Consider the following 114479-nt stretch of genomic DNA (forward strand, 5'->3'; position numbering starts at 1 on the left):
CCCGGCGGGCTCAAGCGCGCAAGAAAGTGGCCTGCTTTTGCGCCGCCCCGTGGCCGGTTTTTGCTCCGCCGTTGACACCCGCAACCAACACCACCAAAAAAACACCCCGCACAGCGCCCCAAGGGGCGCTTTTTGCGGTCAAGCGCGAAGGGCCCGGGCGATTTCTGTTGCCGAGCCTTGGCTCTGCACCAGGTGCTTTTTGGAACTCGTCCGTAAGGCCTCGAAGGCCTCGGGTTGCAAGAGTTCGCATCCACTCAGGTTTCCGCGGCGCTCAGCTCCAAAGCGGGCATCGGTCAAAGGGCACAGACTCCGAACAATGACCTGCCTTCGGTAGGGGTGTGCTTTTCAACCTTCCGGATAAGAGGGGCCTTTCGGTTTCGAGATGTCCGCACCGCGAGGGAACAGGGCCTTCGCAGGCTCGTTAAATGGTAGTGTGCCACCCAAGGTTTGGCGCGGAGCCATTATTGACCACTGGTTTCTTGATTGATCGACTGCGGTGCAGGAGGCGATGGATGAAAGGCGAATGGTTTGGAAGGCCGGAACGTGCGATTGTGAAGACAGTCACACAAGCAGGCGAGGGTGTCTTGACCGAACAAGACCGACGCGGCGTTGTGCGGCGTCTGGAGCCGGAACTTTGGCAGCTGTTGTGTGCGGCCTGTTCCGAGATACGTTTGCTCGACTCACGCGAAGTGCTCTCGAAAGCGGGCGACAGGATCGACGTCAGCGCGCTGTTGCTGGATGGTCTGATGGCGCGATATGTCCGCAGCTCACAACGGGGCGAGTTGCAGAGCGCGATCGTCTCCATCAGCGTGCCGGGGGATTTCGTCGACCTGCACGCCTTGCCGCTGAAACGTCTGGACCACGATATCGGTGCCTTGACGCCCGCGCGTATCGCGGTCTTTCCACACGCGGCGTTGGACCAAATCATTGATCGCTCCTCCCGCCATGCACGGCAATTGTGGGGATTGACCATGATCGATGCCTCGATCCACCGCCATTGGATTTTCCGTTCAAGCCGGTTGCGCGCATTGGCGTCCGTGGCCGATTTCGTGAGCGAGATGGATCTGCGGCTTCAGGAGGCGGGGAAGATCAGGATCGACCGGCTTCCCTTGCCGCTTCTGCAGACCGATCTGGCCGAGATCGCCGGGCTCTCCCCGGTCCATGTCAGTCGCATCTGCAAAGAGCTTCGCGAGAGCGGCGCCTGCACGATCCGGGACGGACACGCCGAGATCCATGACAGGGAACTCTTGCATCATCTGGCGCATTTCGATCCGTCGTACCTCTACCCGCCCGAAGAGTGAGCGCCGTTGCAGGCGAAGGCCGCCGCGATCCAGGCACTCGCGGCATCGCGGCGGATAACATGATCCGGGCGGTCGGCCGAAAGCGCGGCCAGCAGTTTGGCCTCGACCTCTGGCGCGCTCAGCGTTGTTTCGGTCGGGCCGAGGTAGCCCGCTATAAGACAGGCGCCACCGGGGGCGAGGGTGTCGACAACCCTGCGGATGACCTCGTCCAGCGCGGCGGCGGAAAGGTAATAGAGAACTTCCGACAGCACGATCAGGTCCCAATGACCCTCCGGCCAGCCTTCGGGGACTGCGGCCACCTCGAAGCGGGCGCCCGGGATACGCCTCGCGCGGGCCCTTTCGACAGCCGTGGGGGCGAAATCGAGCCCGAGAAGACTGTCGCAGCGACGCGCGATCGCTTCGCTCATCACCCCGATCGAGCATCCGACCTCCAGCGCATGGCCGAAGCGGCGTGGCGGCAATAGGGCGAGGCACCGGGCGTATTTCTCAGCCTCGTAGGGGCTTGTCTCATAGTTCCAGGGGTCGGCGGTCTCGCGGTAGAGACGGTCGAAGGAGGCGGCATCGCGGCTCATGCTGGGATGAAGATCTCATCTGCCGCGACGAAATGCGCGGCGAGGTTCTGCGGCATCCGGAAGCCGGACGGGTCATCGTCGATAAGCCCGGTCATCTGGGACACGTGGGCAGCGACGGCGCGCGCCTTGAGATCGCGGAACGCCGCCGTTTGAAAGCGCCTGAGGCCGACGCTGGACGCTCCTGCCACAGGCGTTTGGACCCGTCCCCAGACCGGGCAGGCGAACATCGCGCACGTCCGCCGGTCCGCCATCCAGCGGGCAAGCCTCCATACGCGCTGGTGGTCACTGTGCGGATCGCCGTTCCAGGTGGTCCAGATCGCCGTGACCTCCCCAAGATGGGGATGCAGCCGGGTCTCGACTTCGGAAAAGGAGCCGGGATCATCCGGCGTGCCCTGATCGGGATAGCCCAGCCAGATCGGCGCCTCACGTCCTTCGGTGAGGATCCGGACCGCCGCCTCGACCTCCGCCCTGCGCAAGGCTGACAGTGCGGCGGCGGGATATGCCCTGGACCTGGGGTGCGACAGTGCTCCGTCCGAAACGACCGCTATATGTACGCGGTGGCCGGCTGCAGAGGCTGCCGCAATGGCCCCTCCCATCGCGAGCGATTCATCATCGGGGTGAGGGGCCAGAACCAGCACGGCACCGGGTCCGGTCAGGTCCGCAAGTTGGGCGTAGGGCGCGTTTTCCGCCTGTGCGACAATTCTGGTGAAGGTCATCACCCTGCCCAGACCTCTCCGATTGGGGCCTTGGCCGCGCAAAGTGCCGCGCCCACCTGCCGAAGCTTGCCGTCGAGGTCTGCCTGCCGCAGGAAGAACCCGAGGTCGCGGCGGACCAGCTCGGCCCGCTGACCTTTGACGAAGGACCGGGTGCCGAGAGCACGGTCGGCCAATGCGAGACCTTCGAGGCAGGCCACCTCGACCTCTTCTCGCGCGGCCAGGCTGAGCGCGACGGCCTCTGGCCCCGCGCCGGGCGCCTCGACCCGGGCGGCAGCATCTTCGACCATCAGGCGGGCACTATGGGCCAGGCTGGCGATCCGGGCCAGGCGGTGCAGTTGCGCCTCGCCCGGCGCATCTGTCGCGCTGACGGCGCGACGAACCTCTTCAGCCAGCGCCTCCAGCCCGCCGGTCTGAACGGCGGCATAGCGCCAGACACCGCCTTGGAAATGCGGCTCGCGCAGGTAGTCATCCGCAGCGCCAAGCGCCTCTGCCATGACACCGATGAAATCGTAGCTGCCCGAGGCCGTCGCCCGCATGCCGCAGGTGTCCCACGCGGCGGCATTCGCGCGCCCGGCGTGCCCCACCTCCGCGATGGCAAGGCGCAGGCCGTCGGCATGTTTCGCCGTCACCACGGCATGGCTGACGGTCCCGAGGCCCGAGGCAAAGCGCTTGCCCCCGGCGAGGCGGAGCCGACCGTCGAGGTCTGTCACGACGCTCACCGGTGGGTCGGCGTCAGCGCCCCAGACACCGTAGATCGCCCCATTCCGTGCAGAGGTGGTGTGGCGCCGCACCTGATCGGGCGTGCCGTAGAGGGTGACGAGTTTGAGGGCGTTCATATGCCCCTCGGCCAAGCGTCCAACCGACAGGCTGGCGCGGCCGAGCCGGCGCAGCAAGGTGGCCTGCGCCTGTGTCTCCCGTGGGTGTCCCTCGAATGTGCAGAGCCGAGCGAGGATGCCGGAGGACGCCAGGCGACGCATGTCGTCCGACAGGTCGCAGCCGCCTGCGTCGGCCTTCAGCGCACCGTCCGCGACGGCCTTGAGGGCGTCGGCTTCGGTCAGCGTTGGCATTGCCGTTGCGGGGGCTTCTCTCATGCTGTCAGCCTTTCCGTGTCCGCCCGCGCTGCGCGAACTGCTGCGGCCAGAAGAGGCAATTCGCGCGCCACGTCCGACAGCCGCATTCGGGTGCGTTCCAGTCCGGCCAGTTGCTTGTCGATCCGCGCCACCTGCAGCGACCCGGGGCCGAACTGAGCCACGCCATCCCGCCGCGCCCTCTGCAGATGCGAACGCTGCACTGTCCGGTGGGCAGGCTCGAGCGCGCTGTCCACCATGGGATCAGGGTCGGAAATGCGCCGCGCCAGGGCTTCGGCCATGCCGCCCGGCGCTCGCCCGTCCAGTCGACAGGACGTCGAGACACGCACGAACGGGCTATGCCGGACGCGCCAGCCACGATCCTCTGCCAGTGCGGCAAAGGCGCGGTCCTCGTTTCCCGGCAGCGCCGGGATGCCGCCGGTATCGGTGTAGAGCGGCATCCGGAACGCAAGGCTGGCGCCCGCGGCACCGAGCCCGCACGGGGCGGGGTCATGCGCCATAGGGTCGATCAACGCACGGAGCGCGAGGGTCAGGCCGACGTACTCGCCCTCGGCGGCGCCGCGCTGCGCGATGATCGGAGGCAATTGCGCGAACTCATCACGATCCGGAAGGACAGAACCGCAAATGAGGTCGGCCCGCGTCAGCTCTGACAGGTTGGTGTCAAGCCAGTCGGGAAACACCCGGCTGTCGGCATCGGTGGTGAGCACGACGCCTCGGCTGGCGAGCCGGGGGGCCGCGGTGGCGACGGCCTGCCGCCGCACTGCGCCAACACCCCCCTCGGGGGTGTCAGCCAGATCGATCAGCAGCCCCGCCGTGCCCGTGGCTGCGAACCAGTCCCGGGCGCGTGGGAAGGTGGCGTCGCTAGAGCCGTTGACGACCACGACGATTCCTCCGCGCCTCCGCAAGGCCATGCGCGCCGCCTCAAGGCAGGGCACGATCCGCTCCGCCTCGTTTCGGGCCGGGACTGTGATCGCCGCAGGCCAAGGCGCCTCCGGACCGAACGCAAGGCTGCGCGCGGCAAGGGGGCGGCACTTCACGATGCCCGTTCCCAGAACCGAAGAGCTTTGCAGGCGGCGATGAAGTCGTCCGGTTCGCCGTCGAGACTGAAGACCCCGTCATCGGCCTTCTCCGGAACTGCGGCAGACCAGAAGCCGGATCTGGCCTCTTCCGTCAGCGCGATGAACTTCATGTGCGCGAAGGCGTCGGCGAGAAATGTGCGCGCGCCGTGCATGTTCGCCAGCTTGGCTGCGCCATCCTCGGAGGCGAGGACGGCCACTGCATCGAACAGGACCGACGGCGCGCCATCGAGCTTTTCATCCGCGGCGATGGTCTTGCCACGTGCGGTGGTCACGCCGCCGACCTTCTCGGCGATCACCGTGACCTGCGCGCCGGCGCTTTCGGCTGCCGACTTCAGCGCCTCGAAGGTGCCACCGTCGATCCCGTCGGTCACCAGCACGCCCAGCTTGCGGCCGGCAAAGCTGTCGGGCGGGTTGGCCAGCATGCTGAGCGCGGGCGAGGCGTCGGTCTGGATCACGTCGCGCGCGGGGGTGGCCGCGCTCGGCATCTCGGTCAGGCCCAGGCCATCGGCGACCGTCTTGGCAAGGTCCTCGTCGACGACCATCAGGTGGCCGACCATGCGCTGGCGGATCGACAGGCGCTCGACCTTGGAGAGCTCGAAGACGAAGGCGTCGGCGATATGTCCTTTTTCGACATCGGTCTGGCTGAGGTAGAATTGCCGGGCCTGGCTGTAGTGGTCCGCAAAGGTGTCTGACCGGATGCGCCGTTTCTCTCCCGCCTCCTCGGTCGGGTAGGAGATGAAGCCGCGCTCCGGGTCCTCGCGCGGGCCCTCACCAAGGCTGTTGGGCTCGTAGTTCACCCGACCCTTGGGATTGTGCATCGCCATGTGGCCGTCCTGTTGCAGGTGGGCAAAGGGACATTTCGGCGCATTGATCGGTATGTGGTTGAAGTTCGGCCCGCCCAGCCGCTTGAGCTGCGTGTCGAGGTAGGAGAAGTTCCGCCCCTGAAGCAGCGGGTCGTTGGAATGGTCGATGCCGGGGACGATATTGCCGGTCTGAAAGGCGACCTGCTCGGTCTCGGCAAAAAAGTTGTCGACCATGCGGTTCAGCGTCAGCGTGCCGACGCGGCGCACCGGGACGACTTCCTCGGGGATCAGCTTGGTGGCGTCCAGCACGTCGAAATCGAAGCTGTCGGCGAAGTCCTCGTCGAAGACCTGCAGACCGAGATCCCACTGCGGATAGTCGCCCTTCTGGATCGCGTCCCAAAGATCGCGGCGGTGGAAATCGGGATCGGCGCCGTTGATCTTGACCGCCTCGTCCCAGAGAACGGACTGCATCCCCAGACGGGGCTTCCAGTGGAACTTGACGAAGCTCGACTTGCCCTCGGCGTTCACCAGCCGGAAGGTATGCACGCCAAACCCTTCCATGAAGCGGAAGGACCGCGGGATGGTCCGGTCCGACATGATCCAGAGCGCCATGTGCATGGCTTCCGGCATCAGCGAGATGAAGTCCCAGAAGTTGTCATGCGCCGTCTGCGCCTGCGGGAACCCGCGGTCGGGCTCTTGCTTGGCGGCATGGATCAGGTCCGGAAACTTCATCGCGTCCTGGATGAAGAAGACGGGGATGTTGTTGCCGACGAGGTCCCAGTTGCCTTCCTTGGTATAGAACTTCACCGCGAAGCCGCGAACGTCCCGGGCAAGGTCGGGGGACCCCTTGTTGCCGGCGACGGTGGAGAAGCGCACGAAAACCTCCGTCTTCTCGCCCACTTCGGTGAGCACCTTGGCACGGGTGAGGTCCGAGAGGTCCTCGGTCAGTTCGAAGGTGCCGTGAGCGCCATAACCCCGGGCGTGCACGACCCGCTCGGGAATGCGCTCGTGGTCGAAGTGAAAGATCTTTTCGCGGAAGACCTGATCTTCGATGAGGTGCGGTCCGCGCTGTCCCACCTTCAGCGTGTTCTGGTCGTCCGAGATCGGCATGCCGACCTGCGTCGTCATGGTCTCGTGACTGTCACCGGCGACCTGGTGGGTCTCGCCGCCGTTGCCTTTGCGGATATCATTTTCGTCTTTCATGGTCATTCCTTTGGGGCTCAGTCTTGCATTGCGTGAAGGCGGGGTCGGTCCGCCAGATCGGTGTTCAGCAGCGCCGCCCACTGGGCGGTCACCTGGGACAGCCGGAACTCTGGCCGTCCGGTGGCAAGGGGGCGGCGCCCGATGGCGCTGCGCCAGTCGGCGATCCTTGCGGCGATGGCTTCCGGGTTGGCGGTGTCGATGCATTGCCTGGGGTCCGATGCGACCTCGTCATTTGCGCCAAGGCCGCGCTGCAGGAGCGCCGGGCAGCCGACGGCATTGGCCTCTGCAATGACCAGTCCGAAGGTCTCGGCAAACTGGTCCTGCGGATAGAACAGGCACAGCGCCCGGCGCATCCAACTGACCAGCCGGGGCTTTTCGAGCCGCCCGAGCGGGATGACCCCGGTCGGGACAGGACCGGCCGGCCAGGCCAGGTAGCCGGGATCCGCCACGGCAAGGCGCAGCGAAGGGATGCGATGTTTCAGCGCCTCGAACCGGCGGAACACCTGACCCAGCCCCTTGTGGGGGGAGGAAGCGAAGAGCATCAGGCCCGGATCGCGGGGCGTGTCGTCCGGGAAAAGATCATCGTCGATCGGGTTGTGGATATGGCCGATGGACGGCGCATCGGGCCCGAGAAAGGCGCGCAGCCAGTCGGCATGGGCGGCGGAGACGCATATCACCTCAACTCCGGCCTCGCGGAGGGCAGGGGCCAGCGCCCGGTTGTGACGGCCGGGAAAGACGTGCTGCCAGACAATGACCCGTGCTGCGGGATGCAGCCGTGCCAGCCGGGGTGCGATCTTCCAGGAATTCACCACGACGATGGTCGCCGGCGCTTCGGGCAAGGGCCGCCTGACGTCGAAACCGGCGTAGCGGACGCGGCCGGACAGCTCGTCGTGCTCATGCCGCGCGGATTGGCGCACGGTGACGCGGAGGCGGGGGGCCAGGCTTTCGGCGATGCGCACCAGGGTCGCTTCGGTTCCGCCAAGCCCGGCCAGATCACCCGGCATCCCGCTATAGGCACGCGGCGCGAGCACATCGACAAAGGTGATCCCGCCGCTCATGCCACCTGCTCCCGAAGGGGGGTCATCCCGCTCAGCGCAGCGCGGTCGCAGAGGGCGGGGTTGGTGCAGGACCGGATGGCGATGCCGGACAGATCAATGGGCACCGGATCGACCTCGCGCGTGGCGAACCAGCGGCCAACGGCGTCCCAGACCCGCTTGCGATCCGCGATGCGGCGCGGGCTGTCGTAATCCGTCGCACCCAGCTGGGTCAGGCTGTCGGGCGTCTCGATCTTGGTTAGCAGGATCTCGGGGATGACCCAGAGCACCTCTCCGGCCATGATCAGCCGGTTGCGGAATTCGCGGTCCTCCTCGATGCAGTCCAGAAAGCCGCCCAGCCGGTCGAAGACCGACCGATGGAACAGGCCGGAATTCACATGCGTCCAGTCCCCCGGCACCCCCGCGGCCATCTGCAAGTTCGGAAAGAAGTCGTCAACGAGGCTGAGGGTGCGGCGGATCTCGACCCGCTCGCCATCAGGCAGGATGAGTTCGTGATGGGACAGCACGCCCCCCACCTGGATGCGCGTTTCGGGCTCGCGGCCGGCGAGGCGCCAGTTGAGGCAGGGATGCGCGCCGATGGTTTCGTTCCCGAGCACGCGGGCCTGCCGCATGACCTTGTCGCGGTGGGGCAGGTCATCGGAATCGTGAAAGGTGATGGCGTCCGTTGTGCTGAGCGCGATGCCCACGTTCTTTGCCTGCGCGGTGCCGACGTTGCCCGCAAGGCTGACGCCGACGAAACAGGGGTGATCCGCGTAGCGTGCGATGATCGCCCCGGTCTCGTCCTGCGATCCATCATCAATGGCCATCACCGTGGTCTTGGGGTGCGACTGCCCCAGCGCCGCCTCGATGGCCTGCGGCAGCACGAGGGCGCGATTGTAGGTCGGGATGACGATTGTGACGCTGGGTGTCATTGGGCGTTCCTCAGGCGGGGTGAAGGGCGGAGCGGTAGGCGATCAGGCGGCGGCGCGTGGCGAGGGCCAGCGGATAGGGCAGCGCCATCAGGACGGCGCCGAGCGCGGCGGCGGCAGGCAAATGCGCGATGGCCAGCAGCGCGCCGCCGCAGAGGGCCAGCGCGGGCAGCATCGGCCCGACGGCATCGGAAGCCTGAGTGATGTCCTTCTCGGTCCGCTGGAAGCTGCCGGACCGGCCCATGAGGGCGTCCACCGTCCCGAGCGCCGAAGGCAGGATCATCGCGGCGCGCGCCGCCAGCGCCACCCCGAAGGCCTTGAACGGGGGGCGGCCGCGCACGGCCATAGCGATGACCATGGGCAGGCAGACCGACAGGTAAACCAGCACGAGGCCGATCCCCGACAGCGTGACCAGAAAGCGGCTTGCCTCGGCGTGGTGTCCCAACGACAACGCGGCGGCGCCGCCAATCAACGTGGCGGTACAGGGCAGCGCGAGGTTTGCCCACGCGGTGAGCTGCGCGAAGACCTGGAGCGTCGTGCGCGCCGGGAGCCCGCCGAATACACCCCGCGCCGTGTCCATGTTGCCGGCGGCCCAGCGATACCGTTGCAGGCTCAGGCCGCCAAGATCGAGGGGCAGCAAGCCGCGTCCGACAATCCTGTCTACGAACCGCCCGCGATACCCCGCACGGTGCAGGCGCAGGCCAAGCTCCGCATCTTCGGTGATGCTCCGCAAGCTCCATCCGCCGACAGCCTCGAGGGCGGGCCGACTTATGACGCTGAGTGTTCCGGTCAGCAACATCGCCCGTGCCAGGTTCGCCTGCCGTGCGTGGCGCAGGAAATAGTCCGCCAGTTCAAGCGACAGCCCCTGCGCTGGACCCGCGTCGCCATGATAGGCCTGCGGGAACTGGACGAAGTCGTCACCGCTGCGCTGCAGCTCCTGCGCCGCGATGGCGAGGAAATCCGGCGTGACCTCGTAGTCCGCATCGACGATGACCACGTGGGTGGCCGCGGGATTTGTGCGCGCGAGCGCGATGTTGAGCGCGCCTGCCTTGGCACCGGTGACGCCCTCTTCATGGTAGAAGCGAAACGCGGGGCCAAGTGCATCGCACAGCGCGGCGATCGGGCGCCAGAGTGCCGGATCGGCGGTGTTGTTGTCGAGCACGATGACCTCGAACTCAGGCGCATCAACCTGCAATGTGAAGGCGCGCAACGTGCGCGCGACGATGGCGGGAGGTTCGTCATGGATCGCCAGATGCACGGAGAAGTGCAGCCGCTGGGGTGTCACAAATCGCGACGCCGCATCGGTCCGTCGGCGCTTCAGGCCAAACCCGGCATGAAGGTTGAGCGCCCCGAGAACGGCCTGAACCAGCATGGCCAGTGCGACCACCGGAATTGCCAGTGTCGGCAGCAGCATGGCAAGCGCCATCAGACCGAAAAAGGCGCTACGCCCGTCGGGTGGTGACATGGTTTGGTTCCTTGTGAGGCAGGCCACCGTCGAGTGCGGCGCTGTGATGAAAACAGCGGACGCGACCCGGGGTTCCGGCAACATTTGTTATCCCGCGCTGCTCTGCGTGCAATCCTTCGGCGTCGGCAGGGGTCTTTTAGCGTTGCGCGTCCCATCCGGTTTTCGGTGCCGTGACACGTTCGCAACGACTTTCCACTTGCGACGATCACAGCGGCGACCATGCCCTGAAATCGGGCCCCGGGAGGGTCTCTGCAACTTGGGCTGTCCGGCGCCCTCCGCGGTGCTCAGCGCGCGCGGCGGACTTGGGGTGACCCGACTTGGTTGGCTATTTATTCAGCGCTCTGGCCGGTCAGCCAACGCGAGAACGTGCTCATCGCTGGTGTGGCTGGCCGGTCAGACGGCCAGGCGAGGTAGTAACGTCCGACCGAAACGGTGACCCCGAACGGCTGTGCCAGACGACCCTGCGTGATGTAACTCTCGAACATCGAGATCGGCAGCAGCGCCACGCCGACGCCCGAGGTTGCAAGTTCGGCGAGCGCCACCGAGCTGTCGAAGACCGGCCCGGTGACGGGCGGGCAGGGCACGCCCGCGGCCTCGAACCAGCCCGGCCATTCCGCGCTTCGGTAGCTGCGCAGAAGTGTGACCTGCCCGAGGTCCGAAGGATGCAGGAGCCGTGACGCGAGGCTCGGCGCGCAGAGGGGCGCCATCGGTGCTTCTGCCAATGGAATCGCATCGTGTCCCGTCCAGCCTCCGGTGCCGAAGCGGATCGCCATGTCGAGCCCTTCGCGCAGGATCTCCACGCGGTTGTTGTTGGTCGAGATCCTGAGGTCGATCTCGGGATGGGCCTGCCGGAAGGCCTCGAGCCGAGGCATCAGCCAGCCCATCGCGAAGGTCGTGTTGACGCCAACCTTCAGCACCTCGATGTCGCGCCGCCCGCCGAGCCGGTCGAGCACCCGCGCCATCGCGTCGAAGCCATGTTCGAGCACGGGGAAGAGCAGGCGGCCCTCGTCAGTCGGAACCAGTCCTTGTGATGTCCTCAGGAACAGCGCCGCGCCCAGAAGGTCCTCGAGGCGTGCGACCTGGTGGCTGACCGCGGCTTGGGTGACGCGCAGCTCGATCGCGGCCTTGGTGAAGCTGCCTTGGCGCATGGCAACCTCGAACACCCGGAGGGCATTGAGCGGCAGGTCAGGGCGATCCATGGCAGTGCCTCAGCTAATGGAAGGCCATAAGATTTGTCGTTTGATGGCTGGGATCAAGCCGAAATATACAGGGCGCATGACATCATGTGATGTCACACCTCAAGCGCCACTGGCGCAGATCCTGAAAGGAATGGTCCCATGCGGTTCACCGCTCCCATCCTGTCGCGTGTCGCGACAGGGCTCGCTCTCGGCCTGTCCATGGCCACTGCCGCCTTCGCCGAGACGCCTGTCGAGGCGCTCCGGGGCACCGTCGCCCGGATCGAGGAGCAGCTCGGCGCCCGCGTCGGTCTCTCGCTTCTGGACACCGGCTCGGGGAGGTCCTGGGCTCACCGCGAGGATGAGCTTTTCCTCATGAACAGCACTGTGAAGGTGCCCGTCTGCGGCGCCATCCTCGCGCGCAGCGATGCGGGCACGCTGTCGCTCTCCGATTCGCTTCCGGTGCGCGAGGCCGACCTGGTGCCCTATGCTCCGGTCATGGAGACGCGGGTTGGCGGCACCATGACCCTCGACGAGCTGTGCCTCGCGGCGGTCGACCAAAGCGACAACGTGGCGGCGAACATTTTGATCAAGCATCTCGGCGGGCCGGAGGCGGTGACGCAGTTCTTCCGCAGCGTCGGCGACCCGACGAGCCGTCTCGACCGCCGCGAGCCCGAGCTGAACACGTTCGCGCCCGGCGACGAGCGGGACACCACGAGCCCGGCCGCCATGTCCGAGACGCTGCGGGCGCTGCTGCTGGGCGACATGCTGTCTCCGCAAGCGCGCGGGCAGTTGGCGGAATGGATGCGCCACGGCGGCGTGACCGGCGCATTGCTCCGCGCCGAGGCCGAGGACGATTGGCTGATCCTCGACAAGTCGGGCAGCGGACGCCACACGCGCAACCTCGTCGCGGTGATCCAGCCTGAAGGCGAGGCACCCTGGATCGCGACGATGTTCGTCTCGGATACGGATGCGGCGTTCGAGGTCCGCAACGCGGCGCTGAAGGACCTGGGCAGGGCGGTGGTCGCTGTTGTTCGCGAGTGAAGCCTCTCGGGCGCGGCTTCCGTCCGGCGCCAGGTAGCGCTGGCGATGGCGCAGGAAACTTGCCAGCACTTTTCAGCGCCTCGACCACCGGGGCGCATCGAACAAGGCGCAAATGTCAGAATGGGACACGCTGCTCAGAGCTGGGCCGCGACCCCCAGGATCCGTCGTTTCAGGGGGCGTCGCGCCCCTTGAATTCGTCGGCTTTCACCGCCCCGCGCTTCCCGCGCGGCATGTCCTTGCCGGTGGTGGTGTCGTGCCAGGTCTGTGCTTCCATCTCGGCGTTGATCTCGGCCCCCAAGAGGATCACGTAAGCCGAAATCCACAACCAGAACAACAAGATGATAACGCCGGCCAGGGATCCGAAAGTTTCTTGGTAGGACCCGAAATGCTCGGCATATAGAGAGAAGGCGAGTGACCCGGCGAGCCAGAGCAGGCAGGCGACCAGGGCACCGGGGGTGATCCAAGCCCACTCCGCCGCCTTTCGGGAGGGGCCAAACCGGTAGATCAGCGCTATGCCGGCAACAACCAACAGGAGCAGCACGCCCCAACGCATCCACGATGCAAAGGCTTCGAGCGCTGGACCAAACTGGAAGATCGCGAGCATGCCGGGCAGAACGACAAGCGCCCCGATGGCCAAGAGAAGTCCGGCAATCAGCAGCAGCGTGAGGGCCAGCGTGGTGAACTTGAGGCGGATGAAGCCGCGCTCTTCTGTTTCGTCATAGGCGACGTTCAGCCCCTCGATCAGGTGGGCAACCCCTTGGGAGGAAGAATAGAGCGCAAGTAGCAGACCCAGGACCGCCGCAAGACCAAGACCGCCACGCTGCGACCCCGCGACAGATTTGGCCTGCTCTATCAGGATCTCGGCGGCACGCTGCGGCAGCACCTCGGTAATCTGCTGGATCTGTGCAGTGACATCGGCGGGGGTGATGAACAGCCCGGCGATCGCCATGAGGGCGGTGATTGCGGGGAAGATTGCCATCAGCGCATAGAATGCGACACCCGCCGAAACCAGGCTGATCCGGTCTGCAGCCAACTCGGATTTCACGCGCATCGCGATGGCTTTCCAGCCGGTCAAGCTGATCTGGCGTGGCCGTGTGGCAAAGGATCCGTCGTTTGGCATCCACTCATCCTTGATCATGTCAAAGTCGCGCCGGTGCCACCCGGCACCGGCGCGAGGTCTCGGTTAGCTGATTTCAGCCCTGCTTCGGCGTATCCGATTTCGGCGTGTCCGAGGTCACGTCCGGACGGCCCAGCTTCTGCGCCTCCGCTTCGTCCCGTACCCGATCCTCGACGCGCTTGCCGGCAGATTTCGCGGCATCGGCAAGTGCGTGCTCGGCGGGCTTGTCGCCGGGAGTGCGCTCATCAGCCTCTGCGCGCGCCTCGCGGGCGATGCTTTGACCCTCGTCGAGGGCGGCATCGGCCACCGCTGCAAGCTTATCTCGCTCCTCGTGGAAGATCGCTTCGGCCTCGGCGAACAACCCGTCGCTGTACTCGCCCATGAAGTCGTCCTCGGCCTTGGTGCGCGGTGCGGCTCCGCCGAGGGCGGCGCCGGCCGCGATGGCAAGGGCGCCGGCCACGAGGGGATGCTCGCCAAAGAAATCGGCGGCGCTGGCACCGGCACGTTGCACCTTCCGGCCCGCACGCTCGCGGGCGATTAGCGCACGTTCGCGGGCTTCGATGACCCTGCGCCGGGCGCTTTCCGACATGCGCTCGGTCCCCGACGCGATACGGTCGTAGCCGTCTTCGAGCACCGACTGGGCCTGGGCCGACTTTGCCGAGATGGAGTCGCGGGCAGTGTGTCCGGCCTCGCCGGCCTTGGCGCGGGCTACACCTGCGGTGGCGGCCGCGTTGTGACGCCCCTCCTCGAAGCCCGCCTTCAGGCGGGCTTGCGTCCGGGCGACGCGGTCACCGAAGGTGTCGCTCTCCTCCCCGTCATCAAGGTGCAGATCGTCGTAGTAGCTGGGACGGTAGCTGGTGCCGTAGCCCGGCTTACGCGCGGCCCAGTCGGATCCGGACGGCGCGCGTTCGGTGGGCGCCGCGGGACGGCGCTTGCGGAGTTGGCGGCTCAGAGGGTCCCCCGCGAGACGCTTGTCCTCGTCATCATAGGAGCGACCGAACACCATCCATGCGAGGCCGGCGGCGGTCAGCGTGAGCCCGATGGGGTTTTGCTTGGCCGACTTCGAGAACGCCTGTCCCATCTCGCTGCCATGGGTCTGCAGGTGGCGGCCCACCTGTGCCACGATCTCGTCCGCCGAAAAACGGCTCTGGAGTTCGGAGACGGAAGCGCTGAGGCCCTCGCGCTCACGCTCGATCTCACGCTCGATTTCTGCCGCCGTCTTGCGATTAGCCATTGGTCGTCTCCCTGATTGCGGACACGTCACGACGGACGTTCTCGGTGGTGCGGGTCGGCGCAAGGCTGCTTGCCTTGAGCTTGCTCATCCCTCCCTTGATCATGATCAGCGCCGCAATGAGGGCGACGCCCCCGACGATCACGGCAGACCAGAAAGGATGCATGCCTGCTGCGGTCAGAGCGGCCACCAGCGCGGCGGCAATGACGTTGAGGCCAACAAGGGTGAAGACCACGCCGGCGACGATCACGCCCACCGCCGTCATGGCACCGTTGAGGTTCTCGCCCAGCTCGGCGCGCGCCAGTTCCATTTCCTTGCGCACCAAGGTGGTGACATGTCCGATGATGTTGCTCACCAGATTGGTGGTTCCGGTTGTCTGTTCGGTCGGCATCAGATGTCCTCCGGTTCCGGGCGGTGATAGGCTGGGGTGGCAGGGGTCGCCGCGGTCGGTGTCGGTGTGGGTTGCGCCGGGAAATCACGGGCGCGGGCCGCATCCACGGGGCTGGTTGGCGGCGCGGAGCGCGGGGCGGGCTCCGGCGCCGGACCCGAACTGCCTCCGCTCTTGCCAGCCTTGGCGAAGCGCGCGGCGGCAAGACCAAGAACTGCGGCACCGCCGAGATAGGCGATCGGGTTGCGGCGCGCGAAGTCCGAAAGGCTGCTTGCCATTTCGCCCAGATCCTTGTCTCGGATCGACTCCGATGCATCCGCCAGCGTCGAGGCGATCTGCGACATGGTCCGTTCCTGCGGAGAGCCGCTGCGCATCTCCTCGGCGGCCTTGCGAAGCGCGTTCGACACGTCCGAGACCTCGTCTGCCATTCGCCCGCGCTGCTGTTCCTCGAAGCCGCTGGCGCGCTCTTTCACTTCCTCTGCCGTGTCACGGGCCTTGGTGCGCAGATCATCACGCATCTCGCGTGCGGCACTTTCTGCGGCAGGTGTGGACGGAGTGTGTTGGGAAGGATCGGTCATCCTTGCCTCCTTCGGTTAGGTTGATCGGTGGCGCGCCGTCATTGCCTCACAACCCGCGACCGTTCGTCGCAGTTCCGTCATTTCCAATTATCTTCGCAGCACAGGTCCGAGCGGCTCTGGCGCAGCTTCTGCCGCGAGATTGAGTGCCATCATGCCTGGGACATCACGCCCAAGGCGTTCGATGCGTCAGGTGAGCGCAGGGGTCTCAGGATCCCGATCCATCGAGTTTGATCGCCGAGTTTGATCGCACGGCGTGGCCCACCTTCGTCACACCCGAGCGATGGTTCGAGCGGCGGGCTCACGCGCGCGCCTCGGCTCTCTACGGGGTGCAACCGGCGTTCCGCGCGCGGTTTTGCGTGAGCCTTTAGCCCTCGCCATTCCTCTCGAGGATGTTGGCGCGGTGGGTCAGGCGGTCAAGCAGTGCTGTCAGAACCGGCGTCAGATCCAGACGTCAGGTTCCGGCGCCGAAGTGGGCGATCACCCAGAGCAAGATTGCGGTGCCTGCCAGCAGTTCAAAGATCTGGGCCCTGCGCTGGCGCCGGGTGCTCTGGTGGCGCTCGCGTTCGATTTCGATCTTGGTCATGAAGCAATTCCTAAAAATGGGATTTAAAAGAATATTTGGTCCGCGGGCGCGGAGGAAATCGGTGCGTCGGTAGATATTATATGATCTAATATATTGATTTATTTAGAAAAACTATGAATACCTCTCTATTCGGATCGCTGCAATGGGTGATGGGCGTAGGGGCTCTGTTGCGACGTCCCATGCGTGGTCCACCGAAAGGGCCGCCCGCTCTCTGCGGTTGATCGGTCACGCAGGCCGGAGCGCTGCGTCGGCGAAGAGAGCGGCCCGCCCGGCGGTCAGTGGAGCGCGCGGGAGAGGGCGCGGCGCGATTCCGGCGTGGCCAGCTTGTCGTGGATGGCCTGAAACTCGACCCGGGCGCGGGCGCGCTGGCCGGAGTTGAGATAGGCATAGCCCCGCAGCAGCGCGATATCGCGCCGGACCACGCCGCTCAGCCGTTCGAGCTCGTCGAAATAGGCGATGGCTCGGCGGTAGTCGTGGCGTTCGTAGGCAGAGACGCCGCGCTTGTCGAGGATCTGCGTCTCGACTTCCAAGCGTTGCTGGTCCGAGAAATGGGTGGTGGCAGCGACGTTCGCGGCCTGGTCGACCATGTTCAGCTGCAGCATCACCAGCGCCATCCCGTAGCGGGCATCGCGTCGGCCTTCTGCCGTGGGCGACCGGCTTGCCGCAAGTTTGAAATCGTTCAAAGCCTGCATCGGACGCTTCGCGTTGAGCGCGCACCAAGCGCGCTGGGAGACGATCTCGGGGCTGGTGCCCTTGGCCGAGGCGGCAAGGCAGGTTGACCAATCGGCACGTTGCGCGGCGGTGCGCGCCTGCGACAGCGCTGTTGAGGCGCCGCCGGACAGGGTGCGGCGCGGCGAGGGGGCAAGCGGAGGCTGCGCCGACGGTCGTTGGGTTTTGTTCGAGGAGAGGGCGCCAGCAGACGCATCGAAGGCGGCGGGGGCGCCGCTCGGCGTGGCGGAGGCAAGAGGGCGTGGCTGAGTCTGCAGCCCGGCGCGCAGACGGTTCTCGACCGAGGTCAGGCGCTGGGCGGAGCCCGGCGCGCCGGCGCGGGCCGCATCTGCCATGGCGGCGAGCTCCTCGAGGCTGGCGACGGCCACGGATTTCTCAAGCGTGGCAACGAGGATGTTGGGATCGGAGCAGCTGCGGACGACGCCGTTGAGCGTCGTAAGGGCCAGCGCGGGCTCGCGCGCGGCCTGATACTGTTCGGCCAGGAGCCAAGCATTGTTCACCCGCTCGCAGCGCAGCAGCTCGGGGGTGGCGCGTGCGATCCTGATGGCGGCCTCGGGCTCTCCTCGCGAGACCGCCTGATCGAAGCTCGACTGGGCTTCGGCAATCGACAGGGCCGCAAGCAACTCGGGCGAGGGGGCCCAGCCCGGGGTTGCGCGGCCGGTTTCCTCGATGAGGGTGCGGGCGCGGACGAAATTGCCCGAGCGGATCTCGCGGTAGATGCTGGCGACCGCCTCGTCGGGTGCGATCTGCTGCAGCGTGGCGAGATCCTCGGGAACCACCCAGTCGGGATAGCGAAGTTGCAGCCGGCGAACCTCGGAGCGGACGGCCAAGTCATTGGCCTCGTTCATGTAGAAGCGCAGCGCCTGGAGATCGCTGTCGGAGGGCGACTGGGCCTGAGCGGACAGCGCGCCGAGGGCTTGGGTCATGGCGAGAAGGGCGAGGGTAAAATGGAACTTTTTCATAACGGTACACACGTGGGTAGGGCTTCGGCCTGCGCGATCAGGGCGAAGAGTTGCAGGGTTGCCGGATAATAGGGGGCGCTTGGCGAGAAGGGCGGGATCCGCGAGCCGATCTCTTGGCTCGCGGCACAGGTCGCGAGCGCGGCGATGGCCCGGTATCCCGGCTCCGCGCTGGTCGTGAGAGCCTCTCCGGAGCCGCGGCTGAGCCGGGTGGCGGCGAGGCCCGGGGGGACGCGAGACTGGGCCTCGGCGAAGCGCAGGACCGCGGGGTGATCCCCCAGGCCCGACCAGATCAAATAGAGTGGCACGCGCATCGCCTCGTAGCCGGCATCGAAGGAGAACCCCTGGGCCGGCCCAAGGGCCTGCGGTGTCACCTCCACCCAGTCGGGGACAACGCCGTCGAGCGCGAGCTGGCGGGCCAGTTCGACCGCACCGCGGGCCGCCGCGGCGAGCACCGGTTGGTTGAACTCGGCCGCCAACTCCTGCATCGCCAGCGGCATCGCGTAGCAGGGGTTGTAAAGGACCCCTGCCTCTGTCTCGAACCCACGGGCCGCGGGCAGCAGAAGCGGGTCGGCACCGGGACGGTGGACGATGCAGCTCCGGACGAGATCGAGCACGATGGCTTCCGCCGCGGTGCGGTATTCGGGGGCATCAAACCGCCGCGCCGCGCGCAGCAGGGCCCAAGCCCGGAAGAGGTCGCCGTCGCTGGCATTGTTTAGGTCGGGCACCCGTACCGGCGCGTCGGGAAGCCAGCGCCAGGCCATCAGGGCATCCTGCCGGATGGCGAGGTTGAGCCGGGTCCAGGCGTCCAGCCGCTCGAAGGTCGCCCGATCCCCTATCATCGCGGCCAGCAGCATGCCGTAGGCCTGCCCCTCGGAATGGCTCGACGTCTTCTGTAGCCGGTCGATCACGCGGCCAGTCGCGTCCATGTTGGCATCGCGCCAGGCCTCCCAGACATCGAAAAGGCCGGCCTCGAGGCTGGTTGAGGAGGTTGCCGCCAAGCCCGCCGCCGGCAGGGAAAGCGCGCCGAAAAGGCCAGTTGCGGAAAGGGAGGCGAGAAGATCGCGTCGGTTCATTTCTTCCTCCGTCGCGTGATGATCATGACGCCCATTGCGAGGATCGCGGAGACCAGGGACAGCGCCAGCATGGGGACGATGAACACGGGCGGTGCGAGGGAGGCGTAATTGCCGACCACCCTGCGCGCGTTGTCGAGGGTCAGCGGCTCGTGCAGCTTGAGCCTCCGTTTCGAGGAGTGCCAGCTCTGCCAGCCCGCGTCGGGCGTGAACAGCGACACCTGCCCGCGCGGGACGTCGAGACGCCCGCCACCGTCGATCAGAGACGCAACAAGCTTCTCGGGCGCGAGGTTGGGGCGGAGGATGAGCCAGATGTCCCCGGGGCGATCGAGGTCGGGCTGCAGCAGCATGGCGTCGGCGGCGCGCCCTTCGAGCCAGGCGTCCAGCTCGGACTGCGGGCCGCGCCAGATCGCGGCGAGCCGGTCTCGGAAGGCCCGGATCGCGGTGCCAACCTTGTCAGTGTCGTAGAAAGCGCGCCACCAGCGCCCATTGTCGACCTTGGCCCAGGCGTCGAGTTCCTTCTCCTCGGGATGTGGCGCGATCAGCATCGCCTCCTGCAGCGTCGAGGTGGCGTCCCCGAGGATGGCCCCGCCGAGGGTCGACAGGTCGGAGGGAACGCCGATGGTCAGAGATGCGGCTCCCGGTGCCCTGGCACCATGGCCAACGAAGACCGAGGCCAGGCGCGGCAGAAGACCAAGCGGCAGGGCGTCCGCGGCGGCCTCGCTCAGCCGGACGCTTTCGGGGCTCAGCGCATCCAGCACCAGGTCGAGCCGTGCGACGGACATGCTGGGCGCCGTGGGGATTTCCACCGTCGTCGTGTCGAAGATCTCGAAGATCGGCGTGCTGCGCGGCGCGCAGGCCTCGTCCGGTGCATCGCCGGGAACCAGCGCCTCGAAGGTCAGCTGATTGACACCGGGGTCGAGCATGTTCGCCGCGAAGGGAATGCGCAGGGTCTCAACCCGTTGTCCCGCCTTGTCGTCCTCGTCGAGCGGAAGAAGGTGGACGGTCGCGTCGTTGATCTTCACCAGAAGCAGGGCGCCCTTTGGCAGATCGCGGTCAAACCCATAGTCGAGCCGGAGCTCCGCACGCTGCGCCGATAGCACCAGCCAATCCCAGGGAAGCTGAAAGCGCACCGTCTCGCGGATGTAATTTCCCTGTCCGACCAGGCGCCCGGCGCCGAGGTCCGCTAGCGACCGTGGCACGCCGGGCTGAAGCAGCGGCACCGGGTTGGCGGGATGCCCCTCGTCAAAGGCGCTCAGCATCACCCGTGCGACCTGCTCGGGATGGGCGGCATTTGCCACAAGCACCAGCGCGCCATCTCCGCCACGGCGAAATTGCGGCAGGTCGGGAGGAGAGAATTCCTCGGGCAGCAGCGTCACCCGCGCCAGCGCCGGCGGGACCGTGGCGACCGCGTAGGGATCGGTGATCCGCATTTCCGGCGGCAGGCCTTCGAACAGGCTTTCGACCCGGGCCATGGCGGCGGTCATCGAAGCCACGTCGCCCGAGCCATGGCTCTCTACCACGACAAGCGGCTGTCCGCGCCCGAGTTGTGCCGCGACCGCCGCTAGGAAACCGGGGGCGTCCGCGCCGAAATCGCTCGGTGCGACTTTGATGCCGCTCTGCGACAGCAGGACATCGGTCCAGAGATCGAAGGCCGCGTCGGGGCCGCAAAACACGCGGTGAACCTGCTGGAAGCGCAGGGTCACCACGTTCCGCCCGGGCTTTAGTGCGCTGCCGGGAATGGCGAGGGCATCCGTCCCGAGTGCGTCGAAGTTATCGGGGATGACGGTGCCGATGGTGGTGCCGTTGACTTCGACCCGGATCTTTGACTGCTCTGGAAGAAGGTTGATCGAGCTGAGCGTGGTCAGCTCAAGCTCGGCACCCTCCGCCTTGCGCGGCAGAAACAGGACGAAGCGCGCTTCGCCGACTTGCCCCTGCACGCGGTAGCCCTCGGTTTCGGCGCCTTGCGGCACCACCGGGCGCAGCGGCAGCAGGACCGGCAGCCCGTCGGTGCGCTCTTCTGCCATGGGCGTGGCGGCTGTCCAGTCCATCCTGGGGACCGCGCTCTGCGCAAGGCGCTCGGCCGGCGCAACTGAAGCGTCCTGCGCCGGAAGCTCCGGCATGTCGTCCAGGAGAATTTGCTGTGCGCGGACGCCATGCGCGAAGGCAGGCAGGAGCGCGGCGGCAAGAAGGGGAAGGATCCACTGTTTCATGGCGTCACTCCTCGATCACAAGGTAATCTGCGGCACCGGCCACCGCGGCGGCCTCGAGCGGTGCCCGTGCCGGGCGGGGCTCCGGGCGGTCCATTGGCGCAACCACGAAGGCGGGTTCGCCACGCATGGCATCCTCGGTCGCTTCGCGGCGCCGGCGAGCTGGCTCGGTGAGAAAACCGATCACTGACTTCGGCACCGACATCAGGCTCTTGCCAGCGACGTAGGCGAGCCCGGCAATCAGTGTGCTGCCTTGGGGATAGACCTTCCGGAAGAAGTGCCACCGCAGGCTGTCGCCGTAGACCAGATGCGCGGTCAGCCGGCTTGCCGCGATCATCTGCGCGGGCGCGACGTCGAGCTCGATCAGTGTTCCTTCCACGTCGGAGCGCACGGCCTTCACCTTGAGAGGCAGGGGCGCTTCGAGCTCTGGGGCCTGCGGAAGGGTCGGTACGAGTTCGACCTTCAGGCCCGTCGAGGCCCCTTCGCGGAACACCCTCCCGTGGCGCGACCGCGTATCGTTGCCGAGATGCAGGGTAACGCTGCGGGGGGTGAAGGCGACGATCTCGGCTTGGACCTCCGCGGCCTGCTCGTCGTCGCCCGGCGCGGACTGGGACCAGCGCAGCATTGCCGGACTGGAGATCCCGCAGCGCGGCCGGTCGAGCTGGTCCGGGCGTTCGAAGACCGCGCGCAGCGCGTAGGCGACCAGCAGGAAGTTGTAGAGGTTCCACGCGCCAACGATCTCGACCACCGCACGGTCGCCGGGGAAGGCGGCCCAGCGGTACGCCCCCGCAACCAGACCCGCCAGCAGCAGCGCGGCGAGCACCGCCAGCGGCGCATAGACCGGCGACAGGAAGGCGTGGTCCAGCGTCTCGTCCTTGGCGGTGACCTTGAAGGAGGCATCGCGCGGCCGCAGCACCGTATGCACCACCGCCTTGAGCAGATAGGGCGTCTGGGCGATCTCGTAGACTTCCGAGATCTGCGGCCAGCGGACGCTGCCGAACAGCGCGTTCTGCACCATGAAGCCGATCAGCAGATAGGGAAGGATATAGGCCAGCACCTCCTGCGTCGTGACAACGTAGATTTCGAGACCGAAGAAGAGGTAAAGCAGCGGCATGAGGAGGAAGATCATGCGGATGGCCGGAAACAGCCAAAAGCTCATGGAGTTCAGGTAGCACAGGCGCTGCTTCAGTGAGAGGCCGCTGCGGAAGATCGGGTTCTTCAGCATCAGCATCTGGATCATGCCGGTCGCCCAGCGACCGCGCTGCTGGATGAACGAGGCGAAGGTCTCGGGTTGCAGCCCGGCCACCATCGCGTGATCGAGATAGAGGCTCTCCCATCCGCGCGCGTGAATATCCAGCGCCGTCTCGGCATCCTCGGTGATGGTCTCGCCGGCGATGCCGCCGACCTCGTCCAGCGCCTGGCGCCGCAGCAGGGCCGCCGAGCCGCAGAAGAAGGCCCCGCCGAAGCGGTCGAGGCCCCGGTGGATCTGTGCGTAGAACATCTCGTTTTCGGAGGGCGAGGTCTCGGGCAACGCGAGATTGCGCTCGATCGGGTCGCGGTTGGTGAAGAAGTGCGGGGATTGCACGAGAAAGAGCCGAGGGTTCTCGACCATGTAGCCGACGGTGCGCGCCAGGAAGTCGCGGGTCGGTACGTGGTCCGCGTCGAGCACCAGCACCAGCTCGCCATCGAGGTGCTGCAGCGCGGCATTGAGGTTGCCGGCCTTGGCGCGCTCGTTGCGGGCGCGGGCGGTGTATTCGACGCCGAGTTCCCTGCAGAGCGCCTGAAGGCTCGCCCGCCGCTCGCGCGCCCGGCGGCGCGTCTCGAGGTCGGTGTGGTTGCAGCGCGCGTCGGTGCCACCGTCGTCGCAGAGCACGACCCGCTTCTTGTCCGCGGGGTAATTGATCCGCGTCGCCGCCGCGAGGGTCACTGCAAGCAGCTCCTCGCTCTCGTTGTAGCTGGGGATGAGGATGTCGACCGTCGGCACATCTTCGAGGCGTACGGGGGCGGGCTTGGGCGGATCGACCGGATCGGAGTTGATCAGGGCGGTCAAAAAGAAGATGGCGACGGTGAAGCTCTCGGCCGCGAAGAGGACCAGCGCCGCGGCGAGCGAGACCGGGTCCTCGAAGGAGGGCAGCGTCTCGAAGAGGCGCCAAAGCCAGTAGCGGAGCACGAAGGTGCCGGCGATCGACAGGACGACGAAGCGCAGGGTCATGTTCGAGGTCACCCCGGGCTTCATCACGTAGATCAGACTGCAGGCCAGAAGCGACAGCAGCGCCTGCGTGGCGACGGAGGTCGGCACCGAGGCGAGGAACACCACCACGGCAAAAAGCGCGGCCCATGCGAGGGCGAGGGCCAAGGCCCCGGTTGCGGAAACGAGATCAAGGAATTTCATGGCAGCGGTCCTGCGAGCGGGGACAACATCTTGGGGGCGGCCTCTTCGGCGAGTCCCGTGGCGGCAAAGCTCGCCCCCTGCGGCGCGATCGGGGCGAGCGCCTCTTCCACGGTGCCGTGGACGCAATTGCGCATGGCGAGGTCCATGGCGCCTGCGCCGGCGGGAATGGTGCGGTTCGCCCCGTCGAAGCGGCGGAAGGCGAGCACACAGGTTAATCCTGAGTAATTGGTCCAGTGCGCCCAATCGATCTGGCCGAGCGCGTCGGTCTCCGTCGTCATGCCGCGGATTTCGGCGGCGGTGAACGGATAGGGGATGCCTCCGGCGGACTTCAGCAGTTCGAGCGGCTGGAACCGTCCGATGCTGGCGCGGCCGGTGCCATGCGAGCGGAGAAGAATGTAGTTCTCGCCCGAGATGGCGGTCGGGTTGGGAAGCAGGATGTGCTGTTCGCTGCGGCCGCGGAAACGTCGCTCCAAAACCACTTGGGCGCTTCGGGTCGACAGCCAGGCATCGGCCTGCGGTTGCAGCACGAAGGTCGCCTGCTGAAATTCCCTGTCGAACTCCGTCGGGGTGAGCGGGAAGGTATCGCAGGCTGCGATGAAGACCAGAGCGACGAACTCGAGTCGACATTTACGTCTCAATTGCGCAATGCGGCGCAACGATAGAAAATTGCCGGGCAAAACAAGGCACCCCTCAAACAAACACACCAATGTACTTCACAAATAGTCAGATCAATATATGTCCGGAGGGTCAAAATACCCCGAAGAGACGTTCACACTAAGAACACAATTCCCTGACGAATCCATGGAAAAAATTGGCGAGCAGCCAGATTTTTCCGAATGGTGCTCAAAGAACGAACACCCACGAGGGGCCGATCGGACAAATTATCGTCAAAATTTGGTACAGCCTCGGGGCGGTGAGCGGACTGCCCGGTGCCGGTCGCTTCAAGCCGGCCTCACACGATTCGGCGGGTTGCGCCGACAAGGGGCTTGGGGGGGTGAAGATGCGGCGGCAGGAAATTGACCGGAGAGGGCGCCCCTGGGGCAATGCGCGGACTGGCCTCCCAGGCGGCTCAGTCCCGCCGCGCTGCGACCAGCTGTTCTAGTGGAAATAAATCGACGTGAGGATGACGAGCAACGCGGCCAGCGGAAGACCGAGCAGCAAGGGCAAGGGCAGGCGGTTGATCCGCGGAGTGGGCTGGTAGCAACTCCCGCACTCGACGGCGCCGAGGCGCATCTTGTGGCCGCAGGATCGGCAATTGAACAGGCGGCGGTTGCGTAGGCTCATGATGGCCCTCCAAGATACTCGTAAAAATAAGGAACAATTAAGGCGATTCTCGTCATGAGGTAGCGTCATCTCCATTGCAATGGCAAGCGAAATGCGCGGAAACAATCGGTTGCCGAAGAATGAAGGGATATCCCCTGTATTTCGGTCTCCGCAGCAAGGGCTTTCTAACCCGTGCGCGTCCTGCGTGAATCGCGCACCCGAGCGCATTTCCGGCCTCGCGCCCTGGCGTGGCGTGATCCGTGTCAAGGAATGTCGCGGCAATGCAGCTAGAGTCGCGGTGATCGAGGAGACATCGCCATGCCCCCAACGCCGCCCAAGCGGCGCGGCCTGCCGCCGCTTGCCCTTGCGCTCTGCTACGCCGCAGTGATCGCGCTGCCGCTGCTGCCGGCGTTGCTGACCGGACAGGGGCATGGCCAGGGCGCAATGCGGCTGGCGACTGGGGCAGGGGTGGCCGCTGCGGGGATGATCCTGTTGCAGATGATTACGAGCGGGCGCTTCGAGGCGATCTCGGGGCGGATCGGGATCGACATCACCATGGCCTTTCACAAGTGGGCGGCGCCGGTGGCGCTGTTGCTGGCGCTGGTGCACGTTCTGGCGGTGATCGGGCTGCCGGACGCCGACCGCCCGGGCCGACTCGCCCGGCGTGTCGATCTCGTCCTGTCAGCCCCCGGCCTTTGGGAGGCGCGGCTCGCGCTCATTCTGCTCGCCGTCCTGGTCTGTCTCGCGCTGCTGCGCGATCGGATGGGGATGCGCTACCAGATGTGGCGGGCCGGGCACGCGCTCGGGGCCGTCACCCTCGTGGGGCTGGTGGTCTGGCACGCGGTGAACGCCGGCAGGGCAGGGGCGCTCGGCGCGGTGCTCTGGATCCTCTTCGCGCTCGCCGTGACCCTTCCGGCGCTTTGGGTTTACGCCGTCCGCCTCATTCGGCCGAACCGGCAGGGCTGGACGCTCCGCGCGACACAGCCCGCCGGAGAGCGCCTCTGGCTGCTGAGGGTCGCACCGCCCGAGGGCGGCGGGCTGCGCTTCGAGCCAGGGCAGTTCGCCTGGGTCGCCTTCGGGCGCAAGCGCCTGCCGTTGCACGATCATCCGTTTTCTATCGCCTCCGCCCCCGGCGAGCCGGAGCTGCGCTTTCTCGTGCAGGAGGCCGGGGATTTCACAGACGGGATCGGAGCGCTCGCGCCGGGGACACGGGTCTCGGTCGACGGCCCGCATGGCAGCTTCGTGCCGCGCGGCGAGGGGCCGCTGGTTCTCGTCGCCGGCGGGGTGGGCATCGCGCCGATCCTGTCCATCCTGGCGCATCTCGCGCGCAGCCAGAGCCGCCGGCCGGTGCGGCTCATCTATGCCGCGCGGAGCGCAGAGGCGATGGTGCCGCCAGATCTCTACCGTCCAGCCTGCGCGGCGCTCGGGGTGGTGCCGATGCTGATCTCCGACCGGGCCAATGACGGCGGCGCGTTGCTGCGCGGCCCCCTGATGCGGGGGCATCTCGCGCAGGCCTTCGAAGGGCTCGATCCCGCTGCCTGCGAAGTGATGACCTGCGGCCCCGGACCGATGATGACCTTCGTCGCGGACACGGCGTTGGAGATGGGGGTGCCGATGCAGGCGATCAGCTACGAGCGCTTCAGCTACGCAGCGGGTCGCGCCTCGGCCAAGGATCGCCGGATCTTGGCGGGCTTCGCGGCGCTCTGGGGAGGGGTCGTGGCCATGGTGCTGGCCTACTGGCTGGCCTGATCCTCTAGCCAGGCGAGGATCGCTGCGCGGGTCGCGGGGTCCTTAGCGTGATGATCGGCGAGGAAGCGGTCGAGCCGCGCCGCCCCCGTGGCGTCGCCCGCAGCAGGGACGGCCGAGGCGATACGTGCCGGGTCGCGATGGCACTTCGCGCAGTTGGCTGCCCAAGCCTGGGCCCCGGCGGAGAGATCGGCAGCAACAGCAGGGCGGGCGATCAGGACAAGTAGAACGAGAGCCGCGCGACGGCGGCAAGAGAGGAATGCGCGCATGAATTGCCTTTCTGGGGCGAAGGCTTGGAGTCAAATCCCCGAGATGATGCCGTTTGCGCCGATCCGCGGCAAGCATGGTGAGCGTAGACGCGCTCTGACCGCCAATTGATCTGGATCGTCCCGCGGCTCCCACACTCTTGGTAGGCTGGACGAAATCTGATGAGGGACCCCTGCGGCCACCATGACGGATATGGAACTCCTGCAAAGGCTCGGGCTCGCGCTGGCGATCGGGCTTCTGGTCGGTCTCGAGCGTGGTTGGCACGGAAGGGCCGAACGCGAGGGCGCACGGGTCGCCGGGGTCCGGACCTTTGCGCTCGTCGGTCTGACTGGCGGCGTGGCGGGCGCTCTGGTGCCGGTTTCGGGAGTCGTGCTGCCGGCCGCGGTGCTGCTGGCGCTGAGCGGCCTGCTCGCGGTGAGCTACTGGTTCACCCTGCGGGCAGAGGGCGATGCGGGGCTGACCACCGAGATCGCGATGCTTCTCGTCTTTTTGCTCGGCGCCACCTCGGTGCTGGGCGAAATGGCCCCCACCGCCGCGGCGGGCGTGATCTGCGCGCTGCTGCTGTCGCTGAAATCCCGGCTGCATGGCTGGGTGGCGCGCATGGACGGCGGAGAGCTTTCGGCGGTGCTCAAGCTCGCGCTCATCTCTGTGGTGGGGCTGCAGTTGATGCCGGACCGGGGCTACGGGCCCGGGGGAGTGCTCAATCCCTACGACCTTTGGTGGGCCGTCGTGGTGGTCGCCGGTCTCTCCTTCCTGGGCTACGTGGCGATCCGCCTCGGTGGGGCGAAGCTTGGCATGCTGCTGACGGGCCTCTGCGGAGGGCTCGCCTCGTCGACCTCGACGACGCTGGCCTTGTCACGTGTCGTGCAGGCGCAGCCCAGCCTTGCGCCGATGGCGGCGGTGGGCATCGTCGCGGCGGGTTCGGTGGCGTTCCTGCGCGTATTGGCGCTGGTCGCGGTCTTTGGCCCTGCGCTGCTCGGTGCGCTGGTGCTGCCCGTGGCGGTCATGGCCGGTGTCGGGCTGCTGGCAACCATAGGGCTTTCGGTGCGCGCGCCGACGGGCCCAGCGACGGACGAGCCGGTCGAGGGGCTCGCGAACCCGCTCGAGCTCGGGGCGGCGCTCGGCTTCGGCGGGGTACTCGCGGCGGTGCTGCTCGGGGTGCATTACCTTCGGCTCTGGCTCGGAGAAGCGGGAGTCTACGCGGCAGCGGCGTTGTCGGGGCTGACGGATGTGGATGCGCTGACCATCTCGGTGTCGCGGCTCGTCGGGGCGGACCTCTCGGTGTTTCACGGGGCGGTGGCGATTTTCATCGCGGTTTCGGTCAACTCGGTGGTGAAGGCGGCGATCAGCCTGGTTGTCGGGAGCCGCGCGCTGGGGCTGCGGGTGCTGCCGGTCTACCTGTTGACGATTGTCGCAGGCGGCGCGGTGCTGATGCTCGGAGCGCCTGCGCCGCCCTAGACGGCGCGCCGCGCGCCGAGACGCCGGAGCCGCAGCTGCTTCTCGCCCTCCAGCAGCATTAGAAAGACGATGCCGATCCCGAAGGCAAGAAGCCCGTCGGCCAAGGGGACCGGCGCGGTGTGGAAGATGGGCTGCATCACTGGCAGGTAGGTGATCGCGCCTTGCGCGCCGGCCACGATCAGCACGCAGGCCCAGATGACCGGCGTGCCCCGGGCGGCCTTCAGGGTGAGCGAGCTGCCGTGGATGTTGCGGATGAAGAAAAGGTGGAAGGTCTCGAGGATCACCATCGTGTTCATCGCGGTTGTCTGCGCAAGCGCCACGGGATGGCCGCGAGCGATGGCGTGGAAATACATCCCGAAGACGGCCAAGAGAAACAGCGCCGAAACGAGCACGATGTGCCAGACCAGCGTGCCCGAGAGCAGCGGCTCCGCGCGGGGACGGGGCGCGCGGTGCATGGCGGCTTCCTCAGGTGGCTCGAAGGCGAGCGCGAGCCCCAGCGTACCGGCGGTGATCAGGTTGACCCAGAGGATCTGCACCGGGGTGATCGGCAAGGCCATCCCGGCAAAGAGCGCGACCACGACCGTCATCGCCTCGCCGGTGCTTGTGGGCAGGGTCCAGCTGATGACCTTTTGAATGTTGTCGTAGACCGTGCGGCCCTCGCGGATCGCCGCCACGATCGAGGCGAAATTGTCGTCGGCCAGCACGACGGCGGCGGCCTGCTTGGCGGCCTCGCTGCCGGTCAGCCCCATGGCGATCCCCGCGTCGGCCCTTTTGAGAGCCGGGGCATCGTTGACCCCGTCGCCGGTCATGGCGACGGTCAGCCCCTGCGATTGCAGCGCGGTGACTAGGCGCAGCTTGTGGGCAGGCGAGGTGCGCGCGAAGATGTCCGTCCCGACGACTGCCGCGGCCAGCGCGCCATCGTCCATCGTCTCGATCTCAGCGCCGGTGAGCACCCGCGTGATGTTCTGCAACTCGATCGCGCGGCCGATGGCGCGGGCGGTCGCGGCGTGGTCGCCTGTGATCATCTTCACCCGGATGCCGGCGCTCCTGCATTCGGCGACGGCGGCGATGGCTTCGGGGCGGGGAGGGTCGATCAGGCCGATGAGACCGATGAAGGTGAGCTGCCCGTCGAGATCGGCCTTGTCGAGTACGGTTTGCGCGGGCGGCACCGCGCGCTGGGCAATGGCAAGCACCCGCTGCCCTTCGGCGGCGAGCCGTTCAACCATCGCCTGCCAGTGGTCTCGGTCGAGTGGCGCCACGCCGCCGAAGTCGCTGCGCTGGTCGCGGCAGAGCGCGAGCACCGCCTCGGGCGCGCCCTTCAGGTGGATCTGCGCATGTCCCTCGTGATCGTGGTGCAGCGTGGCCATGTAGCGGTGCGCCGCATCAAAGGGGATGGCGTCGGTGCGGCTCCACTGGTGGAAGCGGGCGAGGCCGGCGCCAGTGATCTTGCCCGCCAGCGCCAGCAGCGCGCCTTCCATCGGATCGCCCTCGACCTGCCAGCCGGTCCCGGCGTCCTGCAGCAGCGCGTCGTTGCAAAGCGCAGCGGCGAGGGCGACCTCGGTCAGAACGGTGTGCTCGTCCGCTGAGACCCGGTTGTCCTGCCAAAGGATCGCGCCCTCGGGAGCATAGCCGTCACCGGCCACCGTATAGAGCCGCCCGGCGGCGGCGAGGCTGGCGACCGTCATGGCGTTGCGGGTGAGCGTGCCGGTCTTGTCCGAGCAGATCACCGACACCGAGCCCAGCGTCTCGATGGCGGGCAGTTGACGCACGATGGCATTGCGCCGCGCCATGGTCCGCACCCCGACGGCGAGCGTGATGGTCAGCACGGCGGGAAGCCCCTCGGGGATGGCGGCCACCGAGAGGCCGACGATCGCCATAAAGAGATCGCCGAAGGGGAGGTGCCGCACGAGGCTGCCATAGCCCAGCAGCACCACCCCGGCGATGAGGATGATGCCGGTGAGCCACCGGGCGAAGCGGTCCATCTGCGCCAGCAGGGGCGTCCGCACGGTCTCGACGCGCGCAAGCATCCCGCTGATCTGCCCGATCTGCGTCGCGGGGCCGGTCGCGGTGACGACGCCTGTTCCGGTCCCGGCGGCGACCGTCGTTCCGGAATGCAGCATCGGGCTGCGATCGCCGAGCGCACTGTCCTCGGCCACCGGGGCGGTGCTCTTCTCGACGGGGACCGACTCGCCGGTCAGCACGGCTTCTTGCACCTTCAGCGCATGCGCTTCGAGCAGCCTTAGATCGGCCGGCACCAGGGCCCCCGCATCGACGAAGACGATGTCGCCGGGCACCAGCCCTGCCACTTCGATGCTTTTCCGCTTGCCGTCCCGCAACACCAAAGCCCGCGGCGCCAGCATGCGGCGGATCGCGTCCATGGCATCCTCGGCGCGTCCCTCCTGCACGAAGCCGATGACTGCGTTGATCAGCACCACCGCGAGAATGACGCCGGTGTCCACCCAGTGGTGCAGGGCTGCGGTGACCATGGCCGCGCCGATCAGCACGTAGATCAGCACGTTGTTGAACTGCCTCAGGAAGCGCAGGACCGCGGGGCGCTGCGCCGGTTCGGGGAGCACATTCGCGCCATACCTGGCCTGGCGCCGCGCAGCCTCGGCGGCGCTGAGGCCCGAGGCCGCGGTCTCGAGCCGGTCGAGCGCGGCCCCGGGCGGAAGCGCGTGAAGCGGGGGACTGGTGTCTTGCGGCTGCATCGGAGCGATCCTTCCGGCAGAAAGAGAGGCGTTCGCCCGCCCGCAGAACGGCAGTCCGCGGCGAACGAGGGATTGGCTAGGCCAATGGTACCCCGCGGCGGCGCTTTCGCACCTTTTGTCTCGGACTCGCGAAGAAGACTCGCAGCGCGCGATCGACGATGATGTCGCTTGGCCCGGTGATCCGCCGCGCGAAACTCGTCTAATCTTTCGGCTAATACGTCGCCCGAGGGCGTTTCTCCTTTCGATAGGGGCGCGCAGACTTCTTGCGCGCTCCGCGGGCCCGGTGCGCAAGGAGGCTCGAAAAGTCCTTTGAGTTGAGTGAGCTCCGAGCGCATAGGGGGCATCCGCTCCGCGGCCCAGGCAGCCCATATCGTAAGAGTCCGGGGGGTTTCGTTATTGCAGAAAAATTTGCGCCCATTCGCATTACCATTGTGTGCGACGGAATTGAGAGTATTCGAAGGAGGGGCGAATTGTATTGGGCAGCTTTAGCACGCGCCGGCAGGATGCTCCAAAAAGGAGATTGGTCCGAAAAGACGATCGCCATGGTCGTGGACTACCTGGAGCATCTGGCTGAAACAGTCGCAGGCGCACTGGGGGCGGCTTCGGAGCAAAGCCCCTCTGCCATGGACGTGGAGATCGGGGGCACCGCGGAGGCGGGGGGCGAACACACCCGGGCGAGCGCAGATTTGACCGCGGAACTCAGCGACACGGATTATGGGTCTTTCGCAGTTGGCAGCGGGACGTTTTTCGCTGCCGCCGAGGGTGGGGCTGAAACCGCAGCGACGAACGCATATTGCGATGTCGAGGGCGCGGACTTCGTCTTCACCCGGACGACGACCACGACGGGCGAAAACTGGTCAGAAACCAGGACCCAACTGATCGCGGTGGACTTTGCCTGCATCGACACTGGCAGCACCCTGATGATCACGCCCGAGAGCAGCTATCTCCTCGATAGCTACCAGCAGGTCGAAAGCGGGAATGTCGCGACGGTGAATTTCGATGTGGCCGTCAGCGCGACGCATACCGATGCCGACGTCAGCACCGGCGCGATCGCGATCGAGGATACCTATTCGGGTTCGTCGATCGATGCATCGCTGGCCATCGGTTGAGCGCGGCCGGCGAGTCGATTGAGTCGGGTGGATTGAGGGCCGCAGGCCCTGCGACGGAGGGCGCTGGCACAACGCGATGAAGCAAAGTGCGGGCAGAAGGTGCCTGTCGCACGCGGCGGACTACCCTGCGGCCGAGATTCTGGATTTCGATGCTTAGGCCACGAAGCGCCACCTTGAACGTCGGTCAATGATCCGAGGTAACGCACGAAACACAAACGATAAGCGATGTACCTATCCAATCCCAATTCCACGCTGGGCCGTCATGTCTAAAATTTTCGAGGGCCCGGCGCTCAGCGACAATCCGCCAAGGCCGCGCTGAGAGATATATTCCGAGGCGTTCAAATTCATCGCGGTGCTATACTTGAAGTTGTAGTGAGCTCTTCAAGAATTTGCATATTTTCGAGAAAGAAGATTCTGAAATTCATCTTTAATGAGATCCCGCTCAACAAGGGACACAGCACGGAAGATTGATGCAGTGAGCATTTCAAATTCAAAGGAGCCCATCCTCTATATCGTGGATGAGATGCCCCTGACGCGCGCACAGCTTTCCCAATTTCTTTCGGGGTTTGCGCGGCTCCACGGGTTGCGGATCGAAGAGATCGCCGCAAGTGAAGCCGGCGACATCTTTCCGCAGGCGACGGGCGGTATGTGCGTGATCAATACCGGCGCCAGCACCAGCGATGAGATATGGTTCGGCATCGTTCGCACGCTCAGCCAGACGGCACGGTTTGGACCCGTCGTGCTGTTCTGCGAAGCTGCAAGCGCAGAGTTCGTGCGCGGCGCGCTCCAGGCCGGGGCGCGGGGGGTGGTTCCGGCATCGACCAACCCGGCGGTCGCTCTGAAATCCCTGGACCTGACCCTGCACGGGGGCATCTTCGTGCCACCGTCGGTGCTTGATCTGCTGCAATCCTCGGAGCCTTCGAGAGAGCCGGGCGCCGCGCCGTCCGGCGATCCCGAGCAGTTGCCCGACCTGTCCGGGCGGACGTCCGGCGACCATGGCGCCGCGCCCCGCACCGTCGCGGCTGCCCCGCGTATGAGCCCGCGGCAGACACGGACCGAGCAGGCCGGAGACCCCGGCGACGCAGCAGAAAGCGACGAGCCTGACCTCGCCGATCTGACACCACGCCAGTTGGCCGTGCTGGACCACCTCGGCAAGGCCCGTTCCAACAAGGAGATCGCCCGCGTCCTCGACACCACCGAAGCGACGGTGAAGCTGCACGTCCGGCAGGTGATGCGCAAGCTCGGGGCAAAGAACCGCACGGAGGCCGCGCTGATCGCCGCGCGCCGCGAACTCGCCAAGCGTCCGACGCCGCGGCTGCGGAGCGTGCCGGTCCCGGACCCGGCGACGCCTGCCCGCACGCCGATCTACCAACCGCTGCCGAACCAGCGCAACCTGCATGCTGCGGCGCTGCTCGCCGACGGCAAGAACCCGGCGCCCGGATTTTTCACCGCCGCTCGGGAAAAGGACGGCGATACCCGCGCGGCCGAACATCTGCGTCGCATCGAAAAGAGCGCGACCATGCACTTCCCCGGTGTCTTTCCCGGCCCGGGCCGCTTGAGCTGAGGAGGTCTCCGCGCTGGCGCGTCTTGCGCTCTGGTTGCCCGGGGCGCGCTGAACGTGGCTGTGGGAGGCGTCAGACCGGCGTGCGTGCGGGCTCGCCGCGCGCCGTGATGGCGTGCAGGACCATCAGCCCGACCCCGAGGGCCAGCCCGAGCGTCATGAGCGGCACCGTCTTCCACAGGATGAGAACCGCAGCGACCAGCCGGAGCACCTGCTCCCAGCGGGCCAGGTCCCGGCGGTCGAAGCGGGTCAGCGCCGAGGCAAGCAGGTAGAGTGCCAAAATCAGCCGGGCGCCCAGCAAGAGCAGGGCGGTGATCTCGACCTCACCGCTGTAGCCTTCGATCAAGGCCCGCCGGCCCATGTCGTCGGTGATCGTCACCGCTTCTTCGATCAGCAGCAGCTCGGGGTACCAGGCAAAGACGAAGGGGATCGCGAACATGACGATGCCCACGCGCACGGCAGCAAGCCCGGTGCGCATGGGCTCGGTGCGGGTGATCGAAGCCGCGGCGAAGGCGGCAATGGCGACCGGCGGGGTGATCGCCGAAGCCACGGCGAAGTAAAAGACGAACATATGCGCGGTGAAGAAGCTGACGCCAAGGCTCGACAGCAGCGGGCCGAGCAGCAGGGCGACGTTGACGTAGGCGGGCACGGTCGGCATGCCCATGCCGAGCAGGATGGCGCAAAGCATGGCGCACACCAGCGCCAGCATCAGGTAAACGCCGCCGACGATGGGAATCTCGAGGCCGAAGAGATGCAGCACTTGCGCGCGCTCGAGCCAGGTGGTGACGGCGCGGGTCAGCTCTCCGGTCAGGCCGCTCTCGTTGAGGAAGGCCGAGATGATCGACACGGCAAAGAGCAGCAGAAACAGCCGCGATATGAGGATGCCGCCATCCGCGAGCGATAGCAGCACCTTCGAGGGTTTTGCGCGGGTCTCGGGATCGAGGAAGAGCAGCGGCAGCAGCACCGCGACCGCCCACCAGCCTGCCGAGACTGCGTCGCCGGTGGCATTGGTGATGATCTGGGTCACGAAGTCCGGCAGCAGCGCCGCCACCATGCTGTCCCCGATGGTGTCCTTGGAGCCGAGGAGCAGGAAAAGGATGGTCAGGATCGGCAGCACGATGATCACCAGGTTCAGCCAGTCCTGCCGGTGCATCACCAGGTCCTCGGGGAGCTCGCGCATGGCCTCGATCCGGTCTTTGCGGGCCTGGAACATCACCGCGAGGAAAATCGAGAAAAAGAACGCCAGCGCCGGCAGGAAGGCGGCGGTGATCACCTTGGTGTAGGGCACCGCCGTCAGCGCCACGAGGACAAAGGCCGCAACCCCCATCACAGGTGGCATGATCTGCCCGCCCGAGGAGGCGGCCGCCTCGACGCCGCCCGCGAACTGCGGCGAGAATCCGTTGCGCCGCATCATCGGGATGGTCAGCCGCCCGGTGGAAAGCACATTGGTCACCGGCCCGCCGGTGATCGTGCCAAAGAGGGCTGAGGAGACGATGGCCGCATGCGCCGGCCCGCCGCGCAGCCGGCGCGTCATCCGCACGGCAAGCTTGATCAGCGAGGTGCCTCCGGCCGAGGTGCCGAAGAGCGCGCCCAGCACCACATAGGGGAAGACCTGGTTGACCACGATGTCCATGAACCGCCCCATGAAGCCATCGGGGGTGACAAAGACATTGGTGGCTTTCTGGATGGCAGCGGCGCGCACGTCACCGCCGTCGGCGCCGAGCTTGGTGAGCAGGAAGCTGTTGTCCGACAGATCGAAAATCCAGATCAGCGCGGTCGCAACCGTATAGAGCACGACGACGCTTGCCACCGCCACCAGCGGCAGACCCCAGACCCGCATGTTGTAGAGAAAGAACAGCGTGATGATGGTGAAGAGCAGGGGGATGATCCAGATACCGAAGCGAGCCTGGCAGGCGGGAACCTCGGCCTCGAAGGAGATGCCCGGGATCACCCCGGCCGAGCGCTCGGCGGCCTCCTGGATGAGCCGCGCGCGCTCGCCGGTGATCTGGTCGATGAGGCAGATCGAGTCCACCTCCACCAGAAAGCCCACCGCCGCGAGCAGGGCGGCGAGGATCAGCCCCGCGTCGAGCAGCGCGCCGAGCCAGGCGCGCTCCGGGTGGTCCCATTTCCACTCTCTATAGACGCTGGAGTCGAGCGCCACGATCAGCATCATCACCAGGAAGACCGGCGGGTAGAAATACTCCGGCGGAAAGCCCGACACCCGGAAAAACGGCCGTCCGGTCGCCTCGCGCGCCCAGTCCTGCAGGCCGGGGATCTCGGGCATCGTGTTGATCATGCCGACGATCACCAGGATCACGGCGAGGACCAGGGCGATCCGCTTGCCCAGAGGGCGGGTGATGTCTTGCTGCGTCATGTCACCGAGGCCTTGCTGGGGCGGGGTCGGCGGGGCCATCGGGGCGGCCTCGCCGGATTTCTGGGATCAGGGCCTGTTCAGGGGCGCAGGCAGTCGGCGATGCTGTGGCCCGCCTCCTCGAACGCGCGGATGGCGCCGGGGTGCATCTTGATCTGCACCGCACCACAGGCACCCTGGCTTGTGCCGTCGATGTCGCCGAAGCTCATTCGGGCAAAGGGGCCACGTGGCGAGCCGGTGATGAAACGCTCCTCGCCGCCGAGGTAGGCCTTGGTGATCTGATAGACGAGCTCCTCGTCCAGCCCGGCGGGCACGATCTGGCCGAAGGCGGTGGCGAAGCTGTCGAAGGTGTCGTCGTCGGTGACCACGGTGATGTCGTTGCCCGCGTAGGCGGCGCGGAAGTCCTCGATCGGCACCGAATAGGGCGCATGGCCCGGCGCGGCGACGATTTGCTGCCCAAGCTCGCTGGCGAGAAGATCCGAGGGCACGTCGTGGATGGTGATCCCGCCCGCCGAGGCAATGGCGATCTGGCGACCCGAGGGCAGACCCTCGGGAATGGTCCAGACGTCCGCGCCGCCGCCGGTGATCGTCGGTACGGTGTCGGGCCAGTCGGTCTGGATGCCTTCGTAGCCCTCGCCGTCCTTGAGGCCCGAGAGCAGCTGGATCATTGCCCGGCCCGACGTCAGCGCGGCGCCGCGCGGCGGGCCGTTCCAGATGCGCTTGCCCGACATGTCGCGAATGTCCTCGACCGGGTTGCTGTTGTAGTAGCCGAGGATCTGCGCCGAGCCTGCGTTGAAGAAAATCGCGCGAATGTTCGAGGCCAGCTCGGCGCCCCGCTCCGGGCCGACCCCGGCGTAGGGGCCGATGCCCCGCGACAGCAGGAAGGGCAGGATCAGCGGGGCAGGGGCCATGTCGAGCCGGCCCTCGGCAACCGCGAGCACCGAATTGGTCAGCGTCGCGCCCTCTGTGATCTGCATGGTCGCGACACCGGCGCTGTCGAGCACCGCGGCAAGCGTGGAATCGATGTAATGCGGTGTCGAGCCGGGCGTCGTGGTTTCGGCGGTCAACGTGGCCTGGGCCGAGGCCAGCACCGGCGCGAGCGCCAGAACGCCGCCCATGAGCATCTGTTTGAGCATGGTTCCTCCCTTTGGTCACCGCCCTCCTCCAAAGGCGGACGCCCCGCGGTTCCCGGGGACGTAGGGGAAACGCTCGCAGAATATATATGACTTGTCACGTATTATTTATTCGGGCTTTATCGGGGCAACGGGAGGCTCATCATGACCAATGCGAGCAAACGGGATGCCGCACGCATCGCGCAGCGCCGGGCGCGGGAGGACTACAACGTCTTTTCCCGCCTGCCGGCGATCTACGCCGCGTCGCGCTCGCAGGGGCAGCAGTTCCTGCAGCGGGGCGGCGGGCTCTCGATCGTGGAATGGCGCACGCTTTGGGATCTCCACGAGGTCGGGCCGATGACCATCCGCGATCTCGCGGCGACCCAGCGGGCAGATCATTCTCTGCTGAGCCGGGCGCTGCCCGAGATGCGGCGCAAGGGCTATGTGACCATGCGCCGGGATGAGGGCGACGGGCGGCAGACCATTGTCGAGATCGCTCCGCCGGGCCGCGCCGCCTATGCCCGTGCGGCGCCGGTGATGGCGCGCCGCCGCGCCGCCCTGCGCGAGGTATTTTCCGAAGAGGAAATCAGGATCTTCGTGGGTTATCTCGACCGGCTCGAGACCTTCCTGCGCAGACCCGTGGACGACGTGCTGACGGAGGAAAGCGCAAAGTGACCAAGCCCCCCAACGTTCTGTGGATCATGGCGGACCAGCTCCGCTTCGACTATCTCAGCTGCACCGGCCACCCTTACCTGCATACGCCGCATATCGACGCCCTGGCGGCGCGGGGGGTGCGCTTTTCCAACGCCTACGTGCAGTCGCCGGTCTGCGGCCCGTCGCGGATGTCGGCCTACACCGGTCGCTACGTGCGCAGCCACGGGTCGACCTGGAACGGCATGCCGTTGCGGGTCGGCGAGCCGACGCTGGGCGATCACCTGCGCGAGGTGGGCGCCCGCGCGGTGCTGGTGGGAAAGACCCACATGACCGCCGATGCCGAGGGAATGGCCTGGCTCGGCATCGATCCGGACAGCGAGATCGGGGTGCGTGTTTCGGAATGCGGCTTCGAGCCCTTTGAGCGCGACGACGGTCTGCACCCGGACAGCCCGCGGCAGAACTGGTCCGCCTATGACGACTACCTCGTGGCGCAGGGCTACAGCTCCGAAAACCCCTGGGAGGATTTTGCCAACTCGGGGCTCGACGACGATGGCGAGTTGCTCTCGGCCTGGCTGCTGAAGAACTCGCGGCTTGCCGCCAATGTCCCCGAGGAGCATTCGGAAACCGCCTATATGACCGACCGCGCGATGGACTTCATGCGCGAGGCGCAGGCAGACGGCCGCCCCTGGGTGTGCCACCTGTCCTATATTAAGCCGCACTGGCCCTATATTGTGCCCGCGCCCTACCACGACATGTATGACGAGAGCCACATCGTGCCGCCCGTCCGCTCCGAGGCAGAGCGCGAGACCGATCACCCGCTGCTGCGCGCCTACCACGGCGCAAGGGTCTGCCGCAGTTTCTCGCGCGACCCTGTCCGCGAGCACGTGATCCCGGCCTATATGGGTCTGATCAAACAGCTCGACGACAACCTCGGGCGGCTGTTTGCCTGGATGGACGCGGAGGGGCTGAGCGAGACCACCATCGTCGCCTTCACCTCGGATCACGGCGATTACATGGGCGACCACTGGATGGGCGACAAGGATTTCTACCACGAGATGGCGGTGAAAGTGCCGCTGATCATCGCCGACCCGCGCCCCGAGGCCGACGGCACGCGCGGCCTTGTGTCGGACGCGCTGGTCGAGATGATCGACCTTGCGCCGACCTTCATGGCCGCGCTCGGCTGTCCGCCCAAGCCGCATGTGATCGAGGGCCGCGACCTGACGCCGATCCTGCACGGCACCGGAGACATCTCGCGCCGCTATGCGATCAGCGAACACGATTATCACTGGTCCGACATGGCCCGCACCCTCGGCCAGCCGCAGGAAGAGGCGCATACGGTGATGATCTTCGACGGACGCTGGAAATTTATCCGCTGCGAGGGGTTCCGGCCGGTTCTTTTCGATCTGGAGACGGACCCCGGCGAACTGGTGGACATTGGCGCCTCGGAGGCACCGGAGCATGTTCAGGTCCGCGCGCGACTGGAGGCGGCGCTGCTCGACTGGTCCCGGCGGCACCATACCCGTATCACCGCCACGCCCGCAGTGCTGGCGCGGCAGAAGGTTGCGGCGGAGACCGGCATCCTGATCGGTTTCTGGGACGAGCAGGAGTATCACGAGGCAACGGGCAAGGCCTTTGACAGCCTGAGGCCCGTGGGCCGCCGGTAGCGGCTCGGCACGCGCGCAGGGTCTTGCGACCTGCGCGGCGGTTCGCCTTGTCCGGGGGCCTTGGATGCGCTAGCCCGGCCTGCGTGTATAGGGGGAAGCGCCATGGCAAAGGCGATCGAAACGCTCGAGGTCGGCGAGCTGCGGTTTCTGACCACGCACCGCACGCTGGCGCTCGTGGCGCGCACGCTGAGCGGCAGTCTCGCCACGCTCTCCGAGAGTTTCGGCCCCACCGACATCTGGCTCGGCGCGCATCGCGCGCGGCGGATTCCACGGAGCCGGGGGCGGCGGCTCGTGGTGGTGCAGACCGAACAGATCCTCGACGCGGACGGCCGCGCCATAGAAACCAAGCTGACCCGCAGGCGCATCGCGCGGCTGGCCCTGCAGGCCGACCTCTTCGTCGATTGGAATCCCCAGAACCGGCCATTCTACGGCCTTCTGCCGCGGCTTCTGCCCCGGCGGTTCCTCTTCGGCCCCTATGTTTTCGGTCCGGGTCCGCGGGCGCAGAGCCCGGGCGAGGGGCTGGTCTTTGTCGGCAATCTCAACGCCGAGCGGCAGGCCAAGCTCGCGCAGATCCGGGATGTCCGCGCGCTGCCGATGAAGGCGGGCATCGACGAGATTGACCAAGCCATTGCCTCGGGGGCGGCGATGCTCAACCTCCACTCGCTTCCCGGGGCCTATACCGAGGTGCCGCGGGTTCTGATGGCGCACCTCGCGGGCAAGCCGCTGGTCTCCGAGCCACTCGCGGCGCCCTTCGCGGCAGGAGAAAGCTACCTTCTGCCAGACGCCCCCCTCACCGCCGAGGCCTTGGCCCAGGTCTGGCAGGGGCTGAACACCGTGGCGGCGCGCTATCCGATCACCGAGATGCTCCGCACCCCGCGCCGGTGATTTGGGCGCAGGTGCGAGGAGGCAACTCCCATTTCATGAAGAAGGGCCCCGCGTGAGGCGCCACGTTCCATCCTGAGATGCGGTCTCGCACCGCCGAAGATCGGCTCTTCGAGCGGCGCATCGACTCATGTTTTGTAGCCCGCACCCGCGAACCAGGCGCGGGCCCGCATGTCCTACGCCTCCACGCCCATGGGCAGGTGACGGCGGCGCTCGCCGGTCGCGGCGAAGAGCCCGTTCGCGATGGCCGGTGCGACAGGCGGCACCCCCGGCTCGCCCACGCCGGTGGCGTGCACCGAGAAGGGATGCGGCACGATGTGGGTGACCACTGTCGGGAAGTTGTCGGAGCGGACGACGTCGTAGTCGTAATAGTTCGACTGCATCACTGCCCCGTCCTCGAAGGTGATCCCCGAATGCAGCGCCACTGTCATGCCCATGACCGCCGCGCCCTGCAGCTGGCTCTCGATGCGCTCGGGGTTCGCCGCAAAGCCGCAGTCGATCGCCATGTGCATCTCGGGCACGGTGATCCGCCCGTCCGCCACCTTTACCCGCGCCGCGCAGGCCACGTAGGAGACGAAGCTTCGGTGCACCGCGAGGCCGATGCCCTCGCCCTCGGGCAGTTCCTTGCCGTAGCCGATGCCATCGGCGGCGATATTGAGGACATCGGCGAGCCGCCCGGTCTCGATTGGGAATTCGGCGATGGGCTCTCCGTAATTCCAGAAGTCCTCGGGCAGGCCAGCCGCCTTGAGGTCGAGGCTGCGCGGCGCGCCGATCAGCTCGAGCCACATCTGCCGCTGGTCCTTGCCGAGTTCATGCGCCAGTTCACCTACGCAGGAGCCGATGGCCCAAGCGTGCGGAATGTTCGAGACCGAGCGGAACCAGCCGATTCTCGTGTGGGCCAGCGCCTTGCCATGTTCGCAGCGGATGTTGGGCAGATCGAAGGGCAGGTCGGTCATCCCCATCGCCAGCTCGAGCGGCAGCACGTTGCCCTCGTCGGGGGCGAAGGTCGATATGATCGACGGTGCTACCGAGCGGTGCCGCCAGCCCGTGACCCTGCCGCTCTCGTCGAGCGCGACGTCGATGCGCTCCGCCGAGGTCGTGTGGTAGAAGGAGTGCTTCACGTCGTCCTCGCGCGTCCATTGCACGCGCACCGGGGCGCCGATCTCCTTCGAGAGAAGCGCCGCTTCGGCGACATAGTCAGCCTTGGATTTCCGGCCGAAGCCGCCGCCGAGCAGCGTGACGTTCACCCGTACCATCTCCGGGTCGAGCCCGACCGCCTTGGCGGCATCCTTGCGCGTGGTGTAGGGGCTTTGCACCGGCGCCCATATCTCCAGGCCTTCGGCGGTGTAGTTGGCGATGGCCGCCGGCGGCTCCATTGGGATATGCGCGACATGGTCCTGCGTGTAGGTGCCGGTGAAGGTCTTCGCGGCACCGGCAAGCGCGGCATCGACGTCGCCCTGGTCGCGGGCAACGGTGCCGGGCTGCTCGGAAGTCGCGACCATCTCGGCCATGTAGGGCTCGGAGCTGTATCCGCCGTGCGGCCCGGGCTCCCATGCGACTTTCAGCCGTTCGCGTCCCTGCGTTGCGGCCCAGGTGTTGCTGGCCACCACGGCGATCCCGCCGAGAGGGGCGAACTGCGTCGGCATCGAGGCATAGGGCAGTTCGTGCACGCTTTCGACTCCGGGCACTTTCAGCGCTTCGGCGGCGTCGAAGGAAAGCGCCTTGCCGCCAACCACCGGAGGTCGGGCGATCACCGCGTATTTCATCCCGGGCAGGATCACATCGGCACCGTAGACCGCACTGCCGGTGGTGATGTCGTGAAGGTCGGTGATCTGCACCTCGCCCCTGCCGACGTAGCGGAACTGGGCTTCGGTCTTGTAGGTGACCTCCTCATGCGCGGGTACCGGCTGGGCCATCGCCGCCGCGGCCAGTTCGCCGAAGCCGAGGCTCTGGCCCGAGGGGCCCTTCACCTCATGCATCTCGACGGTAACTTGCGCCGGATCGACGCCCCACTCCTCGGCGGCGGCGCGGGCGAGCATGGTACGCACCGCGCCGCCGATCTTCCGCGCCATCTGTATGTGGTGGCGCATCGAGCGCGAGCCGTCGGTGTCCTGGTTGCCGTATTTCGGCTCGTCGCCAGGGGCCTGCACGATTTTCACGCGGGACCAGTCGGCCTCCATCTCGTCGGCCATGACCATCGGGATCGACGTCCGGCTGCCAGTGCCCATCTCGGAGCGATGGGCGACCAGCGTGACCGTGCCATCTGGGTTGATCGACACGAAGACCAGCGGATCCTCGACGATCCCGTGCTCCATGCCCGAGCCACCGGTGTCATAGGTCTCGAAGGCGCGGGCAGGCATCGCATAGGCGGCCAGCGCAAAGGCGCCGGTGGTCCCCAGAAAGCCGCGGCGGGTCACCTTGGCGAGCCGCACGCTGGCGGCGCCTGTTTCGAGAAGCGGTTCAAGATATTTCAGCATGGCTCAGATCCCCGTGCTGGCGTGGCGGACGGCATCGACGATGCGCTGGTAGCAGCCGCAGCGGCAGACGTTGCCGGACATGGCGGCGAGGATCTCCGCGTCGGTCGGCTTCGGGGTCTCGCCAAGAAAGGCCGCGGCCTGCATAATCTGGCCTGGCTGGCAGAAGCCGCATTGCGGCACGTTGAGATCGCGCCAGGCAACTTGGACGGGGTGGTTGCCCTCGGCGTCGAGCCCCTCGATCGTTGTGACCGCCTTGCCGTCGACAGCGCGCAGGCTGGTCTGGCAGGCGCGCACCGCCTTGCCCTCGACATGCACGGTGCAGGCCCCGCAGAGCCCGGCGCCGCAGCCGTATTTCGTGCCGGTGAGCCCGGCGATATCCCGGATGGCCCAGAGAAGCGGCATGGTGGGATCTTCGTCGAAGACCTGCTCGACGCCGTTCAACGTAATCGTGGTCATTTCTTCCTCCCGCGGTGCAACTCTTGGCGGCCGGAATGAAACGGGCGATCGAAGAAGAGGGAGACGCTCAGTTCAGAATCGCCGCCTGGTTGCGCAATACTAGCATAAAACGGGCGCTCACTCAGCAGTCGCAAGGTCCGTGGCGACCGGTGTTGCCAGCCCTTTCGGGTCTGGTCATCCCGCCTTCGCCTTCCCATCGCGAAAAAATGACTTTTTCAGTAGGGAATTATTGTTGATTCATTTAGTCAAATAACTTAGGCCCGCCGCGAGTTCGACCTGCGTACAGGATAGTTCGATGATGCACCGTCTTGCCGGCCTCGCGGCCCTGATCTTCACCCTTCACGCCGGTGCAGCGCTGGCCGATCCCGTGACCTTTACCGACATCGCCGGGCGCGAGGTCACCGTCGAAGCTCCTGTGGAGCGCATGATCCTCGGCGAGGGGCGGCAGGTCTATCTGCTTGGCATTCTCGACCGCGAGGATCCCTTCGAGCGCGTCGTCGGTTGGCGTCAGGACCTGCTGGAGGCGGACCCCGCCAGCTACCACATCTACGCCGAGAAATTTCCGCAACTGAAGGATCTGCCCACATTCGGCGGTTTCAAGGACGGCACTTTCGACGTCGAGCAGGCTGCAGCGCTGAAGCCGCAGCTGGTGCTGATGAACCTCGAAGCCAAGGCGGCGACCGAGGACGCGGGCTACGACGAGAAATTGGCCAAGCTCGGCATCTCGATTGCCTATGTCGATTTCCGCGAGGATCCGATGGCGCATAGCGTCGAGTCCATGCGCATCATGGGTAAGGTGACCGGCAAGGAAGCGCAGGCGGAAGAGTACATCGACTTTGTCGAAGCGCAGATGGCCCGGGTGACCGACACGCTTGAGGGTGCAGAGTTCGACCGGCCCAAGGTCTTTGTCGACCGCGCGGGCGGCTACTCGGACGATTGCTGCATGACCTTTGGTCCCGGCAACTTCGGCGACTACGTCGAGATCGCCGGGGGGACAAATATCGCGGGCGATATCCTGCCCTCGACCTTTGGCACGCTGAATCCCGAGCAGATCATTGCCGCCAATCCCGACCAGGTGATCGTCACTGGCGGCCAGTGGGACGCTTACGTTCCCGGTGGCAACTGGGTCGGCATGGGGCCGGGCTCTGACATGGACGTGGCGCGCGGCAAGCTCGAGGCGCTCACCCAGCGCACCGCGATGACCGGCATCAATGCCGTCGAGACCGGCGAGTTCCACGCTATCTGGCATCAGTTCTACGACAATCCGTATTACTTTGTTGCCGTGCAGAAGATCGCCACATGGCTGCATCCCGAGCTTTTCGCGGACCTCGACCCCGAGGCGACGCTGAAGGAACTTCACACGCGATTCCTGCCGGTGGACTACACGCCTGGCTACTGGGTCTCGCTGAGCGATGACTGATCTCGGGACCGCAACCGGATCGGAGACCGGGCGCGATTTCTATCGCGCCCTCGTGCTTCGCAGGCAGTTGATCCTGCTGGGCCTCGGCCTTGCCCTCGGGCTGGCCTTCTGCGCCGATCTCGCGCTTGGCCCGGCGCGCTATGCGCTGGCCGATGTGGCCCGCACGCTGGTCAGCCCCGGCTCGGTGGATGAGCGCATGAAGGTGATCGTCTGGGATATCCGCATGCCCGTGGCGCTGATGGCGCTGGTGGTCGGCGCGAGCCTGTCGGTCGCAGGCACGCAGATGCAGAGTATCCTCAACAACCCGCTCGCAAGTCCCTTTACGCTGGGCATCTCGGCGGGGGCGGGCTTCGGCGCCGCGCTGGCGCTGGCCTTTGGCGTGGCGCTCTTTCCTTTCGCCGTGGACTACATCATTCCGGTCAACGCCTTTCTGATGGCGATGCTGACCGCGCTGGCGATCTACGCGCTGAGCCTGCGGCGCGGTGTGACCAGCGAGACGATTGTCCTGCTCGGTATCGCGCTTGTCTTCATCTTCAACGCGCTGATGTCGCTGATCCAGTTCTTTGCCAGCCAGCAGGCGGTGGCGGCCGTGGTCTTCTGGACCATGGGCAGCCTCACCAAGGCCACCTGGCCAAAGCTCGCCATCGCCTCGGCCGCCCTGGCGCTCTCGCTGCCGCTCCTGACTCGACGGGGCTGGGCGCTGACCGCCATGCGGCTCGGCGATGCCAAGGCCGAGAGCATGGGGGTGCGCCCGGGCCGGGTGCGGCTTGAGGTGCTGATGATCGTCAGCCTGCTGGCCGCGATCTCGGTCTCCTTCGTCGGCACCATCGGGTTCATCGGGCTCGTCGGCCCGCACATCGCGCGGATGCTGTTGGGCGAAGATCAACGCTTCCTGCTGCCCGGTGCGGCGCTGTCGGGTGCGCTGATCCTGTCGGTAGGCTCGGTGCTGTCGAAGATGGCCATCCCCGGCACGGTGATCCCGATCGGCATCGTCACAGCGATCGTCGGCATCCCCTTCTTCCTCTACCTCATCCTCAGCCGGAGGGGCAGCGCATGGTAAGCCTCGAGCTGCGGGATTTGGGCGCCAGCTACGGCGGGCGCGAGGTGCTGTCGGGCATCACGACGCCCAAGCTGACCGGCGGGCAGGTGGTTTCTCTGCTGGGGCCGAACGGGGCGGGCAAGTCGACGCTCTTTCGCCGTATCTTCGGCATTTTGAAGGGGGCGGGCGAGGTCCGCATCGAGGGTGCGTCGTCACCCCGTCCCATCGCCTACATGCCGCAGGATGACGGCGGGCGCCCGGCGCTCTCGGTTTACGAGGCGGTGCTGCTGGCGCGCATGCAGGGGCGGCGGCTGCAGGTCTCGGGCGAGGATCATGCCGAGGTCGACCGGGTGATCGCCCTGCTTGACATGGGGCGACTGCGCGGCCGTCCTGTGGGCGACCTCAGCGGCGGCCAGCGGCAGATCGTGGGCGTGGCGCAGGCGCTGGTGCAGCGTCCGCAGATCGTGCTGATGGACGAGCCGACCTCGGCGCTTGACCTGTCGCGGCAGATCGGACTGCAGACGCTCATGCGCAGCCTCGCACGCGAGCAGGGGTTGCTGGTGATGATCGCCCAGCACGACCTCGGTCACGCGCTGCGCTTCACCGACGCCTGCCTGGTGATCGCCGAGGGCGGACTCGCGGCCTGCGGGCCGACGGGCGAGGTGATCACGCCCGCGCTTTTGCGCGACATCTTCGAGGTCGAGGCGCGGGTCGAGCGCTGCTCGAAGGGCATCCCGCAGCTCATGGTGGATCACCGCCTCGGGGATCTGGGCGTGAGTGCTGGACGTAATCTCCCCAAAAGCGCTGGATAAAATTTCCCCAGTTTGGCGCTGTTGACGATGGTCCGGGGGGCATGCCCCCCGGACCATCGGCGACGCAGAATTATCCCTGCTGATGCCAATGGAAGGGCGCGCGGGTGGTGGAACTGAGGGAGATCGTGATGATCTTGGAATTGAAACGGCAGGGCCTCGGCGTCAGCGCGATCGCGCGGCAGACCGGGCTGGATCGCAAGACGGTGGGGAAACACCTCGAGCGCGGGCTCGAGGTGCCGGTCTAGGGGCCGCGCGAGCCGGAAGCGCGGCTGGCGCAGGAGTATCGCAATTGCCTGGCCGGGGTTCTCTGCCCGGCGGTTGCACCGCGCGATCAAGGCGACGCTCTCCGAGGAGGCCCGGCACCGGATCGAGGCGCTTCAGTGGTGCTACGACCCTGCGGGGCTCTTCCGAAGTGCCCGTGTCGACGCGGCTCTCTCCCTGGCATGAGAGCGCCCCCCGGCCTTTGCGCCGGGCGGATGCCGACGGGGCGAGCCCTGCAGTCACGACATTCGAGCGCCCCGGCAGCGCCGGGGCTTTTGCTCTTCGACAGGGCAGATCGAGTGCGGGACCCCGCGTCTGCCACCGACCAGAGGCCATTTCGATGGTCCGCCTTGACCGAGGTCAACGGGAAGAGCGCGCGCGCGTGGTCTCATGCGGGGATCCCCGAGACGGACGACGCCAGGGGATCGAAGCACGTCAGGCAGACCAAGGGAGGGCTGGGTCATGGCGACGCAACTGAAGGTCGTATCGGTGGAGCGGGTTTCGGTAGGTGGCGACGGCGAGCAGGGCGAAGGCGCGAGCATTCGCGGGGTCTTCAGCGCGGACGGTGCCAAGCTGCTGATGCAGTCCGGCGCAGGCTTCGTCCCCGATGATCGGAATTCCTACGGCGACATCTATCTCAAGGAGATGGCCAGCGGCGCGATTGAGCGGCTCACGCTTGATCCGGGCATCGCGGACCCCGAATCGGGAGGCTACGAGCCCGCGATTTCCGCCGATGGCTCCCGCGTGGCCTACACGTCGACCTTCGCTGTCACGATCGGCGGAATTACAGGTCCGCAGGAGACGGTGGTCTTCAAGGACCTGATCACCGGCGTGGACAAGCTGGTCTCTGCCAGCGCCGCCGGTGAGCCGGGGAATGACGCCAGCTTCTACGCGCATTTCTCGCCCGACGGGACGCAGATCGCCTTTACCAGCTACGCCACCAACCTGGTGCCGGGCCTTCCCATGGTCGGTGACGCGGTCTTCCTCAAGGACATCGCCAGCGGCGATATCCGGATGCTCTCGAGCAACGCCGCGGGCGAGGCTGCCAACAACTACAGCGTCGGGGTCGGTTTCACGCCGGACGGTTCGAACTTCGCCTTCTCGAGCCTTGCGGACAACCTGATCGAAGGTGACGGCAACGGCGTGCGCGACATCTTCACAAAGGATCTGACCACCGGCGCGGTGCGGCGCCTTTCGGTCGGGGCGGATGGGACCGAGGGCAATGGCGACAGCTCGGAAGGCAGTTTTTCGCCCGACGGCAGCAAGCTGCTGTTTGCCAGTCGCGCGACGAATTTCGTCGCAGGCGACCGCAACGGTTCGCAGGACCTCTTCATCAAGGACCTCGTGACCGGAGAGATCACGCTGGCCTCCATCGACAGCCTCGGCAATCAGTGGGAGGCCGACAGCTATGGCGGGGTGTTCTCTCCGGACGGCACGAAGATCGCCTTCTACAGCGATACCGCCGAGCTCGCGCTGCGCGATGACAACGGCGCGCAGGATGTCTTCGTGAAAGACCTCGTCTCGGGCGCGCTCGCCGTGCTGTCGGCCAATGTCGCGGGCGAGATCGGTGACGCGCAGAGTTTCTGGCCGCAATTCGTGCCGGATGGGTCGGGCGTGCTGTTCACGAGCTACGCGAGGAACCTCGTCCCGGACGACACAAACGGCGAGCGTGATCTCTTCATTGCCCGCTTCGAGGAGCAGCAGCTCGGAGGGCCCGTGCAATGGAGCAAGGCCGAGGGCGGCAATGGCCATTGGTATGAATTTGTCGAGGAGCCGCTGGCTTGGGCCGAGGCCCGGGCCGACGCCGAGGGTCGCAATCACCTTGGCCTGCCGGGCTACCTGGCGACGATCACCTCGGAGGAGGAGAATGCCTTCGTGCTGTCGATGACGCCGCCCAATGTCTGGGTTGGCGGGTCTGATGCGGCGCGCGAGGGGATCTGGAGCTGGACCGGCGGTCCCGAGGTGGGGCAGGTGTTCTGGAGCAGCTCCGGCGGCGCCACCGGCTACGTCGACTGGGGCGGGGACGAGCCGAACGACGTGGGGGGCGAGGACTACCTGCTGGCCCATGCGCTTTATCCGTCTGGCACCTGGGCTGACGCCGGGGTGCCGCCGAACCCCAATTCGCGCTTCGGCTACGTGGTCGAGTACGGCGCGCAAGGCCATTGCTTCGCCGAGATCGCGCCCGGCCGGACCGAGGCCGAAGCGCTCGGCATCGAAGGCGGCTTCGCGCCGTCGCACAATGTCTGGGCCTCGGGCGGGGCCTATCTGCAGGCCACGGGGTCCGGCGAGGCGATCGCCACCGGCAGGTTCTCGGGGCCCAAGGGCACCTACAGCCTGACGATCGGCTATTTCGACGAGACCGATGGCGCGAGCCGGATGCGCGTCCTCGTGAACGGCGTCCAGGTCGACGACTGGCTCTGGAACGGGACCTGCGGCGACGCCATCGTCACCGGGGCCGGCGCTGCCGAGCGCGTCATCGAGGACCTCGATCTATCCCCGGGCGACAGGATCGAACTGGTCGGCACGCCCAGCGGGGGCGAGCCGCTGCGGACCGACTATCTTATCCTCACGGACAGGCTGCTCGATGTGGTCGGGAGCGAGGGTGCCGACCGGCTGAAGGGAAGCGATGCAGACGAACGGCTGCTGGGGTTCGGCGGCTCGGATCGGATCGAGGCGCTCGGCGGCGAAGACCTGATCTTCGCCGGTTCCGGGGCGGACACGGTCCGCGCCGGAGAGGGCGACGACACGATCTTCGGGGGGCCGGGGCTCGACGTGATCTATACCGGACCAGGGGCCGACGTGGTCGTGCTTTCCGATCTCAAGCATTTCGACAAGCTCTACGATTTCGAGGTCGGCGTGGACAGGTTGCGCGTTGAGATTGACGGCGTCGAGACCGATGATCTCTACGTCAGGAACTGGCGGCTGATGGCACGGAGCTGCGGCGAGGACGTTCTGCTCGCCTATATTCCCGATGCCTATACTGCGCGCGCCAGTGTCGCCGACCTTTTGCAGCCCGAGGTTCCCGCGGATGGCACAACGCTGCACCGCCTCGAGTTCGGCACCGACCAGAAGGGAGAACTCTCGTTCCTGGAGGATGTCGACCGGTTCCGTTTTGAAGCGGAGGCCGGGAAGTTCTATGTCTTCACGATGACCGGTGATCCGGCGTCGGACCGGCCGATTGCCGCGCCGCGGCTCGATCTGCATTCGGCGGAGGGGGCGTTCCTTGGCAGCAGCAACGATAGCGGCGCGCCGGTGGCGCAATTGCCTTTCCTCGCGACGGGGAACGGACCGCTTTTTGTCGACGCCTATGATCTCTACGGCGGAGAGATCGGGGGCTACATCCTGTCGGTTGGTCTGGCCGAAGATCTCGACCGCATCGCGGGGCATGTAAGCACCGATGCGGTGCTGGGGGTGACCGCGGCAGTCGAGAGCGATCTTGGCTACCCCGGTGACATCGACTGGTTTCGCGCGGAGATGGCGCCGGGCTCGCTCTACCGCGCGGAACTTTCCAGTGCGCCGGGAACGAACCCCTACCTGTCTTTTGTCGACGCATCGGGCGCGGTGCTCGCGCGCGGCTACGGCGGCACATTGGCCACGGTCTACTTTCGTGCCCCGGCCGAGACACCGGTCTTCGTGCAGGTCGACGCGGATTCCGGCCACGAGGCTGGAACTGGAGTCGGCCCCTACCAGCTGACGCTCGCGCGCGCCGATGCGATCGACGCGATCCCCGAAGATGCTTCGACCTCGACCACGCTGGATGTGGGAGAGACCCTACGCAGCGATATCGCATATGCCGGGGACGAGGATTGGGTGCGTGTGTCGCTCGAGGCCGGGCGAAGCTACCAGTTCGACCTGAGCGGCGTCGCGGACCGGGACGACCCGCTGAGCTATCCGGAACTCGCGCTCTACGACAGCACCGGCGGGCTGCTTGCGGCGGACGACGGCGACGCCGGCAGCGCTGCGCACCTGTCGTACATGGCCGAGGCGGATGCGCTGGTCTTTGCGGCGGCGCGCAGCGTCTATGCGTATTTCACCGGAGATTACGCGCTCGGGGTGTCATGACCGGCAGCGGCGACGGCCCATCGGTCGGTCGCCGCGGGCTCCCTGCTGCAGGCCTGCCACGGGCCCGGCCGCGAAACACCCATACCGTGCAAGGGGCAGCCCTCGGTGATCGCCTGCAGGCGGTCAAGGAGGACGGCAGATCTTGCAATCATGACAGCGGGATCGGCCGCTGCTCCTCAATAGCTTCCATGGCAAAGTAGGAGGTCACAGTCTCTAGTTCGACCTTCGAAATGAGTTGCTTGTAACATTCGTCATAACTGGACATGTCACGCGTCACGATCTTCAGCAAGTAATCGTATTCGCCTCCAATGCGGAAGAAATCGACCACGTCCTTGATCGTCGAGACATGTTTGCGGAACTGGTCGAGCCAGCCTGCCGAGTGATGGCGCGTACGGATCATCACGAAGACAACCAGCCCGGCGCCGAGCCGTTCGCGGTCGAGAAGCACCGTGTAGTTGCGGATCACTCCAGCCGCTTCGAGCGCCTTGAGGCGCCGCCAGCAGGCGTTTTGCGACAGACCCACCCGATCAGCGAGTGCCCGCTGCGACTGCGAAGAGTCGCGCTGGAGTTCCTCCAATATGCGGCAATCGATTTGATCGAGTTTGTGGTCCATTTTTCGATCATACGAGCGAAAATTTCACCAGCAAAGGTAAAAATAGGTGGTGAGTTTCCAGATTTGTTGGTCAAGTATCAACCTACGTGTTCTGAGAGGTTGCGGGCGGCGCATGCTCTAGTACTCGGATCATGGGAGTGGTGGGAAATATCCGCAAAACCATGGCATAACCGGACGTTTGCAGTTGCTTTTCTTTCGCATAAATTCAAGGCGTTTGAGCTGGGGCTCTGGTCGACATTACCTTGGGCTTGGAGTTAGCTGCATGTCTGAAGCAAACCGAGAGACAAAGGGGCAGGGTCATAGCCGGAATGTCGTATGATATCTCCGAGGAAATGCACTTCGTTTGCTTGGCGTCTTCGGCTCGGTTCTATCTTTGGCAATCGCATCGGGGCCCTTTGACATGATCGCGCGGAGTTCGCCACTTCGACTGCGGAACTTCCGCTATCTCTTCATCGCCCACATCCTGTCGCTGGTCGGAGTGGGGGTGATGACCGTTTCTCTCTCGCTCACCGCCTTCGAGGCCGGGGGCACGGAAGCTGGGGGCACCATTCTCGGTGGCATTCTTGCGCTCAAGATGATCTCCTATGTGCTGATCGCGCCGCTGGCCGAGACAGTGCTGTCGCGCCGGCCCCGCAGGGCGACGTTGGTGACCATCGACATCCTGCGCCTCGGCATCGTTGCCCTCATGGGGTTGGCTTTTTCGAGCTGGCAGATCGCGGTTTTGGCCTTCTTGTTCTTCGCAATCTCTTCCGGGTTCACGCCGCTCTTCCAGTCGGTGCTTCCGGACCTGCTCGAGGACGAGGACAGCTACTCCCGCGGTCTGGCGCTGTCGCGCATCGCCTACACGCTGGAAACGATCCTCAGTCCGGTCATCGCGGCTGCGGCGCTGAAGGTGCTGACTGCGGACGATCTTTTCTTCCTCGCCTCGGGCTGCTTCCTCGGCTCGGCGGTCTTCCTCTTCACCACACGCTTCCCGGCGAGCCACGTTTCGCACAAGGCGCCCTTCCTTGAGCGTGTCTCGAAGGGCCTGCGCATCTACGCGCTCACGCCGCGGTTGCGCGGGCTCTTTATGCTGAACTTCGCGCTGTCGTTGTCCATGGCCTGGGTGTTGGTCAACACGGTGGTCTTTGCCGGGGGGCGCCTTGGAGACGCCGAGCATTACTACACGCTGTTGATGACCTGCTATGGCGTCGGGGCTGCGATTGGCGCGATGACCGTGCCGCGGCTGGTGCGACGCCTCGATGAGCGCCGCTGCATGTCTGCGGGGGTCTTCCTTTTCGCCACGCTCGGGATCTTTCTGAGCCTCGTGTCGGCGCCGCCGGTGGCCGGGCTGATGTTGCTCTGGAGCGGTTTCGGGCTGGCTTCCTCGCTGGTGCTGACCCCGGGTGGGTTGGTGCTGGCGCGCTCGGCCCGGAGCGGCGACAGGCCGGCGGTCTTTGCCGCGCAGTTCTCGCTCAGCCACGCCGGCTGGTTGCTAGCCTACCCCGTCGCGGGCTGGCTCGGCGCTTCGATCGACCCGGCCCACGCGATGGGTATACTCTCGCTGGCGTCGATCGCCGTGACCCTGCTCGCGTTGCGCGTCTGGTCCGCCGCCGATCCGCTGGTCCGGGCGCACAGCCACCCCGACCTGCCGGCCGACCATCCGCATCTGCGCGACCATCCGGGGCAGGGCGCGGAGCAGGTCCACGCGCATGACTTCCACATCGACGAACTGCACCGACACTGGCCGCAGCGCGCCTGATTCACGACTTCCAGACGATAGGGACAGAACCATGACCGAACACGCCACCCCCGCCATCGACGGACAGGGCCTCGCCGCCCTCGAGGCGCGGCTGCAAGAGGACCTCGAGTTCCTCTGCTACCCGGGAAAATCCTGGGTGCCGGCCCGGGAGGTGCATGGCGAGAAGGTTCATGACGTGGTGATCATCGGCGCAGGCATGTGCGGCCTGGTCTCCTGGCTGGCGCTACGCATGGGGGGCATCGACAATGTGCGTGTGCTTGACCGCAGCCCGGCAGGGCTGGAAGGGCCGTGGCTGAACTATGCGCGCATGGTCACCTTGCGCTCGCCCAAGACGCTGACTGGCCCGGCCTTCGGGTTGGGCGCGCTGACCTTTCAGGCGTGGTTTCGCGCGCAGTTCGGTACCAAGGCTTGGGAGAAGCTCGACAAGATCCCGCGGCCGCAGTGGATGGAGTATCTGCGCTGGTATCGCAAGGCGCTGAACGTGCCGGTCGAGAACAAGGTCAGCGTCGACCGGGTCGAGCCCGAGGGCGACCTGCTGCGCCTGCACCTGAGCGGCGCACCCGAGAAATCCATCCTGACCCGCAAGCTGATCTCGGCGACCGGCCGCGACGGCACCGGCAAGCCCAATATCCCTGGCTTCATGGCGGGGCTGCCGCGAAAGCTGTGGGCGCACAGCGCCGACGACATCGATTTCAACGCGCTGAAGGGAAAGAAAGTCGGGGTGATCGGCGTCGGCGCCTCTGCCGTCGACAACGCCGCCGAAGCACTGGAGCATGGCGCGGCCGAGGTCCGTCACCTGATCCGCCGCAAGGACATGCCGACGATCAACAAGATGATGGGCATCGGCTCCTACGGATTCACATGTGGCTATGCCGATCTGCCTGATGCGTGGCGCTGGCGCTTCATGCAGTACAGCTTCGCCACCCAGACCCCGCCGCCACATGGATCCACGGTGCGCGTGAGTCGCCATCCAAACGCGCATTTCCACTTCGGCAAGGCCACGGATTCTGTCGAGCAAGTGGGGGATCAGGTGCGGATCAACTTCTCCGACGGCAGCAGCTACACCGCGGAATTCCTGATCCTCGGCACCGGCTTCGTCACCGACCCCGAGATGCGCCGCGAGTTCGGCGAGGCGGCCAACGCGATACAGCTCTGGCAAGACGTCTACACGCCGCCGGAGGATGAAAAGAGCCCCGATCTCGGCCGCTTCCCCTATCTCAACCCGGATTTCACCTTCCGCGAGAAAGTGCCCGGCACCGCGCCTTGGCTCGGCAACGTCTATTGCTTCAACTACGGCGCCACCGCCAGCTTGGGCAAGGTCAGCGGCGACATCCCGGGCGTCTCGGAAGGCGCGGCGTGGCTGGCGCGCGAGCTCTGCGCGAAACTCTACGCCGAGGATGTGGCCAAGCACTGGCAGATCCTGCAGGATTACCAGACGCCGGAGCTGAACGGCGAGGAATGGACGCCCAGCGAGCTGCCGGGCGAAGACAAGACGACCAAAGGACTTGTGGCATGAGCGACCTCTCGACCCTGACCAGCACCGCCATGGGCGGTGTGACGGAAGGAGGGCCCGCCGCCGCCGCGGCAGAGCTGCGCGGCAACATCTTGGAAATGACCCAGACCGCCGAGGAGGCCGTGCTCGCGCCCGCAGACTGCGGCGCCTGGCCGGCCGACCTGCGCGCGGCGCTGGCCGCCCGTATCGCACGGCTGAACGGGCAGGAAGAGACCGCGCGGCGCTATGCCGCGCGCATGGCGGGCCAAGACTATGCCGCGCTGGCCGATCCCTCGGAGGACGGGGCGGTGATGGGACTGGCGCGGGTCGTCGCTTTCATGGATTCCGTTGCCATGCTGCCGCGCGACGTGACGGCCGAGGACATCTCGGCCCTGCTCTCCGCGGGGGTGTCCGATGCCGACATCGTTCGGCTCTGCGAACTCAACGCCTTTCTGGCCTACCAGCTGCGGCTGGTCGCGGGGCTCAAGCTGATGACGGGAGCGGGCGCATGAGCAAGGTCATCCACAAGTTCACCCGCAACGTGCCGCATTGGCAGCCGCGCGTGACGCCGGTCAAGCTCGAGGAGGCAACGCCCGAGCAGCTCGATGCGCTCCAGGTTACACCGTCAAACACTAAGGTCTCGGACTACGTGCTGACACTGGCGCATGACGTCGAGAGCCTGAAGGTGCGCTCGCCGCTGTTCAACGCGATCATGTACGACAAGCAGGGCCTGAGCCGCGCCGAGCGCGAGGTCGGCGCACTGGCCGCCTCGATGGTCAACCGCTGCATCTACTGCGCTGCCGTGCATGCTTCTCGCCACGCGCAGATCCTCAAAGACACAACGGTTACCGACGAGCTCTTCCTGAAGGGCGAGAAGGCCGATCTTGGCCCGCGCGACCGCGCCATCTTCGACTTTGCCCGCAAGCTCTCGGCGGCGCCCTCCGAAGCGGCGCCCGAGGACATGGCGGCGCTGAGAGAGGTGGGGCTAGACGAGGCGGAGATCCTCGATCTGATCCTGTCGACTGCGCTCTTCGGCTGGGCCAACCGGCTGATGCACATCCTGGGCGATCCGGTGCGCCAAGAGGTGGACGCATGAGCCTCTCTATCGGGATCGCCGGGGCGGGCAGCATCGCCTTCGGCACTGCCGCGGTGCTGGAAAGCCGCGGCCACAAAACCGCGCTCTGGTCTCCCTCGGGTCGTGGCACCGATGGGCTGAGGCAGGGGCTGACCGCCTCCGGCGCGCTGTCGGGGGTGTTCCAACCAGAGGTGGCGGACAGCGCCGAGGTGCTGGTCGCGGGCCGCGACGTGGTGCTGATCGCCGTGCCGGGCTACGGCCACAAGGCGGTGATGGACGCCATCGCGCCACACCTGTCCGAGGGCCAGCAGGTCATCGTCTCGTCGCATGCCTCCTTCGGCGCGGTCTACCTGTCCGAGCTGCTGGCCGCGCGGGGCCTGACGCTGCCGATCACGGCCTGGGGCACCACGGCGCTCACCGGGCGCCGCACCGGCGTTGCGGAGTGCAACGTCAACACCATCCGCGCCAAGATCGATATGTGCACTGTACCGGCCGACGCGCAGACCCAGGCACTCCGGACCTGCCAGGCGCTGTTTGGCGATGTCTTCGTGCCGCGCGACGGGCTTCTGGCCATCGCCCTGTCGAACCTCAATCCGCAGAACCACATGGGCATCGCGCTCGGCAACATGACCCGCATGGAACATGGGGAGGTCTGGTCGCAGGCCGGCAACGTCACGCGCAACGTGGGGCGGTTGATGGAGGCGCTTGACGCTGAGCGTCTGGCCATCGCCGAGGCGCTGGGGCTGAGCGTGAAGACCATCTTTGAGCACTACCACCAGAGTTACCACGTGCCGGTCGCGTCTATCCACGAAATGAACGCTGCGCTGGTCGCGGCGGGCACCGGAGGGCAGGGCCCGGCCACCGCCGACAGCCGCTACATCACCGAGGACGTGCCCTACGGGCTGGTGCCGACGGTCGTGCTAGGCGACCTCATCGGCGTGCCGGCGGAGCTGCACCGCTCGGGGGTCAAGCTGTTCTCGGCCATGTATGGCCGAAACTTCGAACAGGAAAACGAGCTGTTGTCTGCCCTATCTCTGGGCGATCTGAGTCTTGACGAAATGCGGGAGCTGGCCCTGTCGGGGCGGCGTCCGGGCCCGGAGCAGCACCGGGCCAGCGCCGGCTGACGAGCTGGCGTGGCTACACAGACGCTGGTCGACGGGCCGGCGCCGATCTCAACCAGACGGGCCTCAAAGACCCGCATTCCACCAACTAGGAGCGAACCCTCATGTCGAAACTGATCCTCAACCGCCGCCGATTCATGGGCACCGCGGCCGCCACAGCCGGCACGCTGGCCAGCCCGGTCTACCTACGCCGCGCCTACGCACAGGGCGGCGAGGTGAATATCTGGACCTACACCGACTTCATCCCCGAGGACTTCAAAAAACAGTTCGAGGACGAGACCGGCATCAAGGTGAACGTCCGCCTCGTTGATGACCAGGGCAAGCAGTTCAACCTCCTGGCCGCCGAGGCGCCGAACCCGACGGTGGACATCCTTACCGTCGCAGGCCATCGCTTCCTGCAATTCATTGCATCGGACCTGCTGGCACCGCTCGACACAGACCGGCTGAGCAACTGGGGCACGATCAACCCGATCTACTCGGAAAGCGACTGGTCGACGATCAACGGCAATAAGTGGGGTGCGCCGATCCTGTCGGGCATGGAGGTGCTCGCCTATAACACCGACATGGTGCCAGAAGAGGACGTGCAGTCCTGGGAGCCGTTCTTCTCGGACAAATACGCCGGCCAGACCGCCTATGTTCTGCAGGACATGATGTCGATCGTCATGCTGATGAAGGGCTACGACGGCAACATGGTCGAGTATCTCAACGACCCCGAGCGGGCCGCCGAGATCGTCGCCGAGGCGCGTGACTTCCTGATTGAAAAGAAGCCGCTGGCGCGCAAGTACTACGACGGCGGCGCCGAGGTGCAGCAGATGTTCGTCAACCAGGACATCACCATGGCCTGCGCCTGGAACGGCCCGATCGCCGCACTGATGGCCGAAGGCTTCCCGGTGTCGATGACCATCCCGAAAGAGGGCAGCTACGGCTTCGTCTACACCTACAACATTGCCAATAACGCGCCGAATGCGGACAATGCCTACACCTTCCTCAACGCCGTGTTGGCGTCGCCCGAGGTCGGGGCCGCGATGACCAAGGCGTCGGGTTTCATTTCGACATTCAAGGGCGCCGACCAGTATCTCACCGACGCCGAGAAGGCCGCGACCTCCTTCACCGACGAGGAACTGGCGGGCATGAAGTTCTTCCGCGCTGAGGCGAACGAGATGAAGTACGGCCTCGTCGATCCTGCCGTCGAAGCTATCAAGGCCGCCTGAGCACAAAGACCGGGGCTGCGGGGTCAAAACAGGGCCACGCAGCCCGACGCACGCGCTTCGTGCAGAGAGGAAACGCCATGACCAACAACGCCGTAGATGCTGGGGCACGCCGCTCCGCCGCGGCGGGAGACGCAGCCGACCGCCGCCCATTCTGGGGCCGGCTGGTCAACTGGGGGCCCTATCAGGCACTCGTCTCGCTGCTCTTCGCTTCGCCCCGCAGGCAGTTCGTGCTGCTGTCACTGATCCCGCTGATCTGGATCGTCACCCAGCACCTCGGGCCGATGCTTCAGATGCTGCAGGTCAGCCTGCTGGACGCCTATCCCATCGCACCGGGACAGGAAAACCACTACACGCTGGCCAATTACGCACGCTTCTTCCAAGAGAGCGTGTTCATGATGCCGTTCCTGCGGACGATCACCTATTCGGCGGTGCTGACGCTGGTGACTCTGATTATCACTTATCCGGTCGCCTATTACCTGGCCCGCTACGTCAAGCGCGAGAACCAGCTTGCGCTGCTTTTGCTGTTGCTGATCCCGTTCTGGACCGGCGAGATCGTGCGCACCTACGCGATCATGATCCTGCTTGGCAACAATGGCGCGATCAACCTCGCGCTCAAGACGCTGGGCCTTATCGACCGGCCGATCCCCTTTATGTACACCGGCTTCTCGGTCAGCGTCGGCCTGATCTATCTCACTGCGCTTTACATGCTCCTGCCGCTCTACTCGGCCTTGGAGAAGCTGCCGCGAAACCTGTCCGAGGCCGGCGCCGACCTCGGCGCGGGCGCCTGGACGCGGTTCCGGCGCATCACACTTCCGCTGTCGCTGGAAGGCATCGGCTCGGGCGCCACGCTCGTGTTCCTCATCTCCACCGGTTACTACGGCACACCTGTGCTTCTGGGTGGGCCCAACACCACGGTCTTTGCCGAGACCATCGCGGGCTTTTTCCACGTGGCCGGTGATCAGTGGCCCACGGGCGCGGCTTTCGCCGTCATCATGTTCTTCGCCGCGCTGGTGCTCACCGGGATCTTCGCCCGCCTTATTGCAGCGCTTCGCAAGGGAGACAGCAAATGACCCGCTCCGGACGCGTCTGGCTTTCCGTTTTCTTCTGGGCTTTCGTGGTCTACCTCTTCGTGCCGCTGCTGCTGATGATCCTGATGGGGTTCAAGGACAGCAAGTTCATCGGCTTCCCGATCAACAGCTGGACGTTCGATTGGTATCTCAGCGTGTTCGACGACGGCACGGTTCTGTCGAGCTTCGTCTATTCGCTGGTCATCGCGGTGGGCTCGACCGTGGTCTCGGTGGCCATGGGCACCTGGCTGGCGGTGCTGCTGAGCGGCCGAAAGTTCGTCGGCCGCTTCGCGGTATACGCGTTGACCATCCTACCGGCGCTGGTGCCCGGGATTATCTCGGCCATCGCTTTCCGTGTCTACGCGCGCCAGCTCGGCATCGAGCCCGGGGGCTTCGCAATTATGTGGTCGCACGCGGTGCACAACGTGCCTTTCGTGGCGCTGGTGGTGATGGCGCGGCTCTCGACCCTGCCGAAGAGCTTTGGCGAGGCGGCGCGTGATCTCGGCGCCGATCCCTTCGTCACCTTCACCCGGGTCACGCTGCCCTACCTGATGCCCGCCATCATCGGGGCGTCGATCTTCTGTCTGCTGCTGAGCTTCGACGATTTCGTCCGCTCGTTCTTCCTCGGCTCCTACGACCCGACTCTGCCAGTTCTGATCTTCGCCAAGCTGCGCTCGGGCATGTCGCCGGAAATCAACGCAATCTCTACCGTGGTGCTGATCCTGACCGCGGTCTTGGGGGTCTGGGCCGAGCGCTCCAGCCGCCGCATGAACAGGGAGCACTGACATGCTGTCCGAAAAGGAACCTATCGTCCGCCTCGAAGGCGTCTCCAAGGCCTACGGCAAGGCGCAGGCGCTGCACCCGTTGGACCTGTCGATCGCGCCGGGCGAGTTCGTCACCTTCCTCGGCCCGTCAGGCTGCGGCAAGTCGACCACGTTGCGCATCCTCGGCGGGTTCGAGAAGACCGACACCGGGCGGATCATCCTCGAGGGACAGGATGTCACCGCGCAACCGCCGGAAAAGCGCAAGGTCAACATGGTGTTCCAGGACTATGCGCTTTTCCCGCATATGACCGTGGCGCAGAACATCTCCTTCGGACTAGAGCTGAAAGGGCTGAGCAAGGCCGAGATCAAGCGGCGGCTCGACGAGGTGATGAGCTTCCTGGAACTCGGGCCCTTCGCGAGCCGCTACGCATCGCAGCTCTCGGGCGGACAGCGCCAGCGGGTGGCACTGGCGCGGGCGCTTGCGCCCGATCCGGCATTGTTGCTGCTCGACGAGCCTCTCGGCGCGCTCGACGCGAAGCTGCGAACGCAGGTTCAAATGGAGCTCAAGTCGATCCAGCGGCGCACCGACAAGACCTTCCTCTTCGTGACCCACGATCAGGACGAGGCCCTCACCATGTCCGATCGCATCGTGGTGATGAACGGAGGCCGCATTGAGCAAGACGGCACGCCCGAAGACCTTTATTTCCGCCCTGAGACGCGTTTCGTGGCGGAGTTCATCGGGGCGACCAATCTGCTCGATGGCACCGTGCGCGGGGTGGACAATGCCTCCAAGGAGATCGTGGTCGACTGGCGCGGAATCGAGTTGAGGGGCCGGGCGCCGGCAGAGGTGCCCGGCACGGGGCAGGAAGTCAGTGCCTCGCTTCGGCTCGAGAAGATTCGGCTGGCGGCCGAAAAGCCCCTCACCGGAAACGCGGTCATGGGGAGGATCGTTGACCGGACCTTCCTCGGCAGCCGCGTGGCTGTTGACATATTGGTAGAAGAGGCCGGTGCCGCACGGCTTCGCGCCTATACCGACACCGACACGACGATGAAACTGGGCGATTCCATGGTCTGGCTGGGCTGGGACAGCGCAAGCCTTTCGGTTCTTCGTCAGTGACCCCGACCTGCTTATAAATATGCGTGGCCCGGTCTTTGTGCCGGGCCACTCCATTCATGCGAGGCAGCCGCGTCACCTTGCCGAGGGCAGCCTCGATCGCTGCCTCCCGCGGTATCGGAACAGCCCTTTTTAGAAAGAAGCGGTCCCTCGCTCAGGCAAGGAGCGCTCGGCGTACGTACGTCCTGTCTTTCGCTAGGATCAAGATCCCCGCTGACCCGCGCAGGGATCGGTCATTTTGATCGTTGTCGGCTTGGTGCGTGATGCGCGACCAGGATCGTTCCGGGACCAAGCGCCATGAACCAGCGCTGGCAAAAATCTGTTTGTCTTGGGGTGCCACAAAGTGACGGTTCAATCGAATCTTTTCCGGTGAGCAATGTCGCATGTTAATTGCTGAATTAATTGCTGCGGTTCAGAGTCATCAATGTCATTGCAGGTCGCGGCCGTGGCAACAACCGCCCAAGGAGTCACGCGCTTCGTTCCGCCAAGTTTTATTTTCTTTACGGAGATTCTTCTAGGAAGGACCGAGATCGAATGGTTCGGAGGATTGCAGGGCTTCGACTGTACCACCAATCCGCGCGCCTACGGGGCTCTTAAGTCCAAGCGTCTTATGGCGTTTCTTCTGCTGGCGGTGTCTTCGCTGGGCCAGTAGGGCTTTGTGAGCTGACGTTTGGATATATGGGTGCGACCGTCGGGGTCTCCTTCCTGCAGGTGCTTCTGAACGGCGAGCAGATCGCCGCCTTCAACTGGGACTCGGACCAGGGCGCCGCGCTCGCGAGCCGCGCGTGCCATACGGAATTCACCTTGGAATGGTTGGTTCTCTCGGGCGATGACGTGATCGAACTGGGTGGCCAGGGCGAGGGCGGCGCGCCGCTGCGGGTAGACTATCCCGAGTTGACCCCCATGAGCCTGCCGGGTGCGACCGATATCTGGTTTGAGGCGGTCAATCCAGACGGTGTCGGCAATCGGGTGATGATCGGGCGCAACGCCAGGACCGGTCGTTGCGCGGTAGCAGATCCCGGCGTCCGTTCGGGCGGTCGATCGGCCCTGGCTGCCGACGCGGACGGAGATGGCGACGACGATTTCGTCGAGTTTCGCGGCCTGCAGTCGCTCGATGGCATCGTCGAGATCCCTCCTCAGGACGACGACTCAGGTCCCGTCGAATTCGAATTTTCCTTCACCATCTATGAGAACATCGGCGGTGGGCAGTTCCTCATCGCTGAGAGGTACGACCTTCAAATCGGACTTCCGCTGCAAAGATTAATCCTCGAGAATGACTCTCTCCCGCCCAGAGGATCTGGTGGATATCCAGGACGCGGCGGACGCGGATGGCGATGGTGACGTCGATCTATTCGCGACGAGCTACATCTCCGAGCCCTTGCTCATCTTCGAGAATGGTGGCGCGGGGCGTTTCCAGGTTATGGCACGCAGCGACACCTCGCCTCTCGGCGCCGTGGTGGGCGACAACCATCTTGACCGGCACCGTCAGGCAAGTTGGCCGCCGCCGCCAGCCGTAGGGAGGGCGTAGCCCGACCGAAGGCTGGCGGCGGCGGCGCGGTTCTCTTCACGGGGGATTGCGGGGGGGGGGGTGCTGGCCGCTGCGGGCCGGTAGGGTCGAAGTCTCTGCTACCAAACGGAGATCCGACCTTGCCGGGCAAACCCGTCACCGACCAGCAAGTGGGAGTCTACATGACCGACCGCCTTCAATACAGCCAGCGTATCGCTGCCGCCCGCGCAGGGTTCAGCGAACGCACTGCCCGCCGCCTCGAGGCGGATCCCCGCCTTCCTTCGCAGCGCCAACCCGCCCGCGGGCGTACCGTGCCTGATCCGCTCGAGGCGGTTTGGGAACCTTTTCTGCTGCCGATCCTCGAACGCGATCCGGCCGTTCAAGCCGTGACACTCCTGCGCCACCTACAGATGGCCGATCCAGACGCTTTCCCTGATGATCGGGTCCGCTGCACCCTCGAGCGCCGCGTTCGCGACTGGCGTGCCCTGCACGGCCCCGAGCGCGATGTAATTTTCCGCCAAGCGCCCGAGCCGGGCCGGATGGCGCTGTCGGACTTCACGGATGCGGGCAGGCTTGGCGTTACCATCGGTGGCGTGCCGCTGGAGCACCGGCTTTTCCACTTCGTCTTGGCCTACAGCGGCTGGGAACATGCTGCCGTGGTCCTGGGCGGCGAGAGCTTCACGGCGCTGGCCGAGAACCTCCAGAACGCGCTCTGGACCCTCGGCGGCGTGCCTCAGGAGCACAGGACTGACAGCCTTTCGGCCGCTTACCGCAACCTCGATGCCAATGCCGCGGCGGACGTGACCCGGCGCTATGACGCCTTCTGCGCCCATTACGGCATGCTGGCCAGTCGCAACAATCCCGGGGAGGCCCACGAGAACGGCGCCGCCGAGGCTCAGAACAACCATCTCAAGGTCGCTCTCGACCAAGCGCTGATCCTGCGCGGCTCCCGCGACATCGCCGAGCTCGACGACTGGAAGCGTTTCGTTGACGAACTGGTCGCCCGCCGCAACCGGCGGCGCGAGGTCGCTGTGCGCACTGAGATGGCCACGCTGCGACCGCTGCCCATCCGGCGCACCACCGACTTCACCGAGGTTGTCTCCCGCGTCACGAAGACCGGCGGCTTCCTGGTGCATGCCGTCTTCTATTCTGCGCCCTCCCAGCTCATCGGCAAGCGGCTGCGGGTTCATGTCTACGACGATCCGATCGAGGCATTCCTCGGCGCTACCCGGGTCGTCACCCACCCCAGGCAGCGCGGGCGTCGGGACGGCGTGCGTGTCCATTGCGTGAACTACCGCCATGTCATCCACGCCCTGCGCCGCAAGCCGCAGGCCTTGGCAGGGTCGGTCTATCGCGATGGCCTGTTTCCCCGCAGCGAGTACGAGGCCGCCTGGGCTGCGCTTTCCACCGCCTTGCCCCGCAGGGACGCCTGTCGCCGGATGGTCGACCTGCTTTGGCTTGCCCATGACGAAGCCTGCGAGGCCGAGCTCGCGGCGCTGATCGCCGGCGTCCTTGACGAGGGCCTCTTGCCCGAGGCCCGGGCCCTGAAGCCGAAGCTGGTACCGCGGCGGCGCGAGCTGCCGGGAGACACACCTGTCACCCTGACCGACCTCGCCAGCTTCGACGCCCTGCTGGAGGGCCAGGCATGACCGCGCCCGTGCCGCGCCCCGTCGACGTGCATGCGCTGCCCGCCATGCTCACTGCGCTGCGCCTCCCCAGCATCCAGCGGCACTGGCTCGCTCTGGCCGGGCGTGCCGATGCCGAGGGTTGGCCCGAGGCCCGCTTTCTTGCTGCCTTGGCCGAAATCGAGCTCGCCGACCGTGACGCACGGCGCATCCAGCGCCGGGAAGACCCATGTCCTCTGCGCCATCGGACATGCCTTGGTCGAAGCCGGGCGGCGCGTCCTCTACACCCGCACCACTGATATGGTGCAGCGGCTCCAGGCCGCCCGACGCGACCTCGCCCTCGAGGTTGCTCTGGCAAAGCTCGACAAGTTCGACCTGATCATTCTCGACGACATCACCTACGCGCAGAAAGATCAGGCCGAGAGCTCCGTGCTCTTCGAACTCATCGCCCGGCGCTACGAGACCAAGAGCCTCGCGATCGCCGCCAACCAGCCCTTCAGTGCCTGGGGCAGCGTCTTTCCAGACCAGGCTGTCACCGTTGCCGCGATCGACAGGCTGGTCCACCACGCGACCTTCCTGGAGATGAATGGGGACAGCTACCGCCGGCGAGCTGCAGCCTCCCGACAATCACCCGAGGCTGTCGCTCCGCCGACAGCCTCAAGCGACAACATCAGCGACAAGCACGAGGAGGAAACCGCACAGTAACATCAACGAAGAACGCAGCGGTCAAAACCAGCCAATTTGGTTGTCGGTAGCGGCCAAGGAGGTTGACGCCCTACAGCGCCGAAAGCACCGAGGCCTTGTTCGGGGAATTTACAGGGGACGAAACGTTGGACGCGATCGTTGCGACTGATGGCACCGACTCTCCGGGTCTGTAGCTCTGGAACGACGATGGCAGCGGGCACACTATGGCGGCAAGATCGTAGCCCCTTATTCTTCGGCCGAATACTTTTGGGGGCCGCGGATCCACCCGGGCCATTTCGGAAGTCAGGCCTCGTTGCTCTTGAGATGAATACACTCCTGTTCTGGGTGGTGACGCCCGAAAAGTGTGGAGCGCGCATGGGCGCCACGATTCCGCCCGCTCCGTCGCGTCGATCCGACGTGCTGGTCCGTGTGTCGTTGGCGCGCTTCGCTCAATGAGCGGAGGCCAGCGATGCTGCGCTGGCGATACTTCGCGGAGACCTCTCAAAGCCGCCTTGTGGCTTCCCGGCGGTGGATAGCGCAAAGGTGCGCCTCATCGTCTGAGCAGCAACTTGCTGTGCTCTGGAACGCAATCGACCGATCGAGGAGGATGCTGCAGTAGCAAGCATTCCACTTAAGCGTCTGTTACCACTGTCTTTCTGGGAAAAAGTGGTGCCCGGGGGCGGAATCGAACCACCGACACGAGGATTTTCAATCCACTGCTCTACCCCTGAGCTACCCGGGCACGGGAGAAGGCATCGCCTTCGGGTGAGGGGGATTTAGCCGAGGCATTCGGGAGTGTCCAGAGGCTTTTGCGGAAAAAATTTGCATGCCCTAGCGTCGCCCCAGATCGCTCTTTCTTCGCCGTCGGCGGCGCGGTACCAAATGCGCCATGCCACGCAAGATGACACAGCTTTCCGACTTCCTCCGCCATGGCTGCGACACGGTCATCGACGTGCGCAGCCCGGCCGAATTTGCCGAGGACCACGTCCCCGGCGCGATCAACCTGCCGGTCCTCGACAACGAGGAGCGGGCGCGGGTCGGCACCATTTACAAGCAGCAATCGCCCTTCCTCGCGCGCAAACTCGGGGCGGCGCTGGTGTTCCGCAATGCCGCTGCGCATATCGAAGGACCGCTGGCGCATCACGAGGGTGGCTGGAAGCCGCTGGTCTACTGCTGGCGCGGCGGGCAGCGGTCGGGCTCCTTTGCCTGGATGCTGCAGCAGATCGGCTGGCGCGCCGAGGCGGTGGAGGGGGGCTATCGCACATATCGTCGTCTGGTCACCGAGGCGCTCTACGATTCCGCGCTGCCGTTCAAGCTCATCCAACTCGGCGGGCACACCGGCACCGCCAAGACCGCGCTGCTGCCGAGGCTCGCGGCGCGCGGCGTGCAGGTGATCGACCTCGAGGGGTTGGCGCGGCACCGCGGCTCTCTGCTCGGCGACATGCCCGGTGGCCAGCCGAGCCAGAAGTGGTTCGAGACAGAGCTGGTGCAGGCCCTCGATGCGCTCGATCCGGCGCGCCCGGTTCTGGTCGAGGCCGAGAGCAGCAAGATCGGCCAGCTGCTGATCCCGCCCGCGATCTGGGAGGCAATGAAGGGGGCGCCCTGGGTCGAGGTCGCGGCGCCGCTGGAGGCTCGGGCGGGCTATCTGAACGCGGCCTACGACGACATTCTCTCGGATGGACCTGCGCTGAAGGAAAAGCTGTCGCCGCTGCGCTACCACCGCGGTCACGAGCTTGTGGACCGCTGGGAGGCACTCATCGACGCGGGCGAGCGGCTGGCGCTTTGCGCCTCGCTGGCGGCGGATCACTACGATCCTGCCTATGACAAGTCGATGCGCGCCATGTCTCCGCGCGTGGTTGAGCGGTTCGAGACCCCGGCTCTGGACGAAGCGGCGCTCGATGCGCTGGCGGACCGGATGGCGGAGCGGCTTCAGACCATGTCGATCTGACCGCTGCGGTCGGTAATCGCGCCGATCTCCACCGCCGGAAAGCCCGCCGCGCGCAGCTGCGCGAGGGTGTCTGCCGCGTCTCCGGGCACCGCCGCCAGCAGGCCCCCCGCGGTCTGCGGGTCGAACATGAGGTCCTCCTTTGGCCCCAGCGGCTGGAAGGGAAGGGCGGCGCGGTTCTTGGGGTAGAGCGTCGAGGCATGGCCCGCCGCCGAGAGCGCCTCGGCGCCGGGCAGCAGCGGCACCTTGCCCACCTCCAGTTGCGCGCCGACCCCCGAGGCGTTGCAGATGTTCAGCAGGTGCCCCGCCAGGCCAAAGCCGGTGACGTCGGTCATCGCATGGGCGTGGCCCAGAAGGCGCGCGGCGGTGCCCTGCGGCGTGGTCATGTGGCTGAGCGCCTGCGCCACCCAGTCCCCGCGCGCGGCGCCGGCCATCTCGGCGGCCATGATGACACCCGTGCCGATCGGCTTGGTGAGGATCAGCCTGTCGCCGGGGCGGGCGCCGCCGAGCGTGATCGGCGTGCGCGCGCACAGGCCGGTGATCGTCAGCCCGATGCTCAACTCGTCGCCCATAGCCGAGTGCCCGCCGACCAGCTCGGCGCCTTCGGCGCGGAGGATGCCGGTGATCGCGCCGAGGCATTCAGTCAGCGTGCGCTCGGCCAGCGGCTCGGACATGCGCGGCAGCGTGAGGCTGGCGACCGCGGCCTGGGGCGCGGCGCCCATGGCCCAGATATCGCCGAGCGCGTGGATGCAGGTGATGCGGGCCATGATCTCGGGGTCCTCGACGAAGGCGCGCAGGTGATCGACCGTCATCACCTGCCGCGCACCGCCCGTGAGCAGCAGCGCGGCATCGTCGCCGGGCAGCGCGGTGACGTCGGCGCGGATGGGCGGGGGCAGGGACGAAAGCGCCGAGGCGAGCGCGTCGCGGCCGACCTTGGCACCGCAGCCGCCGCACATGGGTTTGCTGCCGAGGGCCTCCTCCATGCCCGCCGCGTGGTGAGCAGGCAGAGGCGGCGGGGTCATCGCCGGAAGCTCTTGGAATTTACGCATGAAGCTGCGGTCGATGTGGTCCTTCCAGCGCCACATGAGCGGACCCGACAGGGCCAGACCCGCCTTGTCGGCCAGCGCCGACTTGCGGCCCAGCGAAATCAGCTTGAGGTAATCGCGCTGCGGGCGGTAGCAGCGCAGGGTGTCGCGTCCCTCGAGCGCAGCGCGCAGGTTGTGCAGCAGGATCGGCGCCTCGCGGACCGCAAAGACCCCGGCCTTGGGGCGGGGGGTCTCGGTCAGATGCGCGCAGTCGCCAGCGGCAAAGATCGCCGGGTCCGAGCTCTGCAGCGTCGGGGCGACCTTGATGAACCCGTCCTGCAGGTCGAGCCCGCTCTCCTGCAACCACCCCTGCGCCCGCGCGCCCGCCGCACCGGTGACGAAGTCGGCGGCGATCTCGCGGCCATCGGCGAGGCGCAGGCTGCGCGCGGTGATCTCGGTGACCTCGGCGGTCTCGATCAGCGTAACCCCCTGCGCGGCCAGCGCGTTGCGCAGCTTTGCCGCAGCCCGGGGGCGCAGCGCCGCGAGCGCGGTGGCGCGTTCGATCAGATGCACCTGCGCCGGGCGGCCGCGCTGCCGCAGGGCAAAGGCCATGGCGCAGGCCAGTTCGGCTCCGGCCACGCCGCCGCCGATCACTGCCGCCGAGGCTGTGCCGCCGCCGTCCCGGTAGGCGGCCCACCCCAAGGCGAAGGGGCCGAGCGGCTTGGCGGGCAGGGCGTGCTCGGCAAAGCCCGGCAGGTCGGGCATGGTCGAGGTGACGCCGATGTTCACCGAGGCGACGTCGAATCCGATCGGGGCGCGGCCCGCGACCCTGACCTGCCGCGCGGTGCGGTCGATGTCGGTCACCGCGCCGAGGATCACCCGCGCCCCGGCGAAGCGCGCCAGCTTCACGAGGTCGATATCGAGCTCGTCGCGGGCGTAATGGCCGGCGACGAAGCCCGGGAGCATCCCAGAATAGGGCGCGGTGGGCCCGGGGTTGATCACCGTCAGCCGCGCGCCCGGCAGCGGTTTCATCCCCCACATGCGCAGCAGCAGCGCGTGCGAATGGCCGCCTCCGACAAGGATGAGGTCGCGGGTGAGGGGCAGGCTGGGCGCGCGCATGAAGTTCTCCGGCTGGTCGGCTCGGGATGTAGCACGGCTTACGTGGGAAGGGGGAGGGGGCTCTGACCCCCACGCGCCGCAGGCGCGTCCTGAAGCAAAGGGGGGCTTGGCGCCCAAGGCTCACTGCGCCTTTTCCCGGGATGTTGTCGCCGGGAAGAACGGCCGGGTCGGAGCGCTGCCTTGGCCGCGGCGATCTCTGCCGCGAGCGTGGCGGGGCCGGCGGGAATGATGCGCGGCGGGTTGAGCGCCTTGATGCCGTAATACCCCGCCTTGATGTGATCGAGGTCGACCGTCTCGGCGATGCCGCCCGTGTTCAGCACCCGCAACATGTGCGCGTGCAGATGGGCATGATCCTCGAGCCGGCGGATGTTGCACTTGAAAAGGCCGTGATAGGCGGCGTCGAAACGGATCGAGGTGACGAAGATGCGGATATCGGTCTCGGTCAAGCTGTCGCCGAAATAGAAGGGGCGGCCGTCCGAGAAGTGCTGCTCCATCCGGGCCATTTCGTCGAACAGCTGGGTGACGGCCTCGTCATAGGCCGCCTGTGTGCTGGCAAACCCCGCCTTGTAGACGCCGTTGTTGTAGCGCGGGTAGATCTGGGCGTTGGCGGCATCAATCCGCGCGCGCAGATCCTCGGGGGCGAGGCGGATGTCAGAGGGGGCGAGTGCCGCGAAGGCGGTGTCGAACATGCGCAGGATGTCGGCACTCTCGTTGTTGACCATGACCCCCTGCGCCTCGTCCCAGAGCACCGGAACCGTGGCGCGGCCAGAGACATGCGGGTCGGCGCGCGTGTAGAGATCGTGCAGGTGGCCCGCGCCGTAGAGCGGGTCCTCATCCGCCCCCGCAAAGCCGCCGAAGCGCCAGCCTTGGTCGTCGAGCCGGGGGTTCACCACGGTGACCGGGATGATCTCTTCGAGGCGCTTGAGCTTGCGGGCGATCAGCGTGCGCGAGGCCCAGGGGCAGATCAGCGCGACGTAGAGCCGGTAGCGTCCTGCTTCGGCCTTGAAGCCGCCGGTCCCGGTGGGGCCGGCGCTGCCGTCCGGGGTGATCCAGTTGCGAAAGCTCGACTCCTGCCGCACGAAGCGACCCCTCTCGTCTGCCTTTTGCACCGGCTGCCAATTTGCGGTCCATTTTCCGTCGATGAGCATGGGGTCAGTCCTTCTGCGTCAGGGTGAATGTGGTGCCCCACGGATCGGTCAGCGGGGTCCTGTCGGTGGCACGGCGGCGAATTGCGGCGATCTCGGCAGCGGTGCTGCGCAGCTCGATCTCGGTAAGGCCGGTCGCGGGGTCCTTGCGCGGTCCGGCGCCGCGGCTCCTCCAGATGTTTGACGCAAGATGGTGGTGGTAGCCGCCCGAGCCGAAGAAGGTGGCGCCTGGATAGCGGCTTGTCACCGCCATGCCGAGGGTGTCCGCGTAGAAGGCCTCGGCGGGGTCGAGCTGGCCCACCTGCAGGTGGACGTGGCCGATGGCGGTTGCCTCGGGCGCGCCTTGCCAGGGGCCGGTGGCGCTCTTCGCGACGTCCTGCAGGTCGAGGGGATTGGTTGCCATCTCGATCTCGGCTCCCTTGTGGGTCCACTGGTCGCGCGGGCGGTCGACATAGATCTCGATGCCGTTGCCCTCTGGGTCGGCGAGGTAGAGCGCCTCGCTGACGAGGTGGTCCGAGGCCCCCTGAAGCGGGACGCGGCTCTCGGCCGCGTGGTGCAGCCAAGCGCCGAGGTCGGCGCGCGAGGGCAGCAGGAAAGCGGTATGGAAGAGGCCGGCCTCGCGTGGGGAGTGACGCGGCGCCGCCTTGTCCTGCCGCAGCGCGATGAGGCTGCGGCCAGACGCGCCGAAGCGGGCCTCGGTGCCGTCGTCCGACAGCTTATCGAGGCCGAGCGCGGATTGGTAGAAGTCGCCGACCCTGACAAGGTCGTTCACGGTCAGGCTCACTTGCCCGATGTCGAGGGGAACGTCGCTGGGTGCCATGATCTCTCTCCGAATACGTGTCCTGCGGATGCAAGGTGGTGCAGCGCTCGCTGCCGTTGGGAGGAATATGCGAGTTGGTATTTCGGAAAGAAATGGTGAATATATGGGGACACTATCCACGTTTTGTTCGGAATGAGCCATGGACATCGTCGAGCAGATCCGCGCCTTCGTTGCCACCGCGCAGACCGGCTCCTTCACCGCCGCTGCTGAACGTATAGGGGTGTCGAACCGGCTGACCTCGAAATACGTGGCCGAGCTGGAGGCGCGGCTCGGCACGCGATTGCTGCAGCGCACCACGCGGCGGGTCGGGCTAGCGCCAGCGGGAGAGAAGCTGCTGGCACGGGCGCCGGCCTGGCTGGAGGAGCTTGAGGAGCTGCTTGGGTCTGTCGAGGATGAGGCGCGGGGCTTTTCGGGCGTGCTGCGAGTGGCGGCGCCGCTGACCTTCGGCGAGATCTACGCCGCCGATCTTCTGAGCCGTTTCGCCGCGCCCCACCCGGAGCTGTCGGTCGAGCTGCGTCTGTCAGATGCCTACACCGATCTTGCACTCGAGGGGATCGATCTGGCCTTCCGCATCGGGCAGCTGACCGACAATACGCTGAAAGCGCGGCGGCTCTGCCGCATCGGGATGAAGCTGGTGGCCTCGCCGGGCTATGTTGCGGCGCGCGGGGCGCCCGGCAGTCCCGCCGCGCTGAGCGCTCATGCCTGCATCCACGACAGCAACCAGCGCAGCCCGCGCTGGCGCTTCGGTGCGGCAGGGGCGCTGCAGGAGGTGCGGATCGCCAGCCGCTTCGCGGTGAACAGCGCACGTGTGGCGCGGGACATGGCGCTCGCGGGGCGGGGCATCGCCTATTGCCCTGAGTTCGTGGTGACCGCCGACATCGAGGCCGGGCGGCTGGTCGAGGTCCTGGCGGAGGAGGAAAAGCCCGCACACGATCTGCACGCGGTCTATCTCGAGGGCGCGATACTGCCGCGCAAGGTGCGCGCGCTGGTCGATTTCGCTGCCGAGGACGTGAAGACCCACCTGCTTGCGGGCTAGCTCAGGCCTCGCAGGGCAGGGCGCCGAGGGTCTGGTCGAAGCTGCGGCGCAGAGCGACGTCGAGATCGTCCATGCTCACCGGCAGGCCCAGATCAACCAGCGACGTCACACCGTATTCGGTGATGCCGCACGGCACGATGCCATCGAAATGCGACAGATCCGGCTCGACGTTGATCGAGATGCCGTGGAAGCTCACCCATTTGCGCAGGCGGATGCCGATGGCGGCGATCTTGTCCTCGGTCACGCGCCCGTCCGCAAGCAGTGGCTTGTCCGGGCGTTCGACCCAGACGCCGACGCGGCCCTCTCGGATATGGCCGGTGACGTTGAACTCGGCGAGGGCGGCGATCACCCAGGCCTCGAGTTGCTGCACGAAACGGCGCACGTCGCGGCCGCGCTTGCCGACGTCCAGCATGACGTAGACCACGCGCTGTCCGGGTCCGTGATACGTGTACTGCCCGCCGCGCTTGGTGTCGAAAACGGGGAAACGCTCGGGCTCGCGCAGATCCTCGGGTTTTGCAGAGGTGCCTGCGGTATAGAGCGGGGGATGCTCGACCAGCCAGATGAGTTCCTCGGCCTCGCCTGCGGCAATCGCAGCGGCGCGCGCTTCCATGAAGGCAACGGCCTCGTCGTAGCCTGTCAGCCCGTCTGTCGTGATCCACTCAACCATGCCGGAGCGATTAGGAGCATTCCCCGCGTCGGTCAATAGAGCGGGCCGGGGGCGGAGTGCGCGGCCCTGACCGAAGAGCGAAAAACCGGTCTTTCGCAAGTTGCCGTAAGGTCGGGTGACATTTTCGCAGAAAGGTTCAATTTTCCTCTTCACATCCCCCGCAGGCTTCGTTAGAGACCGCTTCACCAAGTCAAGACAGTGCGGTCGTGGCGGAATTGGTAGACGCGCAGCGTTGAGGTCGCTGTGGGGTAACTCCCGTGGAAGTTCGAGTCTTCTCGACCGCACCAAAACTCTCCCCTAAGTGTTTGATCATCAGAGCAATCACGAAGGGTGGGAGAGTTTGGCCCCCCAGGCAATCCCCCCCCGAAGTCGTTGCGCAACCTCCTGCGCCCTGACAGTTTGGTATTCGATGAACGCCTCGACGTCTGCGACTTTGAGCAGGGTGATAAGGCTCTTTCGGAAAGCACGCACCTGGCCAGCCGTCGACCAGAGATGGATCGTCGTGCGGTGGACACAGAAGAGCGCGGTGTTGATTTCCACACGGAACTAACCCGGGTGGCGGCGTAATTTCCATTGGGAATTGACCCAAGTGACCCTCCCCGCGACGCAGCTTGCAGCGGGGGGTGTCCGGAGTGATCCATATAGAGGCATTTTAATTTCATCCGCCGCATGGCTTTGCGGGAAAAGCTACCGATCCGAGAGACCGCGCGCCGAACCGGCACTTCGCAGAACACGATGATGTCCTAGGGGGTTCTCTAATCGCCTCGGCCAGGGGCTCATGCTCGAGCGTTTCCATCCAGCGTGCCGAGCTCTGGGGTTCGCCATCCGCGACCCGCGTGATCTTGAAATCATAGCTCCGCCAGTCGTGCTCGACGGTGCTTATGTCCATGGCTTCGAGAGCTATGCGCGAAAGTGGCGCTGAGCGTGTCGCGGTTTCTTGTCCAACCTGTCTCTCTTTCTCTCTCTGGAGGCTGGAGAGAGGTCGACCCCCCCGGGTGTTGAGCGTCCGTGGGGTACTTGGAATTTCGGCTCGAAATAACCCGTGGTCCGCTCGACGAGCCGCTGCTTCCTCTCCGCCTGCGGATCGGCTAGGCCGGGCGCAGCTCTTACAACAGGACATGCAGATGCTTCCTTGGGACCTTCTCGCCACCGCCACCACGCCCGAGGGCGACACCCTGCGCCTGTTCCGGCGCGGAGAGGAATATTCCATTCGCCTCAGCGACGGGAACGAGCTGATGAACAGCCGGCTCGGCGGCTCCGAGGAGGCGCTGGCGACCCTTGCTTTCGAGCGGCTGTCCGGGCGCCCCGCGCCGCGCGTGCTCATCGGCGGGCTCGGCATGGGCTTCACACTGCGCGCGGCGCAGGCGGTCGCGCCGACCGGGGCGCAGCTTATCGTCTCGGAGATCGTCCCCGAGCTGATCGCCTGGGCGACGGATCACATGCGGGTGGTCTTCGGCGAGTGCCTCGCGGATCCGCGGGTCGAGGTGCGTGCGGGCGACGTGGTTGAGGAGATCCGCGGCGCGCGGGGTGTTTATGACGCGATCCTGCTCGATGTCGACAATGGTCCCGGCGGTTTGACCCGCGCCGGTAATGACACGCTTTACGGCGAGCGCGGCCTGCAGATGGCACATCGGGCGCTGACCCCGGGCGGCATCCTGGCGGTCTGGTCGGCGCATCCCGACGAGGGGTTCACCCGGCGGCTCGGGCGCTCCGGTTTCGAGGCCAAGGCGCATATGGTGCGTGCCGGCAGAACCAGGCGCGGATCGCGTCACACGGTGTGGATTGGGCGGCGAAAGGGCGCTTGAGGGCGCTCTGCTGAGCGGAGCAAACCCGAGGGGTCGCGAAGCGCCGTATCTTTAATGTGGGTGGCGGAGACGAAGGGATTCGAACCCTCGAGACGGTTTCCCGCCTGCACCCTTAGCAGGGGTGTGCCTTCGACCACTCGGCCACGTCTCCGCTGACGCGTATATCCAAGCGAACATGGGAACCACAAGGCGAAACTGGCCTGTCGTGGAAAAATTTCTCTGCGTCCGGAAACCGTTCGGGACGATGCGTCGAGGGGTAACCCGCGGGGCGGCCTCCAGAGGTGGGCATTGGTCAGCCGGGTCGGTCCGTGGGGCGCGCTCGCGCCCAGTGCGCAGGCCTGCCGCCGCACTGGCAAGCCCGGGCAACTTCCGCTAAGAGCGCGACAACTCCAGATTCATTCGCGGGACGAACATGGCACGTCATCTGATCACCTCGGCGATCCCCTACATCAACGGGATCAAGCATCTCGGCAACCTCGTGGGCAGCCAGCTTCCGGCCGACCTCTTTGCGCGCTACCAACGGGCCCGCGGCAACGAGGTGCTCTTCCTCTGCGCCACCGACGAGCATGGCACCCCCGCCGAGCTCGCCGCCGCCAAGGCCGGCAAGCCGGTGGCCGAGTATTGCGCCGAGATGCACGAGGTGCAGTCGAAGATCGCCGATGGGTTCCGCCTCAGCTTCGATCACTTCGGCCGTTCGTCGAGCCCGCAGAACCACAGGCTGACCCAGCATTTCGCCGGGGTGCTTGCCGAGCGCGGGCTCATCCGCGAAGTGTCCGAGACGCAGATGTACTCGCCCACCGACGGGCGCTACCTGCCGGACCGCTACATCGAGGGCACCTGCCCGAACTGCGGCTTCGAGGATGCGCGCGGCGACCAGTGCGACAACTGCACCAAGCAGCTCGACCCGGTGGATCTGATCAACCCGCGCTCGGTGATCTCGGGCGCGACCGACCTCGAGATGCGCGAGACCAAGCACCTTTATCTCTGCCAGAGCCTGATCAAGGATGAGATCGAGGCCTGGATCGACAGCAAGAACGATTGGCCGGTGCTGACCACCTCGATCGCCAAGAAATGGCTGCACGACGGCGACGGGCTGCAGGACCGGGGCATCACCCGCGACCTCGACTGGGGCATCCCCGTCAAGAAGGGCGATGCGGATTGGCCCGGTATGGAAGGCAAGGTCTTCTACGTCTGGTTCGACGCGCCGATCGAATACATCGCCTGCGCGCAGGAATGGGTCGATGCCGGAAAGGGCGAGGACTGGGAACGCTGGTGGCGCACTGACAAGGGCGCCGAGGACGTGACCTACACGCAGTTCATGGGCAAGGACAACGTGCCGTTCCACACGCTCACCTTCCCCGCCACAATCCTCGGGTCGGGCGAGCCCTGGAAGCTGGTCGATTACATCAAGTCGTTCAACTACCTCAACTACGACGGCGGCCAGTTCTCGACGTCCCGTGGCCGCGGCGTCTTCATGGACCAGGCGCTGGAAATCCTGCCCGCCGACTACTGGCGCTGGTGGCTGCTCAGCCACGCGCCGGAAAGCTCGGACAGCGAATTCACATGGGAGAACTTCCAGTCCTCGGTCAACAAGGACCTTGCAGACGTGCTTGGCAACTTCGCCAGCCGCGTCACCAAGTTCTGCCGCTCGAAGTTCGGCGAAGTGGTGCCCGAGGGCGGTGCCATGGGCGCGCTCGAGACCAAGCTGATCGGCGACCTCGCCGAGAAGATCCGCGAGTACGAGGCGCAGATGGAGGCGCATGAGGTCCGCAAGGCGGCCGGCGCGCTCCGCGCCGCCTGGGTGCTCGGCAATGAGTATCTGCAGGAGGCGGCGCCCTGGTCGACATTCAAGACCGACCCCGAGGCAGCGGCGATGCAGATCCGCCTCGCGCTCAACATGATCCGCCTCTACGCGGTGATCTCCTCGCCCTTCATCCCCGACGCCTCGGCACAGCTTCTGGCGGCGCTGAAGACCGAAGATGACAGCTGGCCGGGAGACCTTGACGCGGCGCTGAGCACGCTGCCCGCGGGCCACGCCTTCGAGGTGCCCGAGGTGACCTTCCGCAAGATCACCGACGCCGAGCGCGAAGACTGGCAGGAGCGCTTCGCCGGCACGCGCTGAGCCGCCTTCGCCGGCGCATTCGGCGGAACATCAAGAGAAGCGCGGTCCGCAGGGCCGCGCTCTTCTGTTGGCGTCACTTGCTCGGCACGCCGCCCTCGACGATGCCGGTGGGGGTCGGGCTGAGCCAGCTGTAGAGCAACCCGCCAAGTGCCCCGCCCAGCAGCGGTGCGAGCCAGAACAGCCAGAGCTGCCCCAGCGCCCAGCCCCCGACGAAGAGCGCCGGTCCGGTGCTGCGGGCCGGGTTCACCGAGGTGTTGGTGACCGGGATGCTGATCAGGTGGATGAGCGTCAGCGCCAGGCCAATGGCCAGCGGCGCGAACCCCACCGGCGCCTGCCCGTGCGTGGTGCCCATGATGATGAAAAGAAACATCATCGTCAGCACCACCTCGGCGACGAAGCTCGAGACCAGCGAATAGCCCCCGGGGCTGTGCTCGGCGTAGCCGTTGGCGGCAAAGCCCGAGGCCACCACGTCGAACTCCGGCACGCCGCTGGCGATCACGTAGAGCACCGCGGCGCCGAGGATCGCCCCGATCACCTGTGCAAGGACGTAAGGCAGGATGTCCGAGGCCGGGAAGCGCCCGCCCGCCGCAAGCCCCACGGTCACCGCAGGGTTGAGATGGCAGCCCGAGACATGGCCGATCGCATAGGCCATGGTCAGCACCGTCAGGCCAAAGGCCAGCGAGACGCCGAGCAGCCCGATCCCCACCTCGGGAAAGGCCGCCGCCAGCACCGCAGAACCGCAGCCGCCAAACGTCAGCCAGAAGGTGCCAATGAGCTCGGCCGCGTATTTTCGGGAAGTCCCCATCGCAAACTCCTAAATTGAAATGTGTTCTGAAAAATAGTCCAGCGGGATACTGGCACCGGAGGCCGAGCGCGCAAAGCGCTTTTGCAGCTCCATCCCCGGAACAGGCGACGCGGCGCGAAGAGGGCGCATGCTGCTGCGGCGGAGCTCTGGCGCGTTCGGGTGCCGAGGGGCGCTGACCTGCCGCAGGCCTGCCCTGCCGGGGGAGGGGGTTGGGTGCGCGCACATGTGATGCGCATCGGGCGTGTCGCAAGGGCAGCCTGCGCGCCGGGGGCTTGGCTTCCCCGCTCAGGCCACTAGTGTCGCGCCGAGCGCTAACAGGAGACACCCGATGAAGAAAAACCCGCTGGGCCGCACAGGCATGTCGGTGACCGAGCTCTGCCTCGGCACCATGACCTATGGCAACCAGACGCCGCCCGAGGATGCCTTTGCGCAGATCGAGCGCGCGCTGGATGCCGGCATCAACTTCATGGACACCGCCGAGATGTACCCGGTGAACCCGGTAAAGGCCGAGACGGTGGGCCGCACCGAGGAAATCCTTGGCGACTGGTTCGCCAAGTCCGGCCGCCGCGGCGAGTGGATCCTCGCCAGCAAGCACACCGGCCCGTCGAAGCTGGTGCGCGATGAGGCGCCGATCAGCTCCGAGACCATCCCGGTGGCGGTCGAAGCCTCGCTGAAGCGGCTGAAGACCGATTACATCGACCTCTACCAGTTCCATTGGCCGAACCGCGGCAGCTACGCCTTCCGCCAGAACTGGACCTTCGCGCCCTGGACGCAGGACCGCGAGGCGACCCGCCAGCACATGGCCGACGCCCTCGGCGCGCTGCAGCGCGAGGTCGACCGCGGCACCATCCGCGCCTTTGGCCTGTCCAACGACAGCGCCTGGGGCACCGCGGAGTGGCTGCGCATGGCGGGTGAGGTGGGCGGCCCGCGGGTCGCCTCGGTGCAAAACGAATACTCGCTGCTCTACCGGATGGCCGATACCGACCTTGGCGAGCTGATGGTCAACGAGGACGTTGGCCTGCTGCCCTATTCGCCGCTCGGCGCGGGCCTGCTGACCGGCAAGTACCAGAACGGCGCGCTTCCCGAAGGCTCGCGCATGGCGATCAACGGCGATCTCGGCGGGCGCAAGACCGACCGCGTTTTCCCGGCGGTCGCGGCCTACATCGAGCTTGCGCAGGAATTCGGGCACGATCCGGTGCACATGGCGCTGGCGTGGTCGGCGCGCCGGCCCTTCGTAGCCTCGTCGATCTTCGGCGCCACCACGCTCGGCCAGCTCGAGCATCTGCTCGGCGCGGCGGAGGTGACGCTTTCGGACGAGCTGCTGGAGCGCATCGACGCGACCCACAAGGCGCATCCGTTGCCCTATTGACGCCCGGGAGCCGCGCCGGCTCCTGCACAAAAGGGCGCGGGGAGGATTGCTCCGCGCCCGCTTCGCCGCTACATCGCGGCGCATGACCAGCTCGAACAAGCATCCCGGCGCCCCTTGGCGCAATTTCTACGGCCGCGTAAAGGGCAAGTCCCTGCGCCCAAGCCAGGAGACTTACCTCGAAGAGGACCTGGCGAAGCTCTCGCCGGGCGCGGTCGACTGGGAGGTGAACCCCGAGCGCGAGAACCTCGATCTTCAGGCGATGTTCGGCGGCAAGCCGGTCTGGCTGGAAATCGGCTTCGGCGGCGGCGAGCACCTTGTGCACCAGGCCGCCACGCATCCGCACATGGGGATCATCGGCTGCGAGCCCTATATCAACGGCGTCGCCATGCTGCTGGGCAAGATCCGGCAGGCGGGGGTCGAGAACCTCAAGGTGTACCCCGGTGATGCCCGCAACATGTTCGACGTGCTGCCGGACGAGAGCATCGACAAGGCCTTCCTGAACTATCCCGATCCCTGGCCGAAGACGCGCCACCACCGCCGCCGTTTCGTCACGCAGGAGCATCTCGAGCCACTGGCCCGTGTGCTGAAGCCGGGTGCCGAGTTCCGTGTGGCCACCGACATTCCTGACTACGTCCGCCAGACGCTGCAGGAGGTGCCGAAGGCGGGCTTCGAGTGGCTGGCCGAGGGGCCGAGCGACTGGCGCGCCCCCTGGGATGACTGGATTTCGACCCGTTACGAGCAAAAAGCCCTGCGCGAGGGTCGTACGCCACATTACCTCACGTTCCGAAAGCGCTGAGTCGCGCTCGCACGCCGCGGCGCACGCACCAGCGGAAATCTTGGACGGGCAGGGCGCATGCGCTCTGCCCGCTTTTCTTTGCGGTCACAGAACCCTGTTCCCGCGGGCGCGGAGACTGTCGGGGGGGGGGCTCGACGTGGGGCCGACGTGGGGCCACCGGGACGAGTCGCGCCGGGCGCACGCCGCGTGGCAGGGCAGTGGCATTCAATGTCGGCGAGGGCGTGGGTGGCCGAGCAGTCTCGGGAAGGCAAAATCGCGCGGCTGCGCGCGCGCCCCGTGCGGGAATGGACTGTCGTGAAAGGAAGGACTTCTGGTAGCGGAGGAGGGACTTGAACCCCCGACACGCGGATTATGATTCCGCTGCTCTAACCAACTGAGCTACTCCGCCAAGAAGTGAGCGCTGAATATGGGTATGGGCCGAGAGGGTCAAGCGGAAAAATCGCCTGCCGTTGCGGAAATTCCGCGCCTTTTCGCAGGGCCTCATTTCACGATGTCTTCGTCCCGAACGAAGAGGTTCGCCCAAGCCCTGTCGACCAGCTCTGGGGTCATCTTGTGGGGCCAGCCTTCGAAGTCGCAGATCGCTTTCATCTGATCGATGAGGAAGACCGGCTGGTAGTTCGCATAGAGGTTGTCGATGCTCGGATACTTGCTCTTCAGCAGGTAGACGAGCGAGGCCTCATCCAGGACCATCTGCTTCTTGCGCGCGACCATCGCGAAGATCTTCAGGAAGTCTTGCTGGTTCGGCCCGTCGATCTTGATCTTGAAGAAGATCCGGCGCAGCGCCGCCTTGTCGAAGATCTCGTTGGGGTGGAAGTTGGTCGAAAAGATCACCAGCGTGTCGAAGGGCACCTCGAATTTTTCGCCCGACTGCAGCGCGAGGATGTCCTTGCTTTCCTCCAGCGGCACGATCCAGCGGTTGACCAGCTTCTGCGGGGGCTCGGCCTGGCGGCCCAGGTCGTCGACGATGAAGAGCCCGCCGGTGGACTTGAGCTGCAGCGGTGCCTGGTAGGTGCGCGCGGTGGGGTTGTATACGAGATCGAGCATGTTCAGCGACAGCTCGCCGCCGGTGATCACCGTGGGCCGGTCGCAGAGCACGTAGCGCGAGTCGAAGCGGGTGGTGCGACGTAGGCGGTTGGGGTCCTCGAGCTCGGTCTCGGCGGCCTTGTGCACGATCGGGTCGTAGACGGTGATGACCTGGCCGGAATATTCGATGGCGCGGGGCACGTAGATCCTGTCGCCGAGGGCCTCGCGGATGCCGTTGGAGATCGACGATTTGCCGTTACCCGGCGGTCCGTACATCAGGATAGATCGGCCGGCGCTCACTGCCGGGCCGAGGTGCGCGAGCAGCTCGCTTGGCAGCACGAGGTGGCCCATGGCGTCGGTGAGCGCCTCGCGGGTGACTTGTATGTTGCGGATCGACTGACGTTGCACCTGCTCGCGATAGGCCGAGAGCGGCACCGGCATGGGGCCAAAGTACTCCGACTGCGACAGCGCGTCGAGCGCGCGCGCCTTGCCGCTGTCGGTGAGCTGGTAGTGCATCTCGCTGCTCAATGCGTCGCCACGGGTGCCCATGGCCTCGATCAACCCCTGCCCGCGGGCGAGGTCGACCAGCTCCTGGGTGATGACGATCGGCAGGCAGACCGCGCGGGCCAGCTCGGTGATCACGTTGGTGTTCTTGCGGAACAGGGTCTTGAGGATGATGTCGCGCATCATCGTGCGGGGCAGCACCATGTCTTCCAGCCGCTTGGGGGCGGGCGGCGCGATCACGCCGGAGCTTTGCATGTTCATCGGTCGAGCGCCCTGTCTTAACCCTATGTATGTCCTGTCGGCGGCCACAACCCAGAGCGGCCCGTCTGGCGCCAGTCCCTCCGCATGGTCCGCGTTGTTGCTGTTCAGGAAACTCCAGCATTGTGGCAAGAGCTTGTCTCGGTGCGGGAATTGCCGGGGCGGCTTGCGCGAATGGGTGGGGCGGGCGAGACTGGCGCGACTTGCGACGGGAGACCAGGATGGCGGATCATATGACGGTCGGGGTGATCGGCGGCACGGGGATGCTGGGGCGGAGCATGGTGGCGGGCCTGCTTGCGAGCGGCGTGGTGGCGCCCCAGTCGCTGTGGGTGGCCAACCGCTCCGCCAACCGTGGTGACCTGCCCGAGGGGGTTCAGGTCACCGCCGATGCGCAGGCGCTGGTCCGGGCCTGCGAGGTGGTGATCCTTTCGGTGCCGCCGGCACACTTCGAGGCGCTGGAGATGGCGGCCTCGGGCAAGCTGGTGATCTCGGTCATGGCCGGGGTCTCGCGGGCCCGGATCGCCGCGCAGACTGGCGCCGAGCGCGTGGTGCGCGCCATGTCGAGCCCGGCGGCGGCGCAGCGGCTGGCTTTCTCGCCCTGGTGCGGGGATCTCGGGGGCGAGGATGCCGCGCGGGTGGCGGCGCTTCTGGGGGCATGCGGCACCACGGTCCAGGTCGCGGACGAGGCGGAGATCGAGGTCTTCACCGCGCTCACTGGCCCGGTGCCGGGTTTTGTTGCGCAGTTTGCCGCCGCGATGGCCGACTATGCTGCGCGCCGCGGCGTGGCGCCGGAGGTGGCCGATATGGCGGTGCGGCAGCTCTTCCTGGGGTCGGGGCAGATGCTGGCCGAGACGGCTCCTACGCCGGAGGAGCACGTCGAGGAGATGATCGACTACGCGGGCACCACGGCCGCCGGGCTGCTGGCGATGCGGTCGGCGGGGCTGCAGGCCGCGGTGGACGCGGGGCTCGATGCCGCCGTGGCGCGCACCCGCGAGATCGCGGAGCAGGGGCTTCAGCCCGGGGTCGCGCCGTAGAGCGCGCCGAGCAGCAGGTAGAGCCCGAGCGTTCCGGCCAGCGCCAGCCCCATGGGGAAGCGGCTGCCGCTCTGCCAGCTCTTCCAGTCGGGCGCGAGCTTGCGCAGCGGGCTGGCGCGCACCAGCCTGTGGCTGGCAAAGGCGGCCAGCAGCGTCGCGGCAAACAGCGCCATCACGAAGCGCAGATCGCCGAGGTGGATGAAGGGGGCGGCGGCGGCGGCGAATTTTGCGTCGCCCGCCCCGACGGCACCCCCGGCATTGAGCGCGATCCCCGCGACCAGCACCGCGAGCATCTGCACGTAGCGCCAGGCATAGGAGTCCAGTGGCAGCACGAAGGGGCCGATGACCACGAAGATCGCAAAGAGCGCGATCACCGCCTTGTTGAGGATCCGCATGTATTTCATGTCGGTGAAGCACACCCAGAGGCACACCACCAGGACCAGGGGCAAGAACCAGATCGCGGCGGTTGCGGAGATCACCAGCATGTCTCCGGCCTCAGTTCGTCACCGTGCCTTCCAGCGCATCCAATGCGCGGGCGGCGGCTTCGAAATGCTGCGGATGGGTTTCCAGCGCGTCGCGCAGCAGGCCCTTGCCGATCTCCACGTCGCCGCGCTTCACCGCGGCGAGACCCAGCGTCTGCAACAGCTCGGCGCGCTCGACCTGGGTCATTTGCATGACCGGCAGCGCGTAGTTGCCCTGCGCGCCGCGCGACAGAACCAGGTTGTTCTTGGCCGTGAACAGCTTGGGGTCCTGGCGGATGGCGTCGGCAAAGAGCTTTTCGGCATCGGCGTAGTCACCGCGCGAAAGCTTGGAGTATCCCCAGTTGTTCAGCACCGAGGCGGGCTTGGTTGTCAGCCCCGAGGCGACCTCGTAGAAGCTGTCGGCCTTCTGCCATTCCTGGTGGCTGTCGGCGATCATCGCTTCGAGCCGGTAGCGCTGGAAGGACTCGTGGGTGGGGGGGATGCCGTCGAGCACCTGCTCGGCCCGCTCCCAGTTGTTGTTGCGGATCAGCGCGTCGGCGAGCGAGACGCGGTCCTCGTTGGACGATCCCTCGTGGGCGACGACCTGGGTCCAGGCGCTGGTCGCTTCGGGGTAGCGCTTGGCGCGGATCAGAGATTTGGCAAGGCCGCGCTGAAAATCGATGCGGGCGGGGTCCTGTTCGGCACTGCGCGAGAAATAGGCCACGGCCTCGTCGGGGTCGCCGGCGGTGAGCATGATCTCGGTCAGCCCGGCTCCGTCGATCGCGTTAACGCCGGAAAATTCGCGATCCACCGCGTCCTTGTCGATTTCCTTCTCGCAGGCGGACAAGGCCACAAGGCCCGCCAAAAGGGCGATCAAAACTCTCGGGTGGCGCATTTCCTGCGTCCTCTTGCTGCTCGGACCTCTTTTGCTGGCTGGTCTGTGCCGTCTTTGCGGCCTCAGCCCTCGCGCCGGATCAGGAAACTGCCACTGCCCCGGCGAACCAGCCTATAGTCTTGATTTTGCGCCGGATCATAACCGGTATCGTCCCGCTTTGCGAGCGCCAAGCGCAGATTGTCTCGAATTGCGTCACTTTCCCCATTGTCGAGCGCATAGGCCCGCCGGAATATCTCTGCCGCCTCCGATGTCTGGCCGCTTTCCATCAGCGCCACGCCGAGATTGTTCCAGGCCTCGGGCCAGGTCGGCTCGACCTCGACGGCGCGGCGCAGCAGGGTCTCGGCCTGCCCGAGGCGCCCCAGCGCGAGGTTGGCCGAGCCGAGCGAGCTGAGCACCTCGCCGGTGAGACCGTCGCGGCCGGCGGCGCGGGTAAAAGCCTCGAGCGCGAGCTCGGGCTCGCCCGCCTGCATCAGCCGATGGCCGACCAGCAACTGGTCCACCTCCGCACCCCTTGGATCAAGCGTGGGGGCGAAGGGTGTCCCGTCCTGCTGCTCCAACGTCTCGGGCGCGCCGAAACCATCAAGGCCGCCCGTGGAACAGGCGGCCAGACAGAGCAGGGCGATGGTGGCACAAACTGGACGTGGATGCATTCTGCCGAGTCTAGAAGTTGGCGCTGAACTGGCCGAGGCCCACGATCGACGGTCCGACGAGGATGATCATCAACGGGGGCACCGTCAGCATCATAGTGGTCAGCGTCATCTTTGTCGGCAGCTTGTTTGCCTTTTCCTCGGCGCGCATGACCCTTTTGTCACGCATCTCGCCGGCGTAGACGCGCAGGGCATCGGCGATCGAGGTGCCGAAGCTCGCCGCCTGGTTCAGCACGACCACGAAGGACGACACGTCGTGCACCCCGCAGCGCTCACCCATGTCCGCGAGCACCGCGGTCTTGTCCTTGCCCGCCTTGAGCTCGTGGCAGACGATTTCGAACTCGTCGGCGAGCGCGGCATAGGAGGCGCGCAGCTCGCTTGCGACGCGGTTGATCGATTGGTCGAGCGACTGGCCAGCCTCGACGCAGACCAGCATCATGTCGAGCGCGTCCGGGAAACCTTCCTCGATTTGCTGGCGGCGCTCCTCGACGCGGCGGGTGACCCAGTACTTCGGCGCCATGTAGCCCGCGGCGCCCGGACCGAGCATCCACATGAGCTTGGTGGTCAGCGGCGCATCCGGCGTGTCGAGCACCATGAGGTAATAGACCGAGCCGATGGCCAGCAGCCCCAGACCAAGCGTCATCTGCGCGAGGTAGTAGAGCCGCACCGCATCGCGCGAGCGGTAGCCCGCCTGCATCAGCTTCTTGCGGACCGCGCCGAGTTCTTCCTCGGTGGTCGGTTCGAGGTACTGCGCGTACTTGTTCAACTTCTCGTTGCGCCGGGTGTCGCGGAGCACCGCGCGCGTCTCTTTTTCCATGGTCTGGCGCGCGGTCTCGCGCAGCTTGTCCATGGGATCGGGGCGCGAGCGCAGCATCAGCGGAATGCTGGCGAGGATGAGCAGGAAGGCGAGGCCGGCAACCACCAGCAGCGGGCCGGCGGGGCCGAGCTGCGCGGTGATCAGGGTGTTGAGCGTGTCGAGCATGGCGTGCGCCTCAAACTTTGATGTTCACCAGGATCCGCATGACGATCAGGTTCAGAACCAGAAAGATGGCCACGGCGAAACAGGCGGGGATGAAGAGGGGGTGATCGATAACCCCGTCGTAGTAGTGCGGATCCAGCACCTGGATCGCGAGCAGCACGAACACCGGGAACCCCGAGAGGAACTTTCCGGACCATTGCGCTTCGGCGGTGATCGCCTTCACCCGGCGGAACAGGCGGAAGCGGGCGCGGATCACCTTGGCCAGACCTTCGAGGATCTCGGCGAGGTTGCCACCCGACTGCTGCTGGATGCTGACCGCCACGGCGAGGAAGCGCAGATCCTGCATGTCCAGCCGCTCGGCCATGTGTTTGAGCGCCTCGCCGATGTCGCGGCCATAGGTCGCCTCGTCCGATATCACGCCGAATTCGGTCGCCAGCGGGTCCTTGATTTCTTTCGAGACGATGCTGATCGCGGAACTGAACGGGTAGCCGACGCGCAGGCTGCGCACCATCAGCTCAACCGCGTCGGGCAATTGCTCCTCGATCAGCGACAGGCGCTTCTTGGCCTTGCCGTTGACCCACATGTAGACGCCGCCGACACCGATGCCGATCCCCATCACCAGCCGCACGGGCAGCGAGGCCCCGGTGGCGAGGCTGAGCGCGAAGAAGGCAAAGATGCTGACCGCGACCATGATCAGCATGAGCTGCTGCGGGGTGAAGGCAAGCGCCGCTTTCTGCGCCCGGTCCGCCAGCAGGGAATAGAGCGGGATGCCGCGGTTGTTGCCATGCTGGTCCATCTCCTTGCGGAGCGTCGCCAGCACGTCCTCGCGCGAGGTGTTCTTGCCGAGCATGTCCAGCCGGCGGTTGACCTTGCTGTTCAGCCGGATCGATTTGCCGAATGCGACGAGGTAGATGCCCTCTACCAGCACCAGCACACCTATAAAGATCAGGCCATAGATAATCGGTTCTGCGCTGAGCATGGGTTACTCCGGCCGGAAGGGTTCGTAGATCGAGGGCGGCACGTCGTAGCCCCACATGCGGAAGCGCTCGGAATAGTGGCTGCGCACCCCGGTGGCGGTGAAATGCCCGATGATCTTGTTGTCGGGGGTGAGGCCGACCCGCTGGTAGCGGAACACCTCCTGCATCGAGATCACATCGCCCTCCATGCCGGTGATCTCGGTGATCGAGGTCATCCGGCGCGAGCCGTCCTGAAGGCGGCTGGCCTGCACCAGCACGTTGACGGCCGAGGAGATCTGGCTGCGCATCGCCTTCAGCGGCATCTCGACGCCGGCCATGGCGATCATGTTCTCGAGGCGCGAGATGGCGTCGCGCGGGTTGTTGGCGTGGATCGTGGTCATCGAGCCGTCGTGGCCGGTGTTCATTGCCTGCAGCATGTCGATCACTTCCTCGCCGCGCGTTTCGCCGACGATGATGCGGTCGGGGCGCATCCGCAGAGCGTTCTTGAGGCAGTCGCGCGGGGTGACCGCGCCTTTGCCCTCGACGTTCGGCGGGCGGCTTTCCATGCGGCCGACGTGGGTCTGCTGGAGCTGGAGTTCCGCCGTGTCCTCGATGGTCAGGATGCGCTCGGCGTCGTCAATGAAGGAGGAAAGCGCGTTGAGCGTCGTGGTCTTGCCCGAACCGGTACCGCCCGAGACGATGATGTTGAGGCGGGTGGCGACGGCGGCTTGCAGGTAGACGGCCATCTCTTCGGTGAAGGCGCCGAACTGCACCAGGTCGTCGATGCCGAGCTTGTCCTTCTTGAATTTCCGGATCGACACCAGCGAGCCGTCGACGGCGATCGGCGGCACCATGGCGTTGAAGCGCGAGCCGTCGGCGAGACGGGCGTCGACATAGGGGTTGGATTCATCGACGCGCCGGCCCACGGCCGACACGATCTTGTCGATGATCCGCATCAGGTGGCGCTCGTCCTTGAAGGTCACGTCCGAGAGCTGCAGCTTGCCGCTGCGTTCGACGAAGATCTGGTGCGGACCGTTGACCAGGATATCCGAGACCGTGTCATCCTTGAGCAGGGTCTCCAGCGGACCGAGGCCCTTGACCTCGTCGTAGAGCTCCTGGTTCAGCGTGCTGCGTTCCTCGCGGTTCAGCACGATGCCTTTTTCCTGCAGCGACTCGGTGGCGATCGCGGCGATTTCCTCGCGCAGTTCCGCCTCGCTGGCCTGGTCGATGGCGGCGAGGTTGAGGTTGTCGAGCAGGGCGCGGTGCAGGTCGAGCTTGATCTCGCCCATGCGCTCCTTGCGCTTCTTCTCGCGGTCCTGCGGTCCCGGTTCAGCCGCGCGCTTGGGCGACGGCTTGCGCATTGCCTGCGGCCGGTCAGCGGCCTCGACTGGCACCATCTTGGGTTTTGGCGGCTCCGCCGGGATGGCGGCGGGCGGGGGCGGGGATTTCTTGTAACGCGAGAACATTGCGGGCTCCTATCACGCGGCTTCCGCATCCGACTGGCCGATGGCGTAGAGCTCGCCGGCCAGTTTGGCGATTTCCTTGCGCAGGGGGTTCTTCGCCGCCTGCTTGGCCAGCGGCAGGCCGTGGTCGCCGGCCATCTGGACCTGCTTGCCGCCATCGGGCAGCTGCAGGCCGATCTCGATCCCGAGGTTCTCGGCCATGCGCTTGGCGCGGGTCTTGCCCTGGAGGTCGGTGAACTTCGGCGCGCGGTTCAGCGCGAAGCGCAGCTTCTCGAAGGGCAGGTCCTCGGACTGCAGCGCGCGCTTCAGGCGCAGCGCGTTCTGCGCCGAGCGCATGTCGAGCTCGATCAGCGCGAAATAGACCTGGGATTCGGTCAGCACCGTCTCGGTCCAGTGGGCGATGGTCTTGGGCAGGTCAACCACGACAAAATCGAAATGGTCGCGCGCGGTGTCGAGAAGGGCCTTCACGTCCTCGGGCGAGAGAATGTCGAGCGGCAGCAGATCCGGCGGCGCGGTGAGCACGCTCAGCTTGTCGTCGTAGTTCACCAGTGCCTGACCAAAGCTGTCGCCGTCCATCGCGGGGATGTCACTGAGCAGTTCGAAGACCGCGTCGCGGCGCGGCAGGTCGAGGTATGTGGCGATGGTGCCGAACTGCAGGCCGAGGTCGATCAGGCAGACGCGGGGCGCGCCGCCCTTGCGCACGGTGGCAAGCTCCCAGGCGAGGTTGACGGCAAAGGTGGTGGTGCCGCAGCCGCCGCAGAGACCTTGCGCCGCGATCAGCACGCCGTCGCCGCCACCCTTCAGGGTCACCGTTTCTGGCGCAGGCGGGGCCATGGTTGCGGCGCGGGCGGCCTCGGCGCGGGCGCGCAAGCGCATCACGGCGGCCTCCAACTCGCCCTCGGGCAGCGGGTAGGGGGCAAATTCGTCGGCCCCGCCGCGCAGCAGCTTGTGCAATGACGCGGGAGTCACATCGTCGGCGATCAGCACCACCTTGATGCCCCGCTCGGTTGCGCGGGCAATGACCTGGCCGAGCAGCGGCAGGTTGTCCTCGTCCTCGCTGTCTATGGCGAGCGCGATGAACTCCAGCGATGCCGCGTCGGGCTGGCCGAGGAAGGTCAGCGCATCCTCGAAGCCGAGATCCCCCCAGGCTTCGCCCAAAAGCGCTTCCATGTCCTCGATGAGCAGGTCGAACGCCTGTACGTCCCGGCTGATGGTGCAGGCCAGGATGGGCGCAGGGGCAGGCTGCCGCTCGGGAGATGTGGTCATTCTTCTTGTCCTTTGCCTCTCGCGGGGGCGGTGGCAAAGGGTGCGTGCATCCGCAACCGCGCCCCGCCCGCCGCTCTGTGCCCCGACTCGAAAGCCGTGCCGGGAGCGACCCGCTGGGACAGAAATTGTCGGTCAAGTGGGGCAACATTTTGTCCGAATTTCCGTAATTGTACGGAATTGTCGGACGATAAGGCGGCGTATCTTAAGAGCCGCTACCGGACTGCGACAGAGACGTGCCGGTCAGCACAGTCTCGGGTTGAGCGCTGCGGACATACTCGCGGTAGATCACCTCGGCGTATTTTCCATCCAGCAGGGCGGGATGGCCGGCAACGAATCCCGAGACCTCGGTCACGGTGCGACGATTGCGGCGCTCGCGGCCCTCGGTGACGACCAACGGTTGTGTTTCCCCATAGGAAACAACCGCCTCGAGCCGGCCACGCGAGATTCCGAGCGTCGAGAGGTAGCTGACCACGGCCTGCGCCCGGCGCAGCCCGAGCGTCTTGTTGTAGCTGGTGCTGCCGACGAGGTCGGTGTGCCCGTAGACGCGGAACCTGATTTCGGGGAACTGGCGGATCCAGTCGGCCTGCTGGCGCAGGATGGCCTGCGCCTCGGCGTCGAGCTGGCTGCTGTTGAAGGCGAAGGTCACCATGCTGGGCACTTCGGCGGCAAAGCGGGCCGAAAGATCGTGCACGTAGCCCTGCTGACCGGTCATCACCAGCGTGTTGGTCATCGTGGAATTGCCGAAGGTGCCACCGTCGACGGCGGAGCCGCTCTCATTCGGCGAGCAGGCGGCGAGCAGGGCCAGACCCGCGGCGGCGCTTGCGATCCGGAGCATGGGGAAGCCGGTCATTTGCTGTCGTGCCTGCATCGGATCAATCCATCACATAGCCGTAGGAGCCGCTGAAGTCCTGCTTGGCGACCTCGCCAGCCGCGCCCTTCACCGGGCGGTTGCCCTCGGCGGTGGTCCGGCCATAGAGGAACAGGTCCCGCTCGGAGGGCGGCTTCACCCGGTCGGTGGGCAGCGCAAGCGCCTGGCCGCGGGTGGGGGTCACCAGGTGCGGCGTCACGATGATGACCAGCTCCGACTGCTGTCGGCTGTATTCGGCGCTGCGGAAGAGCGCTCCGAGCACGGGCACGTCGCCGAGCCAGGGAACCTGTCCGTTCAGATCGGTGAAGTCGTCCTGCAGCAGGCCGGCGATAGCAAAGCTCTCGCCATCACGCATCTCGACGGTGGTCGAGGTCTCGCGGCGGCGGAAGGCGTCAATGTGGATTTGCTCTTGGTCGAAGCCGTTGGAGCTGTCGATCGACGAGACCGCGGCCTTCAGTTCGAGGTTGATCAGATCGCCGTCGACGACCCGCGGAATGAAGTTCAGCTCGACGCCGAAGGGCTTGAAGTCGACCGAGATCGTGCCTTCCTGCTGCGCCACCGGAACGGGGTATTCGCCGCCCGCGAGGAATTTCGCCTCCTGCCCGGAGAGCGCGGTGAGGTTCGGTTCGGCCAGCGTACGGACCACGCCCTTGGATTCCAGCGCCTCGAGCAGGATGCCCACCTCGAGCCCGCCGGCGTTGAAGCCGAAGACCGCGGCCCCCTCTGTGCCGGCGGCCACAGTGACCGGCGAGCCAAGCGCATTGTCGCCGTCGATCCAGCTTCCGGTCTCGGAGGCCAGCCCAAGATCGCCGCCCAGCAGGTCGCCGCCCAGCGACAGCGAGCTGCGCAGGGTCTTGGCAACCGAGCGCTGCATCTCTGCGAAGCGCACCTTCAGCATGACCTGCTGCACACCGGCCACCGACATCAGGTTCGACACCCGCTCGGGCGCGTAGCGCTGCGCAAGATCCAGCGCGCGGTCGAGCTTCTGGGTGCTCGACACGGTGCCCGAGAGCACGATGCCGTCATTGGCGGTGCGCACCTCGATGTTCTCGCCGGGCAGGATTTGCCGCAGCCGTTCCTTGAACTCGGTGACATCGGCGGCGACGCGCACATCGACATTGGTGATCAGGCGGCCGTTCTCGTCGAGGATGGTCAGCGTCGTGGTGCCGGGCGTCTTTCCAAGCACGTAGATCGTCCGGTCCGACAGCGAGGAGATGTCGGCGATCGCCGGGTTGGCGATGGAAAGCTCGGCGAAGGGCGAGTCGCTTTCGACCACCACGGCGCGGTTCATCGGCACGTTCAGCGCAGTTTCGGTTCCGGTACGCACAACCCGCAGGTTCTCGGCCCGCGCGCTCGGGGGAAGGGCAGTCACGCTCAGCGCCAGCCCGAACAGGGCCGCCTTGAGGAAATTTTCGACTTTCATGTGACCTGCCTTTCGATCACGCCTCGGGAGCGGGTCGTGGCGCCCGCCTTTGCGCGCAGTCTGCGCGCAAACCTGTTTCCAATCAAGAATCAATGACTTCGCGCCGGTCCTTGGTGTGGACCCCGGGCAACATCCGGCTCGGAGACGGCAATGAAACAGGGGACGCCGATTTGGCGCCCCCTGTGCAAGCTGTTGATTCCGTATCAGTTCGTGCAGGGGATCGGGATGTCCGCCACCTCGCCGCCGCGCCGCACGCGGGTGGTGCAGGTCTGGGCGAGCGCTTGTTTTTGCTGTTCTTCCGGCGGCTCGAGGCCGAGCATGACGCGCTGGTCCACCTCGATGACGTCGGCCACGGTCTGGTCGTTGGCGTTCATCAGCGAGAGCGACAGCCGCCCCGAGCTTTGCGCCTGCGCCAGCGAGGCGATCTCCTGCGGGGTGGCGGCCACGGTCACCGAGCGGGCGATGTTCACGTCTGCATCGTCCATGTCGGCGGTCTGGTCGATGGCGATCAACCGCACGCCGGCCTGGATCAGCTTGGTGAACTCGCCGCGGGACTGCCGGGGGTCCTCCGAGGGCATGCGCCCGGTCCAATACACGTCGACCCGGTCGCCGGGGCGCAGGAAGCCCGACACGCCGGTGTGCACGTCGACCTTGATGGCAAAGGCGCGCTGGCCTTTTTCGAGGCGCGAGGTCAGCCCGGCGTCGCCGCCCGGCTCGCTGATCTTGATCGGCACCAGGGCTTCGAACTTCTCGAGCGGGCGCATCGCAAGGCGGGGCGCATCGCCCTCTTTGAAGAGCTGGGTGTTCGCGTCGAAGGCGTTCTCGGGAAGGATTTCGAGCGGCCAGGGGGCAAGCCGAACGTCCTCGGGGGTGATGATCTGCCCGTGGGAGATGGCGCGGGTGGTCACGTAGATCTGCTTGGTGGGCACCGCCTCGACGGATTTCTCGCGCTCTTTTTCCAGGGCGACCTGGTAAGCGCCGATGTAATTCTGAGCCAGGTAGACGGCGAAGCCGGCCAGGCCGAGCCCCGCGATGAGAACCAGTCCGAATAGCAGTCGCATCTCTGTCCCTTTCGATAGCGGGCCGGACCGGCCCCAGGCGCTACATCTGTCACATCAGCGCAGGTTTCCCATGCGCGGCCCAAGGAGGGTGTTACGTGCGGATTGTGGTGAAAAATGGCCGGTCCTGGGCCATCATGGCGGCGGGTGTTTACCGCGCCAGTGGCGCCATGAAGTCGGACATGTGGTAGGGGTGGTCCACTCCGCGACAACTCCCGCCAAAGATAGTGTCGCCGCAGGATGTTGATCCCGCGGCGACAACGCTTGTTCTCGATGCCCGCGCTTGCGGGCACTTGTTATTAGTTTACCGGCGTTGTGGCGGTGAGGTTCGTGCCGACACGGGTAAGTGCGTTGTCGACTTGGGTGTCGATCAGCGTGTAGGCGCCGGCTGCCATGGCGACCACGGCTGCGGTCAGAACGACCCAGTCCACAGTGACTGCGCCATCTTCGTCGTTGCGGAAGGTTTTGATAAATTTCAGCATTGTCTCTCTCCGTAAATCCAGTTTGCTCTCTCTCTCGTCAACCGCTGCGGGGGCTGTCGCGGGCCTCTCTCATTGCCCAGTCCCTTGCGGCCTGGAACCTATAAAGCCGTCGGAATGAGGCGGGACTTTGGCGCAATCGGATTGTTTTTATAGTCGGGAAAGGGTTTTTGGAATGTTTATCAAGGGTCTGATTTATATATGTAAAATATCAAACCCTACGCCATTTCTGGCAAAAGAACGCCCGTTCGAGGCGCCAAGGCCCCAATTTTTCACACGCATACCAGAGAATCTTGGTTGACTTCGCAATCTGTGCGAGACTCGTGCACGAAGCAGTTCGCAGGCGCGCCTCGAGCAGGGCGCGCGATTCCGTTGGTGAACCGCGACATGATCAGCCGGGCGCAGACCCGGGCAGGGCATCCGGCCGGGGTGCCGGCACACCTGGCAGACGAGGCAGCAGTGACCGCAGGCGCGATCCCCCATTCCTTTCTTCGTGCGCCCGCGCTCGCGGCGGCGCTTGCGCTCGCGCTGATCGCCGGGCCGCTGGCGGCAGAGACGCCGCCGCCCTTTCCCGAGTTCTCCGCCAAGCGGGTGACCCCGCCGAAGCCGGGCGCGACGAAGCGCATCACCGTGCAGATCGCGCCGCCGCCGCCGAAACCCCTGCCGCTGCCGCAGGCTGGCGCCGAAGCCGCGCCTATCCCCGGCAGTGTCCCCGGCAGCGCCCCGGGGCGCGCCAAGGGCGCGGGCAGCTACGCCTGGTTCTGGCAGGCGGTCTCTCCGGAGCTCTCGGCCTCCGGGCCGGGACGGCTCGAGCCGGCGCTGCTCAGCCTCGGCAAACCGCCGCAGGGGGCCGGGGTGGGGGCGCCACGGTTGCAGCAGCTGCAGGATATAGCGGCGGGCTATGGCCTCGAGCTGCTCAAGGCCACGGTGGGCACCCGCGTCTCGCCGGCGCTGGCACTGGCTGTTATGGCAGTTGAGTCGGGAGGACGCAGCGATGCGGTCAGCCGGGCAGGGGCACAGGGCCTCATGCAGCTCATGCCCGCGACCGCCGCGCGCTTCGGCGTCGCCAACGTGCTCGATCCGGTGCAGAACATCCGCGGCGGCGTTGCCTTCCTCGACTTCCTCATGGAGCGCTTCGACGGCGATCCGATCCTCGTTCTGGCGGGCTACAACGCCGGTGAGAATTCGATCCCGCAATACCAGGGCGTTCCGCCCTACGCCGAGACCCGCGACTATATCCCCAAGGTGCTCGCCGCCTTCACCGTCGCCAAGGGACTGTGCCTCACCCCGCCGCAGCTGCTCTCCGACGGCTGCGTCTTCCGTGTCTCTGCCAACTGAGCAGGGCCGCGCCCGTCTTCTAGGTCGACATACCCCGGGAAAGGCGTGAGCAGCGCGACGGCGGCGGAGACGTCCATATCCCGGCTCTCGACGCCGCGCCCGCGATCCCGCATAACCTCGCGCATGCAAAAACTGCCCATCGACGACGCCCTTCCCGAGCTCATCTCCGCCCTGCGCGCGCAGGGGCGCGCCGTGCTGCAGGCACCGCCGGGCGCGGGCAAGACCACCCGGGTGCCGCTCGCCATGCTCGAGGCCGGGCTGACGCCGGGCCGCATCGTCATGCTCGAGCCGCGCAGGCTTGCCGCCCGCGCTGCCGCGACGCGCATGGCAGAGACGCTGGGCGAGGCACCGGGCGAGACCGTCGGCTACCGCATCCGCGGCGAGAGCAAGACCTCGAAGGCGACCCGCATCGAGGTGGTGACCGAGGGCATCCTCACCCGGATGATCCAGTCCGACCCCGACCTGCCCGGTGTCGGCGCGGTGATCTTCGACGAATTCCACGAACGCTCGCTCAACGCCGACTTCGGTCTCGCGCTCTGCCTCGAGATTGCCGGGGCGCTGCGCGACGATCTTCTCCTGCTCGCCATGTCCGCCACGCTCGACGCGGGCCCCGTGGGCGAGTTGATGCAGGCGCCGGTCATTACCTCCGAGGGCCGCAGCTTCCCGGTCGAGCCGCGCTGGCTCGAGCGCTCGGTGCCGAAGACCCAGCGCTTCGAGCAGGCCATGGCCGATCTCATCGTGCAGGCAGCCTCCGAGACCCAGGGAGGGCTGCTGGCCTTCCTGCCGGGCGAAGGCGAAATCCGCCGCACCGAGGGGCTGCTCAAGGGCCGCTTGTCCAAGGACGTCACCATTCGTCCGCTCTTCGGTGCCATGGAGTTCGCCGCGCAGCGCGCCGCGATCCGCCCCGAGCCGCCGGGATCCGGCATCCGCAAGCTGGTGCTCGCCACCTCCATCGCCGAGACCTCGCTGACCATCGAGGACATCCGCGTGGTGATCGACGGCGGCCGCGCCCGCCGGGCGCGCTTCGATCCCGGCTCGGGCATGTCGCGGCTGGTGACCGAGAAGGTCACCCGCGCCGAGGCCACCCAGCGCGCCGGCCGCGGTGGCCGCGTCGCCGAGGGGATCGCCTACAAGCTCTGGACCCGGGGCGAGGAGGGCGCGCTGCAGGCCTTCCCCCCCGCCGAGATCGAGACCGCCGATCTTGCCGGGCTGGCGCTGGAGCTGGCGCGCTGGGGTGCCACGCCCGAGGAGCTGCCGTTCCTCACCGCGCCCCACCCAGGCGCCTTTGCCGAGGCGCAGGCGCTGCTGACGATGCTCGGCGCGCTCGACGCGCAAGGGCGTATCACCGCCCATGGCCGCCAGCTCGCCCGGCTGCCGCTGCACCCGCGGCTGGCGCATATGCTCAGCCTCGCCGGTCCCGAGGCCGCGCCGCTCGCCGCGCTGCTGGCCGAGCGCGACCCGCTGCGCGGCGCCCCGTCCGACCTCAGCTACCGCCTCGAGGCCATCCGAGACCTGCGCCGTTTCACTCAGAGCCGCCCCTTCGAGGTGACCCGCGCCGCGCTCGAGCGGATCAAGCAAGAGACCAGGCGGCTCGCGCGCGCCGCTGGCGTAGGGCAGGCTGCCGAGAGCGGCGAGCGGCTCTCGCCAGCCGCGCAGGCCGCGCTCGCCTATCCCGACCGCATCGGGCTGCGCCGCAAGGGCGATGCGCCGCGCTACCAGCTCTCCGGCGGCAAGGGCGCGGTGATGGACGAGGCCGACCCGCTGGCGCAGACCCGGCTCATTGTGGTGACGGACACGGACGGCAACCCGCGCGAGGCGCGCATCCGCCAGGCCATCCCCATCGCCGAGTCCGAGCTGCGCGCGCTCTTCTCCGAGCAAATCGGCTGGCACGAGGTCTGCGAATGGTCGAGGCGGGAGCGCAGGGTCATTGCCCGGCGGCAGGAGCGCTTCGGCGTGCTGGCGCTCGATGACCGGCAGTGGAAAGATGCGCCCGCCGAGGCAATCTCCCGCGCAATGCTGGACGGGGTGCGCGACCTGGGCATCCCGCTCTCCGACGCCGCCCGCCGGTTCTGCGCCCGTGTCGAGATCGGCCGCGCCGCCGGGCTCGACTTGCCGGACATGGGGCCCGAGGCGCTGATGGCCGGGATCGAGGACTGGCTGCTGCCCTTCCTGAATGGCGTGAAGAGCGTCGAGGACTGGAAACGCTTCGACCTGCTTCCCGCCCTGCGGTCCCGGCTCGACTGGGGGCAGATGCAGGCGCTCGACGCCAAGGTTCCGGGCAAGTTCACCACGCCGCTCGGGCGCGAGATTCCGATCGACTACTCGGGCGAGCACCCCGAGATCACGCTGCGCATCCAGGAGATGTTCGGCCAGCGCACACACCCGATGGTCGGCAAGGTGCCATTGCGGGTCACGCTGCTCTCGCCCGCCCGCCGACCGGTGCAGACCACCATGGACCTGCCGGGCTTCTGGGCGGGCTCCTATGCCGACGTGCGCAAGGACATGAAGGCGCAGTACCCGCGCCACCCCTGGCCCGAGGACCCACGCGAGGCCGACCCCACGCTCCGCGCCAAGCCCCGCGGCACGTGACCTGTCGCTTCGTCTCTTTCCAAAAAGGTTCTCTTTCCAAATAGGCCGGGGGGGTAAGGGCAGGCCAAGAGCGGGCACCGGCACCAAAAATTTTTGCCTGGAAGGAAGACCCCGCGGGTGGACATTGCGGGCGCAGGCGGCGCAAATCGAGCGCAAACGGAGCGAGGTGGCATGGATATCGAGGATCTGGCGGCACGCATCGAGGCCGGCGAACGGCGCGCGCTGGCGCGGGCAATCACGCTTGTGGAAAGCGGCCGGGCCGATCACCGCGCGCAGGCGACGGCGCTGCTCGACCGGCTGCGCGGCGGCGGGCGCCAGGGACTGCGGATCGGTCTCTCGGGTACGCCCGGGGTGGGCAAATCGACCTTCATCGAAGCCTTCGGCATGATGCTCACCGGGCAGGGTCTCAAGGTAGCGGTGCTGGCTGTGGACCCTTCTTCGGCGCGCTCGGGCGGGTCGATCCTTGGTGACAAGACCCGCATGGAGCGGCTGTCACGGGACCGCAATGCGTTCATCCGTCCCTCGCCAGCGCAGGCGCAGCTCGGCGGCGTGGCGCGGCGGACGCGCGAGGCGATCGGCCTCTGCGAGGCGGCCGGTTTCGATGTGATCCTGATCGAGACCGTCGGGGTCGGCCAGTCCGAGACCATGGTGGCCGACATGTCCGATCTCTTTGTGCTGCTGCTGGCTCCCGCCGGGGGCGACGAGCTGCAGGGGGTGAAGCGCGGCATCATGGAGAGCGCCGACATCATCCTCGTCAACAAGGCCGACGGCGAGCTGAAAAGCGCCGCCATGCGCACCTGCGCCGATTACGCGGGGGCGCTGCGGCTCTTGCGCAAGCGCCCGCAGGACCCGGAGGGCTTTCCCAAGGCGCTGACGGTCTCGGCGCTGGAGGAGGCGGGACTCGCCAAGGCCTGGGATGAGATGCAGGCGCTGGTGGGCTGGCGCCGCGAGTCGGGGCAGTTTGCCGCTCGGCGGGCGGAGCAGGCGCGCCACTGGTTCGAGGCCGAGGTGCGCGAGGGCCTCCTCGCCCGGTTGCGCAAGGAGCCTGTCCGCGGCGCCATGGAGGCGCTGGCACGCCGGGTCGAGGAGGGGCAGCTCAGCCCGGCCCGGGCGGCCGAGGACATCCTCGACACCTATCTGCGGGGCTATGCCGGGAAGGGCTCTTGACGCCGATGGGGCTTGGAGCTAGAGAAGCCCGACCAGATTCCGGGCGCTGTGCAAGCGGCGCCCTTTGATATTGGCGGAAGGCCCGCTTTCGCCCCGAGACATGAAGGAATGGACCCAATGTCGCGCGTATGCGAACTGACCGGCAAAGGCCCGATGACGGGCCACAACGTGAGCCACGCCAACAACAAGACCAAGCGTCGCTTTCTGCCGAACCTGAACGATGTGACCCTGCAGTCCGAGACTCTCGGCCGCGGCGTCAAACTGCGCATCTCGGCTTCGGCCCTGCGTTCGGTTGACCACCGTGGTGGCCTCGACAAGTTCCTCGCCAAGGCGAAGGACGTCGAACTCAGCGCCAATGCCCTGAAAGTGAAAAAAGAAATCGCCAAGGCACAGGCCGCTCAGGCCTGATCCTGCCCACAGAGATTTCCACAGCCCCGAAGCCTTGTGCTCTGGGGCTGTTTTCTTTTGTTTCCATTGCTTTAAGTCAGGTGCGCCTTCATGTGGCGTGCTGATTGGACATGAATTGTCCACACGTCATCCCCTTGCGGCAGCCGTGTGGATGGTCCACGAATTCCCAAGCATTGCGTTCACTTGGGGAGAATTGCTTAGAATGTGCCTGAAGATCTTCGCTGCCACTGTTCTGGCATTGTCCACAGTCGGGTCGGCGCGTGCCGATATCCGCATCGAAGAGGCCTACGCGCGGGCCGCGATGCCCTCTGCGCCTACCGCCGCGGTCTATCTCGAGCTGCACAATGACGGGTCCGAAGATGAGGTGCTGCTCGGGGCCAGTTCCGAAAGCGCCGCGAAAACCATGCTGCACGGGAGTTCCGAAGGGGCGGGCGGCGTGATGACGATGACCGCGCACCAAGGCGGCGTGGTGATTCCCGCTGGGAGCAGCCATGTCTTCGCGCCCGGCGGCGATCACGTGATGCTGATGGGTCTGACGGAGCCGCTCGACGCGGGTGCGACGCTCGGCCTCACCCTCAGCTTCGAGCGGGCGGGGGAGATTCGCATCGAGGTGCCGGTCGAACTCAGCCGCTGAGCGCGCGCGAGAGAATCTCCTCGACCCAGAGCGGGACGATCCGGCTGGCGGGGCCGACCCGGTGCTCGGAAAAGCTGCGCGAGGTGTCGCTGCCGCCAAGGTTCAGCTCGACCGTATGCGCCCCGGCGAAGGCCGCCTCCTGAACGAATCCCGCCGCCGGGTAGACCTGTCCCGAGGTGCCGATGGCGGCGAAGAGGTCGCAGCCACCGATGTGTTCGGCAATTTCATCCATGAAGTAGGGCATCTCGCCGAACCATACGATGTCAGGGCGGGTGGCGGGGCGGCCGCAGTCAGGGCAGGGATCGGCAGGACGCATGACCAGCGGCGCCGGCCAGCGCGCGCCGCAGGCGGCGCAGAGCGCGCCCTCCAGCGCGCCGTGCATGTGGATCGCCGCCGCGCCAGCCTTCTCGTGCAGCCCGTCGACGTTCTGGGTGACGAGAACCACCTCTCCCGTGTGTTCCTGCTGGAGGCGCGCCAGCGCTGCATGGGCGGCATTCGGCGCGGCCTCGGCGGCCTGCGCGCGGCGGGCGTTATAGAAGTCGTGCACCAGTTGCGGGTTGCGGGCGAATCCCTCGGGGGTCGCCACGTCCTCGATCCTGTGCTGCGCCCAGAGTCCTCCCTCATCGCGGAACGTGCCGAGTCCGCTCTCGGCAGAAATTCCTGCGCCGGTGAGGATGACGATCTTTTCTGCGGTGCTGCCCTGCGCTGCCATGGTGCCCCCAAAATTGCCTGCTGCGCTACGCGGGCCGCTTTGTATCGCCGCTGCCTTCGCGCTATCACGGGGCTCGAAGGAGACCCGCATGACCTACCGTATCCTCTTTGTCTGCCTGGGCAATATCTGCCGTTCCCCCTCGGCCGAGGGGGTGCTGCGCGCGATGGCCGAGGCACGCGGGCTCAGGCTCGAGATCGACAGCGCCGGAACCGGCGACTGGCACGTGGGCGAGCCGCCCTACGGCCCGATGCAGCGGGCGGCAAAGGCGCGGGGGTACGACCTGTCGGGTCTTCGCGCGCGTCAGGTCTCGCGCGAGGACTTTCATCACTTCGATTTGATCTTGGCGATGGACGAGGCGAACATGGCCAATCTCGAGGCGATCCGCCCGGCGGGCGGCGGGGCGGAGCTGGCGCTCTTTGCCGACTATGCCCCCGAAACCGGCGCCACCGAGGTACCGGATCCCTACTATACGCGGGATTTCGACGGGACGCTCGATCTGGTCGAGAGGGCCGCCGATGGGCTGCAGGCGCGACTGGCGCGCTGAGACGCTGTGGCTTGGCGGATGCGCCGGTTTCCCGAGCCTGTCCGCCGGGTGGACAGCGCCGCATTCCTGCGCCATGCAGACGCCAGGATTTGACGGCGCGACAAGCGCCGGAGCAGACAGGAGAGCACAATGGCCAACGGAACCTTCGCGGTGCTGATGCTGATCGGTGGCCTCACCGACATGGGGATGAACTATTGCGGCACGGCCGAGGGCTGCCTCGGGCCGAACGAGACGCAGCCGCGCGTGGCCTTCTCTCTGGGCAGCGTGGTCGAGCGCCAGGCCGAGGCCAAGGGCGAGGCCTACCTGCGCTATGACTTCGGGCGCAAGTTCGGGCCTTTCGGTCAGGCCATCGGCGTGTCGATGACCGAAGATGGCGAAGGCTGGCTCGGCTATGGCGCCACCTACAAGAAGAACTTCGGCTACAGCCCCTTCTATGCCGAGCTTCATCTCATGCCGGGGATTTACATGGACAACGGCGGCTTTGACCTCGGCGGCCCGCTCGAGTTCCGTTCGGGCATCGAGCTGGGCTACGAGTTCAACCAGGGATGGCGGGTCGGTCTCAGCTACGACCACCGCTCCAACGCCGACATCTACGACAACAACCCGGGCATCGAGACGGTGCAACTGCGGGTGAGCATCCCGACGCGCTGAGCGACGCACCGATTGCGTGCCGAGGGGGCGTCCGGTTCGGACGCCCCTTTTTGCGTGCCGTGGCCGATCGCCAACCTGCTGAAGGTCGGTTGCGTTCTGGTGCGGGATCCAGAAGAGGCGCCCAGCGAGATCTGAGGCAGCCGGACAAAACCAGAGGGCCGGAGCAATGCGCCCCGGCCCTCTGATCTTTCTTCAGGTGCTCCCCGGAAAACCGCACCGCCGCGGCGATGCGGGGCAGGGGTGCTTTGCCTCGGGCGGCTTACCCCAGCGCCGCGTCGCAGCGGGCGCAGGTGGATGCGTGGCTGTGGGTGCCGACGTCGGGGAGGATTTTCCAGCAGCGCTGGCACTTCTCGCCTTCGGCTTTCTCGAAGACCACGCCGACGTTCGGCACATCCGCCATCCGGAACGCCTCGGCGGGGGCGGGGTCGGCGGTGAGCGCGATGTCCGAGGTGATGCAGATGTCCTCGAAGGCCACCGTCTTCAGGGCCTCGAGCATCGCCGCGTCCTCGACATGGACCACCGGGAAGGCTTCGAGCGAAGCGCCGATGACCTTCTCGGTGCGCTGGATCTCCAGCGCCGCGGTGACGGCACGGCGGGCCATGCGGACCTTGCCCCACTTCTCGGCCAGCGCGGCGTTGCGCCAGTCGGCCGGGGTCTGCGGGAAGTCCTGCAGGTGCACCGAGCTCTGCTCGCCCGGGAAACGGTCCAGCCAGACGTCTTCCATGGTGAAGGGCAGCACCGGCGCGAGCCAGGTTGTCAGCCGGTGGAAGAGCAGGTCCATGACCGTGCGCGCGGCCTTGCGGCGGGCAGTGTCGCCGTCGCAGTAGAGCGCGTCCTTGCGGATATCGAAGTAGAAGGCCGACAGGTCCACGGTGCAGAAGGTGAAGACCTGCTGGAACACGTGCTGGAAGTCGTAGGCGCGGTAGCCTTCGCGCACCACGTCATCCAGTTCGGCGAGGCGGTGCAGCACCCAGCGTTCCAGCTCGGGCATGTCAGCCGGCTCGATCCGGTCGCTTTCCTCGAAGTGGCCAAGCGCGCCGAGCATGAAGCGCATGGTGTTGCGCAGGCGACGGTAGCTGTCGGCAACGCCCTTGAGGATCTCCGGCCCGATCCGCTGGTCGGCGGTATAATCGGTCTGGGCGACCCAGAGGCGCAGGATGTCGGCGCCGTACTGCTTGATGACCTCTTCGGGCACGATGGTGTTGCCGAGCGATTTGGACATCTTGTTGCCCTTCTCGTCCAGCGTGAAGCCATGGGTGACCACGTTGCGATAGGGCGCGTGACCAGTGGTGCCGACCGATTGCAGCAGCGAGCTGTGGAACCAGCCACGGTGCTGGTCGGTGCCTTCCATGTAGACGTCGGCGATGCCGTCCTTGGTGCCGTCGGCGCGGTCGCGCAGCACGAAGGCGTGGGTCGAACCGGAGTCGAACCACACATCGAGCACGTCGTAGACCTGCTCCCACTCATCGGCGTTGTACTCCGCACCGAGGAAGCGCTCCTTGGCACCCTCGGCATACCAGCAATCGGCGCCTTCGACTTCGAAGGCCTCGCAGATGCGCGCGTTGACTGCGGGATCGCGCAGCAGGAAGCCCTCGTCAGTGGGCAGGGCGCCCTTCTTGGTGAAGCAGGTCAGCGGCACGCCCCAGGCGCGCTGGCGCGAGAGCACCCAGTCCGGACGCGCTTCCATCATCGAGTGGAGGCGGTTGCGGCCCGACTGCGGCGTCCATTTCACCTGGTCGATGCAGGTGAGGGCGCGGTCGCGGATGGTCTTGCCGTTCTCGTCCTGCCCGTCGTTCACGTCGCGGTCGATGGCGGCAAACCACTGCGGCGTGTTGCGGAAGATCACCGGCGCCTTGGAGCGCCAGCTGTGCGGGTAGGAGTGGGTGACGCGGCCGCGCGCGATGATGCCGCCTGCCTCGACCAGCTTGGCGATCACGGCGGTGTTGGCCTTGCCTTCCTTGCCCTTGTTGTCGAAGACGGTCAGCCCGGCGAAGAACGGCACATGCGGCAGGAACTCGGAGTCCTCGCCGACGTTGTGGGTCATCCGGTCGATCCAGTTGCGCTTGACGAAGCACTCGTAGTCGTCGGCGCCGTGGCTGGGCGCGGTGTGCACAAAGCCCGTGCCGGCGTCATCGGTGACGTGCTCGCCGTCGATCATCGGCACCTCGTAGTCCCAGAATCCGTCTGCGCCGTCGATGCCGGCGAAGGGGTGGGCGAGGGTGAGGCTCGACAGCTCGTCCGCCGAGACGCCGCGCTTGCGCGCGACCATCTCGGGCGCGAGCCGGGCGGCCTTGAAGACGTCGCCGGCCAGCTTGTCGGCCACGACGTAGAGATCGCCCACCGAGCACCAGCATTCCTCGGGGGTCGCGGTGACCTCGTAGAGCCCGTATTCGATGGCAGGGTTGAAGGCGACGGCCTTGTTCGAGGGGATGGTCCAGGGGGTGGTTGTCCAGATCACCACGCGCGCCTTTTGCAGCTCCTCGGCCAGCAGTTCGGTGTCGGCCCCGGCATAGTCGTCATCCTCGCCCTGCGGCAGCGCCACATGGCCGCCCGAGACGATTTGGAACGGTACCCAGATCGTGTGCGACTTGTGGTCGTGGTACTCGATTTCGGCCTCGGCCAGCGCGGTCTTCTCGACCGGCGACCACATGACCGGCTTCGAGCCCTGGTAGAGCGTGCCGTTCATCAGGAACTTCTGGAACTCCTCGGCGATCACCCGCTCGGCGTGGAACGCCATGGTGAGATAGGGATCGTCCCAGTTGCCGGTGATGCCGAGGCGCTTGAACTCGTCGCGCTGGATGTCGACCCAGCCTTCGGCGAACTTGCGGCATTCCTGCCGGAAGTCGATGACCGGCACCTCGTCCTTGTTCTTGCCCTTCTTGCGGTACTGCTCCTCGATCTTCCATTCGATCGGAAGGCCGTGGCAGTCCCAGCCCGGCACGTAGCGCGCATCGTGGCCCATCATCTGGTGCGAACGGACGATCATGTCCTTGATCGTCTTGTTCAGCGCGTGGCCGATATGCAGGTGACCGTTGGCATAGGGCGGGCCGTCGTGCAGCGTGAAGGGGGTGCGGCTGCCGTCCTCGGCCTTGTCGCGGAGGCGGTCGTAGACGCCGATCTTCGCCCAGCGTTCCAGCCACTCGGGCTCGCGCTTGGGCAGGCCCGCGCGCATCGGGAACTCGGTCTTCGGAAGGTTCAGCGTGTCCTTGTAGTCAGGCGTCTGGGTGGTGGTGTCGGCGCACATGTTCTGCGGTCCCGGAAGTTATGTCGGATGTCTGAGAAAGGTCGGCGCGGCGGTCCATACGCCTTGTCCCGGCGGCTCTAGTTAACAGAGCGCCGGGCATGTAATTCGAATGATGATCGCAGTGCGGGGCATCATGGCCGCCTTATAGGCATCCGACTCGCGATGGTCCAGTGGTTGCACGCAGCCGCGAACTGCCGCGAAGGCGTCGGTCGGGCGCAGGGGAAATGCGCGGAAATCCCCCTTTGGACGCTAGGCAAACCGGCGCGGCGCCGCCGGTCCGCGAGCGGGGCGGCGGGGATGTGCCAACTGCGCGCGGATATCTGGCGGCGGGATGCCTGAAATTGCGTGCGGTTTGGAAAAGCGGGATCTCTCGGTGCGTATCGGGTTCTTATCCTCCAACGCGGCGCCATCCTGACACTCAACCGGTATCCGGCGGCCGCAACCGAACCCGTGGAGGCGTTATGGCCTATCGTGACCCCGGGCTGCCCGGTGGCAATCCCCGTGGTGGCTCATTCGGCTCGACCCTGAGGTCCGAGCCAGGACTGACCTTGGCGGACCCGCGCCACACAGAGAACACCGGTACGCTCACCGGGGGTCTGCTGATCGCGGTTCTCATGTTCCTCGGCCTGCTGGTCGGGGTTGGAACCCTGAGGGTTGGTGGGGTGGGTGAGTCCCCCGCCACCTCGGGACGCGGGGCCGCTGGCTCCGCCTCTGGGTGGAGCGGAGGGACCGAAGCCGCTGCACCCCCGGTAGCGCAGGCCTATTAGAGCCTGCGTCCTGTTGTGCTCCTCGCCCAAGAGCTGGGCCCGCCACCACTCACGGATGGTCCGGGCGAGGACGTCCTCCCAAGTGATGCCTCTCGTACCGGGGCATCCCTCAGGCCAGTGCCGACATATATCTCCTTACACGGCACTGGCCGCCCCCACACTTCCAGAAGCATCGCGCCCCAACTGCGAGCCAACGCAGGGCCGAGAATAGCGGCCCCGGATCGCATCAATGTGGGCGCGCCGGGCTCACCCCTTGCCGCTCTCCTTGATCACGAAGCCTGCCAGCGCGGTGCGGATGATCTCGCGGACCGAGGGGCGGTTGCGGCGGGTGAAGGGCAGGGGGCGGCAGACCTCGATCGCGGCCACGCCCACACGGGCGGTCAGCGCGCCATTCACCAGCCCTTCGCCGAAGCGGCGCGAGAGCTTGCCGAGGAGGCCGCCGCCGAGCACCGGCTCGAGCATGTCGTCCCCAACCGCCACGGCACCCGTGGCGACCAGATGCGACATGACTGCCCGCGTCAGACGCCAGCTGCCCAAGGTGCCCGAGCGCCCGCCGTAGATTTCGGCAATGCGGCGGATCATCCGCAGGTTGGAGGAAAGCGCCGCAACCACGTCGGCCAGCGCCAGCGGCACCAGCGCGGTCACCGTCGCCACCTGCCGGGCCGAGGCCTCAACCTCGCGCCGTGCGGCGGCGTCGAGCGGCGCCAGCAGCTCGTTTTCGGCAAGCCCGATCAGCCCCGAGGCATCGAAAACCTCGGCACCCCGCTCCTTCAGCCGCTCGCGCCCCCAGCGCGTGTCCTCGCGCCCGGCGTAGAGGTTCGAGAGCTGGTCGACCACCTTGCGCGCGGCCTTGAGGTCATCGGAAGCCAACGCCGCATCGGCGGCCCGGTGCAGCGCATCGACCTTGGCCAGCCGCGACATGGCGGCAAGCTCCTTGACCACGATTGCCAGTCCGACCAGCACCACCAGCCCCATCAGGACCGAGACCGCGAGCCCAAGCAGCGGCACCGAGGCGATGAGGTCCATGGCAAAGCGCCAGGCAGCGATGGAGATCAGCGCAGAAACCAGCGTGCCCGCGAGCGCCCAGAACCAACGCGCCAGCTTGGACGGCTGCCGCGCGGCCAGCGCCGCGGCGGTGGTCATCGCCTGTCCCTGCGGGCCGGGCAAATCCGGCTCGGGCACCGGCGGTGCTTCGGAGGGGCTCAGAGGCGGCTGTTGCTCGTCGAGGTCGAAAAGGATCGGGCCTTGCTTGCGCGGGCCTTCGGGCGGGAGATCGCTCATCCGCGGGCCTCCATGCTGCGGGTGGCGGGCGCCTCCCAGACGTAGAAAAGATCGGGCAGGCCTTCCTCGTTGGCCGAGCCGTCGCCACGCCGGGTCACGGCAAAGCCCGCGCGCTCGTAGAAGCGCTGGGCGCGGTCGTTGGCAAGGAAGGTCCAGAGTTCCAGCCGCTGCGCGGCGCGCTGGGCGTCGTGCAGGAGTGTCCGCCCGATGCCGTGACCCTGGGCGTCGGGCGTGACGAAAAGTGCGTGCACGTAAGAGCCTTCTCGCGCGAGGAAGCCCAGCAACGCGCCGCCGCGGGTTTCGGCCACGGTGACCCAGCCGCGCTCGATCATCGTGCCGGCGTGGGCGATATCCTCGGCGCCGCTGTGCAGCGCGGGCTTCCATTCATGCGCGGCAACCGCATCGGTGATCATCGCGCCGAGGCTGCCGGCGTCGGTGGGGCGGGCGGGGCGCAGCAGAGGGCTCACAGCCTGTCCCCCACGAGGAATTGCGCCGCCCGGTCGAGGCGGATGTGCGGCGGGCCCTCGCCGGGTTTCAGCGTCAGCGGGGCAGGGGCGAAGCGCATGATCTCGTAATCGGCGTCGAGCCAGCCGGTCGCCCCCTCGCGCGCCGGGGTCAGCAGATGCGCCGGATCCTCGGGCAGCGCACCGGGGTAGAAGGCGGCCTGCCGCCCGCGTGTGCCGTCGGGGCTGAGAAGCGTGCCGCGCACGCAGTCGAGCTCGCTGCCATTGTGCGGCAAGGTCTGCTCGACGGTGGCGCGCAGCGCGGCGATGGACATGGCCGCGGTCTCGGCCCCGGCAAAGCGTGCGCGGTCGCGCGCCTCGCGGGTCAGCGCTTCCATGATGGCGGTCAGCCGCGGGTGCTGGCTGTGGTGCAGGTGGTCGGCCTTGGTCGCCGCAAAGAGGATTTTCTCGACCCGCCGCCCGCGCAGGAGCTGCGTCAGCCAGGCGTTGGAGCCGGGGCGGAAGGCCTTGAGGATCCCCGCCATGGTGCGCCGCAGGTCGTCCAGCGCCGGCGGGCCGGCATGGATCGCGCCAAGCGCATCCACCAGCACGATCTGCCGGTCGATGCGCGAGAAATGATCGCGGAAGAAGGGCTTCACGATCTGGGCCTTGTAGGCCTCGAAGCGCCGCTCCATCTCGCGCCAGAGGCCCCGGCGTGCGGGGCTGTCCGGCTTCGGCATCGGCGCGAAGGTCAGCGCCGGGCTGCCGGCCCTCTCGCCGGGCAGCAGGAAGCGCCCCGGCGTGCAGTCGGAAAACCCCGCCTCGCGCGCCACGTGCAGCGCCGAGGTGAAGGCCTCGGCGAGCGCCTTGGCCTTGGGTTCGGAGAACTCCTCGTTGGGATCGACCTCGCCGAGCAGCTCCAGGAAGGGCTCGGAGCCGGGGCGCTGCGGAAGGCGCTTGAGGGTCTCCTCGGTCCACTGCTCGAAGCTCTGCTCCAGCAGGCCGAGATCGAGCAGCCACTCGCCCGGGTAGTCGACGATGTCGAGATGGATCGTCCGCGGCCCCTGCAGCCCGGCGAGAAGCCCTGTCGGGCGCACCTTGAGCGAGAGCCGCAGCTCCGAGACCGCGCGGGTGCTGTCGGGCCAGCGCGGTGCCCGCGCGGTCAGAGCAGAGAGGTGGCTCTCGTAGTCGAAGCGCGCCACGGTGTCGTCGGGCTGCGGCTGAAGGTAGGCGGTGAGGATGCGCGATTCCGCCTCGGCGGCGAGCTGCGGCATCCGCCCGCGGTCGAGCAGGTTGGCGACCAGCGAGGTGATGAACACCGTCTTGCCGGCGCGCGACAGCCCGGTCACGCCGATGCGCACGACCGGCTCGAAGAAGGTTTCCGACAGCGTGTCGGTGACGTTGCCGACCCCGCGGGTGAGCGTGTCGGCGATGGTTCCGATGACCAAGGCGGCGTCCCTCGTTCTGCGTTTCCCTAGAGATAGAGGCGCGGGGGGCGGGATGCCAGTGCCTCGGGGCCGGGTTGCGGGCAGGGCACTGCCCCTCTCTGCCTGCGGCGACTCCATCCCGGGATATTTGGACCAAGAAGAATGCGCCGGGTCGCGGCGGGGATTGATGGGCGCGCGGCGGCGCGCTAAGGGGCTGCCCATGCCCAGATACGCGCTTTTGGTGGAATATGACGGCGGGCCCTTCGCGGGCTGGCAGCGTCAGGCGGATCAGCCCTCGGTGCAGGGGGCGATCGAGGCTGCGCTGGCGAAACTCGAGAGCCGCGAGCACACCATAGCCGCCGCCGGGCGCACCGACGCGGGCGTGCACGCCCGCGGGCAGGTGGCGCATTGCGACATGCAAAAGGACTGGGATCCGTTCCGCCTTGGTGAGGCGCTGAACTTCCACCTCAAGCCCGCGCCCGTGGCGATCCGCGCCTGCGCCGCCGTCGCGGACGACTGGCACGCGCGCTTCTCGGCAACGGAGCGGCGTTACCTCTTCCGGGTGCTTGTGCGCCGCGCGCCCGCGACGCTGGAAACGGGGCAGGTCTGGCGAGTGATGAACAAACTGTCGCTCGAGGCGATGCGCGAGGGCGCGGCGCATCTCATCGGTCTGCACGATTTCACCACCTTCCGGTCGACCATGTGCCAGGCCGCCTCGCCAGTGAAAACGCTGGACGAGTGCCGGATCGAGCAGGTCGAGACCGGCGCAGGCAGCGAGTTCCATTTCCACCTGCGCGCCCGGAGCTTCCTGCACAACCAGGTGCGCTCGATCGTTGGCACGCTGGAGCGGGTCGGCGCGGGCAGCTGGGCACCTTCCGACGTTAGGGACGCGCTCGGGGCCGCCGACCGCGCCGCCTGCGGGCCGGTCTGCCCGCCGGATGGGCTCTACCTGATGGGGGTCGGCTACCCGGACGACCCGTTTGCGGGCTGATCCGCGCAAGGCGCTTGATTTACGCGGGGAAACCCGGCAAGAGCCTGCGCATGACGCAAGCGATCCGAATCCGACGAGCCTGAGCTCTCCCTTCCGTGCCCAATACGGGCGCGTGCCGTCGTTTGTCCGTCAGACACTCCCTTGAAAACTTGACTTGGCCCCGGGCCCTTGGCACCAATCGGGCCTCATTGCAGAGGAAGCCCCTATGATCCCCTCCGTCCTGCCGACCTATTCGCGCGCGCCGCTTCACTTCGTGAAGGGCGAAGGCTGCTGGCTGATCGAGGAGGACGGACGACGCTTTCTCGATCTCGGCAGCGGCATCGCGGTGAACGCGCTCGGCCATGCCCACCCCGCGCTGGTGGCGGCCTTGACCGAGCAGGCGGGCAAGCTCTGGCACGTGTCGAACCTCTACGAGATCCCGCAACAGCAGGCGCTGGCCGACAAGCTCGTGGCCGCCACTTTCGCGGACACGGTGTTCTTCACCAACTCCGGCACCGAGAGCTGCGAGCTCGCGGTGAAGATGGCGCGCAAGTACTGGTACGAAAAGGGGCAGCCCGAGAAGACCGACATCATCGCCTTCACCGGCTCGTTCCACGGCCGGTCTTCGGCGGGCATCGCGGCGGCGGGCTCCGAGAAGATGGTCAAGGGGTTCGGGCCGATCCTGCCCGGCTTCAAGCATCTGCCCTTTGGCGACATGGACGCGCTGGAGGCGGCCATCGACGCGCAGACCGGCGCCATCCTCATCGAGCCGATCCAGGGCGAGGGCGGCATTCGCCCGCTGCCCGACGATCAGCTGAAGGCGCTGCGCAAGCTCTGCGACGACAAGGACATCCTGCTGATCCTCGACGAGGTGCAATGCGGCATGGGCCGGACCGGGCGTCTCTTCGCCCATGAGTTCGCCGGTATCACGCCCGATATCATGATGGTCGCCAAGGGCATCGGCGGCGGCTTCCCGCTCGGCGCGGTGCTGGCCACCGAAGAGGCCGCTTCTGGCATGACCGTCGGCACCCATGGCTCGACCTATGGCGGCAACCCGCTGGGCTGCGCCGTCGGCGGCGCGGTGATGGACGTGCTGACCGAGGGCGGATTCCTCGATGAGGTGGGCCGCAAGGCCGGCCTGCTGAACCAGAAGCTTGAGGGCCTCGTCGCGGCGCATCCGCAGATCTTCGAGGAGGTCCGCGGCCAGGGGTTGATGATCGGCCTCAAGACCAAGGTCGCCCCGGCGGACTTCGTCAAGGCCGGCTACGACAAGCTGGTGATCACCGTGCCCGCCGCGGACAATGTCGTGCGCCTTCTGCCGGCGCTCACCATCACCGAGGAAGAGATCGCCGAGGCCGTAGACCGTCTCGACGCCACCGCCACCGCTCTGGAGGTTGCCGCCCAGGTGACCGCCTGAGGACTGCCTGAGTTTCTTCTAGGCCAAGATATCCCGGGGGAGTTCGCGCGCCGCGCGGACGGGGGCAGCGCCCCCAACCCCGGCCCAACAAAAAGACCCGACAGATGAACCATTTTCTCGACATTCACAAAACCGACCCGGCGGACCTGCGGGGGATCATCGACAGCGCCAAGGCAATCAAGGACAGCCGCAACGGCCGCCCCAAGGCCATGGCCGATGACGAGACCCCGCTCGACGGGCGCATGGTGGCGCTGATCTTCGAGAAGCCCTCGACCCGAACCCGCGTCTCCTTCGACGTCGGTGTGCGCCAGCTGGGCGGGCAGACCATGGTGCTCTCGGGCAACGACATGCAGCTCGGCCATGGCGAGACCATCGCCGACACCGCCCGGGTGCTGTCGCGCTTTGTCGACATGATCATGATCCGCACCTTCGACGAGGCAGTGCTGACCGAGATGGCCGAGTTTGCGACGGTGCCGGTGATCAACGGTCTCACGGACCGCACCCACCCCTGTCAGATCATGGCCGACATCCTCACCTTCGAGGAGCACCGCGGCCCGATCAAGGGGAAGAAAGTTGTCTGGTGCGGCGACGGCAACAACGTCTGCTCGTCCTTCCTGCATGCCGCCGGGCGCTTCGGCTTCGACCTGACCTTCACCGGCCCGGTGCAGCTCGATCCCGAGATGGAGTTCGTCGGGCTGGCGCGCAACGAGGGCGCCAGCATCACCATCGAGCGCGACCCCTTCAAGGCGGTCGAGGGCGCCGACCTGATCGTGGCCGACACCTGGGTGTCGATGCATGACGCACAGAGCGCCAAGGAGCGGCGCCACAACATGCTGCGCCCCTACCAGGTGAACGAGAAGCTGATGGAGGCCGCGGGCAAGGACGCGCTCTTCATGCACTGCCTGCCGGCGCACCGCGGCGAGGAAGTCACCTCGGAGGTGATGGACGGACCGCAGTCGGTGATCTGGGACGAGGCGGAGAACCGTCTGCACGCGCAGAAGGCGATCATGCGCTGGTGTCTCGGCGCGTGATGCGTCGGGCACGGGGAGGGGGCTCTGCCCCCGCTCGCCTGAGGCCAGTCTCGCCCGGCGTATTCTGAAAGAGAGGAAGCCGGGCGGCAGCGCCCGGTTTCTTGCGTCTTGGGACACGCTATTCCCAAGCATGGGGGACGCACAGTGCATGTGCATCGCGGACCCGTATCGGCGGCTTGCCCGGGGCTCTGGTATCGCTATCTTCCGCAGCAGAAGCACAGGAGGCTGGCATGGCAGACCCGCGGATCGGCATTTACGGATTGGGCACGATGGGGGCGGCGCTGGCGCTCAACATGGCCGACAAGGGCATCGACATCGCCGTGTCGAACCGCAGCGATGCGCCTATCGCGGAGTTCATGACCCGCGCCGCGCCCTTCGCGGCGCATGTGACCGCTCTAGACACGCTGGAAGAGCTGATCGCCGCGTTGCCAAGACCGCGGCTCTTGCTGGCGATGATCCCCTCGACAGCGCCGATGGATGAATTTCTCGCGCAGGTGATCCCGCTGCTCGCGACAGGCGACACGGTGATCGACGCCGGCAATGCCGATTTCCACGCCACCCGCGCCCGCAGCGCCCAACTCGCCGAGCACGGGCTGCATTTCGTCGGCCTCGGCGTGTCGGGCGGCGAAGAGGGCGCGCGGCATGGGCCCTCGATGATGTTCGGCGGCTCCGAGGAGAGCTGGGCCGGGCTGCAGCCGATCCTGTCGAAGATCGCCGCGCAGTTCGATGGTGCCCCCTGCGCCGACCGCATGGGGCCGGACGGGGCTGGGCACTTCGTAAAGACGGTGCACAACGGCATCGAATATGCCGACATGCAGATGATCGCCGAGGTCTACGACCTGCTGCGCCATGGCGCGGGCCTGTCGCCAACAGAGGTCGGCGCGCAGTTCGCCCGCTGGAACGACGGCCCGCTGGAGAGCTACCTCTTCGAGATCACCGGCACAGTGCTCTCCTACGACGACCCGCTGGGACATGGGCCGATGGTGGATGCCATCCTCGACAGGGCGGGGCAGAAGGGCACCGGCCGCTGGACCGCCATTGAGGCCGTGCAACTCGGCCAGTCGGCGACAATGATCGAGGGGGCCGTCGCGGCGCGGGCCTGGTCCGCCGAGAAGGACCTGCGCGAGGTTGCGGGCGCGGCGTTCGGCTCTGATCGGGCCAGTTTTGCGCCGGACTTCGAAGAGTTGGAGGCGGCGCTGTTGGCGGCGCGTATCCTCGAATACGCGCAGGGCTTCCGCATCCTCGCAGCCGCCTCTGCCGAATACGGATGGCAGCTCGACTTTGCCCGCATCGCCGAGATCTGGCGCGCCGGCTGCATTATCCGGGCGCGGCTTCTGGACGACATCTCTGCCGCCTTCCGCGAGACTCCGCCCGAAGGGCAACTCTTCCTCGCGCCGCGCTTTGCGCCGGTGCTCGAGGCGGGCATCCCGGCGTTGCGGCGGCTGGTCTCGGGGGCGATCGCGGCGGGCTATCCGCTGCCGGTGCTCGGCTCGGCGCTGGAGTTCTGGGACACGCTGCGCCAGCCACGCGGCACGGCGGCGCTGATCCAGGCGCAGCGGGATTTCTTCGGCCGCCACGGCTTCGACCGGGTGGATGGCAAGGAGGCGCACCACGGTCCCTGGTGGAACTGACCTCGCTCCGGCACAGGCCGTTTTCCGGTTCGCGTCTGGCCGATCCATCCTTCCGGTCTATCTGACCGCTGTAGACGGGCCACGGTCCCGTGCCGGTTTTGTGGTGGGGCGCGACCGATGCCTTGAATTGGTCGGACAAGCCGCGCAGCATCCGCGAAGGCGGGATCGCGGCGCGGCTGCGCCGCGCGGACCGCAGGATGACCTAACATGAGGAAAAGACCATGCATTTGCCCATCCTGTCCCGGCTGACCGGCGCTCCGGCGGTCATCGCCCTCGGCCCGCTCCTCATCGCCGCCTGCACCCATTCCGCGCCGCCGCAGACCTCCGGCCCGACCGGCGGGGGCGGGATGTCCGCAGAAGTCACCGAACTTGCCATCGCCTGCCGTCACGACGAGGCGCTCGCCGCGCTCGACCAGCTTGATGCGGCGATGGGCGGCAGCACCAGCGCCTCGGAGCTGCAGAGGGTCGTGGTGCTGCGCAACGCCCGGGACACGATGGGCGCCGCACGTGTCCTGCGCGAGCGCAACGCCCGCGCCGATGTCACCGCCGACGAGGCGGTCAATTCCGGCACCGCGGTGGAGAACGAGCTGGAGATGATCCGTTCGGAGCGCGCAGCGCGCACCGGCAGCCGCACCTGCGGGTGATCCCCGTCCGCTGACACGCTTCCGGTCGCCGCACCGAGCTTGGACTGTGGTATCATTCTACCCGGGAGGATGCGGGCCGGATCGGCCTGCGTTGTGCAGAGGACGACCCGTGAGTCCTACCCGGGAGGACTCGGTATGCCGACATTCATAGTGACGGGGTGCTACACGGCGGCGGCCCTCAAGGGCATGATCGCCAATCCCAGCGACCGCGAAGAGGGCGCGCGCTCGGTGGTCGAGGCGGGCGGCGGCAAGATGCTGTCCTTCTATGCCACGACCGGACCGACCGACTGGATGGTGATCGCGGAGGTCTCCGACGTGCATGACCTGCTGGCCAGCCTCATCGGGGTCGGAGCCTCGGGCATGGTGAGCAACATCCAGACCGTCCGGGCCTTTTCGGCGCAAGAGCTGATGGAGATGCAGAAGAAAGCGGGCAAGGCGGCGCAGGCCTACAAGTCGCCTGCCTGAGCAAGGCCGGGGCGGCGCTGCGCCGCCCCGCCGGACGGGACGCGGGCGTCAGCTGCGGATCACCGCGCCCGGGTTCATGATCCCCACAGGGTCCAGCGCCGCCTTGATGGCGCGCATGGCGGCCAGCTTGGCCGGGTCGGCGT

Annotated in this window: 95 protein-coding genes, 4 tRNA genes and 1 pseudogene (1 of these 100 running past the window's edge); 48 read left to right on the forward strand and 52 right to left on the reverse strand. The window is 66.6% G+C overall.

The features are described from left to right. Positions 1–512: 512 nt before the first annotated feature. The gene (locus tag G0Q01_RS03245) at positions 513–1301 is read left to right on the forward strand and encodes a Crp/Fnr family transcriptional regulator (protein ID WP_164190276.1); all 789 of its coding nucleotides are present in this window, start codon (positions 513–515) and stop codon (positions 1299–1301) included. Here G0Q01_RS03245 and G0Q01_RS03250 read toward each other — a convergent pair. The 9 genes from G0Q01_RS03250 to G0Q01_RS03290 all read right to left on the reverse strand — a co-directional run bounded on the left by G0Q01_RS03250 (position 1283) and on the right by G0Q01_RS03290 (position 11389). Then, positions 1283–1873, reverse strand: a complete 591-nt coding sequence (locus G0Q01_RS03250; protein WP_164190278.1) for a class I SAM-dependent methyltransferase — start codon at positions 1871–1873, stop codon at positions 1283–1285. The genes G0Q01_RS03245 and G0Q01_RS03250 overlap by 19 nt on opposite strands. Continuing rightward, positions 1870–2589: a PIG-L deacetylase family protein gene (locus G0Q01_RS03255; RefSeq protein ID WP_164213011.1), complete on the reverse strand. Its 720-nt coding sequence runs from the start codon at positions 2587–2589 to the stop codon at positions 1870–1872. Before G0Q01_RS03255 ends, G0Q01_RS03250 begins: the two co-directional genes overlap by 4 nt. Further along, positions 2589–3680, reverse strand: coding sequence for an acyl-CoA dehydrogenase family protein (locus tag G0Q01_RS03260; RefSeq protein ID WP_164213012.1), 1092 nt, complete (start codon positions 3678–3680; stop codon positions 2589–2591). The genes G0Q01_RS03255 and G0Q01_RS03260 overlap by 1 nt, the downstream gene beginning before the upstream one ends. Beyond that, on the reverse strand, positions 3677–4714 hold the full coding sequence (locus tag G0Q01_RS03265) for a glycosyltransferase family A protein (protein ID WP_164190284.1): 1038 nt from the start codon (positions 4712–4714) through the stop codon (positions 3677–3679). Before G0Q01_RS03265 ends, G0Q01_RS03260 begins: the two co-directional genes overlap by 4 nt. Then, the gene (locus G0Q01_RS03270) at positions 4711–6762 is read right to left on the reverse strand and encodes a catalase (protein WP_370457166.1); all 2052 of its coding nucleotides are present in this window, start codon (positions 6760–6762) and stop codon (positions 4711–4713) included. Before G0Q01_RS03270 ends, G0Q01_RS03265 begins: the two co-directional genes overlap by 4 nt. Positions 6763–6779: 17 nt before the next feature. Further along, positions 6780–7820, reverse strand: a complete 1041-nt coding sequence (locus G0Q01_RS03275; RefSeq protein WP_164190289.1) for a glycosyltransferase family 4 protein — start codon at positions 7818–7820, stop codon at positions 6780–6782. After that, positions 7817–8728, reverse strand: coding sequence for a glycosyltransferase family 2 protein (locus G0Q01_RS03280; RefSeq protein WP_164190292.1), 912 nt, complete (start codon positions 8726–8728; stop codon positions 7817–7819). Before G0Q01_RS03280 ends, G0Q01_RS03275 begins: the two co-directional genes overlap by 4 nt. Positions 8729–8738: 10 nt before the next feature. Beyond that, positions 8739–10190 (reverse strand): glycosyltransferase family 2 protein, encoded by a 1452-nt coding sequence (locus G0Q01_RS03285; RefSeq protein WP_164190294.1) that lies wholly within the window; start codon positions 10188–10190, stop codon positions 8739–8741. A 329-nt stretch (positions 10191–10519) separates the two neighbouring features. Next, a complete protein-coding gene (locus G0Q01_RS03290; RefSeq protein WP_164190296.1) occupies positions 10520–11389 on the reverse strand; it encodes a LysR family transcriptional regulator in 870 nt (289 codons plus the stop codon). Between the two features lie 138 nt (positions 11390–11527). Here G0Q01_RS03290 and blaRCP point away from each other — a divergent pair, with 138 nt between their 5' ends. Continuing rightward, positions 11528–12409: an RCP family class A beta-lactamase gene (blaRCP, locus tag G0Q01_RS03295; RefSeq protein ID WP_164190298.1), complete on the forward strand. Its 882-nt coding sequence runs from the start codon at positions 11528–11530 to the stop codon at positions 12407–12409. A 169-nt stretch (positions 12410–12578) separates the two neighbouring features. On the opposite strand, the gene G0Q01_RS03300 is transcribed toward blaRCP, so the two are convergent. From G0Q01_RS03300 to G0Q01_RS03345, 11 genes are all read right to left on the reverse strand, one after another. Further along, positions 12579–13547 carry a YihY/virulence factor BrkB family protein gene (locus G0Q01_RS03300; protein WP_235939573.1) on the reverse strand — a complete coding sequence of 323 codons (969 nt, stop codon included), beginning with the start codon at positions 13545–13547 and terminating at the stop codon, positions 12579–12581. 55 nt (positions 13548–13602) lie between these two features. Then, a complete protein-coding gene (locus tag G0Q01_RS03305) occupies positions 13603–14760 on the reverse strand; it encodes a DUF3618 domain-containing protein (protein ID WP_164190303.1) in 1158 nt (385 codons plus the stop codon). Beyond that, a complete protein-coding gene (locus G0Q01_RS03310) occupies positions 14753–15148 on the reverse strand; it encodes a phage holin family protein (protein ID WP_164190305.1) in 396 nt (131 codons plus the stop codon). Before G0Q01_RS03310 ends, G0Q01_RS03305 begins: the two co-directional genes overlap by 8 nt. After that, complete coding sequence (locus tag G0Q01_RS03315) at positions 15148–15723, reverse strand: hypothetical protein (RefSeq protein WP_164190307.1); 576 nt, start codon at positions 15721–15723, stop codon at positions 15148–15150. The genes G0Q01_RS03310 and G0Q01_RS03315 overlap by 1 nt, the downstream gene beginning before the upstream one ends. Before the next feature lie 451 nt (positions 15724–16174). Next, positions 16175–16306 carry a hypothetical protein gene (locus tag G0Q01_RS27035; protein WP_255455530.1) on the reverse strand — a complete coding sequence of 44 codons (132 nt, stop codon included), beginning with the start codon at positions 16304–16306 and terminating at the stop codon, positions 16175–16177. A 275-nt stretch (positions 16307–16581) separates the two neighbouring features. Continuing rightward, positions 16582–17997, reverse strand: a complete 1416-nt coding sequence (locus tag G0Q01_RS03320) for a hypothetical protein (protein ID WP_164190309.1) — start codon at positions 17995–17997, stop codon at positions 16582–16584. After that, positions 17994–19070 carry a glycosyl hydrolase family 8 gene (locus tag G0Q01_RS03325; protein ID WP_164190311.1) on the reverse strand — a complete coding sequence of 359 codons (1077 nt, stop codon included), beginning with the start codon at positions 19068–19070 and terminating at the stop codon, positions 17994–17996. Before G0Q01_RS03325 ends, G0Q01_RS03320 begins: the two co-directional genes overlap by 4 nt. Next, a complete protein-coding gene (locus tag G0Q01_RS03330; RefSeq protein ID WP_164190313.1) occupies positions 19067–21280 on the reverse strand; it encodes a cellulose biosynthesis cyclic di-GMP-binding regulatory protein BcsB in 2214 nt (737 codons plus the stop codon). The genes G0Q01_RS03325 and G0Q01_RS03330 overlap by 4 nt, the downstream gene beginning before the upstream one ends. A 4-nt stretch (positions 21281–21284) precedes the next feature. Beyond that, positions 21285–23669, reverse strand: a complete 2385-nt coding sequence (gene bcsA, locus G0Q01_RS03335) for a UDP-forming cellulose synthase catalytic subunit (RefSeq protein WP_164190322.1) — start codon at positions 23667–23669, stop codon at positions 21285–21287. Next, entirely contained in the window at positions 23666–24307 is a 642-nt protein-coding gene (locus G0Q01_RS03340; protein WP_164190324.1) for a hypothetical protein, read from the reverse strand. The genes bcsA and G0Q01_RS03340 overlap by 4 nt, the downstream gene beginning before the upstream one ends. Before the next feature lie 460 nt (positions 24308–24767). Further along, positions 24768–24953 carry a hypothetical protein gene (locus tag G0Q01_RS03345; protein WP_164190326.1) on the reverse strand — a complete coding sequence of 62 codons (186 nt, stop codon included), beginning with the start codon at positions 24951–24953 and terminating at the stop codon, positions 24768–24770. 297 nt (positions 24954–25250) lie between these two features. Between G0Q01_RS03345 and G0Q01_RS03350 the strand changes: the two genes are divergently transcribed. Together G0Q01_RS03350 and G0Q01_RS03355 are read left to right on the forward strand one after the other, a co-directional pair. Further along, entirely contained in the window at positions 25251–26681 is a 1431-nt protein-coding gene (locus G0Q01_RS03350) for a ferric reductase-like transmembrane domain-containing protein (RefSeq protein ID WP_164190328.1), read from the forward strand. Positions 26682–27128: 447 nt separating this feature from the next. Further along, on the forward strand, positions 27129–28403 hold the full coding sequence (locus G0Q01_RS03355; protein WP_164190332.1) for an MgtC/SapB family protein: 1275 nt from the start codon (positions 27129–27131) through the stop codon (positions 28401–28403). Here the strand turns inward: G0Q01_RS03355 and G0Q01_RS03360 are convergent. Beyond that, positions 28400–31111: an HAD-IC family P-type ATPase gene (locus tag G0Q01_RS03360; RefSeq protein WP_164190335.1), complete on the reverse strand. Its 2712-nt coding sequence runs from the start codon at positions 31109–31111 to the stop codon at positions 28400–28402. The two genes, G0Q01_RS03355 and G0Q01_RS03360, sit on opposite strands and share 4 nt — an antisense overlap. 542 nt (positions 31112–31653) lie before the next feature. On the opposite strand from G0Q01_RS03360, the gene G0Q01_RS03365 reads away from it, so the two are divergent. Both G0Q01_RS03365 and G0Q01_RS27265 read left to right on the forward strand, forming a co-directional pair. Beyond that, complete coding sequence (locus tag G0Q01_RS03365; protein WP_164190337.1) at positions 31654–32220, forward strand: hypothetical protein; 567 nt, start codon at positions 31654–31656, stop codon at positions 32218–32220. 523 nt (positions 32221–32743) lie between these two features. Further along, entirely contained in the window at positions 32744–33784 is a 1041-nt protein-coding gene (locus G0Q01_RS27265) for a response regulator transcription factor (RefSeq protein ID WP_370457170.1), read from the forward strand. Between the two features lie 70 nt (positions 33785–33854). Here G0Q01_RS27265 and G0Q01_RS03375 read toward each other — a convergent pair whose 3' ends face one another. Both G0Q01_RS03375 and G0Q01_RS03380 read right to left on the reverse strand, forming a co-directional pair. Next, on the reverse strand, positions 33855–36155 hold the full coding sequence (locus tag G0Q01_RS03375; RefSeq protein WP_164190341.1) for a TRAP transporter fused permease subunit: 2301 nt from the start codon (positions 36153–36155) through the stop codon (positions 33855–33857). A 77-nt stretch (positions 36156–36232) separates the two neighbouring features. Beyond that, the gene (locus tag G0Q01_RS03380) at positions 36233–37288 is read right to left on the reverse strand and encodes a TAXI family TRAP transporter solute-binding subunit (protein ID WP_164190343.1); all 1056 of its coding nucleotides are present in this window, start codon (positions 37286–37288) and stop codon (positions 36233–36235) included. A 141-nt stretch (positions 37289–37429) separates the two neighbouring features. Between G0Q01_RS03380 and G0Q01_RS03385 the strand changes: the two genes are divergently transcribed. The 3 genes from G0Q01_RS03385 to G0Q01_RS03395 all read left to right on the forward strand — a co-directional run bounded on the left by G0Q01_RS03385 (position 37430) and on the right by G0Q01_RS03395 (position 40467). Continuing rightward, the gene (locus G0Q01_RS03385; protein ID WP_164190345.1) at positions 37430–37939 is read left to right on the forward strand and encodes a MarR family winged helix-turn-helix transcriptional regulator; all 510 of its coding nucleotides are present in this window, start codon (positions 37430–37432) and stop codon (positions 37937–37939) included. Next, positions 37936–39582, forward strand: coding sequence for a sulfatase-like hydrolase/transferase (locus G0Q01_RS03390; RefSeq protein ID WP_164190347.1), 1647 nt, complete (start codon positions 37936–37938; stop codon positions 39580–39582). The genes G0Q01_RS03385 and G0Q01_RS03390 overlap by 4 nt, the downstream gene beginning before the upstream one ends. Positions 39583–39684: 102 nt before the next feature. Further along, positions 39685–40467: a hypothetical protein gene (locus tag G0Q01_RS03395; protein ID WP_164190349.1), complete on the forward strand. Its 783-nt coding sequence runs from the start codon at positions 39685–39687 to the stop codon at positions 40465–40467. Between the two features lie 173 nt (positions 40468–40640). On the opposite strand, the gene G0Q01_RS03400 is transcribed toward G0Q01_RS03395, so the two are convergent. Further along, positions 40641–42941: a molybdopterin cofactor-binding domain-containing protein gene (locus tag G0Q01_RS03400; protein ID WP_164213014.1), complete on the reverse strand. Its 2301-nt coding sequence runs from the start codon at positions 42939–42941 to the stop codon at positions 40641–40643. A gap of 3 nt (positions 42942–42944) precedes the next feature. Further along, positions 42945–43397, reverse strand: a complete 453-nt coding sequence (locus G0Q01_RS03405) for a (2Fe-2S)-binding protein (protein WP_164190354.1) — start codon at positions 43395–43397, stop codon at positions 42945–42947. Positions 43398–43692: 295 nt separating this feature from the next. Between G0Q01_RS03405 and G0Q01_RS03410 the strand changes: the two genes are divergently transcribed. From G0Q01_RS03410 to G0Q01_RS03430, 5 genes and pseudogenes are all read left to right on the forward strand, one after another. Further along, complete coding sequence (locus tag G0Q01_RS03410; RefSeq protein ID WP_164213015.1) at positions 43693–44817, forward strand: ABC transporter substrate-binding protein; 1125 nt, start codon at positions 43693–43695, stop codon at positions 44815–44817. Then, positions 44810–45877: an iron ABC transporter permease gene (locus G0Q01_RS03415; protein WP_164190359.1), complete on the forward strand. Its 1068-nt coding sequence runs from the start codon at positions 44810–44812 to the stop codon at positions 45875–45877. Before G0Q01_RS03410 ends, G0Q01_RS03415 begins: the two co-directional genes overlap by 8 nt. After that, positions 45871–46668 carry an ABC transporter ATP-binding protein gene (locus G0Q01_RS03420; RefSeq protein WP_164190361.1) on the forward strand — a complete coding sequence of 266 codons (798 nt, stop codon included), beginning with the start codon at positions 45871–45873 and terminating at the stop codon, positions 46666–46668. The genes G0Q01_RS03415 and G0Q01_RS03420 overlap by 7 nt, the downstream gene beginning before the upstream one ends. Before the next feature lie 104 nt (positions 46669–46772). Further along, positions 46773–46910 (forward strand): annotated as a pseudogene (locus G0Q01_RS27270) (IS21 family transposase); the annotation flags it as partial. A gap of 481 nt (positions 46911–47391) precedes the next feature. Next, entirely contained in the window at positions 47392–50991 is a 3600-nt protein-coding gene (locus G0Q01_RS03430; protein ID WP_164190366.1) for a PD40 domain-containing protein, read from the forward strand. A 148-nt stretch (positions 50992–51139) separates the two neighbouring features. Here the strand turns inward: G0Q01_RS03430 and G0Q01_RS03435 are convergent, their stop codons facing one another. Further along, positions 51140–51604: an Lrp/AsnC family transcriptional regulator gene (locus G0Q01_RS03435; protein WP_164190368.1), complete on the reverse strand. Its 465-nt coding sequence runs from the start codon at positions 51602–51604 to the stop codon at positions 51140–51142. A 400-nt stretch (positions 51605–52004) separates the two neighbouring features. Here G0Q01_RS03435 and G0Q01_RS03440 point away from each other — a divergent pair, with 400 nt between their 5' ends. The 13 genes from G0Q01_RS03440 to G0Q01_RS03500 all read left to right on the forward strand — a co-directional run bounded on the left by G0Q01_RS03440 (position 52005) and on the right by G0Q01_RS03500 (position 65026). Then, positions 52005–53345, forward strand: a complete 1341-nt coding sequence (locus tag G0Q01_RS03440) for an MFS transporter (protein WP_164190370.1) — start codon at positions 52005–52007, stop codon at positions 53343–53345. Positions 53346–53376: 31 nt separating this feature from the next. Continuing rightward, positions 53377–54861, forward strand: coding sequence for an NAD(P)-binding domain-containing protein (locus tag G0Q01_RS03445; protein WP_164190373.1), 1485 nt, complete (start codon positions 53377–53379; stop codon positions 54859–54861). Continuing rightward, on the forward strand, positions 54858–55349 hold the full coding sequence (locus G0Q01_RS03450) for a hypothetical protein (RefSeq protein ID WP_108964787.1): 492 nt from the start codon (positions 54858–54860) through the stop codon (positions 55347–55349). The genes G0Q01_RS03445 and G0Q01_RS03450 overlap by 4 nt, the downstream gene beginning before the upstream one ends. Beyond that, positions 55346–55933: a peroxidase-related enzyme gene (locus G0Q01_RS03455; protein ID WP_164190375.1), complete on the forward strand. Its 588-nt coding sequence runs from the start codon at positions 55346–55348 to the stop codon at positions 55931–55933. The genes G0Q01_RS03450 and G0Q01_RS03455 overlap by 4 nt, the downstream gene beginning before the upstream one ends. Continuing rightward, positions 55930–57036, forward strand: coding sequence for an NAD/NADP-dependent octopine/nopaline dehydrogenase family protein (locus tag G0Q01_RS03460; RefSeq protein ID WP_164190378.1), 1107 nt, complete (start codon positions 55930–55932; stop codon positions 57034–57036). The genes G0Q01_RS03455 and G0Q01_RS03460 overlap by 4 nt, the downstream gene beginning before the upstream one ends. 101 nt (positions 57037–57137) lie before the next feature. Next, the gene (locus G0Q01_RS03465; RefSeq protein WP_164190380.1) at positions 57138–58244 is read left to right on the forward strand and encodes a PotD/PotF family extracellular solute-binding protein; all 1107 of its coding nucleotides are present in this window, start codon (positions 57138–57140) and stop codon (positions 58242–58244) included. A gap of 77 nt (positions 58245–58321) precedes the next feature. Further along, positions 58322–59314, forward strand: coding sequence for an ABC transporter permease (locus G0Q01_RS03470; protein WP_164190382.1), 993 nt, complete (start codon positions 58322–58324; stop codon positions 59312–59314). Continuing rightward, positions 59311–60096 (forward strand): ABC transporter permease, encoded by a 786-nt coding sequence (locus G0Q01_RS03475; protein ID WP_108964792.1) that lies wholly within the window; start codon positions 59311–59313, stop codon positions 60094–60096. The genes G0Q01_RS03470 and G0Q01_RS03475 overlap by 4 nt, the downstream gene beginning before the upstream one ends. Position 60097: 1 nt before the next feature. After that, a complete protein-coding gene (locus G0Q01_RS03480; protein ID WP_108964793.1) occupies positions 60098–61192 on the forward strand; it encodes an ABC transporter ATP-binding protein in 1095 nt (364 codons plus the stop codon). Between the two features lie 421 nt (positions 61193–61613). Continuing rightward, positions 61614–61841, forward strand: coding sequence for a hypothetical protein (locus G0Q01_RS03485; RefSeq protein WP_164190384.1), 228 nt, complete (start codon positions 61614–61616; stop codon positions 61839–61841). A gap of 26 nt (positions 61842–61867) precedes the next feature. Then, entirely contained in the window at positions 61868–62530 is a 663-nt protein-coding gene (locus G0Q01_RS03490; RefSeq protein WP_164190386.1) for a hypothetical protein, read from the forward strand. 348 nt (positions 62531–62878) lie between these two features. After that, on the forward strand, positions 62879–64345 hold the full coding sequence (gene istA, locus G0Q01_RS03495; protein ID WP_235939575.1) for an IS21 family transposase: 1467 nt from the start codon (positions 62879–62881) through the stop codon (positions 64343–64345). A gap of 171 nt (positions 64346–64516) precedes the next feature. After that, positions 64517–65026, forward strand: a complete 510-nt coding sequence (locus tag G0Q01_RS03500) for an ATP-binding protein (protein ID WP_370457168.1) — start codon at positions 64517–64519, stop codon at positions 65024–65026. Between the two features lie 646 nt (positions 65027–65672). On the opposite strand, the gene G0Q01_RS03505 is transcribed toward G0Q01_RS03500, so the two are convergent. Continuing rightward, positions 65673–65747: transfer RNA gene (locus G0Q01_RS03505), tRNA-Phe, on the reverse strand. A 147-nt stretch (positions 65748–65894) separates the two neighbouring features. On the opposite strand from G0Q01_RS03505, the gene mnmH reads away from it, so the two are divergent. After that, the gene (mnmH, locus tag G0Q01_RS03510) at positions 65895–66953 is read left to right on the forward strand and encodes a tRNA 2-selenouridine(34) synthase MnmH (protein ID WP_164190388.1); all 1059 of its coding nucleotides are present in this window, start codon (positions 65895–65897) and stop codon (positions 66951–66953) included. On the opposite strand, the gene selD is transcribed toward mnmH, so the two are convergent. Genes selD through G0Q01_RS03525 form a run of 3 tightly spaced genes read right to left on the reverse strand, consistent with a single transcriptional unit; the run spans position 66935 to position 71059 of the window. Beyond that, on the reverse strand, positions 66935–69094 hold the full coding sequence (gene selD / locus G0Q01_RS03515; protein ID WP_164190390.1) for a selenide, water dikinase SelD: 2160 nt from the start codon (positions 69092–69094) through the stop codon (positions 66935–66937). The two genes, mnmH and selD, sit on opposite strands and share 19 nt — an antisense overlap. A gap of 38 nt (positions 69095–69132) precedes the next feature. After that, complete coding sequence (locus G0Q01_RS03520; protein ID WP_164190392.1) at positions 69133–70242, reverse strand: glutathione S-transferase family protein; 1110 nt, start codon at positions 70240–70242, stop codon at positions 69133–69135. A gap of 4 nt (positions 70243–70246) precedes the next feature. Further along, on the reverse strand, positions 70247–71059 hold the full coding sequence (locus tag G0Q01_RS03525; RefSeq protein ID WP_164190395.1) for a VOC family protein: 813 nt from the start codon (positions 71057–71059) through the stop codon (positions 70247–70249). A 139-nt stretch (positions 71060–71198) separates the two neighbouring features. Here G0Q01_RS03525 and G0Q01_RS03530 point away from each other — a divergent pair, with 139 nt between their 5' ends. Next, the gene (locus tag G0Q01_RS03530) at positions 71199–72095 is read left to right on the forward strand and encodes a LysR family transcriptional regulator (protein WP_164190397.1); all 897 of its coding nucleotides are present in this window, start codon (positions 71199–71201) and stop codon (positions 72093–72095) included. 1 nt (position 72096) lies between these two features. Here the strand turns inward: G0Q01_RS03530 and lipB are convergent, their stop codons facing one another. Further along, the gene (gene lipB, locus G0Q01_RS03535; RefSeq protein WP_164190399.1) at positions 72097–72762 is read right to left on the reverse strand and encodes a lipoyl(octanoyl) transferase LipB; all 666 of its coding nucleotides are present in this window, start codon (positions 72760–72762) and stop codon (positions 72097–72099) included. A gap of 200 nt (positions 72763–72962) precedes the next feature. On the opposite strand from lipB, the gene G0Q01_RS03540 reads away from it, so the two are divergent. Both G0Q01_RS03540 and G0Q01_RS03545 read left to right on the forward strand, forming a co-directional pair. Further along, positions 72963–73049 (forward strand) — tRNA-Leu (locus tag G0Q01_RS03540). An 837-nt stretch (positions 73050–73886) separates the two neighbouring features. Beyond that, positions 73887–74567 carry a spermidine synthase gene (locus G0Q01_RS03545; RefSeq protein ID WP_164190401.1) on the forward strand — a complete coding sequence of 227 codons (681 nt, stop codon included), beginning with the start codon at positions 73887–73889 and terminating at the stop codon, positions 74565–74567. Between the two features lie 61 nt (positions 74568–74628). On the opposite strand, the gene G0Q01_RS03550 is transcribed toward G0Q01_RS03545, so the two are convergent. Next, positions 74629–74718, reverse strand: a tRNA-Ser gene (locus G0Q01_RS03550). Positions 74719–74979: 261 nt separating this feature from the next. Between G0Q01_RS03550 and metG the strand changes: the two genes are divergently transcribed. Then, the gene (gene metG / locus G0Q01_RS03555) at positions 74980–76689 is read left to right on the forward strand and encodes a methionine--tRNA ligase (protein ID WP_164190403.1); all 1710 of its coding nucleotides are present in this window, start codon (positions 74980–74982) and stop codon (positions 76687–76689) included. A gap of 73 nt (positions 76690–76762) precedes the next feature. Here metG and aqpZ read toward each other — a convergent pair whose 3' ends face one another. Beyond that, on the reverse strand, positions 76763–77494 hold the full coding sequence (gene aqpZ / locus G0Q01_RS03560) for an aquaporin Z (protein WP_164190406.1): 732 nt from the start codon (positions 77492–77494) through the stop codon (positions 76763–76765). A gap of 328 nt (positions 77495–77822) precedes the next feature. On the opposite strand from aqpZ, the gene G0Q01_RS03565 reads away from it, so the two are divergent. Together G0Q01_RS03565 and trmB are read left to right on the forward strand one after the other, a co-directional pair. After that, positions 77823–78863 carry an aldo/keto reductase gene (locus G0Q01_RS03565; protein WP_164190408.1) on the forward strand — a complete coding sequence of 347 codons (1041 nt, stop codon included), beginning with the start codon at positions 77823–77825 and terminating at the stop codon, positions 78861–78863. 82 nt (positions 78864–78945) lie between these two features. Beyond that, the gene (gene trmB, locus G0Q01_RS03570) at positions 78946–79659 is read left to right on the forward strand and encodes a tRNA (guanosine(46)-N7)-methyltransferase TrmB (protein ID WP_164190410.1); all 714 of its coding nucleotides are present in this window, start codon (positions 78946–78948) and stop codon (positions 79657–79659) included. 311 nt (positions 79660–79970) lie between these two features. On the opposite strand, the gene G0Q01_RS03575 is transcribed toward trmB, so the two are convergent. Both G0Q01_RS03575 and G0Q01_RS03580 read right to left on the reverse strand, forming a co-directional pair. After that, a tRNA-Met gene (locus G0Q01_RS03575) sits at positions 79971–80047 on the reverse strand. A gap of 92 nt (positions 80048–80139) precedes the next feature. Continuing rightward, positions 80140–81447: an ATPase gene (locus G0Q01_RS03580; RefSeq protein WP_164190413.1), complete on the reverse strand. Its 1308-nt coding sequence runs from the start codon at positions 81445–81447 to the stop codon at positions 80140–80142. 218 nt (positions 81448–81665) lie between these two features. Between G0Q01_RS03580 and G0Q01_RS03585 the strand changes: the two genes are divergently transcribed. Then, positions 81666–82478 carry a pyrroline-5-carboxylate reductase gene (locus G0Q01_RS03585; RefSeq protein WP_164190415.1) on the forward strand — a complete coding sequence of 271 codons (813 nt, stop codon included), beginning with the start codon at positions 81666–81668 and terminating at the stop codon, positions 82476–82478. Here G0Q01_RS03585 and G0Q01_RS03590 read toward each other — a convergent pair. The 11 genes from G0Q01_RS03590 to G0Q01_RS03640 form a co-directional block, all read right to left on the reverse strand. Then, a complete protein-coding gene (locus tag G0Q01_RS03590; RefSeq protein WP_203594884.1) occupies positions 82457–82963 on the reverse strand; it encodes a prepilin peptidase in 507 nt (168 codons plus the stop codon). The two genes, G0Q01_RS03585 and G0Q01_RS03590, sit on opposite strands and share 22 nt — an antisense overlap. 10 nt (positions 82964–82973) lie before the next feature. Continuing rightward, the gene (locus G0Q01_RS03595; protein ID WP_164190417.1) at positions 82974–83834 is read right to left on the reverse strand and encodes a lipopolysaccharide assembly protein LapB; all 861 of its coding nucleotides are present in this window, start codon (positions 83832–83834) and stop codon (positions 82974–82976) included. A gap of 62 nt (positions 83835–83896) precedes the next feature. Then, positions 83897–84484 carry a tetratricopeptide repeat protein gene (locus tag G0Q01_RS03600; RefSeq protein WP_164190419.1) on the reverse strand — a complete coding sequence of 196 codons (588 nt, stop codon included), beginning with the start codon at positions 84482–84484 and terminating at the stop codon, positions 83897–83899. Between the two features lie 10 nt (positions 84485–84494). Beyond that, positions 84495–85463 carry a type II secretion system F family protein gene (locus tag G0Q01_RS03605; protein WP_164190422.1) on the reverse strand — a complete coding sequence of 323 codons (969 nt, stop codon included), beginning with the start codon at positions 85461–85463 and terminating at the stop codon, positions 84495–84497. A 10-nt stretch (positions 85464–85473) separates the two neighbouring features. Further along, the gene (locus G0Q01_RS03610) at positions 85474–86439 is read right to left on the reverse strand and encodes a type II secretion system F family protein (protein WP_108964811.1); all 966 of its coding nucleotides are present in this window, start codon (positions 86437–86439) and stop codon (positions 85474–85476) included. 3 nt (positions 86440–86442) lie between these two features. After that, entirely contained in the window at positions 86443–87882 is a 1440-nt protein-coding gene (locus G0Q01_RS03615; RefSeq protein ID WP_164190424.1) for a CpaF family protein, read from the reverse strand. A gap of 12 nt (positions 87883–87894) precedes the next feature. Beyond that, the gene (locus G0Q01_RS03620) at positions 87895–89145 is read right to left on the reverse strand and encodes an AAA family ATPase (RefSeq protein WP_164190426.1); all 1251 of its coding nucleotides are present in this window, start codon (positions 89143–89145) and stop codon (positions 87895–87897) included. A 202-nt stretch (positions 89146–89347) separates the two neighbouring features. Next, entirely contained in the window at positions 89348–89995 is a 648-nt protein-coding gene (locus G0Q01_RS03625; protein WP_164190428.1) for an OmpA family protein, read from the reverse strand. A 22-nt stretch (positions 89996–90017) separates the two neighbouring features. Next, the gene (locus G0Q01_RS03630; RefSeq protein WP_164190431.1) at positions 90018–91436 is read right to left on the reverse strand and encodes a type II and III secretion system protein family protein; all 1419 of its coding nucleotides are present in this window, start codon (positions 91434–91436) and stop codon (positions 90018–90020) included. Positions 91437–91639: 203 nt separating this feature from the next. Next, positions 91640–92497, reverse strand: a complete 858-nt coding sequence (gene cpaB, locus G0Q01_RS03635) for a Flp pilus assembly protein CpaB (RefSeq protein WP_164190433.1) — start codon at positions 92495–92497, stop codon at positions 91640–91642. 296 nt (positions 92498–92793) lie between these two features. Beyond that, positions 92794–92976 carry a hypothetical protein gene (locus tag G0Q01_RS03640; RefSeq protein WP_164190435.1) on the reverse strand — a complete coding sequence of 61 codons (183 nt, stop codon included), beginning with the start codon at positions 92974–92976 and terminating at the stop codon, positions 92794–92796. A gap of 384 nt (positions 92977–93360) precedes the next feature. On the opposite strand from G0Q01_RS03640, the gene G0Q01_RS03645 reads away from it, so the two are divergent. The 5 genes from G0Q01_RS03645 (at position 93361) to G0Q01_RS03665 (ending at position 99109) form a co-directional block, all read left to right on the forward strand. Next, positions 93361–94311 (forward strand): lytic transglycosylase domain-containing protein, encoded by a 951-nt coding sequence (locus G0Q01_RS03645; protein ID WP_164190535.1) that lies wholly within the window; start codon positions 93361–93363, stop codon positions 94309–94311. A 123-nt stretch (positions 94312–94434) separates the two neighbouring features. Further along, positions 94435–96900, forward strand: coding sequence for an ATP-dependent helicase HrpB (gene hrpB, locus G0Q01_RS03650; protein WP_164190437.1), 2466 nt, complete (start codon positions 94435–94437; stop codon positions 96898–96900). A gap of 171 nt (positions 96901–97071) precedes the next feature. Next, positions 97072–98067: a methylmalonyl Co-A mutase-associated GTPase MeaB gene (gene meaB, locus G0Q01_RS03655; RefSeq protein WP_164190440.1), complete on the forward strand. Its 996-nt coding sequence runs from the start codon at positions 97072–97074 to the stop codon at positions 98065–98067. A gap of 117 nt (positions 98068–98184) precedes the next feature. Then, positions 98185–98475: a 50S ribosomal protein L28 gene (gene rpmB / locus G0Q01_RS03660; protein WP_092429714.1), complete on the forward strand. Its 291-nt coding sequence runs from the start codon at positions 98185–98187 to the stop codon at positions 98473–98475. Between the two features lie 202 nt (positions 98476–98677). Further along, the gene (locus tag G0Q01_RS03665) at positions 98678–99109 is read left to right on the forward strand and encodes a copper chaperone PCu(A)C (RefSeq protein ID WP_164190442.1); all 432 of its coding nucleotides are present in this window, start codon (positions 98678–98680) and stop codon (positions 99107–99109) included. On the opposite strand, the gene G0Q01_RS03670 is transcribed toward G0Q01_RS03665, so the two are convergent. Further along, on the reverse strand, positions 99099–99821 hold the full coding sequence (locus G0Q01_RS03670) for an NAD-dependent deacylase (protein ID WP_164190444.1): 723 nt from the start codon (positions 99819–99821) through the stop codon (positions 99099–99101). The two genes, G0Q01_RS03665 and G0Q01_RS03670, sit on opposite strands and share 11 nt — an antisense overlap. An 88-nt stretch (positions 99822–99909) precedes the next feature. On the opposite strand from G0Q01_RS03670, the gene G0Q01_RS03675 reads away from it, so the two are divergent. Then, positions 99910–100365, forward strand: coding sequence for a low molecular weight protein-tyrosine-phosphatase (locus G0Q01_RS03675; RefSeq protein WP_164213016.1), 456 nt, complete (start codon positions 99910–99912; stop codon positions 100363–100365). 129 nt (positions 100366–100494) lie between these two features. Continuing rightward, on the forward strand, positions 100495–101016 hold the full coding sequence (locus G0Q01_RS03680; RefSeq protein WP_164190449.1) for an acyloxyacyl hydrolase: 522 nt from the start codon (positions 100495–100497) through the stop codon (positions 101014–101016). A 259-nt stretch (positions 101017–101275) separates the two neighbouring features. Here the strand turns inward: G0Q01_RS03680 and ileS are convergent, their stop codons facing one another. The 4 genes from ileS to G0Q01_RS03700 form a co-directional block, all read right to left on the reverse strand. Beyond that, a complete protein-coding gene (gene ileS / locus G0Q01_RS03685) occupies positions 101276–104260 on the reverse strand; it encodes an isoleucine--tRNA ligase (protein ID WP_164190451.1) in 2985 nt (994 codons plus the stop codon). 1013 nt (positions 104261–105273) lie between these two features. Further along, a complete protein-coding gene (locus G0Q01_RS03690; protein WP_164190455.1) occupies positions 105274–106308 on the reverse strand; it encodes a YcjF family protein in 1035 nt (344 codons plus the stop codon). After that, the gene (locus G0Q01_RS03695; RefSeq protein WP_164190458.1) at positions 106305–106775 is read right to left on the reverse strand and encodes a GNAT family N-acetyltransferase; all 471 of its coding nucleotides are present in this window, start codon (positions 106773–106775) and stop codon (positions 106305–106307) included. The genes G0Q01_RS03690 and G0Q01_RS03695 overlap by 4 nt, the downstream gene beginning before the upstream one ends. Next, positions 106772–108199, reverse strand: coding sequence for a YcjX family protein (locus G0Q01_RS03700; RefSeq protein ID WP_164190460.1), 1428 nt, complete (start codon positions 108197–108199; stop codon positions 106772–106774). The genes G0Q01_RS03695 and G0Q01_RS03700 overlap by 4 nt, the downstream gene beginning before the upstream one ends. 199 nt (positions 108200–108398) lie before the next feature. Between G0Q01_RS03700 and truA the strand changes: the two genes are divergently transcribed. From truA to G0Q01_RS03730, 6 genes are all read left to right on the forward strand, one after another. Next, positions 108399–109169 carry a tRNA pseudouridine(38-40) synthase TruA gene (gene truA, locus G0Q01_RS03705; protein ID WP_164190462.1) on the forward strand — a complete coding sequence of 257 codons (771 nt, stop codon included), beginning with the start codon at positions 108399–108401 and terminating at the stop codon, positions 109167–109169. A gap of 205 nt (positions 109170–109374) precedes the next feature. After that, positions 109375–110565, forward strand: a complete 1191-nt coding sequence (locus G0Q01_RS03710; protein WP_164190465.1) for an aspartate aminotransferase family protein — start codon at positions 109375–109377, stop codon at positions 110563–110565. A gap of 104 nt (positions 110566–110669) precedes the next feature. Next, complete coding sequence (argF, locus tag G0Q01_RS03715; RefSeq protein WP_108964833.1) at positions 110670–111596, forward strand: ornithine carbamoyltransferase; 927 nt, start codon at positions 110670–110672, stop codon at positions 111594–111596. A gap of 230 nt (positions 111597–111826) precedes the next feature. Beyond that, a complete protein-coding gene (gndA, locus tag G0Q01_RS03720) occupies positions 111827–113227 on the forward strand; it encodes an NADP-dependent phosphogluconate dehydrogenase (protein WP_164190467.1) in 1401 nt (466 codons plus the stop codon). 221 nt (positions 113228–113448) lie between these two features. Continuing rightward, the gene (locus tag G0Q01_RS03725; protein WP_164190469.1) at positions 113449–113871 is read left to right on the forward strand and encodes a hypothetical protein; all 423 of its coding nucleotides are present in this window, start codon (positions 113449–113451) and stop codon (positions 113869–113871) included. Positions 113872–114006: 135 nt separating this feature from the next. Beyond that, the gene (locus G0Q01_RS03730; RefSeq protein ID WP_164190472.1) at positions 114007–114336 is read left to right on the forward strand and encodes a GYD domain-containing protein; all 330 of its coding nucleotides are present in this window, start codon (positions 114007–114009) and stop codon (positions 114334–114336) included. A gap of 48 nt (positions 114337–114384) precedes the next feature. Here the strand turns inward: G0Q01_RS03730 and G0Q01_RS03735 are convergent, their stop codons facing one another. Beyond that, positions 114385–114479: the end of an FAD-binding oxidoreductase gene (locus G0Q01_RS03735; protein WP_164190474.1), read on the reverse strand. Its footprint extends 1321 nt past the window's final position; the window shows 95 of its 1416 coding nt (coding positions 1322–1416); its start codon lies beyond the right edge, outside the window; the stop codon is at positions 114385–114387.

The organism is Salipiger sp. PrR007 (assembly GCF_010499845.1).
Classification (GTDB): domain Bacteria; phylum Pseudomonadota; class Alphaproteobacteria; order Rhodobacterales; family Rhodobacteraceae; genus Salipiger; species Salipiger pacificus_A.

Bases quoted from the DNA above. Each gene is read 5' to 3' on its own strand.
- lipB (WP_164190399.1), bottom strand. From the start codon at position 72,762: ATGGTTGAGTGGATCACGACAGACGGGCTGACAGGCTACGACGAGGCC.
- blaRCP (WP_164190298.1), top strand. From the start codon at position 11,528: ATGCGGTTCACCGCTCCCATCCTGTCGCGTGTCGCGACAGGGCTCGCT.
- G0Q01_RS03670 (WP_164190444.1), bottom strand. From the start codon at position 99,821: ATGGCAGCGCAGGGCAGCACCGCAGAAAAGATCGTCATCCTCACCGGC.
- rpmB (WP_092429714.1), top strand. From the start codon at position 98,185: ATGTCGCGCGTATGCGAACTGACCGGCAAAGGCCCGATGACGGGCCAC.
- G0Q01_RS03580 (WP_164190413.1), bottom strand. From the start codon at position 81,447: ATGAACATGCAAAGCTCCGGCGTGATCGCGCCGCCCGCCCCCAAGCGG.
- meaB (WP_164190440.1), top strand. From the start codon at position 97,072: ATGGATATCGAGGATCTGGCGGCACGCATCGAGGCCGGCGAACGGCGC.
- G0Q01_RS03310 (WP_164190305.1), bottom strand. From the start codon at position 15,148: ATGCCGACCGAACAGACAACCGGAACCACCAATCTGGTGAGCAACATC.
- G0Q01_RS03255 (WP_164213011.1), bottom strand. From the start codon at position 2,589: ATGACCTTCACCAGAATTGTCGCACAGGCGGAAAACGCGCCCTACGCC.
- G0Q01_RS03585 (WP_164190415.1), top strand. From the start codon at position 81,666: ATGGCGGATCATATGACGGTCGGGGTGATCGGCGGCACGGGGATGCTG.
- G0Q01_RS03600 (WP_164190419.1), bottom strand. From the start codon at position 84,484: ATGCATCCACGTCCAGTTTGTGCCACCATCGCCCTGCTCTGTCTGGCC.
- G0Q01_RS03455 (WP_164190375.1), top strand. From the start codon at position 55,346: ATGAGCAAGGTCATCCACAAGTTCACCCGCAACGTGCCGCATTGGCAG.
- G0Q01_RS03710 (WP_164190465.1), top strand. From the start codon at position 109,375: ATGATCCCCTCCGTCCTGCCGACCTATTCGCGCGCGCCGCTTCACTTC.
- G0Q01_RS03530 (WP_164190397.1), top strand. From the start codon at position 71,199: ATGGACATCGTCGAGCAGATCCGCGCCTTCGTTGCCACCGCGCAGACC.
- G0Q01_RS03525 (WP_164190395.1), bottom strand. From the start codon at position 71,059: ATGGCACCCAGCGACGTTCCCCTCGACATCGGGCAAGTGAGCCTGACC.
- G0Q01_RS03475 (WP_108964792.1), top strand. From the start codon at position 59,311: ATGACCCGCTCCGGACGCGTCTGGCTTTCCGTTTTCTTCTGGGCTTTC.
- gndA (WP_164190467.1), top strand. From the start codon at position 111,827: ATGGCAGACCCGCGGATCGGCATTTACGGATTGGGCACGATGGGGGCG.
- istA (WP_235939575.1), top strand. From the start codon at position 62,879: ATGACCGACCGCCTTCAATACAGCCAGCGTATCGCTGCCGCCCGCGCA.
- metG (WP_164190403.1), top strand. From the start codon at position 74,980: ATGGCACGTCATCTGATCACCTCGGCGATCCCCTACATCAACGGGATC.
- G0Q01_RS03465 (WP_164190380.1), top strand. From the start codon at position 57,138: ATGTCGAAACTGATCCTCAACCGCCGCCGATTCATGGGCACCGCGGCC.
- G0Q01_RS03400 (WP_164213014.1), bottom strand. From the start codon at position 42,941: ATGCTGAAATATCTTGAACCGCTTCTCGAAACAGGCGCCGCCAGCGTG.
- G0Q01_RS03395 (WP_164190349.1), top strand. From the start codon at position 39,685: ATGGCAAAGGCGATCGAAACGCTCGAGGTCGGCGAGCTGCGGTTTCTG.
- G0Q01_RS03405 (WP_164190354.1), bottom strand. From the start codon at position 43,397: ATGACCACGATTACGTTGAACGGCGTCGAGCAGGTCTTCGACGAAGAT.
- aqpZ (WP_164190406.1), bottom strand. From the start codon at position 77,494: ATGGGGACTTCCCGAAAATACGCGGCCGAGCTCATTGGCACCTTCTGG.
- G0Q01_RS03270 (WP_370457166.1), bottom strand. From the start codon at position 6,762: ATGAAAGACGAAAATGATATCCGCAAAGGCAACGGCGGCGAGACCCAC.
- G0Q01_RS03615 (WP_164190424.1), bottom strand. From the start codon at position 87,882: ATGTTCTCGCGTTACAAGAAATCCCCGCCCCCGCCCGCCGCCATCCCG.
- G0Q01_RS03355 (WP_164190332.1), top strand. From the start codon at position 27,129: ATGACGGATATGGAACTCCTGCAAAGGCTCGGGCTCGCGCTGGCGATC.
- G0Q01_RS03460 (WP_164190378.1), top strand. From the start codon at position 55,930: ATGAGCCTCTCTATCGGGATCGCCGGGGCGGGCAGCATCGCCTTCGGC.
- G0Q01_RS03350 (WP_164190328.1), top strand. From the start codon at position 25,251: ATGCCCCCAACGCCGCCCAAGCGGCGCGGCCTGCCGCCGCTTGCCCTT.
- G0Q01_RS03590 (WP_203594884.1), bottom strand. From the start codon at position 82,963: ATGCTGGTGATCTCCGCAACCGCCGCGATCTGGTTCTTGCCCCTGGTC.
- G0Q01_RS03620 (WP_164190426.1), bottom strand. From the start codon at position 89,145: ATGACCACATCTCCCGAGCGGCAGCCTGCCCCTGCGCCCATCCTGGCC.
- G0Q01_RS03415 (WP_164190359.1), top strand. From the start codon at position 44,810: ATGACTGATCTCGGGACCGCAACCGGATCGGAGACCGGGCGCGATTTC.
- G0Q01_RS03675 (WP_164213016.1), top strand. From the start codon at position 99,910: ATGACCTACCGTATCCTCTTTGTCTGCCTGGGCAATATCTGCCGTTCC.
- G0Q01_RS03360 (WP_164190335.1), bottom strand. From the start codon at position 31,111: ATGCAGCCGCAAGACACCAGTCCCCCGCTTCACGCGCTTCCGCCCGGG.
- G0Q01_RS03545 (WP_164190401.1), top strand. From the start codon at position 73,887: ATGCTTCCTTGGGACCTTCTCGCCACCGCCACCACGCCCGAGGGCGAC.
- G0Q01_RS03430 (WP_164190366.1), top strand. From the start codon at position 47,392: ATGGCGACGCAACTGAAGGTCGTATCGGTGGAGCGGGTTTCGGTAGGT.
- G0Q01_RS03625 (WP_164190428.1), bottom strand. From the start codon at position 89,995: ATGACCGGCTTCCCCATGCTCCGGATCGCAAGCGCCGCCGCGGGTCTG.
- G0Q01_RS03260 (WP_164213012.1), bottom strand. From the start codon at position 3,680: ATGAGAGAAGCCCCCGCAACGGCAATGCCAACGCTGACCGAAGCCGAC.
- G0Q01_RS03250 (WP_164190278.1), bottom strand. From the start codon at position 1,873: ATGAGCCGCGATGCCGCCTCCTTCGACCGTCTCTACCGCGAGACCGCC.
- G0Q01_RS03470 (WP_164190382.1), top strand. From the start codon at position 58,322: ATGACCAACAACGCCGTAGATGCTGGGGCACGCCGCTCCGCCGCGGCG.
- G0Q01_RS03330 (WP_164190313.1), bottom strand. From the start codon at position 21,280: ATGAAACAGTGGATCCTTCCCCTTCTTGCCGCCGCGCTCCTGCCTGCC.
- G0Q01_RS03285 (WP_164190294.1), bottom strand. From the start codon at position 10,190: ATGTCACCACCCGACGGGCGTAGCGCCTTTTTCGGTCTGATGGCGCTT.
- argF (WP_108964833.1), top strand. From the start codon at position 110,670: ATGAACCATTTTCTCGACATTCACAAAACCGACCCGGCGGACCTGCGG.
- G0Q01_RS03375 (WP_164190341.1), bottom strand. From the start codon at position 36,155: ATGACGCAGCAAGACATCACCCGCCCTCTGGGCAAGCGGATCGCCCTG.
- G0Q01_RS03245 (WP_164190276.1), top strand. From the start codon at position 513: ATGAAAGGCGAATGGTTTGGAAGGCCGGAACGTGCGATTGTGAAGACA.
- G0Q01_RS03520 (WP_164190392.1), bottom strand. From the start codon at position 70,242: ATGCTCATCGACGGAAAATGGACCGCAAATTGGCAGCCGGTGCAAAAG.
- G0Q01_RS03640 (WP_164190435.1), bottom strand. From the start codon at position 92,976: ATGCTGAAATTTATCAAAACCTTCCGCAACGACGAAGATGGCGCAGTC.
- G0Q01_RS27035 (WP_255455530.1), bottom strand. From the start codon at position 16,306: ATGACCAAGATCGAAATCGAACGCGAGCGCCACCAGAGCACCCGGCGC.
- G0Q01_RS03290 (WP_164190296.1), bottom strand. From the start codon at position 11,389: ATGGATCGCCCTGACCTGCCGCTCAATGCCCTCCGGGTGTTCGAGGTT.
- G0Q01_RS03485 (WP_164190384.1), top strand. From the start codon at position 61,614: ATGTCATTGCAGGTCGCGGCCGTGGCAACAACCGCCCAAGGAGTCACG.
- G0Q01_RS03680 (WP_164190449.1), top strand. From the start codon at position 100,495: ATGGCCAACGGAACCTTCGCGGTGCTGATGCTGATCGGTGGCCTCACC.
- G0Q01_RS03690 (WP_164190455.1), bottom strand. From the start codon at position 106,308: ATGAGCGATCTCCCGCCCGAAGGCCCGCGCAAGCAAGGCCCGATCCTT.
- ileS (WP_164190451.1), bottom strand. From the start codon at position 104,260: ATGTGCGCCGACACCACCACCCAGACGCCTGACTACAAGGACACGCTG.
- G0Q01_RS03605 (WP_164190422.1), bottom strand. From the start codon at position 85,463: ATGCTCGACACGCTCAACACCCTGATCACCGCGCAGCTCGGCCCCGCC.
- selD (WP_164190390.1), bottom strand. From the start codon at position 69,094: ATGCGCGCGCCCAGCCTGCCCCTCACCCGCGACCTCATCCTTGTCGGA.
- G0Q01_RS03440 (WP_164190370.1), top strand. From the start codon at position 52,005: ATGATCGCGCGGAGTTCGCCACTTCGACTGCGGAACTTCCGCTATCTC.
- G0Q01_RS03490 (WP_164190386.1), top strand. From the start codon at position 61,868: ATGGGTGCGACCGTCGGGGTCTCCTTCCTGCAGGTGCTTCTGAACGGC.
- G0Q01_RS03450 (WP_108964787.1), top strand. From the start codon at position 54,858: ATGAGCGACCTCTCGACCCTGACCAGCACCGCCATGGGCGGTGTGACG.
- bcsA (WP_164190322.1), bottom strand. From the start codon at position 23,669: ATGAAATTCCTTGATCTCGTTTCCGCAACCGGGGCCTTGGCCCTCGCC.
- mnmH (WP_164190388.1), top strand. From the start codon at position 65,895: ATGCCACGCAAGATGACACAGCTTTCCGACTTCCTCCGCCATGGCTGC.
- G0Q01_RS03480 (WP_108964793.1), top strand. From the start codon at position 60,098: ATGCTGTCCGAAAAGGAACCTATCGTCCGCCTCGAAGGCGTCTCCAAG.
- G0Q01_RS03435 (WP_164190368.1), bottom strand. From the start codon at position 51,604: ATGGACCACAAACTCGATCAAATCGATTGCCGCATATTGGAGGAACTC.
- G0Q01_RS03645 (WP_164190535.1), top strand. From the start codon at position 93,361: ATGATCAGCCGGGCGCAGACCCGGGCAGGGCATCCGGCCGGGGTGCCG.
- G0Q01_RS03380 (WP_164190343.1), bottom strand. From the start codon at position 37,288: ATGCTCAAACAGATGCTCATGGGCGGCGTTCTGGCGCTCGCGCCGGTG.
- G0Q01_RS03410 (WP_164213015.1), top strand. From the start codon at position 43,693: ATGATGCACCGTCTTGCCGGCCTCGCGGCCCTGATCTTCACCCTTCAC.
- G0Q01_RS03610 (WP_108964811.1), bottom strand. From the start codon at position 86,439: ATGCTCAGCGCAGAACCGATTATCTATGGCCTGATCTTTATAGGTGTG.
- G0Q01_RS03275 (WP_164190289.1), bottom strand. From the start codon at position 7,820: ATGAGCGGCGGGATCACCTTTGTCGATGTGCTCGCGCCGCGTGCCTAT.
- G0Q01_RS03730 (WP_164190472.1), top strand. From the start codon at position 114,007: ATGCCGACATTCATAGTGACGGGGTGCTACACGGCGGCGGCCCTCAAG.
- G0Q01_RS03725 (WP_164190469.1), top strand. From the start codon at position 113,449: ATGCATTTGCCCATCCTGTCCCGGCTGACCGGCGCTCCGGCGGTCATC.
- G0Q01_RS03595 (WP_164190417.1), bottom strand. From the start codon at position 83,834: ATGCGCCACCCGAGAGTTTTGATCGCCCTTTTGGCGGGCCTTGTGGCC.
- G0Q01_RS03315 (WP_164190307.1), bottom strand. From the start codon at position 15,723: ATGACCGATCCTTCCCAACACACTCCGTCCACACCTGCCGCAGAAAGT.
- G0Q01_RS03420 (WP_164190361.1), top strand. From the start codon at position 45,871: ATGGTAAGCCTCGAGCTGCGGGATTTGGGCGCCAGCTACGGCGGGCGC.
- G0Q01_RS03565 (WP_164190408.1), top strand. From the start codon at position 77,823: ATGAAGAAAAACCCGCTGGGCCGCACAGGCATGTCGGTGACCGAGCTC.
- G0Q01_RS03300 (WP_235939573.1), bottom strand. From the start codon at position 13,547: ATGATCAAGGATGAGTGGATGCCAAACGACGGATCCTTTGCCACACGG.
- G0Q01_RS03445 (WP_164190373.1), top strand. From the start codon at position 53,377: ATGACCGAACACGCCACCCCCGCCATCGACGGACAGGGCCTCGCCGCC.
- G0Q01_RS03345 (WP_164190326.1), bottom strand. From the start codon at position 24,953: ATGAGCCTACGCAACCGCCGCCTGTTCAATTGCCGATCCTGCGGCCAC.
- G0Q01_RS03305 (WP_164190303.1), bottom strand. From the start codon at position 14,760: ATGGCTAATCGCAAGACGGCGGCAGAAATCGAGCGTGAGATCGAGCGT.
- G0Q01_RS03365 (WP_164190337.1), top strand. From the start codon at position 31,654: ATGGTCGTGGACTACCTGGAGCATCTGGCTGAAACAGTCGCAGGCGCA.
- trmB (WP_164190410.1), top strand. From the start codon at position 78,946: ATGACCAGCTCGAACAAGCATCCCGGCGCCCCTTGGCGCAATTTCTAC.
- G0Q01_RS03665 (WP_164190442.1), top strand. From the start codon at position 98,678: ATGTGCCTGAAGATCTTCGCTGCCACTGTTCTGGCATTGTCCACAGTC.
- G0Q01_RS03630 (WP_164190431.1), bottom strand. From the start codon at position 91,436: ATGAAAGTCGAAAATTTCCTCAAGGCGGCCCTGTTCGGGCTGGCGCTG.
- G0Q01_RS03280 (WP_164190292.1), bottom strand. From the start codon at position 8,728: ATGACACCCAGCGTCACAATCGTCATCCCGACCTACAATCGCGCCCTC.
- truA (WP_164190462.1), top strand. From the start codon at position 108,399: ATGCCCAGATACGCGCTTTTGGTGGAATATGACGGCGGGCCCTTCGCG.
- G0Q01_RS03325 (WP_164190311.1), bottom strand. From the start codon at position 19,070: ATGAACCGACGCGATCTTCTCGCCTCCCTTTCCGCAACTGGCCTTTTC.
- G0Q01_RS27265 (WP_370457170.1), top strand. From the start codon at position 32,744: ATGCCCCTGACGCGCGCACAGCTTTCCCAATTTCTTTCGGGGTTTGCG.
- cpaB (WP_164190433.1), bottom strand. From the start codon at position 92,497: ATGCGACTGCTATTCGGACTGGTTCTCATCGCGGGGCTCGGCCTGGCC.
- G0Q01_RS03385 (WP_164190345.1), top strand. From the start codon at position 37,430: ATGACCAATGCGAGCAAACGGGATGCCGCACGCATCGCGCAGCGCCGG.
- hrpB (WP_164190437.1), top strand. From the start codon at position 94,435: ATGCAAAAACTGCCCATCGACGACGCCCTTCCCGAGCTCATCTCCGCC.
- G0Q01_RS03320 (WP_164190309.1), bottom strand. From the start codon at position 17,997: ATGAAAAAGTTCCATTTTACCCTCGCCCTTCTCGCCATGACCCAAGCC.